Here is an 81,544-nt window from a genome sequence, read left to right on the forward strand (position 1 = left end):
CGCTGTTCCATGCGCTGTTGGAGGAGCAGGACATCCACACCGGCGACTACGGCATCCACTGGCTGGAACGCTGGCTGGAAAAAAACACACCGGCCTGAAACCCGCGGGGCGCGCCATCCGGCTGCGCCCCGTCTTACTTTTCTCTGCCTTTGCCCTTTATACTGGCGGCACCATGAGCCTGACTGCCGATCTCCTGCTGCACGCCTATTCCGCCGGTGTTTTCCCGATGGCCGAACACCGCGACGACCCGGAAGTGTTCTGGGTCGACCCCAAACGGCGCGGGATCCTGCCGCTGGACGGCTTCCGCATCTCCCGCTCCCTGGCCAAGCGCATCCGCAACGGCGGCTTTGAGATCACCGTGAACCGGGACTTTGCCGGCGTGGTGGAGGGCTGCGCCGACCGGGCGGAAACCTGGATCAGCGCCGAAATCCGCGACCGCTACTTGGAACTGCACGCGATGGGCAACGCCCATTCGCTGGAGGTCTGGCATCAGGGCATTCTGGCCGGAGGCACTTATGGGGTGTCACTGGGCGGCGCATTTTTCGGCGAAAGCATGTTCTCCCGCCGCCGCGACGCCTCCAAGGTGGCGCTGGCCTATCTGGTTGACCGGCTGGTGCAGGCAGGCTTCATCTTATGCGACACCCAGTTCCTGACCCCGCACCTGGCCTCCCTCGGCGGCATTGAGGTCAGCCGCGCCCGCTACCGGGCGCTGCTGCGCGACGCCTTGTCAAAAGAGGCCGATTTCACCCGCCCCGCCGTGCCCGCGCCTCAGCTGCTGCTGCAGCGGATGACCCAGACATCATAACGGCTGTGGTCCAGCGGGTTCAGCGCCGGACTGGACGCGATCATCCAGCCCTCGAACTGCACCGCATTGTCAGCGGGATTGCGCACGGTGAGAAAGGCGTAGGCATCCCCGGTCGGGTTCTCCGCCGGATAGCGGCAGTCCGACACGGTGACCAGCAGCCCGAACATCTCCCCACTGCCGCCGACCGCGATCTCGGCATCCATGCTGTGGCCGTTGACTTTGTCCAGCGCCCGCAGCACCGCCGCAGTGCCCTGTGCCGCACCGCTCTGCGCCACCTGCTCCTGCCCCCAGGCAGGCAGGGCCAGCAGGCCTGCGGCCAGGGCAGCGGCCAGCCGCTTCACGAGTCTTCCCCGCCGCCTGCCACGAATTTCACCAGCAGCGAAATCAGGCTGACCGCGCCTTGGGTATCCTCGATCTCATCCCCCGGCTCGAAAGCGAAGGCAGAGCCGCCCGGCATGATTTCCACGAAATTGCCGCCCAGCAGCCCCTCGGAAGAAATCACCACCGCGCTGTCATCGGGGATATCGATCCCTTGCTTCACCGAAAACCGGGTGTCGGCGCGGAAGGTTTCCGGGTTCAGGTCGACACCGGTCACGGTGCCGATCTTGACGCCCGCAAGCCGCACATCGGTGCCGACGCTGACGCCCTCAAGGGACCGGAAAGACGCGCTCAGATCATAGGTAGCGCCGGCCCGCGACAGGCCCGCAGCCTGCCCGGCATAGACGGCAAACGCAACCGCGGCGGCCAGCACGACGCCACCGGCCAAAACTTCAGTAGGATTTTGAGACATGAAACCAGCCTTCTGGCAGATGTTTATTCGGGCACCCAGGCCTCATAGTCGCGGCGCTCCTTGGGCTCGCCGCCGGCGCGGATCGAGCCCGCAGGCGCATAGGCCATCATGGTGCCGGTCAGGTTTTCCTGGTGCGGCTTTTCCCAGGGCTTATGCTTCAGCGGCTTCTCGCTCGGCACCTCGTCAAAGGTCCGGTGCAGCCAGCCGTGCCAGTCCGGGCTGACGCGGGAGGCTTCCACTTCGCCGTTGAACATCACCCAGCGCTTGCTGTCATCGGCATTGCGGTAAAAGACATTGCCCTGATCATCCTCACCCACCTTGATGCCCTTGCGGGCGGTGAAGATCCGGGTGTTCAGGGTGGAGCCGTTCCACCAGGTCACAGCGCGCAGAAGAGTGTTCAGGATTCCCATGGATGCCTCCGGAGTTTTCCGATCTTGATATGGCCCAATTTCCCGCCAAGGTCCAGTGGCTTGCGCCGTGGCTTGGGGCCTGCCGGCGGGAACGGGCAGTTTTGCCTCAGCCCCGCGTGCGGGGCATCCGCCGGCTCAGCTGTCCGCCGGTGCCAGCGCGGTCACCTCGATCTCGATGCGGTACTTCGGATCAATCAGATTGCATTCGATCATCGTCGCCGCCGGCGGGCTGGCACCAAAGGTTTCGGCCAGAACCGGCCAGCAAGGCTCAAACTCCGCTGCATCCGGCAGGTAGTAGTTGACCCGCACCGCATCGGCGAAGCTTGCCCCCGCCTTCTCCAGCGCCGCGCCGATGGTGTCCAGCGCCGACCGGCACTGCGCCACCACATCGTCGCCCTGGCCAACCGTTCCGGCCACATGCACGAACCCGCCCGCAACCACGGCGCGGCAATAGCCGATCTTGGCCTCGAACTCACCGCCGGAGGAAATCCGTTTGATCATCGCCTCTCACCTTCTTCTGGCTGAAAATATCCCAGGGGAGCAGCGGCCTGCCGCTGCGGGGGCAGCGCCCCCTCTGCCGAGCCGCCCCCAAAAGACAAACGGCGCGGAAAAAAACCGCGCCGTCTGATTGAAGTCCTATCCGTTTACCCGGCCGTTGCGGGTTCTTTCTCGGCATCCGCGTGGATCATCAGCGGCTGCGCGTCCGAGGTCACCGCCTCTTCGTTCACGACCACCTTGGTCACGCTGTCCATGCCCGGCAGGTCGAACATGGTATCCAGCAGGATGTCCTCCATGATCGAGCGCAGGCCGCGGGCGCCGGTCTTGCGTTCGATCGCCTTGCGGGCAATCGCCTTCAGCGCTTCTTCGGTGAAGTCCAGTTCGGTGTCTTCCAGCTCGAACAGGCGCTGGTACTGTTTGACAAGGGCGTTCTTCGGCTCGGTCAGGATGGTGACCAGCGCCTCCTCGTCCAGGTCCTCCAGCGTTGCCAGAACCGGCAGACGGCCGACGAATTCCGGGATCAGGCCGAATTTCAGCAGGTCTTCCGGCTCCAGATCCTGGAAGATTTCACCGACGCCGCGCTCATCGTTGTCGCGCACATCAGCGCCAAAGCCCATTGCCGAGCCCTTCCCGCGCGCCGCGATGATCTTGTCGAGGCCGGCAAAGGCGCCGCCGCAGATGAACAGGATGTTGGTGGTGTCCACCTGCAGGAATTCCTGCTGCGGATGCTTGCGCCCGCCCTGCGGCGGAACCGAGGCCACGGTGCCTTCCATCAGCTTCAGCAGCGCCTGCTGCACGCCCTCGCCCGACACGTCGCGGGTGATCGAGGGGTTTTCCGACTTGCGGGTGATCTTGTCGACCTCGTCGATATAGACGATGCCGCGCTGTGCGCGCTCGACGTTGTACTCCGACGACTGCAGCAGTTTCAGGATGATGTTCTCGACATCTTCGCCCACGTAACCGGCCTCGGTCAGCGTGGTGGCATCCGCCATGGTGAACGGCACATCCAGAATCCGCGCCAGCGTCTGCGCCAGCAGCGTTTTGCCGCAGCCGGTGGGGCCGATCAGCAGGATGTTGGATTTTGCCAGTTCGATGTCCGAGCCCGCCTTCTGGGCGTGGTTCAGACGCTTGTAGTGGTTGTGCACCGCAACCGACAGCACCCGCTTGGCGGTGGCCTGACCGATCACGTAGTCGTCCAGCACCTGGCAGATGTCCTTGGGTGTCGGCACCCCGTCGGTCGCCTTCAGCCCGGAGGCCTTGGTCTCTTCCCGGATGATGTCCATGCACAGTTCGACGCATTCATCGCAAATGAATACGGTGGGGCCGGCGATCAGCTTGCGCACTTCATGCTGGCTCTTGCCGCAGAAGCTGCAATAGAGGGTGTTTTTGCTGTCGCCGCCTGAATTCGTCGCCATGGTCTACCTTTCAGTCCGCCCGGTCCGATGCGCCCGCGCTGCGGGGCAAGTCAACTTTCTGCCAGCTTAAGCCACTGCTTAGGCCGCCACAATGTGAAAGTGCGCCCCAAGTTAATCGCAGGGCGCACCGCTGGTCACAAGCCCAGGCCTCAGGCCTGCTCGTCATCGCCTTTGGCTCTGTTTTCAACGATTTCGTCGATCAGGCCGAACTCCTTCGCCTCTTCCGGCGACATGAAGTTGTCGCGCTCCAGCGCGTTCACGACCGTGTCGTAGTCCTGGCCGGTGTGCTTGACGTAGATCTCGTTCAGGCGCTTCTTCAGCTTCAGGGTCTCTTCGGCGTGGATCATGATATCGGTCGCCTGGCCCTGGAAGCCGCCGGAGGGCTGGTGCACCATCACGCGGCTGTTGGGCAGCGAGAAGCGCATGCCTTTTTCCCCAGCCGTCAGCAGCAGCGACCCCATCGACGCCGCCTGGCCGATCACCAGGGTGGACACCTTGGGCTTGATGTACTGCATGGTGTCATAGATCGACAGGCCCGAGGTCACCACGCCGCCGGGCGAGTTGATGTACATCGAGATTTCCTTGGACGGGTTTTCCGCCTCAAGGTGCAGCAGCTGCGCCACGATCAGCGAGCTCATCCCGTCGTGCACCGGACCGTTCACAAAGATGATCCGTTCCTTCAGCAGGCGGGAAAAGATGTCATAGGCCCGCTCGCCCCGGCTGGTCTGCTCAACCACCATCGGGACCAGGGTGTTCATGTATGTTTCTCTGGGATCAATCATTTCGACCTGCCTGCGTTGTTTATGTCCGGCACCATACCCGACAGTGTGTTACCCGAGTCTTAGTATCGCCCCTTTTGACCTGCAAGGGGCGGCGGGCATTTTACGGTGCCGCAAACCTGCATGCGGTGTCGCAATCCGCAGGAACGCTGTCGCTATTCTAGGGCTGTGGCCTGCGTCAGCGCCTTAGGAAGCAAAATCAAGTCCGAATTCCGCCCGGCTGCCCGGGTGCCGCGCTGGGGTCCCGCCATGTCCGATGACAGCTTCGTTCAGAAAGGCGCCGCCGCCAATCTCGCCATCCCGTTCGAGGGCGCGCCGCAGGATTTCTATTTCCTGCTGCTGCCCAAGGCGACAATGCTGCCGGTGGCCGCCGCCATCGAGCCCCTGCGCATTGCCAACCAGGTGACCGGCACCCGGCTCTACCGCTGGTACATCATGACAGAGGACGGCCAGCCGGTGCGCTGCTCCAACGGCATGGTGGTGACGCCGGACACCCCGCTCCAGCCGCTGCCCTCGGATTCACTCGGCTTTGTCTGCGCTGGGGTCGAGCCGCACAGCGCCGCCACCGAGATCACCCTGAACTGGCTGCGCCGCGAAAGCCGCTTTGGCCGCGCCATCGGCGGCATCTGCACCGGCGCCTTTGCGCTGGCCCAGGCCGGGCTGATTAAGAATCACAAGTTCACCCTGCACTGGGAGAACCAGCCGGGGTTCCTGGAAAGCTATCCGAGCCTCGCGCCCTCGCCCAATATCTTTGAGATCTCGGGCCCGCTGATGACCTGCGGCGGCGGCAATGCCGCGACCGACATGATGCTGCACCTGATCGAGGAACGCCACGGCAAGCAGCTGGCGATCATCGTCGCCGACATGTGCCTGCACGTGCGCTCCGGCGGCCAGGCGGCGCCGCAGAAATCGAATTACGCGGTGGCCATCGGCAGCCGCAACCAGCGCTTGCTGAATGCGCTGCAGCTGATGCAGGAATCGATCGAGGAGCCGCTGTCCATCGGCGAGCTGTGCGACCGCCTCGACATCTCCCGCCGCCAGCTGGAGCGGCTGTTCTCGCGCTACCTGAACCAAAGCCCGATGCACGTCTATTTTGACATGCGCCTCAGCCATGCCTTTGCGCTGATGAACGAAACCTCGATGAGCGTCACCGAAATCGCGCTGGCCTCGGGCTTCAACTCCGCCCCCCATTTCTCCCGCCAGTTCAAGCGCAAGTTCGGCGCCTCGCCGCATTTCTTCCGCAAGGGCTGGAGCTGACACCCGGCACGCCCCGCAAAGGCCGCCGCGCCAGTTAAGCGCTCGGGTGAGGCCTTGAAAAAGGCCCGCCCAGCTGTTTCACTGCGCCGGTGCCGCGTCGGCCCCGGCGGCGGGCAAATTCAGACAATCATTTTTCACCCCCTGCACCTGTGCCGCGCTGAATTCAAAGGCGGCTGGCGGTCAGGGCGGCATTCTAAAACCAAACGGAATTAATCCATGCGCCGTTCCCCGGACCTTCATCTGCCGCAAGCCACCCGCGCGGCAGCTGGCAGCCTGCCTGCCTTCCTCGCGGCCTGTGCCGTGGCCCTTCCGGTTTTGCTGGCCGTTTCGGCTGGCAATATCGCGGATCCGATTGTCCGCTACGACGATTACCCCGCCCTTCTCGCCCAGCCCGAAGGGTTCTGGCAGAAAACCCTGACCGAAGGCCGCTGGCTCAATTACCTGTGGCACCTGCGCGGCGCGGTGACGCCGGCCTGGCTGAATTTCGTTCTGTTCCAGATCCTTTGGGGCGTGACCGCCGCCGCGATCGCAACCGCGGCCACCCCGCCCGGCAGCCGCAAATGGTTTACTGCGGTTCTGGCCCTCACCCTGCTGCCGGCCCCGCCGGTGTTTCTGATGGCGCCCTGGTCCAGCACCCTCATTCCCGGGTTTGCGGTGCTGGCACTGTTTGCCTGCCTGGCGCTGGTTCTGTCTCAGGCCGCCCTGCGCCTGCTGCTGCCGCTTTTCACGCTGCTTGCCTTCACGGCCTACACCACCTTTCCGCTGATCCTGCTTGCAGTCTGCCTGATCAGCACGCGGCAGCGCTCGCTGCCGGACCTGGCCCGGCTGCTGATCCTGTTCGGGGCCAGTTTCGCGGGCGCGGTCTTGGCCGTCTATGCGTTGAACTGGCAGGTGCATGGCGTCTTTGGCATCCCGCTGGACCCGGCCCGCAGCCCGGACCCGGCGCAGGACCTTGCCGGATTGTGGTCGCACCTGCCGCTGCTGCAAGAGACGCTTTCGGTCCTGCTCGGCAAGCTGAGCTTCCAGTCCACGCCGGTTCTGCTGTTTCACCTGTGCCTGCTGATTGCCGCCACCGCCGTGCTGCTGCGCCGCCAGTCGCTGGAGGCCCTCTACCTCTGGACCGCGCTTTGGGCCGGGATGGCGCTGATGACGCTGCAGGTGCTGAAGCTGGGCGTGACGATCCCGGTGCGGGCCTTTCACTTCACCTGGATCATCTATGCGGTGCTGATCGTGCGGGCCGCGCAAGAGCTTAGCCGCGGCCCCGGCCTGCCCGGGCGGCTGGCGCGCAATGCGGTGCTGCTTGTTGCACTCAGTTACCTGGTGCAGACCGCTGTGCAATTCACCCGCTTCCGCGACTGGCAGCACGAGACCCGCGCTATGGCAGCCGCCATTGCCGCGCAACCAGGGCCGGTCTATGCCACTGGCAGCATTCTGGATTACCCGGCAGCGCGCAAGGCAGGCCTTCACCGGGCCAGCAGCCTGGCCAGCCGGCTGGAGCTTCTGACCGGGCGCCAAGTCTCCCTGTGCGGGGCAATTCCCGAAGCCTGCGCGCATCTGCCGCCGGGGCTGACCAGCCCCGCGCCGGAGCCGCAGCCGCAAGCCCGGCTGGAACGTTTCAAGGGCGCAAACGTCCTTGTTTTCCCGCCGCGGCAATAGAAGCTTCGGCTCCCAAGCAAAAAAAGGGCGCCTAAAGCGCCCTCTTTCACCACCCTTCAGGGCTGCGCCTACTGAGAATAGGACTGCAGATAGGCGATGACCGCCTCAATATCGCTGTCCTTCTTCAGCCCGGCAAAGGACATCTTGGTGCCCTTCATGTACGACTTGGGCTTGGCCAGAAAGGCCGCCAGCTCAGCTTCGGTCCAGACCAGCCCGTCTTCCGCCGCGGCTGCCATCGCCTTGGAATACCGGAACCCCTCCGCATGGCCGGCCGGGGCGCCGACAATGCCGTTCAGCACCGGCCCGGTCTTGGACTTGGCGCCATCGCCCACCTGGTGGCAGGCCTTGCACTTCTTAAAGGTCTTCTCGCCCTGGGCCACCAGTTCCGGATCCAGAACCGCAGCCGTCTGCACCGGTTCCTCTGCGGGCTGTTCCGCCGCGGCGTCCTGCACCGGTGCAGCGTCCCCGGCCGGCGCCCCGGCAGGGGTCTCAGCAGCGGCCTCGGCACCTTCCTCCTCCGGCGTCACATCCAGCACCATGGCCCGCATGGTGATCTCGACGCTGTCCTTGCAGTTCTCCATGCAAGGCTCCGGGTTCCAGAAGTGCTTCTCCGCCTCCTGACGGTCGTCCAGGATAAAGCCGTCCGCATTCGGCAGCTCAACCTCCAGGAAGGTCTCGTCCGACAGCACGAACTCATCATCCACCAGATCGTTGGAATAGAGGATATAGGCCACGATGGCGTAAACCTCATCCGGCGTTAGCGACTGCGCGTTGCCAAAGGGCATCGACCGGTTCACATAGTCCCATGTGGTCGACAGATAGGGCCAGTAGCTGCCCACCGTCTTCAGCGGGTCCTCATGGTCCAGCGTGCCCTGCCCGCCTGCCAGCTTGGGCCAGTTGCCCACGCCCTCGGCAAAATCGCCATGGCAGACCGCGCATTTCTCGGCAAAGACCTCCTCGCCTGTGAACACATCGCCCGAGCCTGCGGGCAGGCCGGTGCCGTCGGAGGCCACGTCCAGGTCCCAAGCGGCGATTTCCTCCGGCAAGGCCGGACGGCCCAGGCCGAATTTCTCGGCCGCAACAGGCCCAGCACCCAGAGCCGTCAGCGATACAGCCAATAGAATGTTCCGCCCGGCCGACAGGCCGGGCAGCGCCCGTCCGCCCCCTTGGGCGGGCGCTTCGCTTTCCGCCCGCGGCCGGGCGCTGCCCTCTGCTCTGTTGTTCAGCCTGTTAGGAAACCTCGACATTTTCCGCCTCCCCGTTTGCCTTGACCCACCAGGTCTGGATGGCGTTGTTGTGATAGATCGAATTCAAGCCCCGCACCTCGCGCAGCTGCGCCTTGGTGGGCTGCACATAGCCTGAAGAATCCTTGGCCCGGCTTTGCAGCAGCATCTCCGAGCCGTCCCAATTGATATCCAGATAGAACCGGGTCAGCGCCTTGTCCGTTCCCGGAGCCGCCAGCCGCGCCTCGGTCCAGTTCTTGCCGCCGTCCAGCGACACATCCACACCGGTGACCGCACCGCGGCCCGACCAGGCCAGACCGGTGATCACCAGCGGCCCCGCGCCATGCTTAATGGGCGCCTGCGGGCTGGGGCTGGTGACGACGGATTTGGCATCCATCTCCCAGGTCCACTTGCGGCTGATGCCGTTGGCCAGCGTGTCGGTGTATTTCGAGGTCCCCTCGCGGCTCTCGACCGGCTGGTCCACCCCCTCGACCCGCCGCAGCCATTTGATCCACATGTTGCCTTCCCAGCCCGGCACCACCAGCCGCACCGGATAGCCATGCTCCTTGCGCAGCGCCTCGCCGTTGGCCTTGAAGGCGACCAGCACGTCGTCCATCGCCTTCTCCAGCGGGATCGAGCGCCCGTTCGAGGACGCATCCGCCCCCTCCACATAGACCCATTTGCCCTCCGGCTTGACCCCGGCTTCCTCCAGCAGCGTCCGCAGGGACACGCCGGAATACTCCATGTTGTGGATCATGCCATGGGTGAACTGCGCGCCGTTCAGCTGCGCGCCGGCCCACTCCATCCCGGAGTTCGCCGCGCATTCGCAGAAATAGACGCGATTCTCGCGCGGGAAGCGCTCCAAATCCTCGTATGTGAACACCAGCGGCGTCCCGACCAGGCCGTTGATCATCAGCCTGTAGTCTTCCTTGCGCAGCTCAATCGCGCCTGAATGATGGCGTTCAAACGCGCAGCCCTGCGGCGTGATCGTGCCGTCCAGCGCGTGGATCGGCGTGAAGTTGATCGAGCTGATGGTGTCCGCCGTCAGCCACTCCACATTGCGGCGCACCACGTCGCTTTCGTATTTGATCGGCAGGCCGTAGGGCGTGGCATCCACCCCCTCGCCCAGACCGCTGGCCCAGTCCTGCACTTCGGTAATCAACGGATCGGGTGCGGCTGCCCTGGCAGCCCCGGCCGCCACCGCCCCTGCGCCGGCAGCTGCCGCGCCGGTCAGGAACTGACGGCGCGAAGGCGCCAGGCTCTTGGCGTCATCACTCATTTTCTTTGCCTCCTTACATAGATAAATTCACGTTCGTGAATTCAACTGCGCAAAATTTTTTCGATGGGCCCGCCGCCCGGGCGGGTGTGATCTGCCCCTGCCGGGGCGGGCGCTGATTACGCGCCCGCCACCTGCACAGAGTTGTTGGGGTCCAGGGTCACGGTGCCAAGCTTGCGGATGTGATCCTCGACCACATCCCAGATCATCGGGCCTTCGGTGCCCTCGTTCACGCTGGCCCAGCCGGCCACCACATAGGACTTCGCCGGATCGATCGCCTCGCCCGTTTTCAGCAGGGTCATCTCGCTGATCCGCTCGCCCTGCGGCTTGGTGATGTCGATGCGGTAGCCCATGCCGCCGATCCGCACCATGTCGCCGCCCTGCTGGTAATAGGGGTCGGGATTGAAGATGTTGTCGGCCACATCCTCCAGGATCACCTTGATGAACTCGCCGGTCATTTCGCTCCGGTAGGCCTCGCCGTAGGACATCGAGGTCACGTTCCAGATTTCTTCGCGGGTGATATCGTCCCCGGGCACCAGCGACGGCCCCCAGCGCACGCCGGGCGACATGGCGATATCCGCTTCCCGCTCGCTCAGCAGCGCGTCGCAGATCAGGTCGTCCCAGGTGCCGTTGAAATTGCCGCGGCGGTACAGCAGCGTATCGGTCTGGCCGATCACCTCCTCCAGCTGCGTTTTGTAGGGCGCGCGCTCGGCCTCGATCAGCTGCGCCACCGCAGGATCCGGCGCGATCACGTCCGAGAACACCGGGATCAGCTTATGCCGCAGCCCCATCAGCTGGCCGTCGCGCACATCCAGATCGACGCGGGAGACAAACTTGCCATTGGAACCCGACGCGATGATATGGGTCTTGCCGACCAGCACCGGCTCCGGCAGCGCGTCATGAGTGTGGCCCGACAGGATCACGTCGATGCCCTGCACCTTGCCGGCCATCTTCTTGTCCACGTCAAAGCCGTTGTGGCTCAGTACCACCACCAGATCGGCGCCCGCCGCACGGACCTCATCCACCATCATCTGCATGTTCTCGTCGCGGATGCCGAAGGAGTACTCCGGGAACATCCAGCGCGGGTTGGCGATCGGCATGTAAGGGAACGCCTGGCCGATCACCGCCACATTGGCGCCGCCGCGCTCAAAGAACTTGTAAGGCTTGAACAGCTCCGCCGGCTCGTCCCATTCCGAGTCAAAGATATTTTGGCCAAGCGCAGCAAAGGGCAGGCCCTCGACGATCTCGTTGACCCGGCCGCTGCCCAGCGTGAACTCCCAGTGAAAGGTCATCGCATCCGGCTTCAGCGCGTTCATCACGTTGACCATGTCCTGGCCCTGGGTGTGATGGCAGGTATAGGAGCCGTGCCAGGTGTCGCCGCCGTCAAGCAGCAGCGCATCGGGGCGGTCGGCGCGGATCGCGTTTATGATGGTCGACACCCGGTCCAGCCCGCCGACGCGGCCATAGGCCTTGGCGAGCGCAGAGAAGTCATTGTAGGTCAGCGCATAGGCCGAAGGGCTGCCGTCGGCGATCCCATACACCTTTCGGAAGTCGGCGCCGGTAATGTGGGGCACGTGGCCCTTGTTCTCTCCGACCCCCAGGTTGACCGAGGGTTCGCGGAAATAGATCGGCTTCAGCTGGCCGTGAATATCGGTCACATGGATCAGGCTGATATTGCCAAAGGTATCAAACTCCAGCAGTTGGTCCTGGGTCAGCGACTGCTGCGCAGCCAACCGCGCCCAATTGCCAAAGCCAGACGCCCCCACCATGGCTGAGGCCGCCATGGAAACCTGCAGAAAATCGCGGCGCGAGATCATGAGTACCGGTATCCTGTATGTTCACGTGATATATTCACGTGAATGAATGTTTCAAAAGAGATACGCCCCGCACCTGGAAACAGGCGCGGGGCGCAAAGATCAGTTGCGGACGGAGGGAGCTTCGACCGACAGGCCGTTGCCGCGCGAGGCGACATAGAGCTCCAGCGCGACAAACTCCGCAGAACCCGGCTTGTAGGTCTCGGCGCGGGTGTCGCGCACGCAGCCCTTGAACCGCGCGTGGGCGGTGTTCAGCTTGGTGTTCTTCAGACGGTACACCGGGAAGCCGTTGATCTGGCCCTGGCTCAGGTGGTCGGCGCGGATCATGTTGCCATAATTGTCTTCATGGCAGTTCGCACAGGACAGCTCCAGCTGACCGGTGCGCGTGTAGTACAGCTCCTTGCCCTTCTCCCAGGTCGCCTGGACCGGGCCGTCGATGGCGACGTTCACCGGCAGCCCGCGCGACTGGACAGAGATCAGCGCCTCCATCGCGGCCATGTCGCCGCCGGAGTATTTCCACTTCTCCGCGCCCATCTGGTTTTCACGGCAATCGTTGATCTGCATGTTCAGGGTGCGGACCTCGCCGGCCTCTTCGTTCCACTTCGGGTACACCGCGCGTACGCCTGCCATGCTTTCCGCGGCATCGCCGTGGCACGACGCGCAGGATTTGCCCTCGGACCCGTCGGCAGTGTCCCAGGCTTCCTGCGCCTGATCGACAAACACCATCGCCGGGTTCTCGAAGTCATCCATCTGCAGCGCTTGCGTCTCGTCCGAGCGGAAGTGCCAGCCCGACATCACCTCGTCCAGCACATCCGCCACATGGGCGGGCGCCGCGGCCTTGGTGATCATCTCGATGTCTTCGTTGACCACCAGCTTGTCGTCATCGGGGCCTGCGCCCGCCGCCATCGGCAGCGCCAGCACAGCGGCAATGGCTGTGATTGCCTTTTTGTTCATTCCTTTTCCTCCCTTGGGTGCCTGCCCTGCCCGGTTCACACCGGACAGGACGCGTGCCTGAAGATCCGGAACGGATCAGCCGATGGCGATTTGCTTCTTGGTGTCGTAGACGGAGCCGTCGTCGTCATACCAGGTAAAGACGAACTCGCCCGCTTCCGGAACGGTCGCGTCGAATTCGAAATACGGGTTGGTGGAGATCGCGGGCTCCATCGCGACGTCCAGCACCATGGTGCCATTGAACTCGCAGGTGAAGCGGTTGATGATCGAGCGCGGGATCAGGTTGCCTTCCTTGTCCTTGCGCTGGCCGCTTTCCATCTTGTGGCTGATCAGCGTCTTGATGGTGACCGCCTCACCGGCAGCAGCGGACTTCGGGACCTTGACGCGGGGTTTAACACCGGATGCCATGTCTTTAATTCTCCTTAAGAATTCCGTTCAGGGAGCGGGCAGCCTCAGCCACCGCAGCCGCCGATGGTGACTTTGACGGTGGCGCTGGCCTTGGCAAAAGAGCCGTCCGCCAGCTTGGCAACCGCAACCACGTCCTGGGTGCCCGCCAGGCGGATCCGGGTGGAGGCCGCCTGCTGCGCCGCGCCAGGGCCAAAGTTGAAGGTTGCCACCCCCGGTTCCGGGTTGCCGGCGGCCAGCACCAGGATCGCGGTGGCGCCCGGCGCCTCGACCGAAATCGGAACAGTGTTGCCGTTCTCGGCAATCTCCGGCGCGTTCAGGGTCACGCCCCCTTCGGCCATTTCGGCACCGCCGGTAAAGGCGGCAATCCGGTCATCCGCCGCCGCGCTCACGCGGAACGGCAGCACGGTAACCATGGCAGCGCCCAGGCCCATCGCCAGGGTCTCACGGCGTGAGAACTCCATCATATCTCTCCTTTGACTTCACATCGGTGCAGGGCGCTGAACGGCCCCGCCCGCGCTTTACTCTTCTTTCAGCGTCGCGAGGAACGCGACCACATCCTCGATCTCCTGCGCCGTCAGGATCGGCGGCAGCGGCTCAGCCCCGGCCTCGCCGGTGTAGGCATCGCCCGGTCGGATGAAGCCCTCGACCTTGTAAAAGGCCGGCATCATCGTGCCTTCGAATGTCATCTTGGCATTGGCGATCAGGCCGCGCAGCTCCTCCACGGTCCAGCGGTCGCCGGCGCCATCCAGCGACGGGCCGATCTCGCCATGGAACGGCACATCCGCCAGCGCGCTCACCTGGTGGCAGGCGACGCAGTTGCCCTTGGACTTGGAGCCGGCAACAATCGCCCCGTTGGCCGCATCGCCGGCCACGCCGGTCAGCGAGGCGGCAACCTCACCCGACTCGCCAAACTGCACCGCTTTCGGAGCAACCTCCCCGGCCAAAGCCGCAGTCCCGGCCAGGCTTAGCGCCAGTGTCAGAGATGTAAGCTTCATGTTTCCTCCCATTGGCTGCCGCTGTTCCCGGGCGGCTTGCTTAGCTTTGCATACCGTAGGGCACAGCGCCCCCGATACGCAACAACAAATTCATTATTGTGAATTTTTATAGATCGTGCGCAAAACGTCAGTCTGTCGACCCATTGTTGCGCTCTTGAATTCGGCGCGCGTGGTAGCGCTGGAAATCTTCCTCATTATCAAGCGCATACCGCTTTTCATTGACCCATGTAAACATGTCAAGCGTGGTGCCCGCACCAAATGCGCCAGGCATCACCGCCACCGCCGCCTCAGGCGCGGTGGCATCTTCGCCCACCTCTTCCGGCAGGAACAGAATCGTCGGCGTGAACAGCACCCGCCATTTGCGCGCCATGTCCTTTTCCGGCAGCGTTTCGCCGTCGAAATCCGTCACCTCCACGTCGCCGTGAAGGTTCAGCTGCACGACAAAGTAATTGTCCTCGATATACTGGCTGATCTCCGGGCGGGGAAAGACCTCCTCATGCATCTTGGTGCAATAGACGCAGCCGCGCTGCTCAAAGATCAGCGCCAGCCGTTTGCCCTCGCCGTTGGCCTCTTCCAGATCCTCGCGCAGGTCCTTGAAGGTGTCCCGCATCCAGGACGTCTTGTGCAGCCCGTCGTCCCCCAGCTCCGCCGCAGCCAGCGGACCGGCAAGAACCGCAACCATTAACAGTTTTGCAATATTTCTCAGCATGTTGACCTCCCAACCTCACTTACCCGATTGCGCCGAACCCCGGCACCCAGCGGATCATCGCCTCGGCGATCAGCCGCACCCCGCCCGTGGCGATCAATACCGCAAACAGCACCAGCATGGCGCCCATGCCCTTCTCCACCCAGGCAAAGGCGCTGCGGTGCCGCGCGACCCAGCCCAGGAACGGCTTGGCAAACAGTGCTGCAACCACAAAGGGCGCGGTCATGCCCAGCCCGTAGACCAGCAGCAGCAGCCCGCCGCGCCAGACGTCGCCCATGCCGGAGGCAATCATCAGGATCGACGCCAGCGCCGGCCCCACGCAGGGCGTCCAGCCGAACCCGAACGCCAGCCCCATCAGATAGGCGCCCAGCACGGTAGAGGGCTCCGCGCTGCTTTCCATCCGCGCCTCGCGGTACAGCAGCGGGATCTTCACCACGCCCAGGAAATGCAGCCCGAACAGCAGCAGCAGCGCCGCCGCGCCGTAGGACAGAACCTCCAGATACTGGCCGAACAGCTGCCCCAGCGCAGTTGCCCCCATGCCCATCAGCATGAACACCGTGGTGACCCCGGCAGCAAAACAGCCCGCCGACACCAGCAACCGCCGCTGCGCCCCGGCCTGAATCGTCCCGTCCCCGCGCAGCTCCGCCATCGACAGACCGCCCATGTAGGACAGGTAAAACGGCACCATCGGCAGGATGCAGGGGGTGAAAAAGCTCAGCAGACCTGCGATCAAGGCGCCGAACAGGGTAATTTCAAGCATCGCACCCCCAAAGAGGCCCCACGCGAACGTTATCCGGGCCCGGCTTGTGTCATTCACATATTCGAATTATGTTGTTTCTCACCGTACGGTCAACAGATGGAATGACACCCATGCGCCCTTTCCGCCCCTTGGCCGCAGCTGCGGCCGCGGCTTTTGCAGCGCTGCCCGCCTGGGCGGCGGAACTGGTGATGGTCGAACAGCCGGGCTGCGAGTGGTGCGCCCGCTGGAACGCGGAAATCGCCCCGATCTATCCGAAAACGGCTGAGGGCAAGCACGCCCCTCTGCGCCGTGTGGACCTGCGCGCCCTGCCCGATGATCTGCAGGTCGCCCGCCGGGTCATGTTCACCCCCACCTTCCTGGTGGTCGAGGACGGAGAGGAACGCGCCCGGCTCGAAGGCTATCCGGGCGAAGATTTTTTTTGGCCTTTGCTCGCGGATTTGCTAAGCGCCCATACAGGGTTTGTTGATAATACGAACGCCACGGGCGGCAGCTGACCGCCCTGACGGGGCAAGAGAGAGGAGTGCGGCACCGCGGTGCCGCTCAGGAGACGGCACATGGCATTACCACAGTTCACAGCTGACATGGACCCGGAGGAGATGGACCGGATGGTCGAGAACGCGACCAAAGCGTCCAATTTCCTCAAGGCGATCAGCCACGAAGGCCGGCTGATGATCCTGTGCCACCTGGTCTCCGGCGAGAAATCCGTGACCGAGCTGGAGGAACTGCTGTCAGCCCGCCAGGCCGCCGTCTCGCAGCAGCTGTCCCGCCTGCGCCTGGAGGGGCTGGTCATTCCCCGCCGGGAAGGCAAGGCGATTTTTTACCGGCTGGCCGACGACAAGCCCCGCCGGATGCTGGAAGTGGTCTATGACCTGTTCTGCAAGGACGAAGGCTGACGCCTGAATGAAATCCCCGCCATGTTTGACCTCCTGACAGAACACCAGCTGGCCGCCTGCATCGGGCTGCTGGGCGGTGTGCTGCTGGGGCTTGCCGCCCGGCTGGGGCGGTTCTGCACTTTGGGCGCGATCGAAGATCTGCTCTATGGCGGCTCATCCCTCAGGATGCGGATGTGGGGCGTGGCGATCGGCGTGGCGGTCATCTCCAGCTTCGGCCTGATCGGGCTGGGTCTGGCGGATGCGGGCCAGTCCTTTTACCTCTCGATCCGCTGGATGCCCGCCGCCTCGATCCTGGGCGGGCTGATGTTCGGCTACGGCATGGCGCTCAGCGGCAACTGCGGCTACGGCGCCATTGCCCGGCTTGGCGGCGGCGACCTGCGTAGCTTCGTGATCGTGCTGGTGATGGGCGTCTCCACCTATGTGGTGCTGGCAGGCCCGCTTGCCCCGTTGCGCAATTTCTTCTTCGAACAGCAGGATGTCACCACGGAAATCCCGCCGGGCCTCGCCCATTATGCCGCCGCCTGGAGCGGGCTGCCGCTGGCCGCCACCGGCCTCGCCGCGGGCCTTCTGATCCTGCTGGCTTCCCTCGCCAGCGCCGAACTGCGCCGCGACAGGCAGGCGCTGTTCTGGTCGGCCGTGGTGGGGCTGGCGGTGGCCTCCGGCTGGGCCGGAACCACCTACCTCAACACCGCAGGGTTCGAGGCGCTGCCGGTGGTCTCCCACTCCTTCTCGGCTCCGTTGGGCGAGACCATCCTGTGGACCATGACCGGATCCCTGCGCCCCCTGTCGTTCGCCGTCGGCTCCATCGCCGGGGTCTGGACCGGCGCCTTCCTCGGCTCGCTGATCAAGGGCCATTTCCGCTGGGAGGCCTGCGAGGACCCGCGCGAGCTGCGCCGCCAGATCATCGGCGCCGCGATCATGGGCGCTGGCGCGGTGATTGCGATGGGCTGCACCGTCGGCCAGGGCCTCAGCGCGTTTTCGCTGCTGGCCGTCTCGGCGCCTGTCACCATGCTGGCAATTTTCGCCGGCGCCGCCATCGGGCTGCGGCAGCTGATCGAAGGCTTCCGGCCGGCAGAATGAACGGGCGTCCCCGCGGGGACAGGCAGGAAAAAAGCAGCGGAGTCCGGACTGGCCGCCCGGATGTGCAATTATGGTAAATTTTCGTTAACGATTACAAGCCCGTTACACGCCGATCTTAAAAGACCCGGGAGGACGGACCCGCACCGCCGCCAGGACGCTTCCAAACACTCCGGAGACCGCCGTGAACCGCAAGCAGATCATCAAAGACCCGCACAATGGCAACAAGGCGGAGGCGTTTGAGGCATTTGACGACATTCCCGCCAACCCGGCCACCAGCCGCACCATCGGCGATGTGATTGCCGCCCGCTACGGCCGCCGCGCGCTGCTGAAAGGGATGCTGGGCACCTCCGCCGCCACCGCCCTGTTCGGAGCCTCCGCGCTGGCCGCAGCGCGCCAGGCCAGCGCCGCAACACCTACATCAGCAAGCCGCTATGCCTTTGACGAGCTGGCCTCGGGCATCGACGAAACCCACCATGTCGCCCGGGGTTATGACGCCGATGTCCTGCTGCGCTGGGGCGATCCAATTTTCGCGGACGCCCCGGACTTCGACGTGATGAACCAAAGCGCCGAGGCCCAATTGCAGCAGTTCGGCTACAACAACGACTATGTCGGCTTTCTGCCGCTGAACGCCGAGGGCACCCGCGGCCTGTTGTGCGTGAACCACGAATACACCAATGAGGAGGTCATGTTCCCGAACCTTGGCCGTCAGGACAAGGCAGAGTTTGCCGGCATGACCCTGGAACTGGCGGAGATCGAGATGGCGGCGCATGGCGGATCGGTTGTCGAGGTCGCCCGCGGCCCGGATGAAAAGTGGGCCGTGGTGCGCAGCGGCGCGCAGAACCGCCGCATCTCGCCGCTGACCACCGCGATGGTCCTCGACGGCCCCGCCGCAGGCCACCCGCGGATGCAAACCAGCGCCGACCCCAGCGGCCTTGAGGTCATCGGCACCCTCAACAACTGCGCAGGCGGCATGACCCCCTGGGGCACGTGGCTGATGGCGGAAGAAAACTTTCACGGCTACTTCTGGACGGACAGGCTGGACTTCGATGGCGAACCGGACCTGTCCGGCCAGCCGGAGGCGGCGCAGATGGCGCGCTACGGCGTGCCCGGCATGTGGTACGCCTGGGGCAAGTACCACACCCGCTTCAATATCGACGAAAACCCCAATGAAGCGAACCGCTTCGGCTGGGTTGTTGAGGTGGATCCGATGGATCCGCAGTCGAAACCGGTGAAACACACCGCTTTGGGCCGTTTCGCCCATGAGGGCGCGGAGACCACCCTGTCCAAGGACGGCCGTCTGGTAATCTACATGGGCGACGATGCGCGGTTTGAATATGTCTACAAATACGTCTCTCACGGTGTGGTGTCAGAGGACCGCACGGCCAATTCCCGGCTGCTGAGCGATGGCACCCTCTACGCGGCCCGGTTCGAGGCGGACGGCACCGTCCACTGGCTGCCGCTGGTGCATGGCCAGGGTCCGCTGACGGCGGAGAACGGCTTTGCCAGCCAGGCGGATGTGCTGATTGATGCGCGGCTGGCGGCGGATGCGCTGGGGGCCACCCCGATGGACCGGCCCGAGGATGCCACGCCCCGCGGCGACGGCACCGCCTATGTGATGCTGACCAACAACTCCAGACGCAAGGCCGGCCAGACCGATGCCGCCAACCCGCGCCCGGTGTCTCGGTTCGGCCATATCATCGAAATCAAGGAGGACGGCGGCGACCATGCGGCGGCAAGCGGGCAGTGGTCGATCCTGGTCAAATGCGGCGACCCCGGCATTGCCGAAGTGGGCGCCGAATGGCACCCGGACACCTCGCAGCACGGCTGGTTCGGCTCCCCCGACAACAGCGCAATGGATGCAGACGGGCGGCTGTGGGTTGCCACCGACCAGGGCAGCAACTGGGGCCGGACCGGCAAATCGGACGGGCTTTACGGTGTGGAAACCGGCGGCGCCTTGCGCGGCCATTCCACGCTGTTTTTCCGCTGCCCCGTGGGGGCTGAGCTGTGCGGGCCGTATTTCACCCCGGATGGCGAGACGCTGTTCCTGGCCGTTCAGCATCCTGGCACCGACGGCACCAAAGACCTGAAAGGCTTCGGGCGCGCCTCGACGTTTGAGGACCCGGCCACCCGCTGGCCGGATTTCGACCCGCAGATGCCGCCGCGCCCCTCGGTCGTGGCGGTGACCAGACAGGGCGGCGGCAAGATCGCCAGCTGACCCGGGATCGGCTGTTGTCAGGCGGAGCGCGCCCCATCCGGAGCGCGCGCAGGCTGCAGCCCTGGCGGGCCGGCGGCCGCCGGATGCACGCGATTGTGAAACCGCAAACGCCCGCCCTGCCCTAAAACCGGGAGAAACCCCTGCGGAGACCTGCCATGCCCTTCAAACGCCTGACGGCCGCCCTGATCCTTGCCGCCTCTGCCGCCTCTGCCGGCAGCATCGCGCCGCGCGACGGCTGGGCGGTGCATGAGACCTCCAAACCCTATGCGCAGTTGATCGAGGACGTCAAAGCCGCCGCCAAGGCCGAAGGCCTGGGGGTCGTCACCCAGGCAGGCCCCACCGAGGCGGCGGCGGCCCGCGGCATCACCATTCCCGGCAACCGGGTCATTGGCCTCTTCAACAATGACTTCGCGGTGAAGATCCTCGCCCTCTCCACCGCCGCGATGATCGAGGCGCCGGTGCGCATGTATGTGACCGAGGAGGCAGACGGCAGCGCCACCCTCTCCTACAAGCGGCCCACCCACGTCTTTGCGCCCTACGCAGAGGAAGGCGGCGCGGGACTGGCGGCCCTTGCAGGCCATCTCGACCGCCGCTTTGCGCTGATTGCGGAACGGGCACAGAAATAGCCGCTGGCGTCTTTCCGGTCTCTGCCCCCCTGCACGATTTACGCCGGATTCCGCCGCAGTTTTTCTCACACTGGCGTGAACGGGCTTGCGCGCGGGCGCAGCCTCGGCAATCTGGCGGCAATTCAACGGATTGGACGGACAAGATGACAGAGACCCTGCGCGCAGCCGATGTTCTGGCCCGGCGGCTTTTTGAGGCAGGCTGCCGCCACGCCTTCGGCATGCCCGGCGGCGAGGTGCTGACGCTGGTCGATGCGCTGACCAGGGCCGGAATCGCCTTTCACCTGGCCAAGCATGAAAACTGCGCCGGTTTCATGGGCGAAGGCGTCCATCACGCCGACGGCGCGCCGGTCATTCTCGTGGCCACCCTCGGCCCCGGCGCGCTGAACGGCGTCAATGTGGTGGCCAACGCCCACCAGGACCGGGTGCCGATGCTGGTGCTCACCGGTTGCGTCGACGCGGCAGAGGAGCAGAGCTACACCCATCAGGTGCTCGACCACCGCGCGGTTTTTGCCCCGATCACCAAGGCCACCTTCCGGCTGGATGCCGAAGGGGCGGACCTGATCGCAGACAAGGCGGTGGCCATCGCAACAGAACCCCGCAACGGGCCGGTGCATATTGACGTTCCGATCTCGGTGGCAGACGCGCCGGCCAGGGACCGCAACGTCCGCCGCGCGCCTGCAAGTGCCAGCGCGCCAAGCGGCGAGGCGCTGGCGCAGGCGCGCTCCTGGCTGGCGGCGACCACGCGCCCGGTGGCAGTGATCGGTCTCGATGCACTGCAGGAAAACGCCGGTGCCGCAATCCGTAGCTTTGTGGAAAAACACCAGATCCCTTTCATCACCAGTTACAAGGCCAAGGGCCTCCTCCCCGAAGACCACCCCCTTTGCCTCGGCGGCGCGGGCCTGTCGCCGCTCGCCGACAAGCACCTGCTGCCCTTGGTGCGGGAGGCCGATCTGGTGCTCTCTATCGGCTATGACCCGATTGAGATGCGCCCCGGCTGGCGCAATGTCTGGGACGTGAGCACCCAGAACGTGATCGACATCGCGCCGGAGGCCAACACCCACTACATGCATCAGGCACGCCTGAACTTCCTGACCGCGATTGCCCCCACCCTTGCGGCGCTGTCGGAAGGCACCAAACCGCGCGGCACATGGCCCACTGGCCGCCCTGCCGCGGTCAAATCCGCACTGGCGGACGCCTTCCCGCGGGATGAGGACTGGGGGCCGGCGGGCGTCATCGCCGAATGCCGCGCCACCCTGCCCCCCGAAACCCTTGCCACCGCCGACAGCGGCGCGCACCGCATTCTGCTCAGCCAGATGTGGGAGTGTTCCAGGCCGCGCGGGCTGATTCAGTCCTCGGGCCTCTGCACCATGGGCTGCGCGGTGCCGATGGCGATCGGGCGCAAGCTGGCACAGCCGGACCGCCCGGTGGTCAGCTTTTCCGGCGATGCTGGTTTCCTGATGGTCGCCGGTGAACTCGCCACCGCGGCGGAACTGGGCGCAGCCCCCATCTTCGTGGTTTTTGCCGACGCCAGCCTCGCCCTGATCGAGCTGAAACAGCGCCAGCGCCAGCTTGCCAGCGGCGGGGTCGATTTCGCTGCGCACGACTTTGCCGCGATGGGCCGCGCCTTTGGCGGCAACGGGGTGACGGTCACAAACCGCACCGAACTGCGCGCCGCCCTGCAGGACGCGCTGAAAGCCGAAAAATTCACCGTCATCTCGGCTGTGATCGACCGCGGAGGCTACGATGGCCGCATCTGACATGCTCCCCCATGGCGCGCTCCAGGGCGTCAAGGTCCTTGACCTTTCCCGCATCCTGGCAGGCCCCACCTGCACCCAGCTTCTGGGCGACCTTGGCGCGACGGTGATCAAGGTGGAAAACCCCAAGACCGGCGGCGACGACACCCGCCAGTGGGGGCCGCCCTATGTGGTGGATGCGGACGGCAAGCAATCCGATCTCTCCGCCTATTTCATGGCCGCCAACCGCAACAAGCGCTCGGTCGCCATCGACATCGCGACAGAGGACGGCCAGCAGGCGATCCGCCGGCTGGCGGCAGAGGCCGACATCCTGATCGAGAACTTCAAGCCCGGCGGGCTGGCCAAATACGGGCTGGACTACGCCAGCCTCAAGGACGATCTGCCGGGCCTGATCTACTGTTCCATTTCCGGATACGGCCAGACCGGGCCCAACAGCCACAAACCCGGCTATGACATCATGGCGCAGGGCTTCGGCGGCATCATGTCGCTGACCGGCGAGCCGGAGGGCCAGCCGATGAAGGCCGGCGTCGGCATCGCCGATGTGATGTGCGGCATGTACGCCTGCATCGGCATCCTCAGCGCCCTGCACCACCGAGAGAAGACCGGCGAGGGCCAGCAGATCGACCTGGCCCTTGTGGATGCCCAGATCGCCTGGCTGATCAACGAGGGCGTTGCCTATCTGAACACCGGCCAGACCCCCAAGCGGCGCGGCAACGAACACCCCAGCATCGTGCCCTATGGCGTCTACGAAACCTCAGACGGCCATGTGATCCTGGCGGTGGGCAACGACAGCCAGTTCCGCCGCTTCATGGAATTCCTCAAGCTCGAAGGGCTGGCCGAGGACGCCCGCTTTGCCACCAACCCGGCCCGGCTGCAGAACCGCGACGCCCTGAACGCGATCCTGATCCCCGCGGTGCAGCGCTTCACCACCGGCGCGGTGCTGGCAGCGATGGAGGCGCGCAAGGTGCCGGCAGGCCCGGTGCAGACCCTGGACACCCTGTTTGCCAGCAGCCAGGTCGACGCCCGCAGCATGGCGATTGGCATGGACACGGCGGCCGGTCCGGTCAAGCTGCTGGGCAATCCGCTGAAATTCTCCCGCACGCCGGTGACATACCGCCACGCGCCGCCTGCCTGCGGCGAAAGCACCGTGGAGATTCTGAGCGCAGAACACCCGTTTGAGCCGTCCTGATCCCACAGGGATGCGGCGGCTTTCCGCCATGTGTTACAGTTTCCGGCAATTCACCGCTAAATCCGCGGTGCTTTGCGCGTGCCTTAATCCTCCTTATTGCCAAAATTTCCCGGGAAATCCTACACATCCGCCATAGTTTCAATCCAGGCGCACACAGGCCATCACCAAACCGCGAGCGGGGTTCGCCCGGAACATTCCGATGATCTACTCTTCAGCAGGACACGGAAACCGCTCTCGGATAAAACAAAGATTGGACTCTCATGACGCAAGATATCTTCGGCCAAGACAACAGCCTGACCGATGCAACTGCACAGCAGAATTGGAATGCCGTGCAGCTGGGAGTTCTTTCCCATGCCGCCGTGACCGCAGATCATCTGGGCGCGGTTCTGAAGGCCGCGCCGGAGTTTGCCCTGGCCCATGCGATCAAGGGGCTGTCACTGCTGATGCTGGGGCGTTCCGAGCTGGTGCCCACGGCGCGCGAGGCGCTGCGCGATGCCAGGGCCTTCTGCGAGGGCGCCCTCCCGCGCGAGCGCAAATATGTGGACGCGCTCGACTGCTGGCTGGCCGGCCGTCCCAGCCTGGCGATCCAGCGGATGGAGGAAGTGCTGGACGTCTTCCCTGAGGACACCCTGGCGATGAAGCTCAGCCACGGCATCCGCTTCATCATGGGCGACCCGGCGGGGATGCGCGCCTCGGTCGAACGGGTGCTGCCGGCCTATGCGCCGGACCATGCCGGGCGCGGCTACCTCCTGGGCTGCCATTCCTTTGCGCTGGAGGAGACCGGCGAATATGAGCGCGCCGCCAATGCCGGCCGCCAGGCGCTGTGGATGGCGCCGGATGATGCCTGGGGCCTGCACGCCGTGGCGCATGTGCATGACATGACCGGCAACGCCCGATCGGGTCTCGACTGGCTGCACGGACGCGAGGAGGCCTGGGCGCATTGCAACAACTTCCGCTATCACGTCTGGTGGCACAAGGCGCTGATGCACCTCGATCTGGGCCAGATGGAGGAGGCGGTCACGCTCTATGACACCGAAGTGCGCAAGGACAAGACCGACGATTACCGCGACATTTCCAACGCCACCTCGCTGCTGATGCGGCTGGAGCTGGAAGGCGTTGACGTGGGCAGCCGCTGGGACGAGCTGGCGAATCTCTGCGCCGCCCGCACCGATGACGGCAGCCTGATTTTTGCCGATCTGCACTATCTCATGGCGCTGACCGGCCACCGCAAGGAGGACGCCCACCGGCTGGTGCAGCGGATTCACGCCGATGCGGAACGGGGCGGCAGCGAGGCGCGCGCGCGGATGGCGGACCCCGGCTGTGCCGCCGCCGACGGGCTGGAAGCCTTCGGAGACGGTCAATACATGGCTGCTTTCGCGCATTTGTCCGCAGCCCGGGCCACCCTGCAGCTGGCCGGCGGCAGCCACGCGCAACGCGATGTTTTTGAACGCATAACTATAGACGCGGGAATCCGCTCAGGCCAGCTTGACGAAGTCGAAGCAATCCTTGATGACCGCCGCGCCAGGCGGGGCGGCGCAGAGGACAACTACGCGCTGGCCCGCCGCACCCTGATTTCCGAGGCCCGGAACCCGTCCGGTGCCAAAAGCGTACCTGCCGAGTAAGACCCTCAAGGACCAGAAACCTCAGATGTCCAGCGTTGCGCCCTTTCCCGGGCCTCAGAAAGACCCTGCTGCCGCCAACCGTGCAGTGCCCCCGCCGCAACCGGCCCAGCCGCGGCTGCGCGACCCGCGGCTCGACTTCTACCGCGGCATCGCCATGTTCATCATCCTGGTGGCGCATATCCCGGGCAACCGCTGGGCCGGCTGGATCCCGGCGCGGTTCGGCTTTACCGACGCGACCGAGATCTTTGTGTTCTGCTCCGGCATGGCCTCGGCCATCGCCTTTGGCAGTTCCTTCGCCCGCCAGGGCTGGTGGCTGGGCACTGCCCGCGTGATCTTCCGCTGCTGGCAGGTCTACTGGGCCCACATCGGCCTGTTCTTCTTCCTCACCGCCTCCATGGCGGCGCTCGACCTCTATGGCGGCTTCGACAAAAGCTATATCGGCTCCCTGAACCTGCACTGGTTCTTCACCAACACCGTGCAGCAGCTGGTCGGGGTGATGACGCTGACCTATGTGCCGAACTACTTTGACGTGCTGCCAATGTATCTGGGCGTGCTGGTCCTGCTGCCGCTGATGATGGGGCTGGAAAAGGCCGGGGTCTGGGCGGTGATCGCCGCCAGCGTCCTGATCTGGCTCACCGCCAACCCCTACATGATCGGCCTCGGCCCCAATGGCATCTCCTTCCCGGCGGAACCCTGGTCGGACCGTGAGTGGTTCTTCAACCCGCTCGGCTGGCAGCTGCTGTTCTTCACCGGCTTTGCCTTCATGAAGGGCTGGCTGCCCGCGCCGCCGGTCTCAAAGGCGCTGGTGATCCTGGCCGCAGCCTTTGTGATCCTGTCCGCGCCGTTCGGCTCCTGGAAGGTCTTCCTCTGGGTGGAAGCGGCGAACAAGGATCTGGCCGCCCTGATCCGCCCGACCTGGGAAATCACCGCGGAATGGCGCGAAAAGACCGATTTCGGCCTGCTGCGCTATGCCCATTTCCTGTCGCTGGCCTATCTCGGCTGGGTGGCCGCGGGCGCAGGCGGCAAACGGCTCATTGCCTCCGGCCACTCGCTGGCCTCGCGCACCTGGGCGGTATTGCTGAAACTGATCACCAAGGTCGGCCAGCAATCCCTCGCAGTGTTTGTTTTTTCGATGGCGCTGGCCCGTTTCATCGGCTTTGCGCTTGACCAGACCGACCGCGCGGTTATGACCACGGCATTCGCCAACCTGGTTGGCTTTTTCCTAATTATCGTCTGCGCTTACACCGCAGCCTGGTTCAAGTCACAACCTTGGAGAGCCAAGAAATGAGCTCTTTTTCCCGCCGTTCCTTCCTCGCAGCCGCGCTTGGCAGCAGCGCCCTGTCCGCCCTGCCAGTTCTGGCGAGCGAAACCGAACCCTTCAGCCGCGGCGTGGTGGTGGCCAAGGCCCGCGCGCTGGCCGAGGAGGCCTACGCCGAACGCCCGTCGGTGCCGCAGGACTGGCTGGACCAGACTTACGACGACTACAAGGCACGCTGGTTCCGCAGTTCGGACGCGCTGTGGTCCGGCACCGGCCGCAGCTACAATGTCGATTTCTTCCTGCCCGGCCTCTATTTTCCGCGCCCGGTGCAGATCAACACCGTGACCGCAGGCCAGGCGCAGCCTGTGCCATTCGACCTGACGCTGTTCGACAAAACCGACAAGGCGCCCGACCTCACCACCGACGGGCACCTGGGCTATTCCGGCCTGCGCCTGCGCACGGTTCTGGATAACCCCGCCCAGAAGAACGAATTCTGCGTGTTCCAGGGGGCCAGCTATTTCCGCGCCATCGGCATCGGCAACACTTACGGGCTGTCGGCCCGCGGCCTGGCGCTGAAAACCGCAGATCCCGAGGGCGAGGAGTTTCCGGAGTTCATCGAGTTCTGGCTGGAGGCCCCTGCCCCCGGCCAGCGCTCCATGGTGGTCCATGCGCTGATGGACTCGCCCTCCGTCACCGGCGCCTACCGGTTTGTCATTACCCCCGGCAGCAGCACGGTGATGGATGTCGAGGCCACGCTGTTTGCCCGCGAGGAGCTGAACCACGCGGGCCTTGCCCCGCTCACCTCTATGTTCCTGTTCGATGCCACCAACCGCAGCCGCTTTGACGATTTCCGCCCGGCGGTGCATGACAGCGACGGCCTCCTGGTGGTCAACGGCAACGGCGAAACCCTGTGGCGGCCGCTGGCCAACCCCACCCGGCTGCAGGTGTCGTCCTTCCTGGATGAAAACCCCCGCGGTTTCGGCCTGATGCAGCGCGCGCGCAAGCTCTCGGATTTCAACGACCTCGAAGCCTTCTATCACAAGCGCCCCTGCCTGTGGGTCGAACCCCAGGGCGACTGGGGCCCGGGTGCCGTCACCCTGGTGGAAATCCCCGCCGACAAGGAGATCTACGACAACACCGTGGCCTACTGGCGCCCGCGCGAGCCCTACGCCGCCGGCGCGCAGGTCAGCCTCAGCTACCGCCTCACCTGGGGCGAGGAGCCAGAGCTGCCGATGCCGCGGGTGACCGACACCGCCGAGGGCGCGCGGATCTTTGGCGGGCCGGGCCGGATCGTCACCATCGACTTTGAGGCGCACCCGCTGTTCGATGACGGGCCAGAGGCCCTTGACGTGCACATCCACTCTCCCCATGTGGCGACGAGCGAAGGCGTGCTGCAGCGCAACCCGGAAACCGGCGGACTGCGGCTGGCCTTCAACTTCGATCCTGGCGATCAGGATTACATCGAACTTCGCGCCCAGCTCAGGAAAGACGGCAGCCCCGCTTCCGAGGTCTGGCTTTACAGGTGGACCGCATGACTGCACGTGATCTGATGCCTCCGGAACAGCCCCTGGCGATGCCGGAGCAGGACTTCAGCAAGGACTTCCGCGACGCCGCCGCCCCCGGCGATGCCGCGCCGCGCCAGGTGGCGCTGTGGCGGCTGCTGGCCTTTTCGCCCGCAATGGCAGCTACCGGCCTTCTGACCTGGGTGATGCAGGGCTGGTTCGCCGACGGCGGTTTTTCGGTGCTGGAGATGATCCTGCTGGCGCTGATCGCCTTCAACTTCTTCTGGATTGCCTTCACCGTCTCGACCGTGCTGCTGGGCCTCTATGGCCTGTCGCGCCGCGAGCGCACCGCCGCCCGCGGCGCCGCCCGGCCGATGAAGGTGGCGCTCTTGATGCCGGTCTACAACGAGGTGCCCTGGTATGTGCTGGGCAACGCCCAGACCATGCTGCAGGAACTGCACGGCCGCGGCGGCCTGCATGATTACGCGATGTTCATCCTGTCGGACACCCGCGACGACGCGATTGCCGAACAGGAACGCGCCAGCGTCGAGGCGCTGCGCACCATGCTGCCGGAAGGCACCGAGCTCTACTACCGCCGCCGCGCCGACAATGAGGGCCGCAAGGTCGGCAACATCTCCGACTGGGTGCGCCGCTGGGGCGCGGGCTATGAGGCGATGCTGGTGCTGGACGCCGACAGCCTGATGACCGGCCGCGCCATTGCCCGGCTGGCCGACGCGCTGGCCCGCGACCCGAGCGCCGGCCTGATCCAGAGCTATCCGCAGCTCATCGGCGCGCAGTCGGTCTTTGGCCGCATGCAGCAGTTCGCCAACGGCGTCTATGGCCTCGCGCTGGCCGAGGGCCTGGCCCGCTGGGCCGGGCACGAGGGCAACTACTGGGGCCACAACGCCATCATCCGCACCCGCGCCTTTGCCGCCTGCGCGGGCCTGCCGCTCCTGCGCTCGCGCTTCGGCGGCGGCGATAAGCTGATCATGAGCCACGATTTCGTCGAGGCAGGCCTGTTGCGCCGGGCCGGCTGGTCGGTGCGCTTCCTGCCCCGGATCCGCGGATCCTATGAGGAAACTCCCGCCACCCTGATCGACCACATCTTGCGCGACCGCCGCTGGTGCCAGGGCAACCTGCAGCACCTCAACCTGCTGCATGCCAAGGGCTTCCGCGCGATCTCCCGCTTCCACCTGTTCGCGGGCGCCATCGGCTATCTTATGGCACCGGTGTGGTTCGCGCTCCTGGTGCTGTGGGCAGTGATCGGCCGCAGCGAAGAGGCGTCGGTGATCAGCTATTTCAGCGAGGCCAACCCCTTCCGCCCCAACTGGCCCGATATGTCCGAGCCCAAGCACGTGCTGGTGATCATCCTGATCTACGCCATGCTGCTGGCCCCCAAGCTGCTGGCGGCGGCCGCGCTGCCGCTCACTGGCAGCCGGTTCTCGGAATACGGCGGCCCGGTGCATTTCGCGCTGTCCTTCCTGTCTGAGGTGGTGCTGGCGATCCTCTATGCGCCGATCCTGATGGTGCAGCAGATGATCGCGGTGTTCCGCACCGCCCTTGGCCTGCAGCGCGGCTGGGCGCCGCAGGCGCGCGATGGCGGCAGCTATTCCCTGCGCACGCTGGCGGCCTGCCACGCGCTGGAAACCGTCAGCGGCGTCGCGCTCTGGGCAGGCATCCTGACCGGCACCGTGTCGCTGTGGCTGGCCCCGATCGCGCTGTCGCTGGTGCTGGCGGTGCCGTTGTCGGCGCTGTCGGGCGTCAAGACGGTGAACCGCATCCGCCACTGGATGGCCACGCGGGAGGAGTTCACCGAACCCCAGATCACCCGCGCCGCCCGTGCCGCCCGCGCCGAGCTGAAGGCGCTGCTGGACGGCAGCACCGTCCGCGGCACCCCGGCGGAGTAACCCCGCGGCCAAGCGGCTCCCGCGCCTGCAGGATGCCCCGGCTGCACCGGGACACCCTTGGCAGCCTTGGGCCCGGCACCGCGCAGATGCGCGGTGCGGCCTGCGGCCCTCGCCAGGGCGCACCTGGACCCCTCCCTCACAACGACAGACCTGCCGCAGCGCGCCCGCGAGGGCGCGCTGCCCGGCCCAACGCTTTGGCCCGCAAATCCCTGGTTTGCGCGCCAAAGGGGCGGGAGCGCCCCGCATCCCCTAGTGATGACCCGGCGACGTCAGCGCACCGGCGGCGGATCCCCGGCCCAATCCGCCAGCCTGCCCGCTTCGCCCCACCCGGGCACCGCACGGCCGCCGCCGAACAGCACCGCTGCCGCCGCCGTCAAGACGCCAGAGCGTCCGCTTTCAGGGCTGCCGTTATCCTTGCCACCGGGCCACCGGCAGGTTGCCCGCGATCCAGCCCGGCCCCGCGGCAGAGCCCAGCATGCCTTCGGGCACGTCGATCACATTGGTGAAACCTGCCTCTGCCAGCGCCAGCGTCAGCCGCGCCGAGCGCACCCCGCGGGCGCAGATCAGCGCCACCGGCACCGTGCGGTCCGGTCCCGCCACCGCCTGCAGGGCCGCCATGAAATCCCCGCGCCGCATGTCGATCTGATGGCTGCCCACCGGCACCCCGGACGCGCGCCATTCCTGCGGGGTGCGGATATCCACCAGGATGATGCCGCCGTCCCGGGCCGCCGCAAACGCCTCTGCCGCCGTCAGCCGCGGCTGATCATGCGCGGGCGGCTGGCGGCGGTGCCACCAGTAGCCAAAGCCGCCTGCCGCCGCGGCCCCGCCCAGCAGCATCAGCCGCCGCGTCAGGGTTGAATTGTCCGCCTGTGACCCGGCCATGGTGCCTCCGCTGTTCGGTTTGCCGCCGCTGGATTGTGATCCTGCCCCAGATTTAGCAGCTTGGCAGCCTCCAATCACCAGAAATGCCCAGCATAGGCCAGTCAAGTTCTTGTTATTGCGCGCAAGCCGCCCAAATATAGGCGCAACAATCGTACCAAATCTGTCCCGGAACTGCGGCATTCTTACGGTATCCGGGGCGGCGGGGGTGGTTCTGTGCTGAAAAATTGCTTAGCACTGGACTAAAAAAAATAACGACGCGCCAACCCGACAGGAGACCTGCACGTGTCCCTATTCCTGATTGCGGCCCTGCCCTTTCTCGGAGCCGTCTTCCCAGCGCTTTTGATCCGCGCGGGACGCAATGCCGCGGCTTCGGCCGCCGGGCTGACCACGTTCCTCGCCTTCACCGGGCTGATGCTGCACATCCCCGCCATCTTCCGCGGCGAGACGGTCTTTGCCGCCGTGGACTGGCTGCCCGCCCTTGGCCTCAACGCCCATTTCTTCCTCGACGGGCTGGGCTTCCTGTTTGCGGCGATGATCCTTGGCATCGGCCTCCTGATCATCCTCTACGCCCGTTTCTACCTGTCGCGCGAAGACCCGATGGGCCAGTTCTACAGCTACCTGCTGCTGTTCCAGGGCGCGATGGTTGGCATTGTTCTGTCCGACAACATCCTGCTTTTGCTGGTGTTCTGGGAGCTTACTTCGCTCAGCTCCTTCCTGCTGATCGGCTACTGGAAGCACCTGCCCGAAGGCCGCCAGGGCGCCCGCATGGCGCTGGCCGTGACCGGCTCCGGCGGGCTGGCGATGATCGCGGGGATGCTGCTGCTGGGCCATATCGCAGGCTCCTATGACCTCAGCGTGATCCTGCAGAACAAGGAGGCTATTCAGTCCTCGCACCTGTACCTGCCGGCGCTGATCCTGATCCTGATCGGTGCCTTCACCAAATCGGCGCAATTCCCCTTCCACTTCTGGCTGCCGCACGCGATGGCGGCGCCGACGCCGGTGTCGGCCTATCTGCACTCCGCCACCATGGTGAAGGCCGGCCTGTTCCTGATGGCCCGCCTCTGGCCGGTTCTGGCCGGCACGCCGGAATGGTTCTACATCGTTGCCACCACCGGCCTCGTCACCATGCTGCTGGGCGCTGTGATTGCCCTGTTCAAGGACGACCTCAAGGCGCTCTTGGCGTTTTCCACCGTCAGCCACCTGGGCCTGATCACCATGCTCCTGGGGTTCGGCACCAAGTTCGCCGCGGTCGCCGCGGTGTTCCACATCATCAACCACGCCACCTTCAAGGCGGCGCTGTTCATGACCGCGGGCATTGTCGACCACGAGGCCGGCACCCGCGACATCAAGCGTCTGGGCGGGTTGCGCCACCTGATGCCCGTGACCTTCACCATCGGCACGGTGGCGGCGCTGTCGATGGGGGGCATCCCGCCGCTGAACGGCTTCCTGTCCAAGGAGATGATGCTGGAGGAAGCCTCCCATACCCTCTGGAACGGCTCGCATCTGATCGTGCCCGCACTGGTCACCGCAGCGGCGGTGTTTTCGGCCGCCTATTCCTTCCGCTTCATCGCCCATGTCTTCCTTGGCCCCAAGCGCGAGGATTACCCCGGCCACCCGCATGACCCGAACACCGGCATGTGGATCGGCCCGGCCTTCCTGGTGCTGCTGGTGGTGCTGATCGGCCTTGCCTCGGCCAAGATCGCAGGCCCGATGGTGGCCACCGCCGCCAGCGCGGTGATCGGCGGAGAGAAGCTGCCCTATTACTCGCTCAAGCTGTGGCACGGGCTGACCCCGGCGCTGTACATGTCGATTGCCGCGGTGATCGGCGGCGCGGTGCTTCTGGCGCTGCACAAGCCGCTGGCCCGCGTCTGGGACGCGGCCCCGCGGCCCGAGGCCAAGGTGATCTTCGAGGGCCTGATCGGCGCCTTCACCCGCCTCAGCCAGGCAGTGACCGGCGGCCTGCACAACGGCGCCCTCACCCGGTATTCCGCAGTGATGGTCGCCTTTACCGTGGTGATTGCCTACCTGGCCTATCGCGGCGGCACCCTGGGCGCGCCGACGCGCGCCTTGCAACAGCCCGGCCTGCTGCCTGTGACCGGCTGGTTCGCCCTGGTGGTGGCCACGCTGTTCATCGTGGTGAAACACCGCAACCGGCTGCTGTCGCTGGTGCTGATCGGCGTGGTGGGCCTGGTGGTCTCTATGGCGTTCAACTACCTCTCGGCGCCGGACCTGGCGCTGACCCAGATCTCGGTCGAGGTTGTCACCATCATCCTGATGCTGCTGGCGCTGAACTTCATGCCCAAGGAAACCCCGGCCGAAACCCCGGTGCTGACCCGTATGCGCGACGGCGCGATTGCGGTGGTCGCGGGGCTTGGCGCAGGCGGGCTGATCTATGCTCTGCTGATGCGCGACTTCGCCTTCCCGACCATATCGGACTTCCACCTCGCCAATTCCTACAAGGGCGGCGGCGGCACCAATGTGGTGAACGTGATCCTGGTCGATTTCCGCGGTTATGACACCTTTGGCGAGATCATCGTGCTGGGCATCGCCGCCATGGTGATCTTTGCCCTGACCGAGGCGGTGCTGGGCTCCCGCGTGCGAGCCTACCTGTTGAACCGCGAGCCGGACCTGCCGCGGGCAGGCGACAGCCACCCGCTGATGATGGTGGTGGCAACCCGGGTGATGATGCCGCTGGCGCTGATGGTGGCGGCCTATATCTTCTTCCGCGGCCACAACCTGCCGGGCGGCGGCTTCATCGCCGGGCTGGTCGCGGCAATTGCGATCATCATGCAGTACATGGCCTCGGGCTTTGCCTGGGCGACCGAGCGGCAGCGCTATCCCTACCACGCCATCATCGGCTCCGGCGTGCTGATTGCCGCCTCCACCGGCATGGGCGCCTGGTTCAACGGGATGCCGTTCCTGACCAGCGCCTTCGGCTACATCCACTGGCCGCCGCTGGAGGAGTTCGAATGGGCCACTGCCGCGCTCTTTGACCTCGGCGTCTTCCTGGCGGTGGTCGGCGCGGTGCTCTTGGCGCTGGAAAGCCTGTCGCGCTTTGCCTGGCAGCCAGGCATCAGCTCTGAACACGCGATGGACATCAACCCGGCCCGCGAGGACGCGGCCAAGACCGGGACGGAGGGATAAGCATGGAACTTCTCGTCGCCTCGGCCGTGGGCATCCTGACTGCGGCCGGCATCTATCTGATCCTGCGCCGCCGCAGCTTCCCGGTGATCCTGGGCCTGTCGCTGATCACCTATGCGGTGAACGTGTTTCTGTTCGCCTCCGGACGGCTGATGACCGCCGCGCCGCCGATCCTCAACAAATACGAGGAGGTTGCCTATACCGATCCGCTGCCGCAGGCGCTGGTGCTGACCGCCATCGTGATCTCCTTCGGCATGACCGCGGTGGTGGTGATGATCGCGCTGGGGGCCTTCCTGTCCTCGCGCGATGACCGCACCGCCCTGCCCGCTGAGCCGGAAGGCGCAGGAGAGGACGCATGATGCAGCACCTTCTGATCGCGCCGGTGGTGCTGCCTGCCCTGGTCGCGCCGTTCATCATCATGGTGCTGCGCCACCACCTGGACCTGCAGCGGATATTCTCGGTCGCCAGCGCGGTGCTGCTGGCCGGCGTGACCCTGGCCCTGGCCGCCCAGGCGGCGGACGGCACCGTCAAGGTCTATGAACTCGGCGACTGGCCCGCACCCTTTGGCATCGTGCTGGTGCTGGACCGGCTGTCGGGGATGATGATCGTGCTGACCTCGCTGCTGGCGCTGCCGGTGCTGCTTTATGCCATCGGGTCGGGCTGGGACACCCGCGGCAGCAACTTCCACGCGCTGTTCCAGTTCCAGCTGATGGGCATTATGGGCGCCTTCCTGACCGGCGACGCCTTTAACCTGTTCGTCTTCTTCGAGGTGCTGCTGATCGCCTCCTACGGGCTGATGATCCACTCCGGCGGCACCCGACGGTTCCAGGCCGGGGTGCAGTATGTGGTGTTCAACCTCCTGGGCTCGACCCTGTTCCTGTTTGCGCTCGGCACGCTTTATTCGGTGACCGGCACCCTGAACATGGCCGACCTCGCGGTGAAGGTCTCGCAGATCCCGGCCGAAGACACCGCCCTGCTGCGGGCCGGTGCGGTGATGCTGCTCCTGGTCTTTGCCATCAAGGCAGCGCTGCTGCCGCTGCATTTCTGGCTGCCCTCGGCCTATGCCAACGCGCCGATGCCGGTGGCGGCGCTGTTTGCAATCATGACCAAGGTCGGCGCCTATTCGATCCTGCGCATGTATACGCTGGTCTTCGGGCCTGAGGTCGCGGCGACCGCCGGGCTGACCGAAAACTGGCTGCTGCCCGCGGCGCTGCTGACGCTGATTGCCGGCGCAGTGGGCGTGCTGGGATCGAACAAGATCGGCCGCCTGGCCGCCTTCGGCGCCATCGCCTCGATGGGCACGCTGCTGATTGCCGTGTCGCTGTTCACCCAGACCGCCACCGCCGCCGCGCTCTACTACCTGGTGCATTCCACCCTGGCCGCGGCGCTGCTGTTCCTGGTCGCCGATCTGGTGATGGAGCGCCAAGGCGGCTGGATCCTGCCGCAGCTGCCGATGCCGCAGACCGGGCTGATTTCGGCGCTGTTCTTTGCCGCCGCCATCGCGCTGGCGGGGATGCCGCCGCTGTCGGGCTTTCTGGGCAAGCTGCTGGTGCTGGATGCCACCCGCGGCTCCGAGCTTGCCACCTGGATCTGGGCGGTGATCCTGACCGGCTCGCTGATCACCATCATCGGCATGGCGCGCGCAGGCTCGCTGCTGTTCTGGAAAGGCCACGGCCTGCCGCAGCAAAACACCGATACCAGCGCCGAACCGCCGCAGCAGAACCCGGCTGCCCGGCCGGCGCAACTGCCGTTTGTGGCCTGCTTCGGACTGCTGGCGGGGCTGGTGGCGCTCACCGTGTTTGCGGGCCCTGCCACCCGCTATGCCGAGGCCACCGCAGCGCAGCTCTTTCAGCCGCAGGCCTATATCGCTACCGTGCTTGGGGAGGAGGCGAAATGAAACTGCTCAGACGGCTGCTGCCGCACCCCTATCTCACGCTGCTGCTGACCCTCACCTGGCTGCTGCTGGTCAACGGCTGGTCGCTGAACTCGCTGCTCTTTGGCTTTATGCTGGGGGTGCTGATCCCGTTCTTCACCCAGCCCTACTGGCCCAACCGGCCGCGGCTCGGCAAGCCGCTGAAGATTGCGGAATACATCCTTGTCGTGCTGATGGACATCGTGCAGGCCAATATCATCGTCGCCCGCATCGTGCTGTTCAAACCCAACGCCGACCGCCGCCCCAACTGGATCACCATCCCGCTGGACCTGAAAACGCCCGAGGCGATCACCGCCCTGGCCGGCACCATCACCATGACCCCCGGCACCCTGTCGGCGGATATCTCGGACGCAGGCCACGCGCTCTTGGTCCACTGCCTGGACGCGCCCAACCCGGACGCGGTGCGCGACGAGATCAAACAGCGCTATGAGCGCCGGCTGATGGAGATCTTCGAATGATCGAAAACGCTGCCTATTTCGCCTTTGCCTGCTTCGCCCTGGCGATGCTGATGAACCTCTGGAAGATCGTCACCGCCCCGGACATCGCCGACCGTATCCTGGCGCTCGATACCATGTTCATCAACGCCATCGCCCTGATGGTCCTCTACGGCCTCGCGCTGGGGACCGAGATCTTCTTTGAAGCTGCGATGATCATCGCCATGCTCGGCTTTGTCTCCACCGTGGCCTATGCGCGCTTCATCCTGCGCGGCAACATCATCGAGTGAGGGGACAAGATGGCAAGCCTGTTTGAATTCCTTGTTGCCGCGTTTCTGGTCATGGGCGGCGTCTTCGGCATCGTCGGCTCCTACGGGCTGATCAAGCTCAACGATCCGATGTCGCGTCTGCACGCGCCCACCAAGGCCACCACTCTGGGGGTCGGCGGGGTGCTGCTGGCCTCGCTGCTGCATGCGGCGGTGTTCGAGGAACATGTCTCGATCCATGAGCTGATGATCACCCTGTTTCTGTTCCTGACCGCGCCGATCACCGCGAATTTCATTGCCAAGGTGCATATTCACCGGCAAGAAACCCGCGAAACCATGCCCCCGGCGGGCGAGGATGACCATTGGGCCACCCATGACAAGCCGGAGGACGAGGAACGCAGAACCGCAGGCCGCCCGGACGCCGCGCAATAAGCACAGGCCCCAGCCCGAAACAGGCCCGCTGCAAAGACAGGACAGCATATGGACCCCTCCCGATTGCCGCTTACCCGCGATCTGGTACTGGTTGGCGGCGGCCACACCCACGCGCTGGTGCTGCGCAAATGGGGGATGCGCCCCCTGCCCGGCGCCCGGCTGACGGTCATCAACCCCGGCCCCGCCGCGCCCTACTCCGGGATGCTGCCCGGTTTCGTCGCAGGCCATTACGCGCGCGCGGAGCTGGACATCGACCTGGTGCGCCTCGCCCGCTTTGCCGGTGCCCGGGTGGTGCTGGGCGCGGCGGAGCATATCGACACCGCAGCCCAGTTTGTGCATGTGCCGGGACGACCGCCGGTTGCCTATGACGTGGCCTCCATCGACATCGGCATCACCTCCGCCATGCCGGATCTGCCGGGCTTTGCCGAACACGGCATCCCCGCCAAGCCGCTCGGCCGCTTTGCCGCCCGATGGGCCGCCTTCCGCGACGGCAGCGGCCCCGCCCATGCCGCCGTGATCGGCGGCGGGGTTGCCGGCGCGGAGCTGATCCTGGCCATGGCCTTTGCCCTCAAGTCCCGCGGCCGGCTGGCCCAGGCGACGCTGATCGACAGCGACCAGGCCTTGCGCGCGATCGGAGAGACCGCTCGCCAAAAGCTCCTGCGCGCCCTGGTCGAACACGGCGTCCGGCTGGAGGAGAACGCGCCGGTCGAACGGGTCGAGGACGGCTATCTCGTCCTGCAGGACGGGCGCGAGGTGCTGTCGGATTTCACCACCGGCGCCGCCGGCGCCCGCCCCTACGGCTGGCTCGCGGACAGCGGGCTTGACCTGCAGGACGGCTTCATCCGGATCGGCGAAACCCTGCAAAGCTCTGCGCCGAATGTCTTTGCCGCAGGCGACTGCGCCCATATGAACTTTGCCCCGCGCCCCAAGGCCGGCGTCTATGCGGTGCGCCAGGCGCCGGTGCTCTATCACAACCTGCGCAGCACCCTGACCGGCGACCCGCTGCGCAAGTACCGCCCGCAGAAGGACTACCTGAAACTGATCTCCATGGGCGCCAAGGAAGCCCTGGGGGAGCGGTTCGGCACCACGCTGGCCGGTCCCTTGATGTGGAGCTGGAAAGACCGCATCGACCAGGCCTTCATGGAGAAATTCCGCGACCTGCCCGCGATGGATGCGCCGCCCCTGCCCGCCGAGCACACGCTGGGCATGGAGGAAGCGCTGGGCGACAAGCCCCTGTGCGGCGGCTGCGGCGCCAAGGTCGGGCGCGGCGCGCTGCTCGGCACGCTCGCGGGCCTTGGCACGGAGGAGCGCGCGGACATCACGCCGCTGCCCGGCGACGACGCCGCCCTGCTGACCACCGGCGGCGTCAAACAGGTGATCAGCACCGACCATCTGCGCAGCTTCACCAATGATCCGGTGATCATGGCCCGCATCGCCGCCGTGCACGCGCTGGGGGACATCTGGGCAATGGGCGCTGAGCCTCAGGCGGCCACGGCCAACCTGATCCTGCCGCGGATGTCGCCCGCGCTGCAAAGCCGCACCCTGCAGGAAATCATGGCCACCGCCACGGAAGTCATGCACGCGGCCGGCGCCGCCATCATCGGCGGCCACACCTCGCTGGGCGATGAGCTGACCGTGGGCTTTACCGTCACCGGCCTCTGCCCCCGCCCCGCCATCACCCTCGCCGGCGCCAAACCGGGCGATGCGCTCCTTCTGACCAAGCCCCTCGGCTCCGGCGTGCTGATGGCCGCCGAAATGGCGGGGGAAGCCAGCGGCGGCTGGGTGGCCGCCGCGCTGGAACAGATGAGCCAGCCGCAGGACGAGGCCGCGCGCATCCTGCAGGACACCCATGCAATGACCGACGTAACCGGATTTGGCCTGCTCGGCCATCTGCTCGGCATCTGCGAGGCATCCCGAACGGGCGCGGAGGTGTTCACCGCCCAGGTGCCCCTGATGCAAGGCGCCGCGGACCTGGCAGACAGCGGCATCCGCTCCTCGCTGCTGGCCGCCAACCAGGCGGCGCTGCCGGAGCTGGAAACCACCGGCTGGCAGGATCTGCTGTTTGACCCGCAAACCGCGGGCGGGCTCTTGGCAGCGGTGGCCGCAGATCAGGCCGATGACCTGCTTACGCAGCTGCGCGCCGCCGGATACCCGGCCGCCCTCATCGGGAAGATCACAGAAGGGGCCGGTGCCATCACTCTCAGCGCATGACCCGCTGCGCGCCAGCGCAGCGCCACGCCCAACGGGCGCGGGGCCTCGCAGAGGCCCCGGCGGCGGGCGGGAGAACTTCTGTCAAAGCCCAGACATGACCTCAGCCACCTGCGCGGCAGCCGCATTCAGCCCCGTATCATCCAGCGCATTCGCTTCCACCGTCGCCGCGACCTCCGCCCCGATCGCGGTCCGGGATTTGCGGTAGGCGGGATCGTAATGCTCCACCATCAGCGCTTCGGTCAGGCCAGCCTTGTCCCCGGCCTCGATGCTGGCGAACCAGCCATCCACCACCGCGCCGGAGCGGTGGGCGCGCAGCGGCCCCAGCTTCTCGCGCAGCCGGTCCGCGTCCGACAGGATGTCGTCGTAGGCCTCAACCAGATAGCGGCAGCGCGCCGCCACCGGCACCTGCAGTTCGATCCTGGGGGCCTGCTTCATCGCGTCCCAGACCGCCGGCGGAATAATCCGCTGGCCGATCTTGCTCGACTCCGCCTCCACCAACACCGGCCGGGCCGGGTCCAGTTTCATCAGCGCGCCTGCCAAGGCGGATTCAAAGCCTTTCTGCGAGGGCTGCGGCGTCGGCATGTCTCCCAAGAGCGAGCCGCGGTGATTGGCCAGCCCCTCCAGATCCAGCACCTGCACGCCCAGTTGTCCTGCGCGTTTCAGCACCTCGGTCTTGGCCGATCCGGTATAGCCGTCCAGCGCCACCAAACGGTGCGGCAGCGCGGTCTGATAATGCGCCGCATTCACCAGCCGGCGGTAGCTCTGATAGCCGCCCTGCACCACCTCGGCGCGCCAGCCGATCTGCTGCAGCATCCAGGTGAACGAGCCCGACCGCTGGCCGCCGCGCCAGCAATAGACCAGCGGCTTCCAGCTGCCCTCGTGGTGGCTCAGGCTTTGCTCGATGTGGTTTGCGGCATTGCGGAACACCAGCGCCGCCCCCAGCTTGCGCGCCTTGAACGGGCTCTCTTGCACATAGATGGTGCCGACCTCTGCCCGTTCCTCGTTGTCCAGAACCGGCAGATTGATCGCGCCCGGCACGTGGTCCTCGGCATATTCCGCCGGGCTGCGCACGTCGATCACCGTGTCGAACCCGTGGGCATAGAACTCTTGCAGGGATGTGAATGTCAGCGCCATGGCCCATGCCTACCGCGCCCCATGCGCAAGGAAAAGCCGCAAACGGCCGGCCTGCGGCAATAATACTTGCGCGCACTGCGCACAGGGCAGTAAGGCAAAACGGAGCGAACAGACCGGCCCGGGCAGAAGCCCCGCGGCGCCACAGCGGCAAGGACCAGGACCGATGGACACCGACCCTTTGGACATACACGCGCTGCCCGGCCACCTGATCCGGCGGCTGCACCAGATCTCCGTGGCCCAGTTCATGGAACGGATGGCGGCGGAAGGCGCCGACCTGACACCGGTGCAGTTTTCCGCCCTGGCCGCCATCTGCCGCCACCCCGGCATCGACCAGGCCTCTGTCGCGGGCCTCATCGCCTATGACCGCGCCACCTTGGGCAAGGTGGTGGACCGGCTGGTCGACAAGGGGCTGGTGGCGCGCCGGATCTCGGCTGCCGACCGCCGCGCCCGCGAGGTCAGCCTGACCCGCGACGGCGAGGCGCTGCTGAAGCGGATCCTGCCGGTGGTCCGGGCCGCGCAGCCCGCGATTTTCACCGGCCTCACCGCGGCGGAGCAGGAAACCTTCGTGGCCCTGCTGCGCAAGGCAACTCTTGCCGCCAATGAGCTGAGCCGGGCGCCGCAGCGCGACCTGCCCAGCAGCCAGGCCGCCGAATAAACGCTCAGATCAGGCGGCCGCGCGGGGTATCGCCCGCCTCAAACGGCTCGATCAGCTCCGGCCCCTCAGCCCGGTTTGAGTTCACCGCCGGATCAACCCGGTGATAGCCCAGCACGCCCTCCGCCCCCGGCTGCATCAGCGCCGCGGCGCCGTGGCCCGCCTCGCCCAGCCATTTGCCCCAGTCTTCCGGCTCCAGGATCAGCGGCATCCGGTGGTGGATCGCCGACAGCCCCTGATTGGCGGCGGTGGTGACAATCGCGCAGGTCTTGACCGGATCGTCCGTGCCCCAGCTCTGCCAGACGGCGGCAAAGGCAATCGGCGCGCCGTCGCTGCGGTAGATGTACCGGGGCAGCCGGGCGCCGTCCTCTGCCTTGGTCCATTCGTAAAAGCCGCTGGCCGGGATCAGGCAGCGCCGTTCGCGGGCTGCGGCGGCAAAGGCAGGCTTTTGCGCAATCGTCTCTGCCCGCGCGTTGATCAGCAGCGGCCCGGTGGTTTGCGTCTTGTACCAATGCGGCAGGAAGCCCCAGCGCATGGCAACCAGCTGCCGCCCGCCCTCGCCCGCCTGCACCGCATGCACCGGATTGGTCGGGCAGACGTTGAAGTCCGGAACCTTCGGCAGATTGTTGGCAGGCTGCGCCGCAAACAGCTGCGCCATTGCATCACTGGGCAGGGTTATGGCAAATCGTCCGCACATGCTGATTTCTAACCCAGGCTGCGGCGCATTTGCAAAGCCTCCCGCCGCCCCGGATTTTCAGCCGCCCTGACAGGATGATAGATAGGCCTCATGACTCTCCAGAACGATCTCCAGTCCGCCTTGGGTTTTCTCAATCAGGGCAAGTTCAAACAGGCGCTGAAGCAGTCCAAGGGCGGCATGAAACGGCACAAGAACCACCCGGATTTTCCTAATATCGCCGGCATCTCCCTGTCGGGCCTGGGCAAGCACCGCGATGCCGTGCCCTATTTCAAAAAGGCGCTGGCGCTGGCCCCCGGCTTTCACGACGCCCGCAAGAACCTGGCGCAGACGCTTTTGTTCCTGCAGCAGGGCGAACCGGCAATGAAGCTGCTGGAGCGGGTGCTGAAAGACCAGCCCGGCGATCAGGCGGCACTCTATCTGCAGGCGCAGGCGCATCTGGTGATGAACGACGCGGAGGCCGCGATTGAGACCGCAACCGCCGCGCTGGCCCGCGACCCGCGCCAGCCGCGGATGCTGCGGCTGCGCGCCACCGCCTGGAACACGCTGGGCGATGAAAAGGCGGCGCTGGCGGATTATCAGGCCGCGCTCAAGGTGAACCCCAACGACGCCGACGCGCTGCAGAACGCCAGCCTGCTGCTGGCCCGGCTGATGCGCCAGGACGAGGCCACCGAGGCCGCGCAAAGGGCCGTCGCCGTGGCCCCCCAGAACGTGGAGGCGCGCCGGCGCCTGGCCAGCCAGCTGATTTCCAACGGCGCAACCGCCGCCGCGCGCGAACACTGCCTGGCATTGCTGGAACTGGACCCCAAGGACACCCAGGTGCTGGAGATGCTGGCCCGCATCAGCAGCCGCGAGCAGAACGCGGAGCTGCTGCCCATCGCGCAGAAGGCACTGAAATCCGCCGCGCCCCGCTCGCTCGACCGCGCCAACGCCAGTTTCGCCCTCGCACGTATTGCCGATCAGGCCGGCGACAAGGAGGCCTTCGCCGCCCATAATGACGAGGCGAACGCCTGCATGGCCGCCCAGACGCCCTATGACTACGAGGAAAGCGAGCGCCAGTTCAGCCGCATCATGGCCGCCTTCCCGGAGGCGGTCACCCCGGTGGACACCGCGCCCCAAGGCCCCCGCCCGATCTATGTGGTGGGGATGCCGCGTTCCGGCACCACCTTGACCGAAACCGTGATCGGCCTGCACCCCGATGTGTTCCCGCTGGGCGAACGCGGCGTGCCGGCCTTCCTGCTGCATCCCTATCTGGACAAGGATCAGGACTTCACGCCAGAGGCCGCCCGCAATTTCGTCGCGGAGGACATCAGCCGCCTGCCCGAAATGCCCGAAGGCACGGCGGCCTATGTCGACAAGATGCCCGACAATTACCGCCTCTTGGGCCACCTTCTGACCGCTTACCCGGATGCACGCTTTGTTCATCTTTGCCGCGACCCGCGCGATGTGGCGCTGTCGATCTGGCGCGGCTATTTCTCCGGCAGCTCGCTCACCTATGCCTATGATTTGAAGGCGATGGCGCACCGCTTCAACCTCTATGGCCGCCTGATGCAGCACTGGCGGCAGGTGATGCCCGGCCGGATCTATGACCTGCGCTACGAAGACTTCGTGTCCGATATCGAGGGCGAAAGCCACAAGCTCGCGGACTTCTGCGGGCTGGAGTGGGTCGAGGACATGGCCCACCCGGAACGGCACGAGGGCCAGGTTCTGACTCTGTCGAACACGCAAGTCAGGCAGACGGCGCACACCCGCTCGATCGGCAAATGGGAGAAATACGCCGACCTTCTGACGCCCTTCATCGACGGGCTGGACCCGGAAATATGGCCGGAAATCAAAGGGTAACGGGGCCTACTTGGTATAGGCCTTGCGCGCGATCTCGATCCGCGCATCCATCATCGACATCTCTTTCAGGATCTCCTGCCGGCGGCTGCGGTCGCCGGCCTCGCGCAGTTCTTCCCGCAGGCGCTGCAGCTCACGCGACAGGCTGACGAACTCCGGCACCCCGCCGCTCTCACGCACCAGCCGGTTGACCAGCGCATTCTCCGGGTCGTCGCATTGCGGCAGCGGCTTGCCCGCGCCCTGCAGATTATCAAAGGCGCCGTCCTTCTCGGCGGCTTCGATCCGGGCATTGATGAGGTCGATCAGCGGGTGGTCCATGGCCGTATTCTGCCACGCGTTCTGACCGTGCGAAAGCCCCCGCCAGCCCGTTAACGAAGGGCCGGCGAAGGTTAAATATGCATAAAATTAATGCGGCAGCCCTCCTGCCCGAATGTTTCGCGCGCGAAACATTGGGTCCGGTCCGGACCTATGCGCCGCGGCCTATTTCACCTGCGCAATCCGCCCGTCGGTGTAGGGCGTATAGGGGCCTTGGGCGGCCAAGTATTCCGCCAGCACATCCGCCAGGTCCGGGCCGAAGTCATAGGCGTTCTTGTCGTCGCCTTCGAACATCGCATAACCGTCGCCGCCGTTGCGGACGTAGTCGTTGGTCACCACCACATAGGTCTTGGCCGGATCAATCGGAACAAACCCGTCGCCCTCCGCCACCATCACTTCCTTGACCCGGCCCGCGTTCGGCGCGGCAGAGCTGTCCCAGCTGAATTTCAGACCCGCCACCTGCGGGAAGCGGCCCTTGACGTCCTCCACCTGGCTGACTCCGTTCTCCAGCGCCTCGACCAGCGTTTTGCCGTCAATCTCAAAGGTCGACAGCGTGTTCTGGAACGGCAGGATGGTCAGCACCTCGCCCATGGTGACTTCGCCCGCATCCAGGCTGGCGCGAATCCCGCCGGAGTTGGCGATGGCAATGGTCACGCCCTGATCCTTGACCCGGTCGAGCATGGCATCGGCCACCAGATTGCCCATCTGGCACTCCTGCACGCGGCAGACATCGCGGCTGCCTTCGATGGGTTCAGCCGCTTCAGCAACAACCTTGTTGCGGATCTCGTCCAGCGGCTGCGCCAGTTCCGCGATCCGGTCCAGCGTGGCCGCATCTTCACTGACGGCGGCATCCATGATCAGCGGCTCGCCGTCCGCGCGGATCACATTGCCCGCGTCGTCAAACGTCACGGTGAGTTCGCCCAGGAACTTGCCATAGGCATAGGCCTGCACGATCTGCACCCCGTTCACCACGGTGGGATACGGTCCAACAGCCTTGTCCGAGGTGTTGGACAGATAGGTGTTCGAATGCCCGCCCACGATCACATCCACCCCTGTGGTCTCCGCCGCCACCCGCTGGTCCACGCCATAGCCGGAGTGGCTGAGGACCACGATCTTGTTCACCTCGTCGGCAGTCAGCCGGTCCACCTCCGCCTGCACCGCCGCCACGGGGTCGGAGAACTGCACGTTCTTGCCGGGGCTTGCCAGCTCATGCGTGTCCTCCGGTGTCAGGCCGATCAGGCCGATCTTCTCGCCGCCGCGCTCGATCACGGTGGATTTCTTCAGCACATCCGCCAGCGCCGGTTCCGCGGACACATCCGCGTTGGACATCAGCACCGGAAACCCCACCGCATCCATGAACCCGCGCAGCACCTCCGGCCCGTCGTCGAATTCATGGTTGCCGACGGTCATCCCGTCATAGCCCAGCTTGGTCATGAACTCCGCCGCGGCCTTGCCCTTGTAGTAGGTATAGAACAACGAGCCCTGGAACTGGTCGCCGCCATCCACCAGGATCGCGTTTTCCGCCCGCGCCCGCGCGTCCGCGATGGCAGTCACCAGCCGCGCGGTGCCGCCGAAACACTTTCCTTCCGCCTGATCCTCGGCATCGCAGGTGCTGTCGTATTTGTTGATCGGCTCAAACCGCGAATGAAAGTCGTTGGTGTGCAGGATGGTCAGCCTGTACTCGGCCGCCGCTGCACCGGCGGTCAGGGCCAGGGCTGCAACCGAAGTGAGAATGCGTGCAATCATGAGGAGCGCTCCCGTTGTTCTGTTTTAGAGAGAGCCTGCGCCCAAAGCCCGCGCCGGTCAAAGGGGAAAAGCCGGCCTGCCGCCTCCCCTTGCGTCAGCGTGACCAGCCGCCCCGCCTCCAATCCCCCTTGATTCCGCTGCAATCGCAGGGCATCAGGCGCTCATGCTGATTTACAAGATTTTCCGGGCGGACGAATGGGCCGCGCTGCAGGCCGAGGGCGAAACGCCCGGCGCGCCGATTGATGTTGCGGACGGCTACGTCCATTTCTCCACCGCCACCCAGGCGGCGGAAACCGCGGCCAAGCACTTTGCCGGCGCCGAGGGGCTGACCCTCTTGGCCTGCGATGCGGATGCGATGGGCGGCGATTTGAAATGGGAAGTGTCCCGCGGCGGCGGCGAGTTCCCGCATCTTTACCGCAATATCCGCATGTCGGACGTGGTCTGGGCCAAGCCGCTGCCGCTGGCGGAAAGAGTGCATCAGTTCCCCGAGGAGATGGCATGAAGCTGACGGAGAAGCTGGCCCTGGCGGCAATGCACCGGATTGATCCAGAGGCCGCGCACGGGCTGTCAATCAAGGCGCTGACCACGGGGCTGGCCCCGGCCCCCGGCCCAGTCACCTCATCCCGGCTCAGGACCACGCTGGCGGGGATTGAGCTGCCGAACCCGGTGGGCCTCGCCGCAGGCTATGACAAGAACGCCGAGGCGCTGGCGCCGCTGGCGAAGTCCGGCTTCGGCTTCATCGAGGTTGGCGCCGCCACCCCGCGCCCGCAGCCCGGCAACCCCAAGCCGCGCCTGTTCCGCCTGACCGAAGACAAGGCGGCGATCAACCGTTTCGGCTTCAACAACGAGGGCATGGAGGCGATTGGCATGCGCCTGTCGCAGCGGCCGCGCGATGCCGTCATCGGCTTGAACCTCGGCGCCAACAAGGACAGTGCCGACCGCGCCGCGGATTTTGCCAAGGTGCTGGCCCACTGCGGCGCGCATCTGGATTTCGCCACCGTCAACGTGTCCTCCCCCAACACCGAGAAACTGCGCGACCTGCAGGGCAAGGCGGCCTTGTCCGCGCTGCTGGCAGGCGTCATTGAAACCCGCGACAGCCTCAGCCGCCGGGTGCCGGTTTTCCTGAAAATTGCCCCGGATCTGGACCGCGCAGGCATCGAGGACATCGCCGCCGTCGCGATGGAAAGCGGCATCGACGCGGTGATTGCCACCAACACCACCCTCTCGCGGGACGGTTTGCAAAGCGCGCATAAGGACGAGGCCGGCGGCCTGTCCGGCGCGCCGCTGTTTGAAAAATCCACCCGGGTTCTGGCGCAGTTGTCGGACCTGCTGGACGGCACCGTGCCGCTGGTCGGTGTCGGCGGCATCAGCACCGCGGAGCAGGCCTATGCCAAGATCTGCGCCGGGGCCAGCGCCGTGCAGTTCTACACTGCCATGGTCTATGGCGGGTTGTCGCTGGCCGGTGACATTGCCCGCGGTCTGGATGAATTGCTGGCACGCGACGGGTTTGACAATGTGGCGCAAGCGGTTGGAACAAAACGGAAGGACTGGCTGTGATCACCTACTGGCATAACCCCCGCTGTTCGAAATCCCGCGCAGGCCTGGCGCTGCTGGAAGAACGCGGCGCTGACGTGCAGGTGCGGCTCTACCTGCAGGATGCGCCTTCGGTCGCGGAGATCAAGGCGGTGCAGGCGGCGCTTGGCGTTTCTGCGGTTCAGATGATGCGGACGGGCGAGAAGGTCTTCAAGGACCTGGGCTTGAGCAAGGGCAGCGCCGAGGAAGACCTGCTGGCGGCGATGGCTGCGCATCCGGTCTTGATCGAGCGGCCGATTGCGATCAAGGACGGCAAGGCTGTGATCGGGCGGCCCACCGAGGCGATTGAAACGCTGCTGTAACCGTTTCCCGGCGCGGGAAACGGCCAAAAATCCTGCGAGGATTTTTTGGCGCGGAGCGCCTGTTTTCCGCGCCGGAAAACGGGCCGGAATTCCCGCGGAATTCCGGGCGGCTCAGGTGCCCACCTGCGCCTCCAGCCGCGGATAGCGCAGGCCCAGGGTCACCCCGCGGGCGATGTTCAGCACCATCAGCGACGCCCAGAGCCCGTGATTGCCGAACACCGGCACCAGCACCAGCAGCGCCAGCACGTAGACGCCCACCGCCTGCACCATCGCCCGGCGCATCTCGCGGGTCCAGGTGGCGCCGATATAGATGCCGTCAAACATGTAGCTCGCCACACTCAGCACCGGCGCCAGCACCACCCACAGCAAATAGGCACGGCCCGCGTCGCGCACCTCGGGCGCGGTGGCCATCAGGTCGATCACCGCAGGTCCGGCCAGGGCAAACCCCGCCCCCAGCAGCAGCGCGCCGCCGGTGCTCCATTGCGCGGCAATCACCGCTGCCCGGCGCAGCCGGGCGCGGGCGCGGGCGCCGACCGCCCCGCCCACCAGCGCTTCGGCGGCAAAGGCAAAGCCGTCGAGCGCAAAGGCGGTGACCGACAGGAACTGCAGCAGGATCTGGTTGGCGGCCAGGTTCACGTCGCCGACGCCGGAGCTGATGAACAGGAAGGTGGTGAAAGACCCCGTCAGCAGCACCGAGCGCACCATGATGTCGCCATTCACCCGCACCATCCGCTTGAGCCGCGCCGCGTCAAACACCCGCGCCCAGTCGCGCCACTGCTCGCCCGCAAAGGCATCGCGGCACAGGTACAGCCCCAGCGCCAGCCCGGTCCATTCGGCAATCAGCGTGGCCAGGGCGACACCTTCGACGCCCCAGCCGAAGCCCAGCACGAACCACAGGTCCAGCACGATGTTCAGCCCGTTCATCCAGACCTGCAGCAGAAACACGCCGCGGGTGCGCTCCACCGCGATCAGCCAGCCGGTCACGGCATAAAGCGCAATGGTGGCGGGCGCGCCCCAGATGCGGATTTCCAGATAGGCGCGGGCCAGGCTTTCGACCTCGGGACTGGCAGGCGCCAGCGCAAAGGCGCCCCAGAACACTCCCGCTTGGGTGATGACAAAGACAGCCCCTGCGGCAAAACCCAGAAGCAGCCCGCGCATCAGCAGGGCGCCGGTTTCGGCCCAGTCCCCGGCCCCGCGCGCCTGAGCGGCCATGCCGGTGGTGCCCATGCGCAGGAAACCAAAAATCCAGTACACCGCCGCCAGGATCGCCGCGCCAATGCCGACGGCGCCGATCGGTGCGGCCTGCCCCATCTGGCCGACCACGCCGGTGTCTACGGCGCCCAGGATCGGCACGGTGGCATTGGACAGGACAATCGGCAAGGCGATCCTGAGCACCCGGGTGTGGGTGATCCCGGTGTCGGCGCTGGTCATGAAATCAGCCTTCGCCGTTCGCGTCCTGCGGCATCAGGAAGTGGCCGGTGGCCTGGGCAAACAGCTTGTCCTTGTGGTCCTGCCAGGCCTCCACATGCACCGAGGCGTAGCGGCGGCCGGAGCGGTTCACCCGCGCCCGGGCATAGGCGTCGCGCGGCAGGCCGGAGCGCAGGTAGTCGACGGTAAAGTCGATGGTCTTGGGCTGGCGCGGCAGGTTGCCCTTGGCCATCTCGGCCGGGTCCAGATCGCCGGATTCGATGCGCGGCCACAGAAACGACCAGTTGAGCGTGATCATCGCCGTGATCTCCAGAAACGCCGCGGTCACGCCGCCGTGGATGGCCGGCAGAAACGGGTTGCCGATCAGCTTGTCCTCGAAATTCAGCTGCGCCGTCAGCTCATCGCCGCGTCGGTCGAAGGTCACGTTCAGAAAACGGATGTAGGGCACCGAATCCACCAGCGCCGACAGCGCGGCATCGCGGCGCTGCTTGACCACCTGGATCGGTTCGGGACGGGGGCGGCTCAAAACTTCTTCTCCACGGTAAAGGCGCCTGCGGCGGTGGCGACGGGGCGGTCCGCGTCCTCGTCCATCGCCACGGCGCGGACAAAGGCGACGGAGCGGGTGATGTGGTGGCAGGTGGCGCGGGTGGTGATTGTCTGTCCCGGCGTGGCAGGGCGCATGTAGTCGATGCGCAGGTCGATGGTGGCGGTGCCGCCGGGGGCCGAGGGGTGGCTCATCACCGCCGCGCCGCAGCATGTGTCCATCAGGGCTGAGACCGCGCCGCCGTGAATCACCCCGGTCGCCGGGTCGCCGATCAGCTTTTCGTCATAGGCCATCCGGATCTCTGCGGTGCCGTCGCCGATCTCTGTCAGCTTCATGCCCAGTTGCTTGGCATGGGGAATGGCTTCGATGAACTGGCGTGCGAGCTGGGTCTTGTCGGCCATGGGGCTGTCCCTTTGAAATCTCTGCCCTATCTTTGGCCGCGGCCCGGCGAAAGCGCAAGTGTGCCGCCACGGAGGTTGCACTGTTCGCTGCAAGTGCATAGGTTCCCGCCAAGGGAGAAGACGGATGACCGACAACAAATTGTCATTCAAGGAAATGTGCGCTGAGTTCGACGTGACTCCGCGGACGCTGCGCTATTATGAATACATCGAATTGCTGCAGCCGGACCGTGAGGGCCGCTCGCGCTATTACGGTGCGCGGGAGCGTGCCCGGATGAAGCTGATCCTGCGCGGGCGCAAGTTCGGCTTTCAGCTGGAAGAGATCCGCCAGTGGCTGCTGATCTATGAGGAAGAGGGCAACGACGCCCAGAACCATGCCTTTATGGAAATGGCCGACCGCCAGCTAGGGGAGCTGGAAAAGCAGCGCGAACAGATCAACGAAGCCATCGAAGAGCTGAGCGCCCTGCGCGCCAGCACCAAGGCACTGCTGAAGTAGCCCCCGCGGCGCCGGCGCACTGGCGCTGCGCTGTCTGGCAAGGTGCAGCAAACCTGCCAGCCGCCTCTGATTTCTTGAAAACTTTTCAGCCGCCACGCGCCTGCGCGCGGGTGCAGCCCTGCCACTATCCTGGCGGGGCGGCCCGGTGTGCCGCGCGGTGCCGCCCGCGGCTTGCGGGACTCCGGATCAGCAGATTCGCCCCTTGCGCCCCGCCGGCCGCCGGGGCGCGCGGCCTGATGCCCACTCTCCAGAACATTACGTTACGTCAATATATGTTCGTTTTGCGAACTACTGCCGCGTTCAAAGTGACGCAACGTACAACTTACGTAAACGTAAAGTCAGTCTTGATCGAAACGCGAACTGCGACCAGCTTGGTGCTGCACCAAGCCGTAAGAGTGACGACGATGACCGAAGAAACCATGACCATCCGCGAGATGTGCGAGGCCTTTGACGTGACGCCCCGCACCCTGCGGTTCTACGAAGCCAAGGAACTGCTGTTCCCGATCCGCGACGGCCAGAAGCGGCTGTTCACCAAGCGCGACCGGGCCCGCCTGAAGCTGATTCTGCGCGGCAAGCGGTTCGGGTTCAGCCTGGAGGAAATCCGCCAGCTGCTGGATCTGTACCATGTCGGCGACCAGCAGGTGACGCAGCTGACCAAGACATTCGAGATTGCCAAGGACCGGCTCGACGACATGGAGCGCCAGCGCGAGGAGCTGACCGAGGCCATCGAGGATCTGAAAGACCAGCTCGCCTGGGGTGAAAAGATGATCGCCTCAATGCGGGCCCAGAAAAAGGCTGCCGAATAAGCAGCCGCCCTGCCCCATCTGCCGGCCTGCCCGGCACCTGATCAAGTCCAACAAGACCCCCGAAGAGGACCCTAATGCCTTCTTATACAGCCCCCGCAAAAGACGCCCAGTTTATTCTGCATGATGTCCTGAAGGTCTCGGCCCAGGATATCCCCGGCTACCCCGAACTGGAGCCGGATTTCACCGGCGCCGTGCTGGAGGAAGCAGGCAAGATCGCCAGCGAAGTGCTGCACCCGCTGAACGTGGTGGGCGACCAGGAGGGCTGCCGTCTGGAAAACGGCGTGGTCTACACCCCCAAAGGGTTCAAGGACGCCTTTGAGCAGGTCAAGGAAGGCGGCTGGCCGGGCATCGACATGCCGGAAGAGTTCGGCGGCCAGAACATGCCTTATGTAATCGGCACCGCTGTGGGCGAGTTCTTCTCGGCCGCCAACCAGGCCTTCACCATGTATCAGGGCCTGACCCATGGCGCGGCCTCGGCGATCCTGGCGCATGGCACCGACGAGCAGAAGGCAACTTATCTGCCGAATATGGTCAGCTGCCAGTGGACCGGCACCATGAACCTGACCGAACCGCATTGCGGCACCGACCTGGGCCTGATGCGCACCAAGGCGGAACCGCAGGATGACGGCAGCTTCCGCATCTCCGGCCAGAAGATCTTCATCTCCTCCGGCGATCACGACATGGCGGAAAACATTGTGCACCTGGTGCTGGCCAAGATCCCCGGCGGCCCCGAGGGCATCAAGGGTGTGTCCCTGTTCATCGTGCCGAAGTTCCTGGTGAACGCGGACGGCTCCGTGGGTGAGCGCAACGGCGTTTCGGTCGGCAAGATCGAAGAGAAGATGGGCATCCACGGCAACTCCACCTGCGTGATGAACTATGACGGCGCGGTTGGCTGGCTCTTGGGCGAAGAGCACAAGGGCATGCGCGCAATGTTCACCATGATGAACGAAGCCCGCGTGGGCGTCGGCATGCAGGGTCTGGCGCAGGCCGACGCCGCCTATCAGAACGCGCTGGAATACGCCAAGGACCGGCTGCAGGGCCGCGACGTGACCGGTGCCAAGAACCCGGACGGCCCGGCCGATCCGCTGATCGTGCACCCCGACATCCGCCGCTCGCTGATGGATCAGAAAAGCTTTGCCGAGGGCGCGCGCGCGTTCCTGCTGTGGGGCGCCACCCTGATCGACCAGGCGCACCGCGCCGGCGACAAGGATGCCGACGGCCTGATCTCGCTGATGACGCCGGTGATCAAGGGCTTCCTGACCGACCAGGGCTATGACATGACCGTGCAGGCGCAGCAGGTCTATGGCGGCCATGGCTACATCGAGGAATGGGGCATGTCGCAATACACCCGCGACGCCCGCATCGCGATGATCTACGAGGGCGCAAACGGCGTGCAGGCGCTGGACCTGGTGGGCCGCAAGCTGGGCCAGCACGGCGGCAAATACGTTCTGGCGTTCTTCGACATGGTGAAGAGCTTCTGCCAGGAAAACAAAGACGTCTCGGACGATTTCACCAAGGACTTCATCAAGCCCCTGCAGGCGGCCTCCAAGGATCTGCAGGCGGCCGGCATGTTCTTCATGCAAAGCGGCATGAAGGACCCCAATCAGGCGCTGGCGGGTTCTTATGACTTCATGCACCTGTTCGGCCACGTGTGCCTGGGCCTGATGTGGGCCCGGATGGGCAAGGCGGCGCAGGAAGCGCTTGACGCGGGGGCCGGTGACGCGGCGTTCTATGAGACGAAACTCGCTACCGGCCGGTACTATATGGCACGGCGGCTGCCCGCGACCAAACTGCACCTGGCCCGCATCGAAAGCGGCGCGGAGACAGTGATGGCGCTGGACGCAGACGCCTTCTGACGCCTGAGGGCGCCCCATCGCGGGGCGCCCGATACAGCCCCGGCCGGTGCCTTGACATGCAAAGGACCCGCATATGCCGAAACGCTTCCGCCTGACACGCCGCTTCCCCGTCGCAATGACCGAGGACGGCTACCGCAAGCTCAGGAAATTTGCCCGGGAGGCGGGGCTGGACGAGGGAGAAGCGCTGTCATTCCTGTTCGAGCATTTCGACAGTGTGACAGACCAAGAAAACCTGACCCACCGGCTGCGGCTGTTCAACGCCGAGCTGGAGGCGCGCAAGAAGTAGGCCCGACCGCGGCCAAGGGGAGAGAAATGACCACCACGCAGTCCGCATGGATGACGGAAGAGCACCAGATGCTTGCCGAAATGACGGCCCAGTTCATCACCAATGAATGGGCGCCCAAATTCGAGACCTGGCGCAAGCAGGGCATGATGGACCGCGGGACCTGGCAAGAGGCCGGCGAGCTGGGCCTGCTGTGCCCCTCGGTGCCCGAGGCCTACGGCGGCGCGGGCGGCGATTTCGGCCATGAGGCGGTGATCCTGATGGAAGGCAGCCGCGCCAATCTGGCCAGCTGGGGCCACGGCATCCATTCGGGCATCGTGGCGCATTACATCCTGGCCTACGGCACCGAAGAGCAGAAACAGCGCTGGCTGCCGAAGATGGTGACCGGCGAGCTGGTCGGCGCGCTGGCGATGACCGAGCCTTCGACCGGCTCCGACGTGCAGGCGATCAAGACCAAGGCGGTAAAGGACGGCAACGCCTACCGGCTGTCGGGGCAAAAGACCTTCATCACCAACGGCCAGCACGCCAACCTGATCCTGGTCGCCGCCAAGACCGACCCTTCGGCAGGTGCCAAGGGCGTGTCGCTGGTGGCGGTGGAAACCGACGGCGCCGCGGGCTTCAGCCGCGGCCGCAACCTCGACAAGATCGGCTGCCATGCGGCGGACACCTCGGAGCTGTTCTTCAGCGATGTGGAGATACCGCCGGAAAACATCCTGGGCGGCGTTGAGGGTCAGGGGTTCTACCAGATGATGCAGCAGCTGCCGCAGGAGCGGCTGATCATCGCCTGCGGCGCGGTCGGCGCAATGGAAGGCGCGGTGGAGCGCACCGTGGCCTACTGCAAGGAGCGCGAGGCCTTTGGCGGCCCGCTCCTGCAATTCCAGAACACCCGCTTCAAGCTGGCCGAATGCCTGACCAAGACCAAGGTTGCGCGCGCCTTCCTCGACGAATGCATCGCCGAGCACCTGGAGGGCCAGCTGACCGTCGAGAAGGCGGCGATGGCGAAATACTGGATCACCGACACCCAAGGCGAGGTGCTGGACGAATGCCTGCAGCTGCACGGCGGCTATGGCTACATGCAGGAATATGCGGTGGGCGAAATGTGGGCCGATGCCCGGGTGCAGCGGATCTATGGCGGCACCAACGAGATCATGAAGGAGCTAATTGCGCGGTCGCTGTAGGCGCAGGGGCCGCGGCGGCGACGCGGGAGGCCGATGATGGATTTTGAGTATTTGGGGAAAGATGAAGCACGGGCAGTGTCCCTGCCCCCAAGCCTTCGCCAAATGGGCAGGGACGTCTTCACCTTTCACGGCCATCGGCTCTCCAGCCTGTACCGCAGGACCAGGGTAGCACGCCGCGCGCAGACGCGGGTTAATGCCCCATCATCTTTCCAAAAATACTCCACGGGGGCGCGGGGGTGTGAAACCCCCGCTCCGCCAGCAGACACAGGGAGCAACATATGACACTCAAACTGCATTGCTTCGGCGAAAGCGGCCATTCCTACAAGGCGGCCCTGGCGCTGGAGCTGTCGGGCCTCGCCTGGGAGCCGGTTTTTGTCGATTTCTTCGGCGGCGCGCACCGCAGCGACGACTACCGCGGCCTCAACGTGATGGCGGAGGCGCCGGTGCTGGTGGACGGTGATGTGCGGTTGTCACAGTCCGGGGTGATCCAGCAGTATATCAGCGACAAGACCGGCAAGTTCGCAGGCCGCCCGGAGGACAAGTACGAAGTCCTGCGCTGGATCCTGTGGGACAACCACAAACTGTCCAGCCAGGCCGGCATGACCCGCTTCCTGATGAATTTCATCCCCGAGGACAAGCGCCCGCAGGAGGTGATCACCTTCATGCAAGGAAGGCTGAAGGCTGCCTTCAGCACCCTGAACACCCATTTGCAGGGCCGTGAGTGGATCGTGGGCGATGGTCTCACCAACGCCGATCTGACCTGCTGCGGCTACCTGTTTTACCCGGAGCCTTTTGGCTTCGACCGGGCCGATTGGCCCCATATCGACGCCTGGCTGGACCGCATCAGCGCCCTGCCCGGCTGGAAACACCCCTATGACTTGATGCCCGGCAACCCGTCGGACCGGGCCTGAGGAGAGCACGATGACAGACGCATATATCTACGACGCGCTGCGCACCCCGCGCGGCAAGGGACGCAAGGACGGCTCCTTGCATGAGGTGACCTCGGTCCGCCTGTCCGCCCTGACGCTGAACGCGATCAAGGAGCGCAACAACTTGGAAGGCCATGCGGTCGAGGACGTGATCTGGGGCAACGTGACCCAGGTTATGGAACAGGGCGGCTGCCTGGCGCGCTCTGCCGTGCTGGCCTCGGACCTGGATGAGCGCATTCCGGGCCTCGCCATCAACCGTTTCTGCGCCTCCGGCATGGAAGCGGTGAACCTGGCGGCGAACCAGGTGAAGGGCGGCGCGGGCGATGCCTATATCGCGGGCGGCGTGGAGATGATGGGCCGGGTGGCCATGGGCAGCGACGGCGCGGCAATTGCGGTTGATCCGAGCCTCGCGATGGAAACCTATTTCGTGCCGCAGGGCATCTCCGCCGACATCATCGCAACCGAGTACGGCTTTACCCGCGACCAGGCCGATGCGCTGGCGATGGAATCGCAGCGCCGTGCCGCCAAGGCGTGGGAAGAGAAACGGTTCGAGAAGTCGGTGATCACCGTCAAGGACCAGAACGGCCTGCCGATCCTGAGCCATGACGAATACATGCGCCCCGGCACCGACATGCAGACGCTCGGCTCGCTGAACCCTGCGTTCCAGATGATGGGCGAGCAGATGCCGGGCTTTGACAAGGTCGCCATGCTGAAATACCCGCACCTGGAGCGGATCAACCACATCCACCACGCGGGCAACTCCTCTGGCATCGTCGACGGCGCGGCGGCGCTGCTGATCGGCAACAAGGCGTTCGGCGAGAAGCACGGCCTGAAGCCGCGCGCGCGGATCAAGGCCACCGCCAAGATCGGCACCGATCCGACCATCATGCTGACCGGCCCGGTGCCGGTGACCGAGAAGATCCTGGCCGACAACGGCATGACCATCGGCGACATTGACCTGTTTGAGGTGAACGAGGCCTTTGCCTCTGTCGTGATGCGCTTCCAGCAGGCGTTTGACGTCGATCCGGAACTGGTGAACGTCAACGGCGGCTCCATCGCCATGGGCCACCCGCTGGGCGCCACCGGCGCGATCATTATCGGCACCCTGCTGGATGAGCTGGAGCGTCAGGACAAGCAAACCGGCCTCGCCACCCTGTGCATCGCCTCGGGCATGGGCGCAGCAACGATCATCGAGCGGGTCTGATGCCGAAGCTGGACCTATCCCAACTGCCCTGGCGGACCGGATCGGGTTACCCCGGCAAGCTGGCGGAGGCCTGCAAGGGCCGCAGCGTGCAGCCGCTGGGGGATCCGGGCGGGCTCAGCCAGTTCGGCGTCAACATCGTGCGGCTGGAGCCCGGCGCGATGTCGTCGCTGCGCCATTACCATATGGAGCAGGACGAGTTCGTGATGGTGACCGAGGGCAGCTGCACCCTGATCGACGATCAGGGTGCGCATGAAATGCAGCCCGGCGATTGCGCCGCCTTTCCGGCGGGCGAGGAGAACGGCCACCACCTGGTGAACCGTTCGGACAAGCCCGCGGCGTTTCTGGTGGTAGGGACCCGCACTTCGACCGAGACCGGCTATTACAGCGATTTGGACATGATGGTGAAATTTGCCGAAGGGCAGTTCACCTTCACCCGTAAGGACGGCAGCCCGCTGACGGCTGACCAGACTGGAGAAGATACATGAGCGATTTCAAATACAACGTGGACGCAGACGGCGTCGCAATCATCACCTGGGACGCCGAAGGCAAGTCCATGAACGTCCTCACCCGCGAGGCCTTTGGCCTGGTGGAGGAATACGTGGACCGGGCGCTGGCGGACGAGGCCGTCAAGGGCATCGTGATCACCAGCGGCAAGAAGGACTTTGCCGGCGGCATGGACCTCAATGTGCTGGCCACCATCCGCGAGGAGTCGGGCGAGAACCCGGCCCAGGGCCTGTTCGACTTCACCATGAGCGGCCACCGCATCCTGCGCAAGCTGGAGCTGGCGGGCATGGACCCCAAGACCAAGAAGGGCGGCAAGCCGGTGGCCTGTGCGATCAACGGCACCTGCGCCGGCATCGGCACCGAGATTGCGCTGGCCTGCCATCACCGGGTGATGACCGATAACCCGAAGGCCAAGATCGGCCTGCCGGAAATCATGATCGGCATCTTCCCCGGCGGCGGCGGCACCACGCGGTACTCCCGCATGGTGGGCGCGATGGCGGCGGCTCCGGTGCTGCTGGAAGGCAAGATGATGGACCCGAAGAAGGCCAAAGGCGCGCAGCTGATCGACGCCGTGGCCGCGGATCCGCTGGCCGCGGCCAAGGAGTGGGTGCTGAACGCCAAGGACGCCGATCTGGTCAAGCCTTGGGATGCCAAGGGCTACAAGATGCCGGGCGGCGCACCCTATCACCCCGCTGGCTTCATGACCTTTGTTGGCGCCTCCGCGATGGTGCATGGCAAGACCCAGGGCGCCTTCCCGGCGGCCAAAGCGCTGCTGTCCTCAATCTATGAGGGCGCGCTGGTCGATTTCGACACCGCGCTGAAGATCGAAGCGCGCTGGTTCACGAATGTGCTGATGAACCCGTCGTCCTCGGCGATGATCCGCAGCCTGTTCCTGAACAAGCAGGCGCTGGAAAAAGGCGCGGTGCGGCCCGCCGGCGTGCCGGACCAGTCGGTGAAGAAGATCGGCGTGCTGGGTGCCGGCATGATGGGTGCGGGTATTGCGCTGGTCTCGGCCCAGGCGGGCATGGAAGTGGTTCTGATCGACCGCGACCAGGACGCCGCCGACAAGGGCAAGGCTTATTCCGCGGCCTACATGGACGCCGGCATCAAGCGCGGCAAGGCGACCGAGGAAAAGAAAGAGGCTCTGCTGGCGCAGATCACCGCGACTCCGGACCTGGACTCTCTGAAGGGCTGCGACCTGATCATCGAGGCGGTGTTCGAGGATCCGGGTGTCAAGGCCGAGATGACCCAAAAGGTCGAGGCGGTCATCCCTGAAGACTGCATCTTTGCCTCCAACACCTCCACCCTGCCGATCACCGAGCTGGCCAAGGCCTCCAGCCGTCCGGAGCAGTTCATCGGCATCCACTTCTTCTCGCCGGTCGAGAAGATGTTCCTGGTGGAGATCATCAAGGGCAAGGAAACCGGCGACCGCGCGGTGGCCAAGGCGCTGGACTATGTGCGCCAGATCCGCAAGACGCCGATCGTGGTCAACGATGCGCGCTTCTTCTACGCCAACCGCTGCATCATCCCCTACATCAACGAAGGCATGCGGATGATCACCGAGGGCGTCAGCCCGGTGCTGATCGACAACGCCGCGCGGCAGCTGGGCTTCCCGGTCGGGCCGGTGCAGCTGACCGATGAGACCTCGATTGATCTGGGCGCCAAGATTGCCCGGGCCACCAAGGCGGCGATGGGCGATGCCTATCCGGAAAGCCCGGCGGATGACCTGATCTTCTGGATGGAGGACCAGGGCCGTCTGGGGCGCAAGGCCAATGCCGGCTTCTTCGAGTATGACGACAAGGGCAAGCGCGCCGGATACTGGAAGGGCCTGCAGGAGAAATACCCGCTGGCCGCTGAGCAGCCCGATCTGATCGAGGTGCAGGAACGGCTGATGTTCGCGCAGGTGCTGGAAGCGGTGCGGGCGCTGGAGGAAGGCGTGCTGATGGACATCCGCGAGGGTGACGTGGGCGCGATCCTGGCCTGGGGCTTCGCGCCCTGGTCGGGCGGGCCGCTCAGCTGGCTCGACATCCTGGGCACGCCCTATGCCGCCGAGCGCTGCGACAGCCTGACGGAGAAGTTCGGCGAGCGCTTCTCCTGCCCGGCGCTGCTGCGCGAGATGGCGGAGAAGGGCCAGAGCTTCTACACCCGTTTCGCCCCGGAAAAATCCGCGGCGGCCTGACGGCAGATCTGAAAATCAAAAACGGCCGGGGTTTTCCCCGGCCGTTTTTTTGTTTCGTCCAGCTGCCGCGGCTCAGCTCAGCGGTGGCTGATACTCCGCCCCGGCCAATGCGGCAGCGGGGGCGGTCCAGTGCTCATCCTCGGCCATCAGCGACAGCACAAGCCCGCGCGCCTCTTCCGGCGGCAGCACCCTGTAGGCGCTTTCCTCCTGATAGACCCGGCCGCACATCAGGTCGCGCGGGGCAGCGGAAAATCCCAGCATCCCGGCCTCCAGATAAATCACCTGATCCTGGGCAAACCGCGGCGTGACCAGATCCAGCTGCGCGCCCGGATGCATCCGGCGGATGCCGCGGTAGCCCTCCAGCGCGCAGGCCGGCACCACCGCAAAGGGGTCGCCCAGGGCGTCCTCCACCAGCTCGCTCTCCAGCAGCACGCCCTGATCCGGCATCAGCCACAAGGGCACCCGGTTCATCAGCGCATCACGCGGCACCAGCAGCGGGCAGCGGGCCGGTTCCAGCTCACCCTCGCCCGGCAGAATGGTTTCGCGCTGCAGTTCCACGATGGTCTGCATCCCGTGATCGAAGGTCAGCACCTTGTCGCCCGCCATCAGCGCCTCCACCGGGCGCCAGCCCAGGCTGGAGGCCACATGGGTGCCCGCCAGAAAACCGCCCTGCCCCACGGGAATCAGGGGAAACCCGCTGTTCATGGCCCGCCCCATCGGGGTTTGCGAGCGTTTCAGAAGCCAGTCCAGCATCCGCGTTCCTTTCCTGCGGCCCGGGCAGCGCGCCCGTTCGGCCCGTTCCGGATCTGCCTTCACCCGCGGCGGCAACAGCACGCAAACGCGGCAAAATCCGGTCAATGTTCACGTCCCTGCGCCAATCTGCCTGCGCCCCCAGGATTGATCCCGGGCCGGCAGATCCGGCGCTGTTTCCTGTCATTGGGATAGGAGAGAATCGTTAAAAGAGTATTCAAATTGCGCGATATCCTGCGCGCAGGCTTTGGCCACCGCCTCCGCCGCGGCCGTGTCGTAATAGGGCCGCCAGTCCCGCTGCCGCCCGCTTTCATTGACCCGGGGCAGCTCCAGCGAAAACCCGAGATGGTCAAACAGCGGCCGGGCATCGGTTTGAAACCGCTCCAGCCGGATATAAAGCTGGCACTGCTCCGCCCCGTCGGCATGGCGCATGTAGGAGACCGCGGGGCTGGCCCGGAAAGCGTTGATGACCTGCGGATGCTGCACAAAGGCGCGGAACGCCAGGCTCTGCGCCAGGGCGACGGCGGGATGATCGAAGTTCTGCGTCCGCAGCCAGTGGTAATAGCTCACCGCCCGGTCCCAGGGATTGCGCACCAGGGTGAAAGCAAACAGGCCGCGCAATTGTTCCTGCGGCAGCAGCCCGTCGATATCGGCCAGGGTGGAGTGCTTCCACAGCCGTCCGCGCGCCTGTGCTCCCTTCAGGCGGCGGCGGCGCTTCAGCGCCTTGGGGGTGTCGCCCAGCATCATGTCATCCGCCATCGCACGCGCCTCCAGCGCCAGCGCCAGCGCGGTGCCGCCGGTCTTGGGGATATGAATAAAGACGTATTGGCGGCCTTGCGACAGGATCATGCGCCGACCCTAGGATATTGATCCGCACATGGAAATGCAGATCTGCACCTTGCGGTGCAGGCCTCCGGCGGGAGTATTTGGGGAAAGATGAAAGCGCCGCGCGCCCCGCCCTTTCACCTTTGCGCAAATACTCCGGGGTGAATTGGCCCCGTAGGGCCAAGAGGGGCAGCGCCCCTCTTCCAACATTAACCTGCGGGGCAGCGCCCCTCTCTTTTATCTTGAGCGCAGCGCGATGGTGGTCCCGGCGGTGATGATCAGCGCGATCCCCAGCATCTGCCAGATGTTCAGCGTCTGCCCCCAATAGGCCCAAGCAACGCCGGGGCCGACGATCATCACTGAATACTCAAAGACCGCGACATAAGACGCCTCGCCCAGTTGATAGGCCTTGGTGATCAGGAACACGCCGCCGACCGCGGCGCAGCCCTGCAGCAGGATCAGGTGGGAGATCTCCCACAGCGGCCAAACCCAGCCGCGGGTGACAAAGCCATCCGCACCCGCGGGCACGGCCTGCGGCCAGATCTCCAGCCCCGCCAGCAGCATCGCGCCCAGCAGCCCCTGCACCAGCAGGTAGACAAACAGCATCGCCACCGTGCTTTCGCCCTGGCAGTAAAGCCCTGTCGCCAGGGAGCCGAGCGCATAGAACAGCCCGCCCGCCACCGGCACCAGGATCAACCAGTCAAAGGCTGCCGGGTCCGGCTGCAGCACCATCAGGACGCCGGCAAAGCCGCACAGCACCGCGGCAATCCGGATCCAGCCGATCCGCATCCTCAGGAAAAGGACGGAGATCACCACGATCAGGATCGGCGAGGTGAACAGCCCCGCCAGCGCCTGGGCAATCGGCATCAGCGCCACCGCGGAGAAGTAGAACACCATCGACACCGCCACCAGCACCGCCCTGAGCAGCACCGCGCCAAAGTTCCGGGGGCTGAGCCCGCCCAGCCCGGCGCGCGCCATCAGCCACAGGAACGGCAGCGCGACAAATGTGCGCAGCAGGTAGAACTGGCCCAGCCCGATGGTCTCCGCCAGCAGCGGCACCGCATTATCGGTAATGCCGATAATCAGCATGGCGGCCAGCATGCACTGGGCGGCAGCGGCCTGGCTGCCGCCTTCATGGCTGAGGGTTGCTGTTTGTTTCATACCCTTCCCATTGCCCGCAACTTTCCGCAATATCTGTCCCCTAAGCGACACCAAAGTGATTCAGGGGAGGAAACTGATGGGGTGGATGGCGGATGAAACCGGTCTGGAGAAGACCGCCGCAAATTATGTGCCGCTGACGCCGCTGTCGCATCTGCAGCGGGCGGCGCAGGTGTTTCCGGACCATCTGGCGGTCAGCTATGGCAAGCACCGCAAAACCTATGCCGAGTATCATGAGCGCTGCACCCGCCTGGCCTCCGGCCTGGCAACGCTGGGGGTGAAGCCCGGCGATGTGGTCGCGACCTTGCTGCCGAACATCCCCGCTCAGGCGGAGGCGCATTTCGGCGTGCCGGCCTGCGGTGCGGTGCTGAACACCATCAACACCCGGCTGGACGTGGGCACGGTCGCCTATATCTTTGAGCATGGCGGGGCCAAGGCGGTGCTGGTCGATCCGCAGTTCCTGGAGCTGGCAGAGGCCGCCGTCGAGGAAATGGAAGGCCCTGCCCCGGTCCTGGTCGAGGTGGCCGACGACCAGGCAACCTGGCACGCCACCGGCCGCCATATGGAATACGAGGCGCTGCTGGCCAGCGGCGATCCGGAGTTTCAATGGATCATGCCCGAAGACGAATGGGAGAGCCTGGCGCTGAACTACACCTCCGGCACCACCGGGCGGCCCAAGGGCGTGGTCTATCACCACCGCGGCGCCTATCTGATGACCATGGGCACGGTGGTGTCCTGGCGGATGGTGCTGCATCCGGTCTATCTGACCATCGTGCCGCTGTTCCACTGCAATGGCTGGAACCACACCTGGATGATGCCGCTGATCGGCGGCACCCTGGTCTGCTGCCGCGATATCAGCGCGCAGAACATCTACAACGCCATCCATTACGAGGGCGTCACCCATTTCGGCGGCGCGCCGATCGTGCTGAACATGCTGGTCAACGCGCTGGACGAGGAACGCCGCACCTTCGGCCACACGGTGGAGGTCTTCACCGCGGGCGCCCCGCCTGCCCCGGCGACACTGTCGAAGATCGAAAACCTCGGCTTTAACATCACCCATGTCTACGGGCTGACCGAAACCTTCGGCCATGTCACCGAATGCTACTGGAAGGCGGGGGAATGGGACGGGCTGGACAAGGCGGGCATTGCCGCCAAGAAATCCCGCCAGGGTGTTGCCATGCCGATGCTGGAGCCGGTGGTGGTGCGCGACAGCGAGCACAACGTGCTGCCGATGGATGGCCAGAGCCAGGGCGAAATTGCGCTGCGCGGCAATGTGGTGATGAAAGGGTACCTCAAGAACCCGGAGGCCACGGCCGAGGCCTTCAAGGGCGGCTATTTCAACTCCGGCGACCTCGCGGTGCAGCACCCCGACGGCTATATCCAGATTGCGGACCGCGCCAAGGACATCATCATCTCCGGCGGCGAGAACATCTCCTCTGTCGAGGTGGAGGGCGTGCTGATGGCGCATCCGGATGTGCTGCTGGCCGCGGTCGCGGCGATGCCGGATGAGAAATGGGGCGAGGTACCTTGCGCCTTTGTCGAGCTGAAGCCGGGCGCCAGCACCGACGAGGCGGCGCTGATCGCCTTCTCGCGCGAGACGCTGGCCGGCTTCAAGGCGCCGAAGAAAGTGGTGTTTCAGGAGCTGCCCAAAACCTCGACCGGCAAGATCCAGAAGTTCGAGCTGAGAAAAATCGCAAAGAACCTGTAATTTCCGGCTGTGAAGGCGATCCGGGGCGGCAAAGCAAATTGCCGCCCCTGTTTTATGTGATTATTCTGGCGGCAATGATAATCACGGGGGCCGGGCGGGCTGCATGACGGCATTAAAGGAATTCGAGCGGCTGGAGGCTGCGGGCTTGTGGCGCGCAGATCCGGAGGCGCAGCGGCGGGATGTGATCATCTCGCTGGGCGATGCGACGCTGACGATTGCCAGCATGAACGACCGGCCGCTGGCGCATTGGTCGCTGGCGGCGGTGGAGCGTGCCAATCCAGGAGAATTCCCTGCCCTGTTCCACCCCGATGGCGACCCCGGCGAGACGCTGGAAATCGCCGAGGACGAAACCGCCATGCTGGAGGCGATTTCCCGGGTGCAGAACGCCATCGGCCGCTCCCGCGCGCGGCCCGGGCGGCTGCGGGCGGTCAGCATCCTGGGCATGCTGGCGCTGGTGATAGCGCTGCTGGTGCTGTGGCTGCCCGGCGCCGTCACCCGCCACGCGGTCAGCGTGGTGCCTGAGATCAAGCGCAAGGCCATCGGCCAGGCGCTTTTGGGGCGGATCGAGCGGGTCTCCGGCCCGGCCTGCGCCACACCTGAGGCGGCGCCGATCCTGAAGACCCTGGCACAGCGCACCGGGGTGCGGCAGCTGGCGGTCCTGCGCTCCGGTATTCCCGGCAGCCTGCATCTGCCCGGCGGCATCGTGCTGCTGAACCGCGCCTTTGTGGAGGATTTCGAGGATCCGGCGGTGGCGGCCGGCGCAATTCTGGCGGAACGCGCCCGCGCGGAGGCCAGCGACCCGATGTTTGAGCTGTTGGAGGCGGGCGGGGTTCTTGCCACCTTCAAACTGCTGACCACCGGCGATGTGGACCGCTCCACGCTGGACGCCTATGCCGAGGCCACCCTCGCCAGTCCGCGGCCTGCGCTTAGGGACCAGGTGCTGCTGGCGGAATTTGCGCGCGCCGCCCTGCCCTCCTCGCCTTATGCGTATGCGCTGGATATCACGGGTGAATCGGTTCTGGGGCTGATCGAAGCCGACCCGATGGCCGGCCGCGAGCTGGAGCCAGTGCTGAACGACCGCGACTGGGTGCAGCTGCAAAACATCTGCGGCTGATCCCGTCCTCGGCCCTCCGGCCCGCTGCCGAAACCCTGCCAATCGCCCAAATGCGCCGGATCTGCTAGGATCGTCAAATCTGCGCAAACGCGAGTTCAGGGGGGATGGGCCATGCCGGAGACTGCAGCCAGCTTTACGGGGGATATTCCGGGCTTTTACGACAGGGGCCTGGGGCCGGCTATTTTTTGTGACTATGCGGATGACCTGGCCGCACGGTGCCGCGGCCACAGCCCGCAAAACGTGCTGGAACTGGCGGCGGGAACCGGCATTGTCTCGCAACGGCTGAGGCGCAGTTTGCCGCCGGACTGCAAGCTGACTGTCACCGACCTGAATGAACCGATGCTGGCCCTGGCAGAGGCGAAACTGTCCGGCGCCGCCAATGTTACCCTGCAAGCCGCCGATGCGATGGCGCTGCCCTTCGACGATGGCAGCTTTGACCTGGTTGCCTGCCAGTTCGGGGTGATGTTCTTTCCCGACAAACCCGCCGCCTTCCGGGAAGCCGCGCGGGTGCTGAAGCCCGGCGGGCGGTATGTCTTCAGCGTCTGGGCGCCGATGGCGCAGAACCCGTTTGCCGAAATCGCCGACAGCGAGGCCGCCCGGTTTTTCCCGGATGATCCGCCGGGGTTCTACAAGGTTCCGTTCCATTACGGCGACCCCGAAGCGGTGAAGGCGGATCTGAATGGCGAGGACTGGGACGGCACCGGCCATGAAGAGGTTACGCTGGATAAGGCCCTGGATGATCCAGAGGCCTTTTCGGAAGCGCTGGTCTATGGCAACCCGTTGATCGAGGAAATCCGCAGCAGGGGCGGCGTGGATCCCGACGAGGTTGCAAGCGCCATTCTGGACGCCCTGCGCACCCGCCTGGGGCCGCCGCCGCTGCGGATGCCCCTGGCTGCCCATGTCTTTACCTGCCGGCGGCAGTAGCGCCCGGGTCCGGGCCGTCATCGGGCGGCACCCGGGCAGGCAATGGAAAAAGGCCGGGCAGCAGCCCGGCCTGTTCATCCGCTTGCCCGCAGGACGTTATTTGCTGAGCCGGGCGCCGTTGAAACCGGCTTGCTGCGCCTTGGCCAGCGCGGCGGCAGCCTGGCCCTCGTCCCGGTACGGTCCCGCTATCACAACCTTGTAGGGCTGACCCTTGCGGCTGACAGTTCCCAGACGCACCGGCAGCCCCGTTGCGGCCAGCTTGCGGGCCGCGGCGCGGGCCTGGTCCGCGTCTGCATAGGTCGCGGCCCGGACATAGCGCGGTGCCGCGGCGGCGTGGTCCGGTGCCTTTGCGCCCGGTGCCGAGCGGGTGGACAGGCGCAGCCCGGTTTCCTTTGCCTCAGCCGGGCTGCGGCGGGCGTTGCGCGGCAGTCTTACCGTGGGACGGTCCAGCGGCAGCTGCACCAGGCGGCGCGGCACCCCGTCGTTCCAGACCCGCGCCATCTGCGCGTCCCCCTGCGGCGAGCGCAGGCCGCGCATCGGGTTCAGGCGGCCGTCTTCGCGCTCAACCCTCAGATAGCCGGGCGGGACCTGGGCCGCGCCGGTTACCACCGCAGGCCGCACCGTGCGCACCGCGCGCTGCGGATTGAGGCGGCCGTCGGTCCAGACCGGCCGGTAGCCCGGGGGCACCTGGAAACTGTTGCTGAGGCGGCGGTCCTGGTAGATGTGGGTCTGCACCACCCGGGTATTCGGTGTCAGCGCCACGGAGGACTGCGGCACAGCGGCGGCGGGCACCGGGGCAGCTTGCACCACTTTCCTGACCGCGGGCGCAGGCGCAGCAGCGGCAGGCACCGGGCGGGCGCTGGCGGTTTGCGGTGTGCGGCGCGGTTTGGCGGTGGCCGCCACCTGGGGCGGCGGGCTGGCCGCAGGCGGTGCGGAAGCGCCCGGCGCGGGGTCTGCCGTCTGTGCGGGCTGCTGGCTGGGCTCCAGCGTGATCAGCTCCGGTGCTGCGGCGCGCGGCTGCTGCTGGGTGGTTCCGGCCAGCTGGGTCGGCTGGAAGCCGCAGATCTGCTTGCGCGAGCGCGTCACCTGCGGCACCCAGGTCACGTTGCCGTCAATGCCTGCCCGGATGTAGACGCAGCCGCGGCTGTCGACAAATTGCCGCCCGTCGTAGGAGGCCGGCGGATATTCGGCGGGCGGGCTGGTTGGGCGCAGGGTTTGTGCCTGTACCCCTGCTGCGCCTGAAGCCCCCGCGATGATGGCCAGTGCAATAATTCTAGTTATTTTCATTCCTGAGCCCCACAAAATATGGCTGCAGGATGCCTGACTCTGGCTTGTGAGTAAAGATTTTGCGGCAACAATACGGCTGCACCCGGGCAATTTTCGCGCCAATTGGAGCAAAGGGTTGCAGGGGCCGGGTCTGCCGGAAAGCGGCCAAGGCGCGCTGGGGCGCCTTGGCGCGGAGGCGGTTACTTGGTGCCGAACATCCGGTCGCCGGCATCGCCCAGGCCCGGCAGGATATAGCCCTTGGCATTGATTTCGCGGTCCAGCGACGCGGTGACGATCGGCACATCCGGGTGCGCCTCTTTCATCCGGGCAACGCCTTCGGGCGACGCCAGCAGGCACAGAAAGCGGATGTTGTTGGCGCCGGCTTCCTTCAGCAGGTCGACGGCCGCGGCAGAGCTGTTGCCGGTGGCCAGCATCGGGTCCACCGCGATCACCAGACGGTCCTTCAGCCCTTCGGGCGCCTTGAAGTAATACTGCACCGGCTCCAGGGTTTCCTCGTCGCGGTAAAGGCCGACAAAGCCGACGCGGGCCGAGGGGATCAGCTCCAGCACGCCGTCCAGCATGCCGTTGCCCGCCCGCAGGATCGACACCAGCGCCAGTTTCTTGCCGGCCAGGATCGGCGCCTCCATTTCCTCCATCGGGGTTTCGATGGTGGTGGTGGTCAGCGGCATCTCGCGGGTGATTTCATAGGCCAGAAGCTGGGTGATCTCGCGCAGCAGGCGGCGGAAGCCCGCGGTGGACGTGCCCTTGTCCCGCATCAGGGTCAGCTTGTGCTGCACAAGCGGGTGATCAACAACGGTCAGGTGGTCGGTCATGGGACACTCCTCAGATTTGGTTGCAGCGCTTTTACGGGCTTGGCCGCGGCAGGCAAGCGGGTTTTGACCATGAGGTCAAAGAAAACTTTTGCCCGGGCCTTGGGCCGGGACGTTCAGATGGGCCGCGACAGAGACGCCCACATCGGCGAATTTGACCTGCCCGATGGGGCCTGCGTCAAGCCCTGCGAACAGAACCGGCACCTGTTCACGCGTATGGTCGGAGCCGGGCCAGCTGGGATCGTTGCCGTGATCGGCAGTCAGCAGCAGCATGTCCCCCTTGCGCAGCTTGGGTAGCAGGCGGCCCAGTTCGGCGTCGAACCACTCCAGCGCCCGGGCGTAGCCGGAGATGTTGCGGGTGTGGCCGTAGAGGCTGTCGAACTCGACGAAGTTGGCGAATGTCAGGCTGCCGTCCTCCGCCGTCTCCACCGCGTCAAACAGATGCTCCATCAGCTTGGCATCAGAGCCTTTTTTCAGGGTGTCGATGCCGGACATGGTGAAGATGTCGCCGATTTTACCGATACCGTGAACCTTGCCGCCCGCGTCCTGCACCCAGTTGGTCAGCACAGGGGCTGGCGGGGTGATGGCATAATCGCGGCGGTTGGTGGTGCGGGTGAAGCCTTCTTCTGCCGAGCCGATGAAGGGGCGCGCAATGACCCGGCCCACCTTCATCGCGTGCAGCCGCGGGGCAATCGCTTCGCACAGCTTCAGCAGGCGGTCGAGGCCGAAAGTTTCTTCATGTGCGGCGATCTGAAACACACTGTCGGCGGAGGTGTAGCAGATCGGCTTGCCCGTCCGCATGTGTTCGGCGCCGAGGTCGCTGATGATCACCGTGCCGGAGGCGTGGCAGTTGCCGAGGATACCATCGGTGCCTGCCTGTTCCGCCACAAAGGCGCTCAGATCCTCAGGGAAGGAGGGCGCCTGATCGGGGAAGTAGTGCCAGTCCCAGGGCACCGGCAGGCCCGCCAGCTCCCAATGGCCTGAGGGCGTGTCCTTGCCGCGGCTGAGTTCGCGGGCGCAGCCCCAGCGGCCCTGGGGTTCGGCGTCCAGGCCCGGGAACGGCACCGAGGACGCCAGCCGCATCGCAGCGCCAAGGCCAAGCCGTTCCAGGTTCGGCACGTTCAGCGGGCCGCTGCGGCCCTCGTCCGCCTTGCCGGCGGCGCAGGCCTGGGCGATGTGGGCCAGCGTGTTGGCGCCAAGGTCCGGCAGGTCGCCGTTGAAGAAGGTCCCGGCATCCGGCGCGCCGCCGATGCCGGCGGAATCCATCACCACAAGGAAGGCACGGGGCATCAGCAGATCCTTTCGTGAACCAGCGGCGGCAGGGACCGGGGCGCTTCGCCGATGGAGATTGCCGCGAGAAAGGCCGCCTCCGCCGTCTCTGCCGCATCATCGCTGGCTGCGTGGATGCGGGCAAGGGTGTCCCCTGCCCCGACCTGCTGGCCCAGGCGGACAATGTCCGAAATCCCGACGCCCGGGTGGATGCGGTCGCTTTCCACCATGCGGCCGCCGCCTAGGGCGACAACCGCCAGGCCAAGCGCCTCGCCGTTCATGGCTGCGATATGCCCCGTTGAGGGCGCCTTGACCTCGCGGATGACTCCCGCGCCGGGCAGATGGTCTTGCCAGCTGCCGGCGAAATCCGCGGGCCCGCCCAGGGCGGTGATCATCCGGGCAAAGCGGTCAGCCGCGCGGCCATCTGCAAGGGTCGCGGCAATCTTGGCCGCGCCCTCCGCCGCATCTGCGGCGAGGCCCGCGTGGGCCAGCAGCTCGCCGCCCAGGATTGCGGTGATCTCTGCCAGCGGCCCGGACGCATCGCCGGTCAGCACCCGCATCACCTCCGCCACCTCCAGCGCGTTGCCAAGCGCGGGCGCCAGCGGCTGGTTCATGTCGGTGATCAGCGCCGAGGTGCGGCAGCCGGCGGCATTGGCGGTGTCGCACAGGGATTGCGCCAGCGCACGGGCCTCATCGGCGGTTTTCATAAAAGCGCCGGAGCCGATTTTCACGTCCAGAACCAGCGCGTCCGGGGACGCCGCGAGTTTCTTGGACAGGATTGAGGCGGTGATCAGATCGAGGCTTTCGACGGTGCCGGTCACGTCGCGGATCGCATAAAGCCGCTTGTCCGCAGGCGCGATCTGCGCGGTGGCGCCAACAATGGCGCAGCCGACGTCCTGCATCATGCCCCGCAGATGGTCTTCGCTGACGTTGATGGAGACGCCGGGAATGGCCTCCAGCTTGTCCAGCGTGCCGCCGGTATGGCCCAGCCCGCGGCCCGAAATCATGGGCACATAGGCACCGCAAGCCGCCAGCGCAGGCGCCAGCAGCAGCGAGACGCAATCGCCCACGCCGCCGGTGGAATGCTTGTCCAGCACCGGGCCGTCCAGATCCCACCTCAGCACATCGCCGGTGTCGCGCATCGCCAGCGTCAGCGCGCGGCGGCCCTCGACGCTGAGGCCCTGCAGGCAGACCGCCATGGCAAAGGCCCCGGCCTGCGCGTCCGAAACCGCGCCGCTGGCCAGGCCATCGGCAAACCAGCGCATATCCGCCTCGCCGGGGGTTTCGCCGCGCCGGAGCTTTGCATTGATGGCGCGGGCGTCCATCACTTGCGCTCCAAATGGTCCGTGTCAAAGGCGCCCGGCAGCAGCTCGCCAACGGTCGATTCCCGTTCGGCGCCATCGGTGGTGGCCATGGTCACCTTCACGTCATTGCCGGCGAATTCCTTGATCTTCTGGCGGCAGCCGCCGCAGGGCGGGATTGGCGAAGGGCAATCGGCAATCACATAGACCTCGGCCAATTCCGTCTCGCCCGCGGCCACCATCGCGGCGATGGCGCCCGCCTCAGCACAGGTGCCTTCGGGATAGGCCACGTTTTCGACGTTGCAGCCCACGTAGATCTGGCCGGAGGCGGAGCGCACGGCAGCGCCGACCTTGAATTTGGAATAAGGCGCGTGGGCGTTTTCCCGGACCGCGGCGGCGGCGTTTCTGAGGCTCATGGCGATTCCCCGTTTTTTGATCATCTGGTCAAGATGCCGCAGGATAGCGGAAACGGCCCCGGGAGCGAAAGCCCCCCGGGTAAGGTTCCGTCACTGCCCCAGCGTGGTATTGAACACGCCGGGCAGGGTCACCTCCAGCAGTTCAACGTCCTGCGACGGATCACTGAGGCGGGTCTTCATGCCGGGCGGGATGACAAAGGCGTCGCCCTGTTCCAGCCGGTACGGCTCGCGGCCCTCGCCCTCCAGCGTGACTGTGCCGTTCATCACGAAGGTGAAATGGATATCGGTGTCATGCGCGGCCCATTGCGGCTCACCCTCGCCCCGGCGCACCACCTGCACGCCGGCAACGCCCTTGGTGTTTTCTGCAATCGTGGTGTCGCGGCAAATGTAGCCTGGCAGGCGGAACGGCATCCATTCGGCGCCTTCGGCCTTGTTGTAGACAAACCGCTGGCCCTGCCATTCCCGTTCGGGACGGAAGTGCGGCGTCGGCAGGGTCATCTCGTGGTCGATCTCGGTCACATGCTCAGCCGGGACGCCGATCTCGATCACCTGCACATTGTCGCTTGCCTCCAGCACCCGGTGGCGGATTTCCGGCGGCTGGATGAAGCAGTCGCCCGCAGTCAGGCGCATCTTGCCGCCCTGATCCTCGTACACCACATCGACCCAGCCGTGGATGCAGAAGATCAGCTGGAAACCGACGCGGTGGAAATGCACCATGTCCGGTACCGGGCCGCCGTCGGGAATGCGGATGTGGCTGGCGATGATCGAACCGCCGAGCCGGTCCGGCACCAGATCGCGGTAGTGCATGCCCGCACGGCCGATGATCCAGGGCGCCTGGTCCTTGAGGCGGCGGACCACGAAACTGTGCACCGTTTCCGGCATCACCATCGGCGGGTGGCGCTCCTCGATCTCCACCTTGGTGCCGTTGGGTGCGGTCAGGCGGCGCTGGCCTTCGGCAAATCCATCAGGATCTTCAGTCAGAATGCGGATTGTGCCGGGGCTTTCCTGCGCCCCCTTTTCGATGCGCAGCCGCAGCCCGTGGCCGAAAAACACCGCGGTGCGCGGATCATCCGCCGGATAGATCATATCCATCTTCATACCCAAAACCTTGGTGTAAAACGGAATATCGTCGCGCAGCTCCTGCGTGGGCAGGCGGATTTCGGCGATTGTGCCGCTCATTTTTCACTCCCTTTTCATTTGCCCGGAACTGTGGCCGCAGGGCAGGCTTTATGCAAGAAGCCGCCGCCGGGCCGCCGCCGCATCCAATTGCGTCAGTTTGCGCTAGGTTTCCGGCAGGAAAAATGGTTTAACACTAAACAATACGATTTTCGAGGAGCGCCAGATGTCCGATTCACAGAACCTGCGCCAAGCCGCACTCAACTATCACGAGTTCCCCCGTCCCGGTAAGCTAGAGATCCGCGCGACCAAGCCGATGGCCAACGGGCGCGATCTGGCGCGCGCCTATTCCCCCGGCGTTGCCGAAGCCTGCACCGAGATCCAGGCGGATGCGGCCAACGCGGCCCGCTACACCTCGCGCGGGAACCTGGTGGCGGTGGTGTCGAACGGCTCGGCGGTTCTGGGACTGGGCAACATCGGCGCGCTGGCCTCCAAGCCGGTGATGGAGGGCAAGGCGGTCCTGTTCAAGAATTTCGCAGGGATCGACTGTTTCGATATTGAGGTGAACGAAAGCGATCCGGAGAAGCTGGCCGATATCGTCTGCGCGCTGGAGCCGACGTTCGGCGCGATCAACCTCGAAGACATCAAGGCGCCGGACTGCTTTGTGGTCGAGAAACTGTGCCGCGAGCGGATGAACATTCCCGTCTTCCACGACGACCAGCACGGCACCGCGATTGTGGTGGGGGCTGCGGCCAAGAACGCGCTGCATGTGGCGGGCAAGTCGTTTGAGGACATCAAGATCGTTTCCACCGGCGGCGGCGCGGCGGGGATTGCCTGTCTCAACATGCTGGTGAAGCTGGGCGTGAAGCGGGAAAACATCTGGCTGTGCGACATTCACGGGCTGGTCTACGAGGGCCGCGAAGAGGACATGAACCCGCAGAAGGCGGCCTTTGCCCAGGCCTCGGACAAGCGCACGCTGGACGAGGTGATGGACGGCGCAGACCTGTTCCTGGGCCTCTCAGGCCCGAACGTGCTGCAGCCGGATATGGTCGCCAAGATGGCCAAGCGCCCGATCATTTTTGCGCTGGCCAACCCGACGCCGGAGATCATGCCTGAGGCCGCGCGCAAGGTGGCGCCGGATGCGATCATCGCCACCGGCCGCAGCGATTTTCCCAACCAGGTCAACAACGTGCTGTGCTTCCCCTTCATCTTCCGCGGTGCGCTGGATGTGGGGGCCACCGAAATCAATGACGAGATGCAGATTGCCTGCGTCGACGGCATCGCCGAACTGGCCCGCGCCACCACCAGCGCCGAGGCCGCGGCGGCCTACAAGGGCGAGCAGCTGAATTTCGGCGCCGATTACCTGATCCCGAAACCGTTTGACCCGCGGCTGGTGGCGGTTGTGTCCTCCGCCGTGGCCAAGGCGGCCATGGAAAGCGGCGTGGCGACCCGCCCGATCGAGGATATCACTGCCTATAAGCAGAAGCTGAACCAGACGGTGTTCAAATCCGCCCTGCTGATGCGGCCGGTGTTCGAGGCCGCCCGTGCCGCTGCCCGCCGCATTGTCTTTGCCGAGGGCGAAGACGAGCGGGTGCTGCGCGCGGCGCAGGCGATCCTGGAGGAAACCACCGAAACCCCGATCCTGATCGGCCGCCCCGAGGTGATCGAACGCCGCTGCGAAAAGCTGGGGCTGGACGTGCGCCCGGGCCGGGATTTCCAGCTGGTGAACCCGGAAAACGATCCGCGCTATTACGATTACTGGAACAGCTACCACAAGGTGATGCAGCGCCGCGGGGTGACGCCGGATCTGGCCAAGGCGATCATGCGCACCAACACCACCGCCATCGGCGCCATCATGGTGCACCGCGGCGAGGCCGACAGCCTGCTGTGCGGCACCTTCGGCGAGTACCGCTGGCACCTGAATTACGTGCAGCAGGTTCTGGGCGGCGGCACCTATTCGCCGCACGGGGCGCTGTCGATGATGATCCTGGAAGACGGCCCGCTGTTCATTGCCGACACCCATGTGCATGTGGAGCCGACCCCGGAACAGATCGCCGAAACCGTGATCGGCGCCGCCCGCCATGTGCGCCGCTTCGGCCTCGCGCCGAAGATCGCGCTGTGCTCGCAATCGCAGTTCGGCAATATCTCCTGCGACACCGGCAGCCGGCTGCGCGCCGCCATCGAAATCCTCGACGATAAGCGCCGTGATTTCGTTTACGAGGGCGAGATGAACATCGACACCGCATTGGACCCGGAACTGCGCGAGCGGATCTTCCCCAATTCGCGGCTGGAGGGCGCCGCCAACGTGCTGATCTTTGCCCATGCCGATGCGGCCTCGGGCGTGCGCAACATCCTCAAGATGCGGGCCGGCGGGCTGGAGGTCGGGCCGATCCTGATGGGGATGGGCAACCGCGCCCATATCGTGTCGCCCTCGATCACGGCACGGGGCCTTTTGAACATGGCCGCCATTGCCGGCACCCCGGTCGCGCACTACGGTTAACTGCGCGGCCCCATTCGCCGGCCGCCCAATCAGGGAGGCCGGAGATGAGAGGGCATTGCCACTGCGGCGCGGTGCATTGGGAGAGCCAGGCCGAGGCGGCCTGGAGCTGCTACTGCCACTGCGCCGACTGCCGCCGCGTCTGCGCAGCACCTGTCACCGCTTTCTTCGGGCTGCCGCATGAGGCGGTCGACTGGTCCGGTGCAGCGCCGAGCGTCTACAATTCCTCCGAAGGCGTGGAACGGCTGTTCTGCGGCACCTGCGGCACCCAGATGGCCTACCGCACCAGCCGCGATCCGGTGAACATTCACCTTTACACGGCAACGCTGGAAAGCCCGGGCGCCGTGCCGCCCAGGTTTCATGTGTTCCATTCCGATCATGTGAGCTGGCTGGAGCTTAAAGACAGCCTGCCGCGCTATGCCAAATCCTCCAGCGGGTGATTCCCTTCAGCAGCTTCGCGCGCACAGCAGCTGGGATTGCAAGTTTGCAAACTTTCTGCGCCTTTCCGGATTATTCTGCAGCAAACACGGGTTTGCAAAGCACGCCGGGTGCAAACCGGCCAGGGGTTGTAAATCCGGTAAAACATCTGCGTGAATCCGGGCGGAACCTGTAAATTCATTGACGAACCTTGCGTGCGGAAACGGCAAAACTTGCCCGCTCCCCGGTTCCTCGCCTACGCAGATGGAAGGAGGAGATAGACACCATGGGATATCAGGACATTTACGCCACCTGGAAACAGGATCCGGAAGGTTTCTGGATGGAGGCCGCCAAGGGCATCAGCTGGGACGAGGCCCCGAAGCAGGCGCTGTTTGACAAAGGTGAGGGGCTTTACGAGTGGTTTGCCGATGCCAAGGTGAACACCTGCTACAACGCCGTCGACCGCCATGTCGAAGAAGGCCGCGGCGAGCAGACCGCGATCATCTATGACAGCCCGGTCACCCATACCAAGCGTGAAATCTCCTATGTCGAGCTCAGGAACCGGGTTGCCACACTGGCCGGCGCGCTGCGCGCCAAGGGCGTGGAGAAAGGCGACCGCGTCATCCTCTATATGCCGATGATCCCGGAAGCGCTGGAGGCGATGCTGGCCTGCTCCCGCATTGGCGCGGTGCATTCGGTGGTGTTCGGCGGCTTTGCGTCCAACGAGCTGGCAGTGCGGATCGACGATGCCAAGCCCAAGGCGATCATCGCCGCCTCCTGCGGCATCGAGCCGGGCCGGATCGTGCATTACAAGCCGCTCCTGGACGGCGCCATCGACCTGGCCGCGCACAAGCCTGATTTCTGCGTGATCTTCCAGCGCGAGCAGGAAGTGGCGGAGCTGGTACCTGGCCGCGACGTGAACTGGCACGGCTTCCAGTACGGCGTGGAGCCGGCCGAATGCGTCCCGGTCGAGGGCAACCACCCCTCCTACATCCTCTATACCTCCGGCACCACCGGCCAGCCCAAGGGGGTGATCCGCCACACCGCAGGCCAGCTGGTGGCGCTCAATTGGACCATGAAGAACATCTACAACGTCGATCCGGGCGACGTCTTCTGGGCCGCCTCCGATGTGGGCTGGGTCGTGGGCCACAGCTATATCTGCTACGGGCCGCTCATTCACGGCAACACCACCATCGTGTTCGAAGGCAAGCCCGTGGGCACGCCCGATGCGGGCACCTTCTGGCGGGTGATCTCCGAGCATAAGGTCAAGAGCTTCTTCACCGCCCCCACCGCCTTCCGCGCGGTGAAGCGCGAAGACCCGAAGGGCGAATACGTCGGAAAATACGACCTCAGCTGCCTCAAGCAGGTCTATCTGGCCGGCGAGCGTGCGGATCCCGACACCATTACCTGGGCGCAGGAGCAGCTGAAGGTGCCGGTGATTGACCACTGGTGGCAGACCGAAACCGGCTGGTCGATTGCCGCGAACCCGCTGGGGATCGAGGAGCTGCCGGTCAAGCTCGGCTCCCCTGCCGTGCCGATGCCGGGCTATGAAGTCGATATTCTGGATGAAGGCGGCAACCCGGTGGCGCCGGGCGAGCTGGGCGCGATTGCGGTGAAACTGCCGCTGCCGCCGGGCACGCTGCCGACCCTGTGGAATGCTGAGGACCGCTTCAAGAAAAGCTACCTGACCACCTTCCCCGGCTATTACGAGACCGGCGATGCCGGCATGAAGGACGAGGACGGCTACCTCTACATCATGGCGCGCACCGATGACGTGATCAACGTGGCGGGCCACCGCCTGTCGACCGGCGCCATGGAAGAAGTGCTGGCAGGCCACCCGGATGTCGCTGAATGCGCCGTGATCGGCGTGACCGACAGCCTCAAGGGCCAGATGCCGGTCGGGTTCCTCTGCCTCAACGCCGGGGCGGACCGCGACAGCGCGGAAGTGGTGTCCGAAGTTGTCAAACTGGTGCGCGAGAAGATCGGCCCGGTGGCGGCCTTCAAGCTGGCGGTGGTGGTGGACCGGCTGCCCAAGACCCGCTCCGGCAAGATCCTGCGCGGCACCATGGTCAACATCGCCGACAGCACACCCTGGAAAATGCCCGCGACCATCGACGATCCGGCGATCCTGGACGAGATCACCGCGGCGCTGCAGACCATCGGCTACGCCAAGAGCTGAGGAATTCCTCAACAGGAAATTTGGAGAAACCGGGCGGTCCTGCCGCCCGGTTTCCCTTGCAACTCTGCCCTGCCCGCCTAGGCTGCGGACCCAGGGAGAAGAGCAGATGGCAAAGAATGACCTATGGCGCCTGAGCGCAACTGAACTGACCGCCCTGACCCGCGCAGGCGATGTCCGCGCAGAAGACGCGGTGCAGGCCTCGATTGACCGGATGAAGGCGGTGAACCCGGCCCTGAATGCGGTGGTTGAGGACCTGAGCAGCGAGGCGCTGGAACGCGCCCGCGCCTTGGACAAGGCACGCGCAAACGGCGCGCAGCCCGGTCCGCTGCACGGTGTGCCGGTCACCATCAAGATCAATGTGGACCAGGCCGGTCACGCCACCTCCAACGGGGTGACGGCACTGAAGGACCTGATCGCCCCTGCGGACGCGCCCGTGGTCGAGAATCTGCACAAGGCCGGCGCGGTGGTGATCGGCCGCACCAACACGCCGGAGTTTTCCTTCCGCGCCGACACCGACAACCCGCTGTTTGGCCGTACTCATAATCCCTGGGGGCGGCACATTTCCCCTGGCGGCTCCTCCGGCGGTGCCGGGGCCGCTGTGATGGCCGGGATCGGCGCGCTGGCACATGGCAACGACATCGGCGGCAGCTTGCGCTTTCCCGCCGCCGCCAATGGCGCCGTCACGGTCAAGCCGGGCCTGGGCCGGGTCCCTGCCTGGAACCCCAGCCAGACGGCGGAGCGCGGCCTGCTGGCGCAGCTGATGTCGGTGCAGGGGCTGATCACCCGTGCCGCCGAAGACCTGCACCTGTCGATGCCCTCCCTGATTGCCGCGGATCCGCGCGACCCCTTCCACGTACCGATACCCTGGCGCGGCGCGGCGCTGGATGGCCCCATCAAGGTCGCCTTCACGAAAAACACCCACGGCTATGACCTGCACCCGGAGGTCGAGACCGCGCTGGACTTTGCCCGCGATGCGCTCAGCGATGCGGGCTATCAGGTTGAAGGAGTGGAGCCTCCATGCGTGTTTGACGCCGGGCGCACCGGCTACCGCGCGCTGATGGGCGAGATCTATGCGCTGATGAAGCAGGATGTGGACGCGGCCGGTTCGCAGACCGTGCGGGATATCTTTGCCGTCTACTTTCAGGAGTTTCCGCCCTTTGCCGGGGAGGACCTGCTGCGGATGATGGCCAAGCGCACCCATTACGCGCGGCAATGGTCGCTGTTTCTGGAGGAGTATCCTCTGGTGCTGTCGCCCTTCCTGCCGCAGCCCTTCTTCCGGCCCGACCGCGACACAGAAGGCGCGGAAGGCGTGCATGAGGTGCTGGGCTGCGCGGTCTATTCCTATGCGATGAACTTTCTTGGCCTGCCCGCGGCCTCCTTGCCGGCCCGGCTGGCAGAGCTGCCCGGCGGCCCGCAGCCGATCAACGTGCAGATCGCCGCCCGCCGCTGGCGCGAGGATCTGGCGGTGGACGCCTGCGCCGCGATCGAGGCCCGCGCCGGCCGCATGTGCCTGCCGCTGTGGGAAAAAATGCAGGCGGCCTCCGCCTGAAACCAGCGGCCTGGCGAGGCACCGCGCGCCGCGTGAAAGGTCTCGGGGCTTTGCCGGGTTTGGCGGCGGCCGGCGGCTCTCGCAAGGAGTGATGCAAACGGCCGCCGCCTGCCGCCTCTCAGAGCGCCGGACAGCAATCAGAAGGCGGTGACCGGACACGCCCCTGGCTGGGCATCGGCATAAAGCGAGAGCCCGCCGCCAAGGGGGCCTGCGGCCGCACGCCCCTCGCCGGTTTCGGGCGGACCGGCTCGTTGCGAGAGCAACGCCACGCGCGGCTTCTCCAGCATTTTCAGCCGCCGCACGGCACGCATGCGCCGGCAGCCTCGGCTGACAGGCGTTTGCTCCGCACTACACGACAAGATGAAGGCAATGGCGAAAGGCACGGAAGACAGGCCAGCACGCCAGGCCTGTCGCCCAGGCAAGCCCTACGGCCCGTCTCACAGTCCAGGATCCGGATGCACGGGAGGCATATCTAAGGTCCCGGGGAACGGTGTGAACCGCCCCCGGGGAACTTCCATACCCAGACAACTCGCTAAATACAGCGCCCCTCCCGCCATAACAGGCGGACCCGGCTTCGGGCGCAGGCTCCGTGGGCGTTACCGGCTGCAAACAAGGTCACTCATTATTCGAAACACGCCGGTACGGCACTGTGGTGCGCCAGCCCTGCGGCAGACGCCATCCACATCTGCCTGTGGAAAAGCATCGCATGGAATCGTTACCGGGAAGTTCACAAACTCGTGAATCTTCCGTTAAACGGTCAAGTGAACTGCTCGGAAATCAGCCTTTCTTCCAGCCCATGGCCGGGGTCGAACAGGATTTTGTGGCGGATCTGCGGATTGATGCGGATTTCGACCCAGTCGATATCGGCCACCGAAATCGAATCCGCATCGGCCATCACCGGGCGCTTGTCCGCCTCCAGCACGTCAAAGCGCACCATCGCGTTGCTGGGCAAAAGCGCCCCGCGCCAGCGCCGCGGACGAAAGGCGGCAATCGCGGTCAGTGCCAGCACGTCGGCGCCGATCGGCAGGATCGGCCCGTGTGCCGAATAGTTATAGGCGGTGGATCCCGCCGGGGTGGACACCAGCGCACCATCGCAGACCAGCTCCTCCATCCGCACCCGGCCGTCCACGGACACCCTGAGCCGCGCGGCCTGCGGACCTGCCCGCAGCAGCGACACCTCGTTGATGGCCAGCGCCTTGTGGACCTCGCCGCGGCGGTCCATCGCGGTCATCGACAGCGGGTTGATGATCTCCTGCACCGCGTCGCCAAGCCTCTCGATCAGCCCGTCCTCGCGGTATTCATTCATCAGAAAGCCAACGGTGCCGCGGTTCATGCCGTAAACCGGCGCCGGATTGTCCACCATGGTGTGCAGGGTGCTCAGCATGAAACCGTCACCGCCAAGCGCAACGATGATATCAGCCTCTTCGGGGGGAACATGGCCATAGCGGCGGGCCAGTTTGTCGAGGGCTTCCTGGGCAACCTCCGCTTCGCTGGCCAGAAAGGCGATTCTCAAACCCATCAAATCTGTTTCCGGTATTAGGCAACTGGTTCCGAAACAATCACAGCTTTCCGCCAAAGGCCATAGTTGCCGTTCTGTCGCAGGGAAATGTCGCTTTACAGGCTTCCTGCGCAAAGATGTTTCCGATAGGAAATCGCTCAGTTCTGACCCCTACTCCAACGGAGCCACCATGACTGAAGCGACCCGTGACCCCGGCTTTTTCACCCAGCCCCTCGCCGAACGCGATCCTGAGCTTTATGGCGCGATCACGGCCGAGCTGGGCCGCCAGCGCGACGAGATCGAGCTGATTGCCTCCGAGAACATCGCCTCCGCCGCGGTGATGGAAGCGCAAGGCTCCGTCCTCACCAACAAATACGCCGAAGGCTACCCGGGGCGCCGCTACTACGGCGGCTGCCAGTATGTCGACGTCGCCGAGAACCTGGCGATCGACCGCGCCAAGCAGCTGTTCGGCTGCGAATATGCCAACGTGCAGCCGAACTCCGGCAGCCAGGCCAACCAGGGCGTGTTCCAGGCGCTGCTGCAGCCGGGCGACACCATTCTCGGCATGGATCTGGCCTCCGGCGGCCACCTGACCCATGGTGCTGCGCCGAACCAGTCGGGCAAGTGGTTCAACGCCGTGCATTACGGCGTGCGCCGCGATGACAACCGGATCGACTACGACCAGATCCAGGCTCTGGCCACCGAGCATAACCCCAAGCTGATCATCGCCGGCGGCTCCGCTATCCCGCGCCAGATCGACTTTGCCAAGTTCCGTGAAATCGCGGACAGCGTCGGCGCCTATTTCATGGTCGACATGGCCCATATCGCCGGCCTGATCGCCGCCGGTGAGCACCCCTCGCCGTTCCCGCATGCGCATGTCGCCACCACCACCACCCACAAAACCCTGCGCGGCCCCCGCGGCGGCATGATCGTGACCAATGACGAGGCGATCGCCAAGAAGGTGAACTCAGCGATCTTCCCGGGCATCCAGGGCGGCCCGCTGATGCATGTGATCGCAGGCAAGGCGGCCGCCTTCGGCGAGGCGCTGAAGCCGGAGTTCAAGGCCTACCAGAAGCAGGTGCGGGCCAACGCGGCGGCGCTGGCGGACCAGCTGATCAAGGGCGGCCTGGACATCGTGACCGGCGGCACCGACACCCACGTCATGCTGGTCGACCTGCGGCCCAAGGGCGTGACCGGCAACATTGCCGACAAGGCGCTGGGGCGTGCCCATATCACCACCAACAAGAACGGCATCCCGTTCGACCCGGAAAAGCCGACCGTGACCTCGGGCCTGCGCCTCGGCACGCCTGCCGGCACCACCCGCGGCTTCGGCGAGGCGGAGTTCCGCCAGATCGCCGACCTGATCATCGAGGTGATCGACGGGCTGGCGGCCAACGGTGAAGAGGGCAACGCCGATGTGGAAGCGGCGGTGCGCGCCAAGGTCGCGGACCTCTGCGCCAAATTCCCGCTGTACCCGAACCTGTAAGCCTTTACGGCACTGACAGAAACGAACCGCCGCGGCCCATCAGCCGCGGCGGTTATTCTTTGCCGCAAAGGCA

General features: G+C 65.5%; 77 protein-coding genes (1 of these 77 cut by a window edge). 44 read left to right on the forward strand and 33 right to left on the reverse strand.

Translation table 11 applies throughout. The features are described 5' to 3' along the window. Both accC and aat read left to right on the forward strand, forming a co-directional pair. Positions 1-98, forward strand: the end of a protein-coding gene (gene accC, locus PHA8399_RS16535) for an acetyl-CoA carboxylase biotin carboxylase subunit (protein ID WP_058287197.1). The gene continues 1,252 nt to the left of window position 1, outside the view; the window shows 98 of its 1,350 coding nt (coding positions 1,253-1,350); the start codon falls outside the window, past its left edge; its stop codon occupies positions 96-98. Positions 99-172: 74 nt separating this feature from the next. After that, on the forward strand, positions 173-805 hold the full coding sequence (aat, locus tag PHA8399_RS16540) for a leucyl/phenylalanyl-tRNA--protein transferase (protein ID WP_058287198.1): 633 nt from the start codon (positions 173-175) through the stop codon (positions 803-805). On the opposite strand, the gene PHA8399_RS16545 is transcribed toward aat, so the two are convergent. The 6 genes from PHA8399_RS16545 to PHA8399_RS16570 all read right to left on the reverse strand — a co-directional run bounded on the left by PHA8399_RS16545 (position 769) and on the right by PHA8399_RS16570 (position 4,700). Continuing rightward, positions 769-1,146, reverse strand: coding sequence for a DUF2155 domain-containing protein (locus PHA8399_RS16545; RefSeq protein WP_058287199.1), 378 nt, complete (start codon positions 1,144-1,146; stop codon positions 769-771). The two genes, aat and PHA8399_RS16545, sit on opposite strands and share 37 nt — an antisense overlap. Next, complete coding sequence (gene mlaD / locus PHA8399_RS16550) at positions 1,143-1,595, reverse strand: outer membrane lipid asymmetry maintenance protein MlaD (RefSeq protein WP_058287200.1); 453 nt, start codon at positions 1,593-1,595, stop codon at positions 1,143-1,145. Before mlaD ends, PHA8399_RS16545 begins: the two co-directional genes overlap by 4 nt. A gap of 23 nt (positions 1,596-1,618) precedes the next feature. Beyond that, a complete protein-coding gene (locus PHA8399_RS16555; RefSeq protein ID WP_058287201.1) occupies positions 1,619-2,005 on the reverse strand; it encodes an NADH:ubiquinone oxidoreductase subunit NDUFA12 in 387 nt (128 codons plus the stop codon). Positions 2,006-2,140: 135 nt separating this feature from the next. Then, complete coding sequence (locus tag PHA8399_RS16560) at positions 2,141-2,506, reverse strand: RidA family protein (RefSeq protein WP_058287202.1); 366 nt, start codon at positions 2,504-2,506, stop codon at positions 2,141-2,143. A gap of 143 nt (positions 2,507-2,649) precedes the next feature. Further along, the gene (clpX, locus tag PHA8399_RS16565; RefSeq protein WP_058287203.1) at positions 2,650-3,918 is read right to left on the reverse strand and encodes an ATP-dependent Clp protease ATP-binding subunit ClpX; all 1,269 of its coding nucleotides are present in this window, start codon (positions 3,916-3,918) and stop codon (positions 2,650-2,652) included. A gap of 149 nt (positions 3,919-4,067) precedes the next feature. Next, on the reverse strand, positions 4,068-4,700 hold the full coding sequence (locus PHA8399_RS16570) for an ATP-dependent Clp protease proteolytic subunit (RefSeq protein ID WP_058287204.1): 633 nt from the start codon (positions 4,698-4,700) through the stop codon (positions 4,068-4,070). A gap of 246 nt (positions 4,701-4,946) precedes the next feature. Between PHA8399_RS16570 and PHA8399_RS16575 the strand changes: the two genes are divergently transcribed. Together PHA8399_RS16575 and PHA8399_RS16580 are read left to right on the forward strand one after the other, a co-directional pair. After that, positions 4,947-5,954, forward strand: coding sequence for a GlxA family transcriptional regulator (locus tag PHA8399_RS16575; protein ID WP_058287296.1), 1,008 nt, complete (start codon positions 4,947-4,949; stop codon positions 5,952-5,954). A 216-nt stretch (positions 5,955-6,170) separates the two neighbouring features. Then, on the forward strand, positions 6,171-7,610 hold the full coding sequence (locus tag PHA8399_RS16580) for a hypothetical protein (RefSeq protein ID WP_058287205.1): 1,440 nt from the start codon (positions 6,171-6,173) through the stop codon (positions 7,608-7,610). Between the two features lie 68 nt (positions 7,611-7,678). On the opposite strand, the gene PHA8399_RS16585 is transcribed toward PHA8399_RS16580, so the two are convergent. The 9 genes from PHA8399_RS16585 to PHA8399_RS16625 all read right to left on the reverse strand — a co-directional run bounded on the left by PHA8399_RS16585 (position 7,679) and on the right by PHA8399_RS16625 (position 15,743). After that, on the reverse strand, positions 7,679-8,857 hold the full coding sequence (locus PHA8399_RS16585; RefSeq protein ID WP_244270241.1) for a c-type cytochrome: 1,179 nt from the start codon (positions 8,855-8,857) through the stop codon (positions 7,679-7,681). Next, on the reverse strand, positions 8,841-10,112 hold the full coding sequence (gene soxC / locus PHA8399_RS16590) for a sulfite dehydrogenase (RefSeq protein ID WP_058287206.1): 1,272 nt from the start codon (positions 10,110-10,112) through the stop codon (positions 8,841-8,843). Before soxC ends, PHA8399_RS16585 begins: the two co-directional genes overlap by 17 nt. A gap of 116 nt (positions 10,113-10,228) precedes the next feature. Further along, on the reverse strand, positions 10,229-11,926 hold the full coding sequence (gene soxB, locus PHA8399_RS16595; protein ID WP_058287207.1) for a thiosulfohydrolase SoxB: 1,698 nt from the start codon (positions 11,924-11,926) through the stop codon (positions 10,229-10,231). A 99-nt stretch (positions 11,927-12,025) separates the two neighbouring features. Further along, positions 12,026-12,877: a sulfur oxidation c-type cytochrome SoxA gene (gene soxA / locus PHA8399_RS16600; RefSeq protein WP_058287208.1), complete on the reverse strand. Its 852-nt coding sequence runs from the start codon at positions 12,875-12,877 to the stop codon at positions 12,026-12,028. A gap of 75 nt (positions 12,878-12,952) precedes the next feature. After that, on the reverse strand, positions 12,953-13,282 hold the full coding sequence (gene soxZ / locus PHA8399_RS16605; protein WP_058287209.1) for a thiosulfate oxidation carrier complex protein SoxZ: 330 nt from the start codon (positions 13,280-13,282) through the stop codon (positions 12,953-12,955). A gap of 44 nt (positions 13,283-13,326) precedes the next feature. After that, positions 13,327-13,743 carry a thiosulfate oxidation carrier protein SoxY gene (gene soxY / locus PHA8399_RS16610; protein WP_058287210.1) on the reverse strand — a complete coding sequence of 139 codons (417 nt, stop codon included), beginning with the start codon at positions 13,741-13,743 and terminating at the stop codon, positions 13,327-13,329. 57 nt (positions 13,744-13,800) lie between these two features. Then, positions 13,801-14,277 carry a sulfur oxidation c-type cytochrome SoxX gene (gene soxX / locus PHA8399_RS16615; protein ID WP_058287211.1) on the reverse strand — a complete coding sequence of 159 codons (477 nt, stop codon included), beginning with the start codon at positions 14,275-14,277 and terminating at the stop codon, positions 13,801-13,803. A gap of 127 nt (positions 14,278-14,404) precedes the next feature. After that, entirely contained in the window at positions 14,405-14,959 is a 555-nt protein-coding gene (locus PHA8399_RS16620) for a thioredoxin family protein (protein ID WP_244270242.1), read from the reverse strand. Between the two features lie 46 nt (positions 14,960-15,005). Next, positions 15,006-15,743 carry a cytochrome c biogenesis CcdA family protein gene (locus PHA8399_RS16625; RefSeq protein ID WP_058287213.1) on the reverse strand — a complete coding sequence of 246 codons (738 nt, stop codon included), beginning with the start codon at positions 15,741-15,743 and terminating at the stop codon, positions 15,006-15,008. Positions 15,744-15,853: 110 nt separating this feature from the next. Here PHA8399_RS16625 and PHA8399_RS16630 point away from each other — a divergent pair, with 110 nt between their 5' ends. The 11 genes from PHA8399_RS16630 (at position 15,854) to mdoH (ending at position 29,789) form a co-directional block, all read left to right on the forward strand. Further along, positions 15,854-16,237, forward strand: a complete 384-nt coding sequence (locus tag PHA8399_RS16630) for a thioredoxin domain-containing protein (RefSeq protein ID WP_058287214.1) — start codon at positions 15,854-15,856, stop codon at positions 16,235-16,237. 60 nt (positions 16,238-16,297) lie between these two features. Then, positions 16,298-16,636, forward strand: a complete 339-nt coding sequence (locus tag PHA8399_RS16635; RefSeq protein ID WP_058287215.1) for an ArsR/SmtB family transcription factor — start codon at positions 16,298-16,300, stop codon at positions 16,634-16,636. 21 nt (positions 16,637-16,657) lie between these two features. Further along, positions 16,658-17,716 carry a YeeE/YedE family protein gene (locus PHA8399_RS16640; protein WP_208856326.1) on the forward strand — a complete coding sequence of 353 codons (1,059 nt, stop codon included), beginning with the start codon at positions 16,658-16,660 and terminating at the stop codon, positions 17,714-17,716. A gap of 181 nt (positions 17,717-17,897) precedes the next feature. After that, the gene (locus tag PHA8399_RS16645) at positions 17,898-19,931 is read left to right on the forward strand and encodes a PhoX family protein (protein WP_058287217.1); all 2,034 of its coding nucleotides are present in this window, start codon (positions 17,898-17,900) and stop codon (positions 19,929-19,931) included. 155 nt (positions 19,932-20,086) lie between these two features. After that, the gene (locus PHA8399_RS16650; protein WP_058287218.1) at positions 20,087-20,557 is read left to right on the forward strand and encodes a DUF302 domain-containing protein; all 471 of its coding nucleotides are present in this window, start codon (positions 20,087-20,089) and stop codon (positions 20,555-20,557) included. A gap of 143 nt (positions 20,558-20,700) precedes the next feature. Next, complete coding sequence (locus tag PHA8399_RS16655) at positions 20,701-22,314, forward strand: thiamine pyrophosphate-binding protein (RefSeq protein WP_058287219.1); 1,614 nt, start codon at positions 20,701-20,703, stop codon at positions 22,312-22,314. Next, positions 22,301-23,500: a CaiB/BaiF CoA transferase family protein gene (locus tag PHA8399_RS16660; RefSeq protein ID WP_058287220.1), complete on the forward strand. Its 1,200-nt coding sequence runs from the start codon at positions 22,301-22,303 to the stop codon at positions 23,498-23,500. Before PHA8399_RS16655 ends, PHA8399_RS16660 begins: the two co-directional genes overlap by 14 nt. A gap of 260 nt (positions 23,501-23,760) precedes the next feature. Beyond that, positions 23,761-25,122 carry a tetratricopeptide repeat protein gene (locus PHA8399_RS16665; RefSeq protein ID WP_058287221.1) on the forward strand — a complete coding sequence of 454 codons (1,362 nt, stop codon included), beginning with the start codon at positions 23,761-23,763 and terminating at the stop codon, positions 25,120-25,122. A 25-nt stretch (positions 25,123-25,147) separates the two neighbouring features. Beyond that, positions 25,148-26,410, forward strand: a complete 1,263-nt coding sequence (locus PHA8399_RS16670) for an OpgC family protein (RefSeq protein WP_058287222.1) — start codon at positions 25,148-25,150, stop codon at positions 26,408-26,410. Next, on the forward strand, positions 26,407-27,915 hold the full coding sequence (locus PHA8399_RS16675) for an OpgD/OpgG family glucan biosynthesis protein (RefSeq protein ID WP_058287223.1): 1,509 nt from the start codon (positions 26,407-26,409) through the stop codon (positions 27,913-27,915). Before PHA8399_RS16670 ends, PHA8399_RS16675 begins: the two co-directional genes overlap by 4 nt. Continuing rightward, positions 27,912-29,789, forward strand: a complete 1,878-nt coding sequence (gene mdoH / locus PHA8399_RS16680) for a glucans biosynthesis glucosyltransferase MdoH (protein ID WP_058287298.1) — start codon at positions 27,912-27,914, stop codon at positions 29,787-29,789. Before PHA8399_RS16675 ends, mdoH begins: the two co-directional genes overlap by 4 nt. 408 nt (positions 29,790-30,197) lie before the next feature. On the opposite strand, the gene PHA8399_RS16685 is transcribed toward mdoH, so the two are convergent. Beyond that, complete coding sequence (locus tag PHA8399_RS16685) at positions 30,198-30,671, reverse strand: rhodanese-like domain-containing protein (RefSeq protein WP_058287224.1); 474 nt, start codon at positions 30,669-30,671, stop codon at positions 30,198-30,200. 282 nt (positions 30,672-30,953) lie between these two features. Between PHA8399_RS16685 and PHA8399_RS16690 the strand changes: the two genes are divergently transcribed. From PHA8399_RS16690 to selD, 7 genes are read left to right on the forward strand one after another with little or no spacing between them, the layout of a single operon-like run. Continuing rightward, positions 30,954-33,815 carry a monovalent cation/H+ antiporter subunit A gene (locus PHA8399_RS16690; protein ID WP_058287225.1) on the forward strand — a complete coding sequence of 954 codons (2,862 nt, stop codon included), beginning with the start codon at positions 30,954-30,956 and terminating at the stop codon, positions 33,813-33,815. A 2-nt stretch (positions 33,816-33,817) separates the two neighbouring features. Then, positions 33,818-34,171, forward strand: a complete 354-nt coding sequence (locus tag PHA8399_RS16695) for a Na+/H+ antiporter subunit C (RefSeq protein ID WP_027237992.1) — start codon at positions 33,818-33,820, stop codon at positions 34,169-34,171. Further along, positions 34,171-35,709, forward strand: coding sequence for a monovalent cation/H+ antiporter subunit D (locus PHA8399_RS16700; protein ID WP_058287299.1), 1,539 nt, complete (start codon positions 34,171-34,173; stop codon positions 35,707-35,709). Before PHA8399_RS16695 ends, PHA8399_RS16700 begins: the two co-directional genes overlap by 1 nt. Continuing rightward, positions 35,706-36,203, forward strand: coding sequence for a Na+/H+ antiporter subunit E (locus PHA8399_RS16705; protein WP_058287226.1), 498 nt, complete (start codon positions 35,706-35,708; stop codon positions 36,201-36,203). The genes PHA8399_RS16700 and PHA8399_RS16705 overlap by 4 nt, the downstream gene beginning before the upstream one ends. Further along, positions 36,200-36,469, forward strand: coding sequence for a K+/H+ antiporter subunit F (locus PHA8399_RS16710; protein ID WP_058287227.1), 270 nt, complete (start codon positions 36,200-36,202; stop codon positions 36,467-36,469). The genes PHA8399_RS16705 and PHA8399_RS16710 overlap by 4 nt, the downstream gene beginning before the upstream one ends. A gap of 9 nt (positions 36,470-36,478) precedes the next feature. Further along, positions 36,479-36,877 (forward strand): Na+/H+ antiporter subunit G, encoded by a 399-nt coding sequence (locus PHA8399_RS16715; protein WP_058287228.1) that lies wholly within the window; start codon positions 36,479-36,481, stop codon positions 36,875-36,877. A 48-nt stretch (positions 36,878-36,925) separates the two neighbouring features. Beyond that, positions 36,926-39,088, forward strand: a complete 2,163-nt coding sequence (gene selD / locus PHA8399_RS16720) for a selenide, water dikinase SelD (RefSeq protein WP_058287229.1) — start codon at positions 36,926-36,928, stop codon at positions 39,086-39,088. 81 nt (positions 39,089-39,169) lie between these two features. Here selD and mnmH read toward each other — a convergent pair whose 3' ends face one another. Further along, positions 39,170-40,222: a tRNA 2-selenouridine(34) synthase MnmH gene (mnmH, locus tag PHA8399_RS16725; RefSeq protein ID WP_058287230.1), complete on the reverse strand. Its 1,053-nt coding sequence runs from the start codon at positions 40,220-40,222 to the stop codon at positions 39,170-39,172. A gap of 163 nt (positions 40,223-40,385) precedes the next feature. Between mnmH and PHA8399_RS16730 the strand changes: the two genes are divergently transcribed. Then, a complete protein-coding gene (locus PHA8399_RS16730; RefSeq protein WP_058287231.1) occupies positions 40,386-40,877 on the forward strand; it encodes a MarR family winged helix-turn-helix transcriptional regulator in 492 nt (163 codons plus the stop codon). A gap of 4 nt (positions 40,878-40,881) precedes the next feature. Here the strand turns inward: PHA8399_RS16730 and PHA8399_RS16735 are convergent, their stop codons facing one another. Then, entirely contained in the window at positions 40,882-41,571 is a 690-nt protein-coding gene (locus PHA8399_RS16735) for an SOS response-associated peptidase (protein WP_058287232.1), read from the reverse strand. A 90-nt stretch (positions 41,572-41,661) separates the two neighbouring features. Here PHA8399_RS16735 and PHA8399_RS16740 point away from each other — a divergent pair, with 90 nt between their 5' ends. Then, complete coding sequence (locus PHA8399_RS16740; RefSeq protein WP_058287233.1) at positions 41,662-43,410, forward strand: tetratricopeptide repeat-containing sulfotransferase family protein; 1,749 nt, start codon at positions 41,662-41,664, stop codon at positions 43,408-43,410. Between the two features lie 6 nt (positions 43,411-43,416). Here the strand turns inward: PHA8399_RS16740 and PHA8399_RS16745 are convergent, their stop codons facing one another. Continuing rightward, a complete protein-coding gene (locus PHA8399_RS16745) occupies positions 43,417-43,725 on the reverse strand; it encodes a DnaJ family domain-containing protein (RefSeq protein ID WP_058287234.1) in 309 nt (102 codons plus the stop codon). A 162-nt stretch (positions 43,726-43,887) separates the two neighbouring features. Continuing rightward, on the reverse strand, positions 43,888-45,468 hold the full coding sequence (locus tag PHA8399_RS16750) for a bifunctional metallophosphatase/5'-nucleotidase (protein WP_058287235.1): 1,581 nt from the start codon (positions 45,466-45,468) through the stop codon (positions 43,888-43,890). Positions 45,469-45,631: 163 nt separating this feature from the next. Here PHA8399_RS16750 and PHA8399_RS16755 point away from each other — a divergent pair, with 163 nt between their 5' ends. From PHA8399_RS16755 to arsC, 3 genes are read left to right on the forward strand one after another with little or no spacing between them, the layout of a single operon-like run. Further along, positions 45,632-45,970, forward strand: coding sequence for a DUF952 domain-containing protein (locus tag PHA8399_RS16755; RefSeq protein WP_058287236.1), 339 nt, complete (start codon positions 45,632-45,634; stop codon positions 45,968-45,970). Continuing rightward, positions 45,967-47,025 (forward strand): quinone-dependent dihydroorotate dehydrogenase, encoded by a 1,059-nt coding sequence (locus PHA8399_RS16760; RefSeq protein ID WP_058287237.1) that lies wholly within the window; start codon positions 45,967-45,969, stop codon positions 47,023-47,025. The genes PHA8399_RS16755 and PHA8399_RS16760 overlap by 4 nt, the downstream gene beginning before the upstream one ends. Next, complete coding sequence (arsC, locus tag PHA8399_RS16765) at positions 47,022-47,363, forward strand: arsenate reductase (glutaredoxin) (RefSeq protein ID WP_058287238.1); 342 nt, start codon at positions 47,022-47,024, stop codon at positions 47,361-47,363. Before PHA8399_RS16760 ends, arsC begins: the two co-directional genes overlap by 4 nt. Positions 47,364-47,474: 111 nt before the next feature. On the opposite strand, the gene PHA8399_RS16770 is transcribed toward arsC, so the two are convergent. The 3 genes from PHA8399_RS16770 to PHA8399_RS16780 are packed head-to-tail and all read right to left on the reverse strand — an operon-like array spanning position 47,475 to position 49,736. After that, positions 47,475-48,794, reverse strand: a complete 1,320-nt coding sequence (locus PHA8399_RS16770; protein ID WP_058287239.1) for an MATE family efflux transporter — start codon at positions 48,792-48,794, stop codon at positions 47,475-47,477. A 4-nt stretch (positions 48,795-48,798) separates the two neighbouring features. Continuing rightward, entirely contained in the window at positions 48,799-49,317 is a 519-nt protein-coding gene (locus PHA8399_RS16775; protein WP_058287240.1) for a PaaI family thioesterase, read from the reverse strand. Beyond that, complete coding sequence (locus PHA8399_RS16780; RefSeq protein WP_058287241.1) at positions 49,314-49,736, reverse strand: PaaI family thioesterase; 423 nt, start codon at positions 49,734-49,736, stop codon at positions 49,314-49,316. Before PHA8399_RS16780 ends, PHA8399_RS16775 begins: the two co-directional genes overlap by 4 nt. A 124-nt stretch (positions 49,737-49,860) precedes the next feature. On the opposite strand from PHA8399_RS16780, the gene PHA8399_RS16785 reads away from it, so the two are divergent. The 9 genes from PHA8399_RS16785 to PHA8399_RS16825 all read left to right on the forward strand — a co-directional run bounded on the left by PHA8399_RS16785 (position 49,861) and on the right by PHA8399_RS16825 (position 59,168). Then, the gene (locus tag PHA8399_RS16785) at positions 49,861-50,229 is read left to right on the forward strand and encodes a MerR family transcriptional regulator (protein WP_058287242.1); all 369 of its coding nucleotides are present in this window, start codon (positions 49,861-49,863) and stop codon (positions 50,227-50,229) included. Between the two features lie 404 nt (positions 50,230-50,633). After that, entirely contained in the window at positions 50,634-51,035 is a 402-nt protein-coding gene (locus PHA8399_RS16790) for a MerR family transcriptional regulator (RefSeq protein ID WP_008553284.1), read from the forward strand. A gap of 74 nt (positions 51,036-51,109) precedes the next feature. Next, on the forward strand, positions 51,110-52,891 hold the full coding sequence (locus PHA8399_RS16795) for an acyl-CoA dehydrogenase C-terminal domain-containing protein (RefSeq protein WP_058287243.1): 1,782 nt from the start codon (positions 51,110-51,112) through the stop codon (positions 52,889-52,891). Positions 52,892-52,964: 73 nt separating this feature from the next. Then, positions 52,965-53,177, forward strand: coding sequence for a hypothetical protein (locus PHA8399_RS16800; RefSeq protein WP_058287244.1), 213 nt, complete (start codon positions 52,965-52,967; stop codon positions 53,175-53,177). A 26-nt stretch (positions 53,178-53,203) separates the two neighbouring features. After that, positions 53,204-54,352: an acyl-CoA dehydrogenase family protein gene (locus PHA8399_RS16805; RefSeq protein ID WP_058287245.1), complete on the forward strand. Its 1,149-nt coding sequence runs from the start codon at positions 53,204-53,206 to the stop codon at positions 54,350-54,352. A gap of 278 nt (positions 54,353-54,630) precedes the next feature. Beyond that, entirely contained in the window at positions 54,631-55,263 is a 633-nt protein-coding gene (locus tag PHA8399_RS16810) for a glutathione S-transferase family protein (RefSeq protein WP_058287246.1), read from the forward strand. Between the two features lie 10 nt (positions 55,264-55,273). Continuing rightward, complete coding sequence (locus tag PHA8399_RS16815) at positions 55,274-56,485, forward strand: acetyl-CoA C-acetyltransferase (RefSeq protein ID WP_058287247.1); 1,212 nt, start codon at positions 55,274-55,276, stop codon at positions 56,483-56,485. After that, complete coding sequence (locus PHA8399_RS16820) at positions 56,485-56,970, forward strand: cupin domain-containing protein (protein ID WP_058287248.1); 486 nt, start codon at positions 56,485-56,487, stop codon at positions 56,968-56,970. Before PHA8399_RS16815 ends, PHA8399_RS16820 begins: the two co-directional genes overlap by 1 nt. After that, positions 56,967-59,168 (forward strand): 3-hydroxyacyl-CoA dehydrogenase NAD-binding domain-containing protein, encoded by a 2,202-nt coding sequence (locus PHA8399_RS16825; RefSeq protein WP_058287249.1) that lies wholly within the window; start codon positions 56,967-56,969, stop codon positions 59,166-59,168. Before PHA8399_RS16820 ends, PHA8399_RS16825 begins: the two co-directional genes overlap by 4 nt. Positions 59,169-59,240: 72 nt before the next feature. Here the strand turns inward: PHA8399_RS16825 and PHA8399_RS16830 are convergent, their stop codons facing one another. From PHA8399_RS16830 to PHA8399_RS16840, 3 genes are all read right to left on the reverse strand, one after another. Continuing rightward, positions 59,241-59,921, reverse strand: a complete 681-nt coding sequence (locus tag PHA8399_RS16830; RefSeq protein ID WP_058287250.1) for a Hint domain-containing protein — start codon at positions 59,919-59,921, stop codon at positions 59,241-59,243. 180 nt (positions 59,922-60,101) lie between these two features. Beyond that, positions 60,102-60,767 carry a sulfotransferase family 2 domain-containing protein gene (locus tag PHA8399_RS16835; RefSeq protein ID WP_058287251.1) on the reverse strand — a complete coding sequence of 222 codons (666 nt, stop codon included), beginning with the start codon at positions 60,765-60,767 and terminating at the stop codon, positions 60,102-60,104. Between the two features lie 213 nt (positions 60,768-60,980). Beyond that, complete coding sequence (locus PHA8399_RS16840; RefSeq protein WP_058287252.1) at positions 60,981-61,904, reverse strand: DMT family transporter; 924 nt, start codon at positions 61,902-61,904, stop codon at positions 60,981-60,983. A gap of 76 nt (positions 61,905-61,980) precedes the next feature. Here PHA8399_RS16840 and PHA8399_RS16845 point away from each other — a divergent pair, with 76 nt between their 5' ends. From PHA8399_RS16845 to PHA8399_RS16855, 3 genes are all read left to right on the forward strand, one after another. Then, the gene (locus tag PHA8399_RS16845) at positions 61,981-63,609 is read left to right on the forward strand and encodes an AMP-binding protein (RefSeq protein ID WP_058287253.1); all 1,629 of its coding nucleotides are present in this window, start codon (positions 61,981-61,983) and stop codon (positions 63,607-63,609) included. 103 nt (positions 63,610-63,712) lie between these two features. Continuing rightward, positions 63,713-64,723: a hypothetical protein gene (locus PHA8399_RS16850; protein ID WP_058287254.1), complete on the forward strand. Its 1,011-nt coding sequence runs from the start codon at positions 63,713-63,715 to the stop codon at positions 64,721-64,723. A 111-nt stretch (positions 64,724-64,834) separates the two neighbouring features. Next, positions 64,835-65,647: a class I SAM-dependent methyltransferase gene (locus tag PHA8399_RS16855; RefSeq protein ID WP_058287255.1), complete on the forward strand. Its 813-nt coding sequence runs from the start codon at positions 64,835-64,837 to the stop codon at positions 65,645-65,647. Between the two features lie 96 nt (positions 65,648-65,743). Here PHA8399_RS16855 and PHA8399_RS16860 read toward each other — a convergent pair whose 3' ends face one another. The 6 genes from PHA8399_RS16860 to PHA8399_RS16885 form a co-directional block, all read right to left on the reverse strand. Then, on the reverse strand, positions 65,744-66,934 hold the full coding sequence (locus PHA8399_RS16860; RefSeq protein ID WP_058287256.1) for an SPOR domain-containing protein: 1,191 nt from the start codon (positions 66,932-66,934) through the stop codon (positions 65,744-65,746). A 179-nt stretch (positions 66,935-67,113) separates the two neighbouring features. Beyond that, positions 67,114-67,746 carry a uracil phosphoribosyltransferase gene (upp, locus tag PHA8399_RS16865; RefSeq protein ID WP_008557887.1) on the reverse strand — a complete coding sequence of 211 codons (633 nt, stop codon included), beginning with the start codon at positions 67,744-67,746 and terminating at the stop codon, positions 67,114-67,116. 75 nt (positions 67,747-67,821) lie between these two features. After that, on the reverse strand, positions 67,822-69,033 hold the full coding sequence (locus PHA8399_RS16870) for a phosphopentomutase (RefSeq protein ID WP_058287257.1): 1,212 nt from the start codon (positions 69,031-69,033) through the stop codon (positions 67,822-67,824). Then, a complete protein-coding gene (locus PHA8399_RS16875) occupies positions 69,033-70,337 on the reverse strand; it encodes a thymidine phosphorylase (protein WP_058287258.1) in 1,305 nt (434 codons plus the stop codon). The genes PHA8399_RS16870 and PHA8399_RS16875 overlap by 1 nt, the downstream gene beginning before the upstream one ends. Next, positions 70,337-70,729 carry a cytidine deaminase gene (locus tag PHA8399_RS16880; RefSeq protein WP_058287259.1) on the reverse strand — a complete coding sequence of 131 codons (393 nt, stop codon included), beginning with the start codon at positions 70,727-70,729 and terminating at the stop codon, positions 70,337-70,339. The genes PHA8399_RS16875 and PHA8399_RS16880 overlap by 1 nt, the downstream gene beginning before the upstream one ends. Positions 70,730-70,819: 90 nt before the next feature. Beyond that, entirely contained in the window at positions 70,820-71,908 is a 1,089-nt protein-coding gene (locus tag PHA8399_RS16885; RefSeq protein WP_058287260.1) for a cupin domain-containing protein, read from the reverse strand. A gap of 163 nt (positions 71,909-72,071) precedes the next feature. On the opposite strand from PHA8399_RS16885, the gene PHA8399_RS16890 reads away from it, so the two are divergent. From PHA8399_RS16890 to PHA8399_RS16905, 4 genes are all read left to right on the forward strand, one after another. Then, positions 72,072-74,345 (forward strand): NADP-dependent malic enzyme, encoded by a 2,274-nt coding sequence (locus PHA8399_RS16890; protein ID WP_058287261.1) that lies wholly within the window; start codon positions 72,072-72,074, stop codon positions 74,343-74,345. Positions 74,346-74,389: 44 nt separating this feature from the next. Next, positions 74,390-74,782, forward strand: a complete 393-nt coding sequence (locus tag PHA8399_RS16895) for a GFA family protein (RefSeq protein ID WP_058287262.1) — start codon at positions 74,390-74,392, stop codon at positions 74,780-74,782. 263 nt (positions 74,783-75,045) lie between these two features. Continuing rightward, a complete protein-coding gene (gene prpE, locus PHA8399_RS16900) occupies positions 75,046-76,938 on the forward strand; it encodes a propionate-CoA ligase PrpE (protein ID WP_058287263.1) in 1,893 nt (630 codons plus the stop codon). Between the two features lie 106 nt (positions 76,939-77,044). Further along, a complete protein-coding gene (locus PHA8399_RS16905; RefSeq protein WP_058287264.1) occupies positions 77,045-78,487 on the forward strand; it encodes an amidase family protein in 1,443 nt (480 codons plus the stop codon). A 757-nt stretch (positions 78,488-79,244) separates the two neighbouring features. Here the strand turns inward: PHA8399_RS16905 and PHA8399_RS16910 are convergent. Beyond that, positions 79,245-80,006, reverse strand: coding sequence for an NAD kinase (locus PHA8399_RS16910; protein ID WP_058287265.1), 762 nt, complete (start codon positions 80,004-80,006; stop codon positions 79,245-79,247). A 169-nt stretch (positions 80,007-80,175) separates the two neighbouring features. Between PHA8399_RS16910 and glyA the strand changes: the two genes are divergently transcribed. Beyond that, positions 80,176-81,471, forward strand: a complete 1,296-nt coding sequence (gene glyA / locus PHA8399_RS16915; RefSeq protein WP_058287266.1) for a serine hydroxymethyltransferase — start codon at positions 80,176-80,178, stop codon at positions 81,469-81,471. The last annotated feature ends 73 nt before the right edge of the window (positions 81,472-81,544 follow it).

It is taken from the genome of Leisingera aquaemixtae (assembly GCF_001458395.1).
Classification (GTDB): Bacteria; Pseudomonadota; Alphaproteobacteria; order Rhodobacterales; family Rhodobacteraceae; genus Leisingera; species Leisingera aquaemixtae.

What these genes read in the sequence shown, in the direction of transcription:
- aat (WP_058287198.1), top strand. Translation starts at nt 173, where the DNA reads ATGAGCCTGACTGCCGATCTCCTGCTGCACGCCTATTCCGCCGGTGTT.
- mlaD (WP_058287200.1), bottom strand. Translation starts at nt 1,595, where the DNA reads ATGTCTCAAAATCCTACTGAAGTTTTGGCCGGTGGCGTCGTGCTGGCC.
- PHA8399_RS16555 (WP_058287201.1), bottom strand. Translation starts at nt 2,005, where the DNA reads ATGGGAATCCTGAACACTCTTCTGCGCGCTGTGACCTGGTGGAACGGC.
- PHA8399_RS16560 (WP_058287202.1), bottom strand. Translation starts at nt 2,506, where the DNA reads ATGATCAAACGGATTTCCTCCGGCGGTGAGTTCGAGGCCAAGATCGGC.
- clpX (WP_058287203.1), bottom strand. Translation starts at nt 3,918, where the DNA reads ATGGCGACGAATTCAGGCGGCGACAGCAAAAACACCCTCTATTGCAGC.
- PHA8399_RS16570 (WP_058287204.1), bottom strand. Translation starts at nt 4,700, where the DNA reads ATGATTGATCCCAGAGAAACATACATGAACACCCTGGTCCCGATGGTG.
- PHA8399_RS16575 (WP_058287296.1), top strand. Translation starts at nt 4,947, where the DNA reads ATGTCCGATGACAGCTTCGTTCAGAAAGGCGCCGCCGCCAATCTCGCC.
- PHA8399_RS16580 (WP_058287205.1), top strand. Translation starts at nt 6,171, where the DNA reads ATGCGCCGTTCCCCGGACCTTCATCTGCCGCAAGCCACCCGCGCGGCA.
- PHA8399_RS16585 (WP_244270241.1), bottom strand. Translation starts at nt 8,857, where the DNA reads ATGTCGAGGTTTCCTAACAGGCTGAACAACAGAGCAGAGGGCAGCGCC.
- soxC (WP_058287206.1), bottom strand. Translation starts at nt 10,112, where the DNA reads ATGAGTGATGACGCCAAGAGCCTGGCGCCTTCGCGCCGTCAGTTCCTG.
- soxB (WP_058287207.1), bottom strand. Translation starts at nt 11,926, where the DNA reads ATGATCTCGCGCCGCGATTTTCTGCAGGTTTCCATGGCGGCCTCAGCC.
- soxA (WP_058287208.1), bottom strand. Translation starts at nt 12,877, where the DNA reads ATGAACAAAAAGGCAATCACAGCCATTGCCGCTGTGCTGGCGCTGCCG.
- soxZ (WP_058287209.1), bottom strand. Translation starts at nt 13,282, where the DNA reads ATGGCATCCGGTGTTAAACCCCGCGTCAAGGTCCCGAAGTCCGCTGCT.
- soxY (WP_058287210.1), bottom strand. Translation starts at nt 13,743, where the DNA reads ATGGAGTTCTCACGCCGTGAGACCCTGGCGATGGGCCTGGGCGCTGCC.
- soxX (WP_058287211.1), bottom strand. Translation starts at nt 14,277, where the DNA reads ATGAAGCTTACATCTCTGACACTGGCGCTAAGCCTGGCCGGGACTGCG.
- PHA8399_RS16620 (WP_244270242.1), bottom strand. Translation starts at nt 14,959, where the DNA reads ATGGTTGCGGTTCTTGCCGGTCCGCTGGCTGCGGCGGAGCTGGGGGAC.
- PHA8399_RS16625 (WP_058287213.1), bottom strand. Translation starts at nt 15,743, where the DNA reads ATGCTTGAAATTACCCTGTTCGGCGCCTTGATCGCAGGTCTGCTGAGC.
- PHA8399_RS16630 (WP_058287214.1), top strand. Translation starts at nt 15,854, where the DNA reads ATGCGCCCTTTCCGCCCCTTGGCCGCAGCTGCGGCCGCGGCTTTTGCA.
- PHA8399_RS16635 (WP_058287215.1), top strand. Translation starts at nt 16,298, where the DNA reads ATGGCATTACCACAGTTCACAGCTGACATGGACCCGGAGGAGATGGAC.
- PHA8399_RS16640 (WP_208856326.1), top strand. Translation starts at nt 16,658, where the DNA reads ATGTTTGACCTCCTGACAGAACACCAGCTGGCCGCCTGCATCGGGCTG.
- PHA8399_RS16650 (WP_058287218.1), top strand. Translation starts at nt 20,087, where the DNA reads ATGCCCTTCAAACGCCTGACGGCCGCCCTGATCCTTGCCGCCTCTGCC.
- PHA8399_RS16655 (WP_058287219.1), top strand. Translation starts at nt 20,701, where the DNA reads ATGACAGAGACCCTGCGCGCAGCCGATGTTCTGGCCCGGCGGCTTTTT.
- PHA8399_RS16660 (WP_058287220.1), top strand. Translation starts at nt 22,301, where the DNA reads ATGGCCGCATCTGACATGCTCCCCCATGGCGCGCTCCAGGGCGTCAAG.
- PHA8399_RS16665 (WP_058287221.1), top strand. Translation starts at nt 23,761, where the DNA reads ATGACGCAAGATATCTTCGGCCAAGACAACAGCCTGACCGATGCAACT.
- PHA8399_RS16670 (WP_058287222.1), top strand. Translation starts at nt 25,148, where the DNA reads ATGTCCAGCGTTGCGCCCTTTCCCGGGCCTCAGAAAGACCCTGCTGCC.
- PHA8399_RS16675 (WP_058287223.1), top strand. Translation starts at nt 26,407, where the DNA reads ATGAGCTCTTTTTCCCGCCGTTCCTTCCTCGCAGCCGCGCTTGGCAGC.
- mdoH (WP_058287298.1), top strand. Translation starts at nt 27,912, where the DNA reads ATGACTGCACGTGATCTGATGCCTCCGGAACAGCCCCTGGCGATGCCG.
- PHA8399_RS16685 (WP_058287224.1), bottom strand. Translation starts at nt 30,671, where the DNA reads ATGGCCGGGTCACAGGCGGACAATTCAACCCTGACGCGGCGGCTGATG.
- PHA8399_RS16695 (WP_027237992.1), top strand. Translation starts at nt 33,818, where the DNA reads ATGGAACTTCTCGTCGCCTCGGCCGTGGGCATCCTGACTGCGGCCGGC.
- PHA8399_RS16700 (WP_058287299.1), top strand. Translation starts at nt 34,171, where the DNA reads ATGCAGCACCTTCTGATCGCGCCGGTGGTGCTGCCTGCCCTGGTCGCG.
- PHA8399_RS16705 (WP_058287226.1), top strand. Translation starts at nt 35,706, where the DNA reads ATGAAACTGCTCAGACGGCTGCTGCCGCACCCCTATCTCACGCTGCTG.
- PHA8399_RS16710 (WP_058287227.1), top strand. Translation starts at nt 36,200, where the DNA reads ATGATCGAAAACGCTGCCTATTTCGCCTTTGCCTGCTTCGCCCTGGCG.
- PHA8399_RS16715 (WP_058287228.1), top strand. Translation starts at nt 36,479, where the DNA reads ATGGCAAGCCTGTTTGAATTCCTTGTTGCCGCGTTTCTGGTCATGGGC.
- selD (WP_058287229.1), top strand. Translation starts at nt 36,926, where the DNA reads ATGGACCCCTCCCGATTGCCGCTTACCCGCGATCTGGTACTGGTTGGC.
- mnmH (WP_058287230.1), bottom strand. Translation starts at nt 40,222, where the DNA reads ATGGCGCTGACATTCACATCCCTGCAAGAGTTCTATGCCCACGGGTTC.
- PHA8399_RS16730 (WP_058287231.1), top strand. Translation starts at nt 40,386, where the DNA reads ATGGACACCGACCCTTTGGACATACACGCGCTGCCCGGCCACCTGATC.
- PHA8399_RS16735 (WP_058287232.1), bottom strand. Translation starts at nt 41,571, where the DNA reads ATGTGCGGACGATTTGCCATAACCCTGCCCAGTGATGCAATGGCGCAG.
- PHA8399_RS16740 (WP_058287233.1), top strand. Translation starts at nt 41,662, where the DNA reads ATGACTCTCCAGAACGATCTCCAGTCCGCCTTGGGTTTTCTCAATCAG.
- PHA8399_RS16745 (WP_058287234.1), bottom strand. Translation starts at nt 43,725, where the DNA reads ATGGACCACCCGCTGATCGACCTCATCAATGCCCGGATCGAAGCCGCC.
- PHA8399_RS16750 (WP_058287235.1), bottom strand. Translation starts at nt 45,468, where the DNA reads ATGATTGCACGCATTCTCACTTCGGTTGCAGCCCTGGCCCTGACCGCC.
- PHA8399_RS16755 (WP_058287236.1), top strand. Translation starts at nt 45,632, where the DNA reads ATGCTGATTTACAAGATTTTCCGGGCGGACGAATGGGCCGCGCTGCAG.
- PHA8399_RS16760 (WP_058287237.1), top strand. Translation starts at nt 45,967, where the DNA reads ATGAAGCTGACGGAGAAGCTGGCCCTGGCGGCAATGCACCGGATTGAT.
- PHA8399_RS16770 (WP_058287239.1), bottom strand. Translation starts at nt 48,794, where the DNA reads ATGACCAGCGCCGACACCGGGATCACCCACACCCGGGTGCTCAGGATC.
- PHA8399_RS16780 (WP_058287241.1), bottom strand. Translation starts at nt 49,736, where the DNA reads ATGGCCGACAAGACCCAGCTCGCACGCCAGTTCATCGAAGCCATTCCC.
- PHA8399_RS16785 (WP_058287242.1), top strand. Translation starts at nt 49,861, where the DNA reads ATGACCGACAACAAATTGTCATTCAAGGAAATGTGCGCTGAGTTCGAC.
- PHA8399_RS16790 (WP_008553284.1), top strand. Translation starts at nt 50,634, where the DNA reads ATGACCGAAGAAACCATGACCATCCGCGAGATGTGCGAGGCCTTTGAC.
- PHA8399_RS16795 (WP_058287243.1), top strand. Translation starts at nt 51,110, where the DNA reads ATGCCTTCTTATACAGCCCCCGCAAAAGACGCCCAGTTTATTCTGCAT.
- PHA8399_RS16800 (WP_058287244.1), top strand. Translation starts at nt 52,965, where the DNA reads ATGCCGAAACGCTTCCGCCTGACACGCCGCTTCCCCGTCGCAATGACC.
- PHA8399_RS16805 (WP_058287245.1), top strand. Translation starts at nt 53,204, where the DNA reads ATGACCACCACGCAGTCCGCATGGATGACGGAAGAGCACCAGATGCTT.
- PHA8399_RS16810 (WP_058287246.1), top strand. Translation starts at nt 54,631, where the DNA reads ATGACACTCAAACTGCATTGCTTCGGCGAAAGCGGCCATTCCTACAAG.
- PHA8399_RS16815 (WP_058287247.1), top strand. Translation starts at nt 55,274, where the DNA reads ATGACAGACGCATATATCTACGACGCGCTGCGCACCCCGCGCGGCAAG.
- PHA8399_RS16820 (WP_058287248.1), top strand. Translation starts at nt 56,485, where the DNA reads ATGCCGAAGCTGGACCTATCCCAACTGCCCTGGCGGACCGGATCGGGT.
- PHA8399_RS16825 (WP_058287249.1), top strand. Translation starts at nt 56,967, where the DNA reads ATGAGCGATTTCAAATACAACGTGGACGCAGACGGCGTCGCAATCATC.
- PHA8399_RS16830 (WP_058287250.1), bottom strand. Translation starts at nt 59,921, where the DNA reads ATGCTGGACTGGCTTCTGAAACGCTCGCAAACCCCGATGGGGCGGGCC.
- PHA8399_RS16835 (WP_058287251.1), bottom strand. Translation starts at nt 60,767, where the DNA reads ATGATCCTGTCGCAAGGCCGCCAATACGTCTTTATTCATATCCCCAAG.
- PHA8399_RS16840 (WP_058287252.1), bottom strand. Translation starts at nt 61,904, where the DNA reads ATGAAACAAACAGCAACCCTCAGCCATGAAGGCGGCAGCCAGGCCGCT.
- PHA8399_RS16845 (WP_058287253.1), top strand. Translation starts at nt 61,981, where the DNA reads ATGGGGTGGATGGCGGATGAAACCGGTCTGGAGAAGACCGCCGCAAAT.
- PHA8399_RS16850 (WP_058287254.1), top strand. Translation starts at nt 63,713, where the DNA reads ATGACGGCATTAAAGGAATTCGAGCGGCTGGAGGCTGCGGGCTTGTGG.
- PHA8399_RS16855 (WP_058287255.1), top strand. Translation starts at nt 64,835, where the DNA reads ATGCCGGAGACTGCAGCCAGCTTTACGGGGGATATTCCGGGCTTTTAC.
- PHA8399_RS16860 (WP_058287256.1), bottom strand. Translation starts at nt 66,934, where the DNA reads ATGAAAATAACTAGAATTATTGCACTGGCCATCATCGCGGGGGCTTCA.
- upp (WP_008557887.1), bottom strand. Translation starts at nt 67,746, where the DNA reads ATGACCGACCACCTGACCGTTGTTGATCACCCGCTTGTGCAGCACAAG.
- PHA8399_RS16870 (WP_058287257.1), bottom strand. Translation starts at nt 69,033, where the DNA reads ATGCCCCGTGCCTTCCTTGTGGTGATGGATTCCGCCGGCATCGGCGGC.
- PHA8399_RS16875 (WP_058287258.1), bottom strand. Translation starts at nt 70,337, where the DNA reads ATGGACGCCCGCGCCATCAATGCAAAGCTCCGGCGCGGCGAAACCCCC.
- PHA8399_RS16880 (WP_058287259.1), bottom strand. Translation starts at nt 70,729, where the DNA reads ATGAGCCTCAGAAACGCCGCCGCCGCGGTCCGGGAAAACGCCCACGCG.
- PHA8399_RS16885 (WP_058287260.1), bottom strand. Translation starts at nt 71,908, where the DNA reads ATGAGCGGCACAATCGCCGAAATCCGCCTGCCCACGCAGGAGCTGCGC.
- PHA8399_RS16890 (WP_058287261.1), top strand. Translation starts at nt 72,072, where the DNA reads ATGTCCGATTCACAGAACCTGCGCCAAGCCGCACTCAACTATCACGAG.
- PHA8399_RS16895 (WP_058287262.1), top strand. Translation starts at nt 74,390, where the DNA reads ATGAGAGGGCATTGCCACTGCGGCGCGGTGCATTGGGAGAGCCAGGCC.
- prpE (WP_058287263.1), top strand. Translation starts at nt 75,046, where the DNA reads ATGGGATATCAGGACATTTACGCCACCTGGAAACAGGATCCGGAAGGT.
- PHA8399_RS16905 (WP_058287264.1), top strand. Translation starts at nt 77,045, where the DNA reads ATGGCAAAGAATGACCTATGGCGCCTGAGCGCAACTGAACTGACCGCC.
- PHA8399_RS16910 (WP_058287265.1), bottom strand. Translation starts at nt 80,006, where the DNA reads ATGGGTTTGAGAATCGCCTTTCTGGCCAGCGAAGCGGAGGTTGCCCAG.
- glyA (WP_058287266.1), top strand. Translation starts at nt 80,176, where the DNA reads ATGACTGAAGCGACCCGTGACCCCGGCTTTTTCACCCAGCCCCTCGCC.